Source organism: Cruoricaptor ignavus (assembly GCF_014961145.1).
In the GTDB taxonomy this organism is placed as follows: Bacteria; Bacteroidota; Bacteroidia; order Flavobacteriales; family Weeksellaceae; genus Cruoricaptor; species Cruoricaptor ignavus.
Map to the genome: position 1 here is coordinate 57,672 of NZ_CP063145.1, position 115,343 is coordinate 173,014.

The following is a 115,343-nucleotide window of genomic DNA, read 5'->3' on the forward strand; positions in this document are numbered from 1 at the left end:
AAATACGCTGTGCGTGCGCAGAACGGCGTGCTGCTGGAAAAGAGCGACCCATATGCCGTAAGTTTTGAGCAGGGCGTTCAGGCGGCATCGCTTATTTCTACAACTTATTTTGACTGGGGTGATGATGAGTGGATGAATAACCGTCATCACCGAAATTCTCTCGGCGCACCTATTTCCGTTTACGAAGTGCACCTCGGTTCGTGGATGCGCGGAACAGACGACCCTGAGCGGTTTTTCAGTTATCGGGAAATTGCCGAAAGGCTGGTGCCATATGTGAAGAAAATGGGCTTCACGCACATTGAGCTGATGCCCGTGATGGAGCACCCGTACGAACCAAGCTGGGGCTACCAGATTACCGGTTTCTTCGCCGCCAATTCGCGCTTTGGTTCCCCGCAGGATTTGATGTTCTTGATTAATGAATTCCACAAAAACGGAATCGGCGTGATACTGGATTGGGTGCCGTCGCACTTTCCGGGCGATGCCAATGGGCTGCACTTTTTCGATGGCTCTTACCTTTACGAACATCCGGATAAGCGGCGCGGCTTCCATCCGGAATGGAATTCCCACATCTTTGATTACGGCAGGAATGAAGTGAAATCCTTCCTGATTTCCAACGCGTTTTTCTGGCTGGAACGCTACCACGCTGACGGACTAAGGGTGGATGCAGTAACATCGATGCTGTACCTGGACTACGCAAGGAACGATGGTGAGTGGGAAGCGAACATCTTCGGCGGGAATGTCAATCTGGAAGCCGAACGCTTCCTGCAAGAATTCAACACTGCGGTTTACAAAGATTTTCCCGATACGATGACGATAGCGGAAGAAAGTTCGGATTTCCCGAAATTAACAAAACCTGTGCACGATGGAGGCGTAGGTTTCGGGATGAAATGGATGATGGGCTGGATGCACGACACGCTGAAATACTTCAAGCTGGACCCGCTTTTCCGAAAGGACCACCATCACAAGCTGACCTTCCCCACGATGTATGTGTACAACGAAAACTATATGATGCCGCTGAGCCACGATGAGGTGGTGCACGGCAAGGCAAGCCTGATATACAAAATGCCGGGCGATGAATGGCAGAAATTCGCCAACCTGAGGGCGCTCTTCGTATATATGTACACAATGCCCGGCGCAAAGCTGCTGTTTATGGGCGATGAATTTGCGCAGACTTCGGAGTGGAAATTTGCAAGCAGCCTGGATTGGCACCTGTTGCAATACCCGATCCACAGGCACTTGCAGCAATTTGTAAAGAGGCTGAACCACCTTTATTCTGATGAAACGGCGCTGTATGAAAACCAGTTTAACCATTTCGGATTCGAATGGGTGGAAGCAGATGATGCGGCGAACTCAATTTACATTTACCTGAGAAAAGGCAGGCGGAAAGCCGATGAAATGATGGTGGTGCTGAATTTAACACCGAGAACATTCGATTACAAAATCGGGATGGATAGGCTGAGGAAATGGAAGGTAATCCTGAACAGCGATGATGCGGAATTTTCCGGAAGCAGCGTGAAGGCTGAGATTAAGGAAATTAAACACGAAGGATGGATGCGCCGAAAAAAATCTATGCTGATGACTTTACCGCCTTTATCAGGGTTGATTTTGAAGCAGGTTTTTAGTTTGAAAAAATTTAAACAAAAAAGATTGCGCCAACTGAAAAATATAATTAAACCAAAAAACACAAAATAAAGCGATGAGAATTTTTCACCTTTCGATGGAATGCTATCCCGTAGCGAAAGTGGGCGGCTTAGCCGATGTGGTGGGCGCTCTACCGAAATATCAGAACAAGAAGGATGGCGTGGAAGCCAGCGTGGTGATGCCGTGGTACAACAGGCCTTTCGTTTGGGAAAACGAGTTTGATGTGGTGTTCGATGGCTTCATCCATCAAAGCCACAATATGTACCAGGTGCAGGTTTTCAAGGAAAGGCATCGCACCTTAGGCTTCGACCTTTATCTCGTGAAAATTCCCGGGCTTCTGGACAGGGAGAAACCTTATGGCTACTGGGATGAGCAGCAGCAGTTTCTGGCGTTTCAGCACGGCACATTGCACTGGCTTTCTGCGATGCAGATTCGGCCGGATGTTCTGCATTGCCACGATTATCACACAGGCCTTGTACCTTTTATGATTGAATATTGCGGAGAATTTTCCTTCCTGAAAGGCGTGAAAACCATTGGCACAATTCACAATGGTGAGTATCAGGGCTGGATGGATTGGAGAATGGCGAACTTTATGCCGTGGTTTGACGGGTATAAATGGGGCCTGCTGGATTGGCACGGGAAGATAAATCCGCTGGCTGCCATGATCAAGTGCTGCAACGCTTTCAACGCGGTTTCTGGCGGCTATATGCAGGAGCTTTACCACAGCTTCCAAAGCCTGGAGCCTTTGGTATGGCAGGAATCTCAGAAGGCTTTCGGGATTATCAATGGGATTGATACGGAGGTCTGGAACACTGAAACCGACGGCTTTCTGGAATTTAATTTCAGCAAGGAAAATTTCAAGGAGGGCAAAAGGCTGAACAAGCAGGCACTTTGCAAGGAATATAACCTTCGTGAAGATTTACCCCTGATTGCCTTCATTGGAAGATTCGCCGGAGAAAAAGGTGCCGACCTTCTGCCAGAGATTACGAAGCGCATCATCCGGGAAACGGAAGGCGGCGTAAATGTGATGATACTGGGTTCCGGAAATGCGGAGATTGAAAACCACCTGAGATGGATGGACGGCGTTTTTGTGAATTTCGCTGTGGACCTGGGCTACAAGGAATTCCTCTCGCATCGCATTTACGCTTCGGCAGATTTCCTGCTGATGCCTTCCAGGGTGGAGCCTTGCGGCTTGAACCAAATGTATGCGATGCGCTACGGCACAATTCCGGTGGTATCTTACACCGGCGGTTTGCGCGATACGGTGCAGGATGTAACTTCCGGCGGTGCAGGTATCAATTTCACTAATGCTGGGGTGGATGATGCGGTGCACGCTTTGCACAGGGCGCGCGAAATTTACTACCACCACGATTATATGGACAGCCTGATCCGCACGAATATGAATTTTGATTTTTCCTGGGATAAATCTGCGGAAAATTACCTATCTTTATACCAATATTAATAACAACCAAATCTTACGAATATGAGCTATAAAGTTATATCTATTGTGCTGGGTGGCGGCCGGGGCACCCGCCTTTCGCCGCTTACCTATACCCGCTCCAAGCCTGCAGTACCGATTGCAGGGAAATATAGACTGGTGGACATCCCGATTTCCAACTGCCTGAATTCCGGCTTCAATAAGATACTTGTTCTCACACAGTTCAACTCCGCTTCGCTGAATTCGCACATCAAAAATTCTTATCATTTTGATATTTTCAGCAAAGGCTTTGTGGACATCCTTGCCGCAGAGCAGAATATGGAGAGCGACCAGTGGTACCAAGGCACTGCCGATGCCGTGCGCCAGAGCATGAAGCACCTGCAGAAATATGACTATGATTACATTCTGATCCTCTCCGGAGACCAGCTTTACCAGATGGATTTTTGCAAGATGGTGGATTTCCATGTGAAAAACAATGCGGATATCTCCATCGCCACCATACCCGTAAATGCAAAAGACGCCACAGGCTTCGGAATATTGAAATCCGATGAGGAAAGCCGCATCACCTCATTTACGGAAAAACCTTCCGCTGAAATTCTCGGCGATTGGTCCTCGGATGTTCCACCTGCGATGAAGCAGCAGGGCAGGGAATATCTTGCTTCTATGGGCATCTATGTCTTCAGCAAAGATGTGCTGAAAAGGCTATTTTCGGAAGATCCGGGCGATGATTTTGGTAAAGACCTGATCCCCAACGCCATTGAAAACGACTATAATGTGGTAAGCTTTCAGTATGATGGCTACTGGACGGATATCGGTACTATTGAATCCTTTTTTGAGGCGAATATGGATCTCACCACGGAGCTCCCGAAATTCAATCTGTTCTCCACCAATCCTATCTACACCCGTTCGAGGATGCTGCCGCCTTCCAAGATCAACGGTTCGTATGTAAGCAAGGCAGTAATCGCTGACGGATGCATCATCCTTGCCGATAAGATCGAAAATTCCGTGATCGGAAACCGCGCCCGCGTCGACAAGGGCAGCACAGTCATCAACTCTTATATGATGGGCTCCGATTTTTATGAAGACGCCCGGCAGCTTGCCGAAAATGAGATGCAGGGCACCCATAACATCGGCATTGGCAAATACTGCTATATAGAGCGCGCAATTCTTGATAAAAACTGCCGAATTGGCAACAATGTACGCATTATTGGCGGCAGGCACCTTGCGGATGGTGATTTTGAAACCCATTCTATAAAGGACGGCATCGTGGTGGTGAAGAAAAATGCAATAATTCCTGACGGTACGCATATCGGTTAAAATCAACATTCAAACCGCAGGCCCAGGTGGCCTGCGCTTTTTTTATGTAAATTTGCCGCATGCGCTGGTTTCGCTTTTTCCTGCTGCTCGCTGGCCTGCTTGTCGGTCTTTACGCGCTGTCAATGTATTATTTCGTGGACGATAGTACGACTTTTGAGGTGGATTCCGATGTGAGATACGCCCCCGAAAAAGTTTTCCCCCAGTTCAGCAATCTGCAGAACTTCGCCGTATGGAATGAGGCCTTTTTCGGCAAGGAAAATCAATCCCTGGAATTCTACTACCCGTATGCCGGCAAGGATGCCTCTATGAGCTGGCAAGGAAGAAACGGCGGGGGGGGAGAGATCTTTATCCGAAATCTCCGCCGGGATACGATGATCAGCTATCAACTATATAAAAATGGGGATAAATTCCCTTATCTGATAAACCTGCGCTTTAAGAATGCGGCAGAAAATTCAACCAAAATCCACTGGACGATACACACCCCGCATAAACCCCTGATGTTCCGCGCAGCCAACCTTTTCCCTGAAGATGAAATAGCAGAAGGCATCCGCAGCAGCGTGGCGAAACTTGAAAATATATTGGGCAACAAGGTGGACAGGGAGGCGCAGCTGGAAACTATAAAATACGACTCGCTGATGATTGAGGATGCCCGCGCCCAGCTGCTGGTGGGCGTAAATGTGACCAGCGTAAACCGCGGAGACGCCCTTCAGAAAAACCTGGTCGTTACGCACGGAAAGGTTCAGAACTTTGTCACCGGTGATCTGCGGAAGGGGAATGACGAGTTTGGCTACCCGGTGATGATCACCGACCCGGAAAGCTACAGGGAGCGGGAGGTATCCTACTACTACGGCATTCCGGTTTCTAAAAAGCAGAATATCACGGATAATAATTTCAGCTACCGGAAAGTGGCGCAAGGGAGGGTGTATGCCATTTTTTACGAGGGGAAATTTTCCGGAAGAAGCGCGCCCATCCGCAAGCTCCTTGAAAGAGCCAGGAAAGATTCCATGCGCGCGGTCAGCCTTAGGACGACCTTCCTGCAGCCCCCCGCGGAAGGCGCACCTGTAAGAATAAAATTAGAGCTGGAGGCGGCCCGCTGAGGTATATAGAAAGCAAAAGTTTTTTATGGTTTTATATGCGGCATCAGCTTATTTTTGTTAAATTTGTGAAATTTCATTTACCACTTAAAAGATAATGGACAAGTATTCATTTCTGAATGCAGCGCATTCCCAGCTGATCGCCGATTTGTATGATCAGTACTTAAAATATCCGGATTCCGTAGAGCCTTCCTGGAAGGCATTTTTCCAGGGCTTTGATTTTGCGAGAGAAAACTACGGTGGAAATTTTTTCGACGAAGAAACAACCCATCCTCAGGCTGAAGCACCGGCTAAGGCCCAGCAGGTGCAGCAAATGGCGCAGGCGGTGCAGAGCGGGGAAGTGCCAGAAGATATCCGCAAGGAATTTAATGTAATGAACCTCATCGATGCCTACAGGAGGCGCGGGCATCTCTTTACCAAGACAAACCCCGTACGCGAGCGGCGCAGCTACGAGCCTACCCTGGATGTTGAAAATTTCGGGCTTAGCCAGCAGGATTTGAACAAAAAATTCTCCTGCGCTACAGAAACCGGCATGCCCGGCCCGGCTACGCTTCAGGAAATCATTAACCATCTTCAGGAGATCTATTGCGACTCCATCGGTGTGGAGTATATGCACATCCGCCATGTGGAGGAGATTGAATTCATCCGCCAGTGGCTGCAGCAAAACGAAAACCACCCGGAACTTTCTGCGGAGGAGAAAACAGATATCCTCCACAAGCTCAACCAGGCGGTGGCATTTGAAAACTTCCTTCATACAAAGTTCGTAGGCCAGAAACGCTTCTCCCTGGAGGGAGGCGAAACCCTGATCCCCGCGCTGGACCAGCTGATCACGAGAAGCTCCCAGCACGGCGTGGATGAGGTGGTGCTCGGTATGGCACACCGCGGCCGCCTGAATGTGCTTGCCAATATTTTTGGTAAATCTTACAAACAGATTTTCTCAGAATTTGAAGGTAAAGAATTTGAAGAGGATGTATTCTCCGGCGATGTGAAATACCACCTGGGCTCCAGCCGCATCGTGGAGATGGCATCCGGCGAAGAGGTGGCTATTAACCTTACCCCAAACCCGTCTCACCTGGAGACAGTGGCGTCTTTGGTGGAAGGCATCAGCCGCGCGAAGGTGGATCATAAATATCACGATTTCTCAAAAGTCCTGCCCGTGATCATCCACGGGGACGGTGCCGCAGCAGCCCAGGGCATCGTGTATGAGGTTGCGCAGATGATGACGCTGGAAGGCTACAAAACGGGCGGCAGCATCCATATCGTGATTAATAACCAGGTGTCTTTTACCACAAATTATTTGGACGCACGCTCCTCCACCTATTGCACGGATGTGGCAAAGGTGACGGATTCTCCCATTATGCATGTGAATGCGGACGATGTGGAGGCAGTGGTGCACGCGATGCATTTCGCGGCAGATTTCCGTGCCAAGTTCGGAAAGGATGTCTACATCGACCTTCTTGGCTACAGAAAGTACGGACATAACGAGGGTGATGAGCCGAGATTCACGCAGCCACATCTCTACAAAATCATAGCGAAGCACCCCAATCCGAGGGAAATTTATAAGGAAAAACTCCTGAAGGACGAGATCGTTTCCAACGAAGTTCTAAAGAAGATGGAGGGCGATTTTAAAGCCTTGCTGGATGAAGATTTTGATGCCTCCAAAGAAATTGAGAGAAACAGGATTGACACCTTTATGGGAGATGACTGGAAGGATTTCGTCTATTCAAAATCTGGCGATGTTTTGAAAAAAGTGGACACCGGCTACGATCTTGAAAAGCTAAAAGAACTCGCCGTGGAGATGTCCACACTACCGTCCGATAAAAAATTTATCAATAAAATCACCCGCCTGTTCGACAACCGCTTGAAGATGATACAGGAAAATACCCTCGACTGGGCGCTGGGCGAGTGGCTTGCTTATGCAACGCTTTTGAAAGAAAACCACGGGGTAAGGATTTCCGGTGAAGATGTAGAGCGCGGAACATTCTCCCACCGCCACGCCGTACTAAAAACCGAGGATGCAGAGGAGGAATACATCCCGCTGCGCCATATTTCCGACAGCCAGTTCGATATCTACAACTCCCTGCTTTCTGAATATGGCGTTCTCGGTTTCGATTATGGCTATGCTATGGCATCGCCGAATACGCTCACGATTTGGGAGGCGCAGTTCGGGGATTTTGCCAATGGCGCACAAATCATCATAGACCAGTATCTCGTAGCCGCAGAAGAAAAGTGGCGCGTGCAGAACGGCATCGTGTTGCTGCTGCCTCACGGTGCGGAAGGGCAAGGGGCGGAACACTCCTCCGCAAGGCTGGAGCGTTTCCTAACGCTGTGTGCGAATGACAACATTATCGTAGGAAACTTCACGACGCCGGCGAACCTTTTCCACGCCTTCCGGCGCCAGCTGAAGTGGGGCTTCAGGAAGCCGCTGGTAGTAATGTCTCCAAAATCTTTGCTGAGACACCCGCGCGTGATTTCTACTTTCGAAGATCTCGCCAACGGAGAATTCCAGACCATTATTGATGATGAAAATGCCAATTCAGATAAAGTTGAAAAGCTGGTTTTCTGCTCTGGGAAGCTTTATTATGAACTCCTTGCCAAAAAAGAGGAGCTTGGTGCAGAGAATGTTGCCCTTGTGAGAATGGAGCAGCTTTATCCGCTGGATATGGAGAAAATTCAGCAGATTTTTGATAAATATTCATCAAGAAAAGAGCTCATCTGGGCTCAGGAAGAACCAGAAAATATGGGTGCGTGGAGCTATATCCTGCGCAACTTCCGCGACGCCGGCTTCAAGGTATTTGCAGCGCCGGACAGCGGGGTTCCGGCTCCGGGCAGCCACAAGCGGTTTGAATTTAATCAAAAAAATATCATTAACGGAGTTTTCGGCGAGGCTGGAGATTCTGATACAGAAATCATTGAAAAATAAAATCCAACCAAAAAAATAATTCGAAAGATATGGCAGTTTTAGAAATGAAAGTTCCTTCGCCGGGTGAATCCATCACGGAGGTGGAGATTGCTACCTGGCTCGTGCAGGATGGCGATTATGTAGAAAAAGATCAACCGATAGCGGAGGTAGATTCCGATAAAGCGACCCTGGAGCTCCCGGCTGAGGAGAGCGGGGTGATTACACTGAAGGCAGAAGAGGGGGACACCGTAGCCGTAGGCCAGGTGGTGTGCCTCATCGATATGGATGCGGCAAAGCCTTCCGGGGGCTCTGAACCGGAAAAAGAAGAGCCTAAGGCGGATGAAAAACCGGCCGAGCAGCCAAAAACTGAATCTCCTAAGCAAGGAGAAAAGCCTGCGCCGGCAGAGCAGCCTACCCCTGCAACCTATGCCACCGGTACACCTTCGCCGGCAGCTAAGAAAATCCTGGATGAAAAGGGCATCGATCCTGCGAGCGTATCCGGGACGGGCCGGGATGGCAGAATTACGAAGGCTGATGCTACAGAGGCCTCTGTACCAGCTATGGGCTCTGTATCTTCTACCTCAGGATCGCGGAGTGTGCAGACAAAAAAACTTTCAGTGCTGCGCCGCAAACTTGCGGAACGCCTAGTTTCTGTAAAGAATGAAACTGCGATGCTTACCACTTTCAACGAGGTGGATATGTCTGAAATTTTCCGTCTAAGAAAGGAATTTAAAGATGAATTCTCTGCAAAACACGGGGTAGGCCTCGGCTTTATGTCCTTTTTCACCAAGGCAGTAACCAGGGCACTTGAGCTTTTCCCTGATGTAAATGCTTCCATTGATGGAGATTATAAAACTAACTACGATTTTGCGGACATTTCCATCGCGGTATCCGGCCCGAAGGGGCTAATGGTGCCGGTTCTTCGCAACGCTGAAAATATGACATTCCGCGGAGTGGAGGCAACGATAAAGGAGCTTTCCACGAAAGTTCGCGACGGGAAGATAACAGTGGATGAAATGACAGGCGGTACTTTTACTATCACCAACGGCGGCGTGTTTGGCTCAATGATGTCCACACCGATTATTAACCCGCCACAGTCTGCCATCCTCGGTATGCACAACATCATCCAGCGCCCTGTAGCCGTAGATGGCAAGGTGGAAATTCGCCCGATGATGTATGTGGCACTCTCTTACGACCACAGGATCATCGATGGTAAGGAGTCGGTAGGCTTCCTCGTGGCAGTGAAAGAAGCTGTAGAAAATCCGGTGGAGCACCTGATGAACGGCGATGCCAGAAGAGCTCTGGAGCTTTAAATATCTCTATCGGCAAATGATGAATCCCGCAAAACGCGGGATTTTTTGTTTAAACTAATCTCGGGAGTTGTGAAGTACCAAATATTCCCAGGGAGCCAATTTTAGTTGGAAACTTGAGGGTAGGGCAACTATTTTGTTTGTAAATAAATTGGTATAAGTTCCCTTATCAAAATCAGTTTCAAAAATGAAATCCTGAGGTTTATCGCTGAAATTGATGAAAACCAGCACCTTGTCACCATATTTTTCACGAACAAATGCAACCGACTGCTCCATATGATTGCTTTTTATCCGCTCCATTTTTCCGCCAAAGCTCCCATTCCAAAGCGCCCGGTTTTTATGTTTGAGTGCGAAAAGTTTAGTATAAATCTCCTCAAATCTATGCTTTTTCCAATCGATTGGGTCCTTTTCAAAAAACTTCAGCGATCGGCTCAGCCCGGCTTCCTGACCGCTGTACACCATCGGGATGCCGTCAAAAGTGGCTGCCAAAACTATAGCAGCCTCCAGCCCATTACCGAAATTAGACTGCATTGTGCCTTCCCAGGAGTTCTTGTCGTGGTTGTCAGTAAATGTCATCCGCATGCCTTCTTTCGGAAAAATCGCAAGATGCTCAGCGAAATAGCCCTCCGTCATCGGCGTCACAGATGATTTGTTTTTAATAACCTGGTGCATCTTGTCGTAAAGTTCCCAGGCGTAGGTAGCATCGAAAGCCTTGCGGTGCAGGTCGCGGTCTGAAGCTTCAGCCAGCATAAAGACCGGCTTGATCTCTTCCAGCTCAGCGCGGGCATTTTCCCAGAAATCCAGCGGAACGAATGCCGCCACATCGCAGCGGAAGCCGTCGATATCATAATTTTTAACCCAAAACTTCATCGCGTCGGTCATATATCGGCGCAGTTCCGGATTTGAATAATCAAACTCAATAATATCATCGTAGTCCCGCCACGGCGTTGGCTGAAAGTTTCCCTCCCGGTTTTTATGGTACCACTCGGGATGCGCCTTTACCAGCGGGTTGTCCCACGCGCTGTGGTTGGCTACCCAGTCTATAATCACGAACATGCCCTGCTGGTGGATTGCCTTTACCAAATCTCTGAAGTCTTTTTCAGTACCAAACTCAGGATTGATTTCGAGATAATTTTTTACGGAATAATAACTGCCGAGCGAGCCTTTTCGGTTGACCTCCCCAATGGGATTTACGGGCATCAGCCAAATGATATCAATGCCCATTTTCTTTAGCCGGGGCAGTTCTTTTTCTACAGCTTTAAAATTTCCTTCCTTGGAAAACTGCCTCACATTCAGTTCATATATCGTGGCATTTTTAGTCCAATCCGCATTTTTTATTGTCACATAATCTTGCGGCGTGTACCGCGATTGTGTATCTTGCGCAGAAAAACTGGTGGCTGCCATCATTAAAACAGATAAAATCACGGTTCTCATCGTGAATAGTTTTTACCAAAAGTAAGGAAAAGCCCGCCGCTGAGCAAATTTAATAATACCAAATGATACCAAAAAAAATTCACTACTGCTGGTTTGGGAAAAACCCGAAAACCGAAATGGCAGAGCACTGCATCGCTTCCTGGAGGCGCATCCACCCGGATTTTGAAATTATTGAATGGAATGAAGACAATTCCCCGCTGGAGGATAATGCCTATGTGCGGGATGCCTTCGGGCAGGGCAAGTGGGCCTTTGTGTCGGACTATGTGCGAAGCGCGGTGATGTACGAGCACGGCGGCGTCTATATGGATACCGATATGGAGCTGAAGATGCCTCTGGATGAATTTCTGAACGAGGAGGCGGTGTGCGGTTTCGAGGTGAAGGGCGTGCCTTATTCCGCGTTCTGGATGGCGGAGCCGGGGCACAAGCTTGCCAAGGATTTTAAAGAATACTACGACCGACAGGAAGGTTTTGAGGAAAGAATCAATACCGATATTTTTTCAGAAATGCTTGAGAATGAATATGGAGCGGACCGGATGAAGGATGAGATTCAGCACCTGAAGCACGGTGTTACGCTGTATCCGTCCGTTTATTTTTCCCAGGACTTACCGAAAAATTATGTAAGCCATTATTTCAGCGGCTCGTGGTTTGGAGGCGATGAGTCGAACACGCACAAGAATATGGTGAATGTATATGGCTTGCTCGATCGGCTTACAAAGCATCCCGGTGCGAAAAAGGCGGCAGAGGCTGTATTTAATGAGCACAAAATTATTGATCCTAAGGAAGTGCTGGCTCTTTTTCCACGGGGTGTAATTGAGGATTATCTAAAAGAATCAGCTGTTTAAAGGATTTTTTTTAAAATTATTTTTTCCTCATAATAATTTTTAATCTGATGCTTTCCGCGTCGGCGCCAAGTTTCTGGCGCTGCTGCGTAGAAAGCGAGGTGCGCGCGCACGATAGCCAAGGTATGAGCAAATCCCAAGGTAAATAAAAAGAAGATGCCTGCCATCCCATCTAGGCATAACCTTATGAAAATCAGTGGTATAAGCTGCGGAAAGGCTAGGTTTTTGAGCATCATTGAGAGATTGTTCCTGAAATTCAGAAAAGTTTTCTGCGGATTTTGCTTGGATAGCGTGCCTGCCCCAAGGTGATACACTGTGGAATGACCGCAGTAGAATATTTTTCTGCCGGAATTTTTCAAACGCCAGCATAGATCTATTTCTTCCTGATGAGCAAAAAACCGCTCATCAAAGCCTTCCTGCTCAAAAAAATCTTTGCTGCGGACGAACATTGCGCAGCCCGATGCCCAGAAAATTTCGGCATCATCATCGTATTGTCCGCGGTCTGTTTCAGTTTTATTAAATATCCTGCCCCGGCAATACGGATAAGCAAATTTATCTATAAACCCGCCAGCCGCTCCAGCAAATTCAAATTTTTTACGATTATTGAAATCTAAAATTTTTGGCTGAATTGCTGCGATTTTCTCATTTTGTTTAAATAAATTCAATACTGGCTCTACCCATCCAGGAGTTACTTCTACATCATTGTTTAGAAGGCAGAAGATTTCGGCGTCAATTTGTTTCAGCCCTAAATTGTATCCTTCCGCAAAGCCATAATTCTTGTCGAGTTGAATATGGCGGATACCAGGAAAATTTTTTTCTAAAAACTTGGCAGTGCCATCGTCCGAGGCATTGTCGATCACACAGACTTCCGCTCCGGATGAGTGTTCAATCACGCCTGGCAGAAATTTTTCGAGATAATGTTTTCCGTTCCAACTGAGAATTGCGATGGCTAGTTTCATTCTTCGTAGATTTTTATCGCGTCTGCATATTTCCATTTTCTGTGGGACCAAAGGTAATTTTCCGGCCTTTTTCGGATGGTATTTTCCAGAAGCTTATGGAATTTCCGTACGACTTCCATTGGCATAAACTGCTCATTTTCAGGATATATTCTGTAATAATTCACCTGATAGTAGCCGCGTTTTACTTTTTTTACATCACAATAAATGAAGGCAAGATCCCGCCTCGTCGCCAGTTTATCATAACCCGTGAAAACCGGCGTTTTTTGATTGAGAAATTTCAGTCCGTACCTTACATCGTCCACATAGGGCGACTGATCCGCCACGAACATATAGGCGCTGTTGCCGTCATTCGGGGCGGAGAGCATCTGCCTGATAACCTCTTTAGCCTCCAAGGCCTTGTTATTGAATCTGTTACGGATTTTCTTTATTTCATCTTCCCAAAAATCGCTTTGCATTTTGCGGTATACAGGGTGGCAGTTTTGCTGAGGGATGATGGTCGCCAACGCGTTCAGCCACTCCCAATTGAAAAGGTGGCCGCAGAGCAGCACTACATTTTTCCCCTCAGTCTTCGCTTCGTGGAAAAGATCCCGGTTGAGATGCTGAACCCTTACCCGAAGCTCACGGTCGCTTACAGTTAATGCCTTTGCGGTTTCCACAATATAATCAGCAAAATTTTTGTAAAATGCTTTGGAAATAGCGCTTATCTCCTCATCTGATTTATTAGGGAATGAATTTCTTAAATTTTCATAAACCACCTTTTTGCGGTAGCCAACCACGCGATACATTAGCCAATAGATGATATCCGAAAAACGGTAAAGAATCATCATCGGCAATTTCGAAAGCTGATAAAGCAGTGCGAGCAAAATTTTCATAAAAAACAAAATTACCAAAATTACTGCACGGTTTTTGCCCTAAATTATTTTTTTAAAAATATATGAAAAAGACAATTTTGAATCTTGCTTTTTTTGGGGCGCTAAGCTTCACATCACTTGCGTGCAGCCAGACAAACGGAGCCAAGGAAAACGAAACAAAAAGCCCGCAGGTGGAGGATTCTGCTGCAATAAAGGCTGAGCGGAAAAGGAAACTCCAGGAAGAGAAAGCGGTGCTGCCCAAGCCTTATAACCCTGATGAAAATGCTGAACAGCGCATCGCCGAGCTTATAGCGCAGGCGAAAAAGGAAAACAAAAATATTATGATTCAAGCCGGAGGCAACTGGTGCATCTGGTGCCTTCGTTTTAATAATTTTTTGCAAACCACGCCGGATCTCAAACAGATTGTGGATGAAAATTACCTGTATTATCACCTCAACTATTCTCCGGAAAATAAAAACGAGAAAATTTTTGAAAAATATGGCGACCCCGGGAAGAAATTCGGCTACCCTGTATTTGTGGTTTTGGACAAAAACGGAAAGCAAATTCACACCCAAAGCAGCGAAGCCTTCGAGGAGGGAGACGGCTACAGCGTGGGGAAAGTCAAAGAATTTTTAGAGGTATGGAAACCTCGGGATTGAGTTAACATCACTTCAAAAACCTTTGTATCTGCAGAGGTTTTTTTTATTTCAAAACTTCTTTCGGCGCAGGTAAATATTGGTAACGATTACGATAAGCAGCATAAGGCCGAGAGCATAAAAATATCCGTATTTGAGGTGAAGCTCTGGCATAAAATCAAAATTCATCCCATAGACGCCAGCGATGAAAGTAAGCGGAAGGAAGTATGCGGAGTATATCGCCAGTACCTTCATCACCTGGTTCGCCTTCTGGTCTGTAAGGGCGAGGAACATCGAAATAAGGTTCGTTACCTGCGCATTGAGATGGTCAAAATCTGTTACCACATCTTTGTATTTGTCCCTCAGGTCTGTGTACTGGCCTTTGGTAATATTCAGTTTTCTAAAGTTCACCATCCATTCGGAGGAGGCGTTCAGCACCCGGGCATTAAGGGAAGCGCGCCGCTTAGCCTTGTAAAGTTTACGAATTTGTTTAGAAGAATCAGGATTTTTTGTGAAAATCTCATTTTCCATTTTATCCAGCTGTGCAGTCAGTCTTTTGGATTCTTGGTCAAAAGTATCCAGAATTTCGAGCGCCAGCGCCAGAGCAACTTCATCAGCGGATTTCAGGCCCTCTTTTTTTATTAATTTTTTAACCTTTGGAATGGTGGGCGTGTGCAGCCGATGGATGGTGATCATCGTATCTTCCAAAAGGAAAATCCCCAGCTTTGTGCTTACATCCCCAATGGTGTTCAGGGAGTTGCGCTCTTCTGTGGTGTTTTCTCTGGTAAGGAAAAATTTCACTTTGCCGGACTCCTCGAATTTCGGGAGGTGCGTAGGGTCGGTGGTATCCTCCAGAAGCAGCTCATCAATCCCGAAAGTTTTAGAAAGATGATCCAAATCTTCCTGCAGCGGTGCTTCCACATCAAACCAGTGAAAATTATCGCCTTCAAAAATTTTTTGTATCGCCATTTTTTTTCTCAAAAATTTCTCAAAAATAAAAAATGATGAGGCATAAAAAATGCCTGCTCCAGTGGCAGGCAAATTTACATTTCTAAAATATTACTGCTGGGCAGCCTCGTGCACAGTAGCGCTGTCGCTAGCGGCAGGCGCCGTAGTACCGCCGGATACAGCAGCATCATCCAGCGGAGTATTCCGCATATGATCGGCGCTGAGATCGCGTTTTTCCTCGTTGCGTTCTTCCTTCGTGCCGGTGCAGCTCACTGCAGAGAGCGTAAGCACGGCCATTGCAAAAATCAGTTTTTTCATCGTTTTAATTTTAATTTAGCCTAAATATGGATATTTATAATTTCTCGCAGGAACGAAGGTTTCCTTTATGGAACGCACTGAAACCCAGCGCATTAGGTTCATTTTGGAACCGGCCTTGTCATTCGTTCCGGATGCTCTTGCTCCGCCGAAAGGCTGCTGCCCAACCACTGCACCAGTCGGTTTATCGTTGATGTAGAAGTTGCCCGCCGCATTTTCCAGTGCCTTGTAAGCCTCATCGATGATGTACCTATCTTGTGCGAAAATTGAGCCGGTCAAAGAATACGGCGAAGTTTCGTCCACAAGTTTCAGCGTTTCTTCCCACTTTTCATCGTCGAAAATGTAGATGGAAAGGATAGGGCCAAAGATTTCTTCGCAGAAGGATTCGTACTTCGGATTTTCGGTGAGAATCACGGTAGGCTCTACAAACCAGCCCTTGGAGTCATCGCAGTTTCCGCCGAAAAGAATTTCCGCATCGCTGCCTTCCTTCGCCCTTTCGATGTAGCCCTTACACTTGTTGAAAGAATTTTTGTCGATTACCGCATTTACGAAATTGCTCGGATCTTCCGGCGAACCCATTTTCAAGGTTTTCAGCTGGGCCTCCATCGAAGCCTTCACTTCATCCCAAATCGATTTCGAGATGTAAGCCCGGGAAGCCGCGGAACATTTCTGCCCCTGATATTCAAAAGCGCCACGCACCAAGTTGGCTGCCACAGCTTCAGGAATTGCAGTTTTGTGCGCCACTACGAAATCTTTTCCGCCGGTTTCACCCACAATTCTCGGATAAGTTTTGTAGTTGTGGATATTATCGCCAATCAGCTTCCACATCCCTTGGAAAACGCTTGTAGAGCCGGTGAAGTGCAGCCCTGCAAAATCTGGATGGGCAAGGATTTTCTCGGAAGTTTCTTTTCCGCTGGTGAAAATCATATTGATAACGCCGTCCGGCAAGCCGGCTTCACGGAAAAGTTGCATAATGATGTGCGCAGAGTAAATTTGCTTCTCGCTGGGTTTCCACACCACCACATTTCCCATCATAGCCATACAGCTAGGCAGGTTTCCGGAAATCGCGGTAAAGTTAAACGGCGTTACTGCGAAGCAGAAACCTTCCAAAGGCCGGTATTCTACACGGTTCCATATGCCGTGGTCTGATACGGGCTGCTCGCTGTACATTTCCGTCATAAATTCCACATTGTAGCGCAGGAAGTCGATGAATTCACAAGCCGAATCAATTTCCGCCTGATGCACATTTTTGGATTGGCCAATCATCGTGGCGGCGTTCAGCCTGTCTCTGTAAGGGCCTGCCGCCAATTCTGCCGCCTTCAGGAAGATGGAGGCTCTCTGCTCCCACGGCAGCGCGTTCCATTTCGGTTTTGCGGCAAGTGCTGCTTCTATCGCTGCATCCACATCGCTCATATCGCCTTTGAAATAGGAACCGAAATCGTGCTGGTGATCCTGCGGAGATTGCAGCCGCACCTTGTTTGCCGTGGATACATCTTTTCCGCCGATTACCATCGGAATTTCCGGCTTTTCGTTCCACATTTTGCGGTAGGTAGCCAGCAGGCTTTCCACTTCTGCAGAGCCAGGCTCGTAAGAACGAACAGGCTCGTTATAAGCATAAGGAACCTGCGAAATCGCTTTTGTCATATCTTGAAAATTTTATTGCTAAATGATTTTCACAAATTTAATGATTTGCCGCCAACTTTCAAACCGCGCCTTCAATTTGCCATACGAAAATTTTCCAGGAAAAGCGAAAAAGTCCACGCCGCTCTTTCCCTATGCTCCTCAGAAGTTACGATTACAGGGTTCGGCAGGTTTTTCTTCTTGATGATTTTTGATGAATAATGCGCATTGCCAAATGTGCTTTTCGCGCTGGTTTCCGCAAATATTTTTTCAGCGGGAATGCCTTTCTGCACGAGGTAATTCTTCATTACCACCGCTTCTTCGAACTTATTCTGCACGGCACCGCCAGTGGTGATGATGGCCACGGTTTTTTCCGGGTTGTAAATTTTCAGCGCTTTATCCAGCCGGTATTTCATCAGTACGGATGGCGTTCCATCTGCATTGGCAGGGAAGCCCAAGATTATCAGCGTTTCCTTATCGGTCTCGCTTTGCTCGTCCGGAATTCCGCCCCTGCAATTCAGCGTGGCGAAAATCAGCAAAGAGATAAGCGCGGTTTTCAGTATGAAATTTTTCATCCGCTAAATTTAACAAAAGTCCGGCAGATTTTTTTCAGGGAAAAATTTTGTCATTATTTTTGGCTGATGAAAATCGCGACTTACAATGTAAACGGTGTGAACGGAAGATTGCCCGTTTTGCTGAAATGGCTCGCCGAAACGCAGCCAGATGTAGCGTGCCTTCAGGAACTGAAAGCGCCGCAGGAAAAATTTCCGCTTTTGGCGATAAATGAAGCGGGGTACGATGCCATTTGGCACGGCCAAAAATCCTGGAATGGCGTGGCAGTTTTGGCGAAGCAAGGCATTGGGATGGAAGAGCGAAGGCGCGGCTTGGACGGCGATGACGACGATTTGCAGAGCCGGTATCTGGAAGTGATGGTGCGGGAAACAGTCATCGGCTGCATTTATCTTCCGAACGGAAACCCTGCACCCGGACCAAAATTCGATTATAAAATGCGATGGTTCGAGCGGCTTGCCGCACATTCCGAAATGCTCATCACATCAGGGAAACCTGCAATGCTCGTTGGCGATTTCAATGTGATGCCCACGGAAAAAGATGTTTACAAACCGGAAAAATGGGTGGATGATGCGCTGTTTCGCCCGGAAGTTCGCGCCGCTTTTTTTGATTTAATTAATCAGGGTTGGACGGATGCTTTGCGGCACCTTTATCCGGACGAAACCATCTACACTTTTTGGGATTATTTCCGGCAGGCCTTTCAACGGAATGCAGGTTTACGCATCGACCATTTTTTGCTCAGTGAAGATCTGGTGCCGAAATTAAGAGAAGCTCAGGTGGATAAATTCGTGAGAGGGTGGGAGAAAACCAGCGATCACGCACCGGTTTGGATTGAGTTGGAGGATTAATTCACTTTCCGCAAGCTCAGCACTTTCACGCTTTCCTTACATTTTTCGAAAGTTATCTGCAGGCGTGGATTTTTTTTTGGATAAGTAAGGAAGTAATCCGGGCACGGCTCTTTCTGCGCATTGCTTTTCGCAAAATCTACCGAGCCTTTCGTGATGATGCTGTCCTTCAGGAATTTCTCATCAATTTGCATCTTCTGCATTGCGTTTTTTGCCTCATCTGAGTAGTGAAAGTTTTTTTTGCTCAAAGTTTCCGCAATCACACGGCTTTCCGGCAGGTATCCAGAGCATTTTGCCCCCTTCTGATTCAAAATGAAAAATACGATGATAAGGCCGGGGATGAAGCCCATTAAAAAAAATCTTAACTTTCTCACAATTAAAACAGTAGCAGGTGGATATCGTGGTAGGGCAGCCCAAATTTATCGCAAATCATCTTCTTTACATGCCTGCCCTTGTACATATATAGGCTCTGCTTCATCTCATTGCTTTTCAGCAAATAGTTTTCGAAACCGCCTTCCTCGTCGTAATTGAGAATGTAGGAAAGGAAAAAGTTTGAAATAGCCTTCGTGGTGGTTCTCGGGATTCTCGAAGTGAGGTTCGGCACCGCGCAGTGGATTATGCCGTGTTTTACAACATACGGATCCTCCAGCGTTGTGAGTTCGGAGGTTTCAATTACCTTTCCGTTGTCAATCGTAAGGTCAATGATTACGCTGCCCTTTTTCATCTTAAGCACCATATCCTCGGTTACCAAAGGGGCAGCGCAGAATCTCGGCAGGCAGCCAATCACTACATCAGCGCGGCGCAGGCTTTTCTGAAGTTCTTTCGGGTCGATGATGGATGTCGGCACCCTGCTGTCTACAAGTGTGTGCAGCCGGCGAAGTTTGGAGAGTGAATTATCAAAAATCCTCACGCTTGCCCCAAGGCCGATAGCTGCTTTTGTGGCAAATTTCCCCACAATTCCAGCCCCTATGATCACGACCTCCGTAGGACGAACGCCCGTGATTCCGCTGAGCATCAGGCCGTTCGACAAGGCTAAAAGTTCGGCGGCGTAGAGCACCGATGCTGTGCCCGCAATTTCGCCGATGAGCCTCACGAGCGAGCGCTGGCCGTACTCATCCAAAATGAATTCAAAGGCAATGGCATTTACCTTTTTCTCCGCGAGTTTTTGAAAATAATACTGGTCCCGCAAATTTACCTGCAGCGCGGAAAGCAGGTAGCTGTGCGGCTTCAGCAAATCAATCTCTTCTTCAGTTGGCGGATTTATTTTTAAAACCAAATCCTGAGCGAAGGCTTCCGCAGCGTCTTTCGTGATTTTTGCGCCGGCTTCTGCATACTGCAAATCCGTGAAAAATGAGCCCTTTCCTGCGCCGCTTTCTATGATGATATCGTGGCCTGCATCCGTCAGTACCTGCACGGCATCCGGCGTGATACAGGTTCTGCGCTCGTTCAGGCAGGTTTCCTTCGGGATGCCGATGCTGAATTTTTTCGATTTCCGCACTACTTCCAGAACTTCCTCCTTCGGAAGCAAATCCTGCTCGGAAAATGGCGTGAATATCGTTTGAGTCATTTTTTATTGTTGATGATTGATAAGTGATAAGAGATTTTTCCCAATAAAATTTAAGCAGCAAAATTAGTGTTATTCGATCAATGCTCGGTTATCTTTTATCAATTATTTAAAAGTGATTTTCCTAAGGCTTCCATCATTATCGATCGTCATTTCGTGGCGGGGATAATTTTCGAGTTCGCCCTCGAAAACTTCTGGCCATTCAATGATGCAGAGCGCGCCGCTTTCCAAGTATTCTTCAATGCCAATGTCGAAAACTTCGGCCGCGTTTTTCAGGCGGTAAAGGTCGAAATGAAAAACCTTGCCCTGTGGCGTTTCGTATTCGTTCACGATAGAGTAGGTGGGCGATGTTACTTCATCCGTGCTGCCCAGCGCCTTCAGCAGATTTTGCGTGAAGGTGGTTTTGCCGGCACCCAGGTTTCCTTTCAGAAGCAGCAGTGGATGCTTTATTTTTGCCGCTACTTCTCGGGAGATCTTCTCCCAATCGGCCTGGTGCTGTGTCTTAAACTCCATTCGGCTCATCCTTTTTACCAAAGAAAAATTTGACAATCACGGGTAGGGTAGTAATGGCTACGATGATGATGATGATCATCTCCAGGTGAGACTTCAGGTCGATCCCGAATTGAGTTAGGAAAAGTTTATCAAGGTAGTGCCCTGCAAAAACCATTGTGAATGACCACAGAATGGCACCTATCAGGTTATCACGGAGGAATTTGTTTTTATCCATCTGGACAATCCCGGCTACCACTGGCACGAAAGTCCGGATGATGGGGAGGAAGCGGGCGGCAATTACTGCAAGCGCTCCGTTTTTATCAAAGAAATCTTGTGCCTGGTAGAGGTGCTTTTTTTTGAAAAGGAATGTGTCTTCCTTTTTGAAAAGCGCCGGTCCTGTTTTGCGGCCGAACCAATAGCCCAGTTCGTTGCCTACAAAGGCTGCAAATGCTACACAGCTGGCAAAGATCGAAGTATCGAGGAGGTCGTTGCCGGTGCTCCCGAAGGTTGCGTCAATCATTTCGTGCGCATAGATTCCCGCTACAAACAGTAGTGAATCTCCGGGGAGGAAAAAGCCTACCAGCAAGCCGGTTTCGGCAAAAATGATGAAAAGCACCATCCAAAAGCCGCCCAGCTTTATGTAAAATTCCGGATTCAGCAGGTCTCTCCAGCTCTCAAAATGCTCCATAAAATTCAAATTCCGACAAAAATAAGTAAATAGTTAAAAAATGAAAGCCAAAATATCAAATTATTTCCTACTTTTAATTTTTCCCGCCCCTCTTTTGGTTATAAATCGATGTCGTCCTCACTTACCGCAGTTCCATCTGCCATTAGAAATGCTTTCAGGAAGGGCGTAATGTTCCCGTTCATCACCGCATCCACATCGCTTGTTTCGTGGCCGCTCCGCACATCTTTCACCAACTTGTATGGGTGCATCACATAGTTTCGGATTTGGCTGCCCCATTCTATTTTCATCTTATTCGCCTCTATTTCGTTGCGCGCCTTCATCCGCTCTTCCAGCTCCATTTCGTAAAGCCGCGATTTTAAAAGCTGCAATGCCTTTTCCTTGTTCTGAAGCTGCGAACGCGATTCCGAATTTTCGATGATGATGCCAGTAGGTGCGTGGCGTAGCCTTACCGCAGTTTCCACCTTGTTCACATTCTGCCCACCGGCTCCTGAAGAGCGCATTGTTTCAAAGGAAATATCCGCTGGATTGATGGTGATTTCAATCGTGTCGTCCACCAAAGGATAAACATAAACGGAAACGAAACTTGTGTGGCGCTTCGCATTTGAATCGAAGGGCGAAATGCGCACCAGCCTGTGCACGCCGTTTTCACCTTTCAGGTATCCGAAGGCATATTCACCCTCGATTTCCAGCGTTACGGTTTTCACGCCTGCCACATCGCCTTCCTGAAAGTTCAGCTCGCGCACTTTGTAGCCCTGTTTATCGGCCCACATTGTGTACATCCGCATCAGCATTCCTGCCCAGTCGCAGCTTTCCGTTCCGCCGGCACCAGCAGTGATCTGCAGCACCGCCGAAAGCTCGTCGCCTTCGTTGGAGAGCATATTTTTGAACTCCAGATTTTCGATTTTTTCGATGAGTTCCGGAAACTGGGTTTCCAGTTCTGCCGCAGAATCTTCATCTTCTTTTGCAAATTCCGCAAGGACCTGCAAATCTTCAAACATTGTGTGGATTTCGCTGTAATCTTCCACCCATTTCTTTTTGGAACGCAGCTGTTTCAGGAAAACCTCCGCTTCCTTGGCATTGTCCCAAAAACCAGGCGCTGCCGTTTTTTCGTCATCGTTGGCAATCTCAATCGTCTTGCGCTCAATCTGCAAAAATTTATGTAAATCTTCGATGCGCGATTTCGCATCCTTCAGTTGCTCCGCCGTAATCATTCGGCAAAAATAACAATTTGCAGATGAGCCAGGAAAAATGTAATAGAAACCAGGTGAAAATGAACTCTGAAGGAACTGAACAGCGCTAATCAGCCTGCAGGTTTTCCACCTGAAATTCGTGCCACATCTGCTCGAAGTAGGATTTAAAATGTGCTGGCGCATTTTGCAGCGCAGCATTCATTTTGAAACCTTCATTCCGCCCGTCTTCGCTGAGTGCCGTTTTGCCGGAAAGCTCGTATTTCACGCCGTTTTCAAACATCAGGATTTTCAGATCCACCGGATCCATACCTCCACGGCAACCGTTTTTGTAGGCAAACCAAACTTCCGTTTCGTTGTTTTTATCGAAATCGGAAAACTGAAAAGATTCCGGCAGAAATTCCAGCGCTTTTGCCAATGAGCAATTCGTAACTTCATCCTGAACGCTCCACAATTGCTGCACTTTATCGCCGTTTTTCAAAAATTCATAAGCGAAAATATCGCCGCTTTCTTCCGTATATCGGGAGGAAAAAATCACGAAATGCTCACCGTCCGAAGATTGCCAGGTTCTTGCTTCCACTAGATCCCCTTCAAATTTTATCTCTGCCGGGATTTGCTCTTTCGCAATTTTTTCTACCTTGCTTGTTTCCGCATCAGTCTGCGCCGGAAGTTCGTCGGCATTATCCGTCTGATTTACATTCGGTTTCTCGTTTTGGCACGCCATCAATCCAAAAATTATCAGCAGGCTCAGAAGTTTTTTCATAATTAAAATTTTGGCTAAAGTTATTCAATTTCGATGACTCGGTTTTTCGGAAATCATCATTCAAAATCCAAAGATTTTTACGATATTTGCTAATCTTTTTGGCGAAAAAAATCAAAATTCGCCCAAAAAATTTGATATGAGCGAAAAGAAATATACGGCAAGCAGCATACAATCGCTGGAAGGCATGGAGCATGTGAGGATGCGCCCTTCGATGTACATTGGTGATGTGGGTGCCCGCGGTTTGCACCACCTGGTTTACGAAGTGGTGGACAACTCGATAGACGAGGCCTTGGCTGGCTACTGCGATGAAATTACGGTAACGATAAAGGAAGGCAACGGCATTGAGGTGACGGATAATGGCCGCGGAATTCCGGTGGATTATCACGAGAAAGAGCAGAAATCTGCGCTGGAAGTGGTGATGACGAAGATTGGTGCCGGCGGAAAATTCGACAAAGATTCTTACAAGGTTTCCGGCGGCTTGCACGGTGTGGGCGTTTCCTGCGTGAATGCGCTTTCTACCGAGATGGTTACCACCGTTTACCGAGACGGGAAAATTTACCAGCAAAGCTATTCCGAAGGCAAGGCTAAAACCGATGTAAAGGAAATTGGGCATAGCGAAAAGCGCGGCACAATGCAGTTTTTTCAGCCGGATGAAAAAATCTTCACCGAGCTGGAATACAACTATGATACCTTGGCAAACAGGCTCCGCGAACTTTCGTACCTGAACAAGGGCATCAAAATCTTGCTGACGGATGAGCGCACGAAAAATGAGGACGGCAGCTTCCGCCACGATGAATTCTATTCGGAAGGCGGCCTGAAGGAATTCGTGGAATACATCGACGGGAACCGCGAAAGCATTATGCAGAATGTCATCTTTATGGAAGGCGAGCGCGATAACATCCCTGTGGAAGTGGCAATGCGCTACAACACTTCTTTTAACGAGAACCTGCACTCTTATGTAAACAACATCAATACGCACGAAGGCGGAACGCATCTGGCAGGCTTCCGCAGGGCTTTGACGAGAACGCTGAAAAGGTATGCCGATGAAAAGGGCATCCCGCAGAAAGAAAAAGTTGAGATTACGGGTGATGATTTCCGCGAAGGATTAACGGCGGTGATTTCCGTGAAGGTGATGGAGCCGCAGTTTGAAGGCCAAACGAAAACGAAGCTGGGCAACTCGGAAGTTTCCGGCGCTGTGGATAAAATCGTGGGCGAAATGCTGAGCAACTTCCTGGAAGAAAATCCTGGCGAAGCCAACCAGATCGTGCAGAAAGTGGTGCTGGCAGCCAAAGCAAGACAGGCCGCGAAAAAAGCAAGGGAGCTGGTGCAGAGAAAATCGCCGATGGGTGGTGCAGGTTTGCCGGGCAAACTTTCGGACTGCTCTTCCAAAGATCCTGAAATTTCGGAAATATTCCTTGTGGAAGGTGATTCTGCAGGTGGAACTGCAAAGCAGGGCAGAGACCGGCATTTTCAGGCAATACTTCCACTTCGCGGAAAAATTCTGAATGTGGAAAAATCTATGTTACATAAGGTTTACGAAAACGACGAGATAAAAAATATCTACACAGCGCTGGGTGTATCCGTTGGAACCGAAGAAGATTCTAAAGCATTGAACCTGAGCAAGTTGCGCTATCATAAAATCGTAATTATGACGGATGCTGATATTGATGGCTCGCATATTTCCACCCTGATTCTTACCTTTTTCTTCCGCTATATGAAGGAGCTCATCGAGCAGGGCTATGTTTACATCGCTCAGCCGCCGCTTTACCTTCTGAAGAAGGGCAACAGAAAAGTATATGCCTACAACGAAAAAGAGCGCGAGGAAAAAACCTTGGAAATGGCTGATGATGGGAAAGGCGTGGAAGTGCAGCGATACAAGGGTCTTGGTGAGATGAACCCTGAGCAGCTTTGGGAAACTACGCTGAATCCGGAGAACAGAATTCTAAAACAGGTGACTATTGAAAGCCTGGCAGAAGCAGACAATATCTTCTCAATGCTGATGGGCGATGAGGTGCCGCCAAGACGGGAATTCATCGAGCGCAATGCGGTGTATGCCAACATTGACGCGTAAGGATTTAACGATAATTTAACAAAAGCTGCCGTTCTCAATTGGCGGCTTTTTTTAATTTTGAGCACTACCAATTAAATCACAAAATTATGTTGACACTACTTCAGTACTCATCGCCCAATTACTATGGGGATGGTCCGGGCGCAATGTTTGGCGTTGGCGGTATGCTTTTCGGAATTCTGAGCTATCTGCTGTGCGCTTACTCGCTGTACAAGCTGTACAAGCAGGCTGGCGAAGAAAATGCCTGGTTTGCATTTATCCCGATTCTAATGTTCATCCCGCTTATTAAAATTGCGAAAAAACCATTGTGGTGGATTTTGCTAACGCTGATACCGCTTGTGAATATTGTAATCACAGTAATCCTGTATATGCGCTTGTCTCAGGCTTTCGGCAAATCTTCGGCCTACGCTATCGGCATTATTTTGCTGCCTTTCATCTTTTTGCCGATGCTGGCCTTCGGAAACCCGGTTTACAATCCTGCCGCTGTTCCGGATGAAACCGGAAGTTCATTCTAAAATTTTTTTGAAAAAATAATTTGACCGTCCTGAAATGGACGGTTTTTTGTTTTAAGAAAAAAAAATTGCAACAGAATGAAAAAAATGTATTTGTGGAGCGCTATTTTGGTAATGCTAATTTCTTGTGAAAATAAAGGCAGCTCAAAGATTCATAATGAAAATCTCACTAAAAATGTTGCCGATATTATTTACGACTCCGTGCGTTTTCAGAAAAATGAAAATGTTGGCGACATCAAAACGGAATTCAATCATAAGCTTTTGGTTTTCAAAGATTTAGATGAAAGTGTTTTGGAAGAAATATACGGGACTTCGGAAGGATATACCAAGGAAGAGCTTGAGAAAAAGCTGGCGGGAATGCAGCGTAGATTCGTGCAGGAAATGGAAAATTATGAAAGTCCTGCCGGGCAAACATTCTCTAGCATCAAAGAAATGGATTTAGTGAACGAAATTAATAACTACTTGATTATCAGGCAGAAATCTTATACTTATGAAGGAGGTGCCCACGGGATGTCATTTATAGAATATAAAGTTATAGATTCACAGAAAAATTCCATTCTGAAGCTGCACGATGCTGTGGACGAAAACGATGAAAACTGGAATAAAATTCTTCTTAAAATGCTGGATGGCAGAGCATCGGAGCTTTTTGATCCAGAGGATTTGAAACCAAGTGAGAATTTTTATTTTGACAAAGATAGGATCATTTTCGTTTATAATCAGTATGAGATCGCGCCATATTCTTCAGGAATCATAGAAATTTCAGTACCATTTTCAGAGATTTCTGATAAACTGAGACCGCAGTTTAAACGGCGTCTTGGGATTGATTAAAAAAATGCCGCAACTATGCGGCATTCTATTTTTATTCAGTGGTATCGCCTTCGAAATCGTCGTCTTCGTCGCGCTCTGCATCGGCCTTCGTAGTGTGCACCACCTTATCCTTATGGTGTGGCGGCGAATAAATCGTGTACATTTTCAGCTCATCATCGCCGGTGTTAATCACATTGTGCTGAGAACCAGCAGGAATGATAATCGCCGAGCCGTCCTTCACCTCGTACTCATTACCGTCGATAATGCATTTACCAGTACCAGCTTCAAAGCGGAAAAACTGGTCATTCTCAGGGTGCGTTTCCATCCCGATTTCCTCGCCCTTTTTCAGCGTCATCAGCACAAGCTGAGAATGCTTCGCAGTGTAGATTACTTTTCTAAAATTCTCATTATCAAGCGTTTGCTGCTCGATGTTTCCGTGAAATCCTTTCATATCGTTCAATTTTTTACGAGTATAAAGTTACGGATTAAATGTCTCAGTTCAAATTTTCAAGGCGAAATTCTAAAAAATTAGAAATAGAATAAATTAAGGTTCCACCGCCACGGAGTCGTCGCCTCGCCCATCAGCTACCGCAGTAATGTTGCCCCCTTCATCCAGCACAATCAGCTCCACTCTTCCAATATTTTCCCTTGTCTGAAATATGTAGCCTTTTGCTTTCAGTGAATCGGCAACGATCTTGGGGAAATTCTTTTCCACGGAGACCTCTTCCGGAAGCCACTGATGGTGAAATTTAGGCTGATTCACCGCCTGATTTGGAGACAGTTTAAAATCAATCACATTCACAATCGTTTGGAAAACAGAGGTCGGTATCGTGGTTCCGCCTGGCGTGCCTACCACCATATACGGTTTTTCATTTTTCAGGATTACGGTAGGCGCCATCGAAGAGAGCATCCGTTTCCCTGGCGCTATTTTGTTCGCCTCCCCGCCCACCGCACCGAACATATTCGGCACGCCCGGCTTTATCGAGAAATCATCCATCTCATTGTTCAAGAAAAATCCTGCCCCGCGCACCACTACTTTACTCCCATAGAGCCCGTTTAGCGTGGTGGTGATGGATGCCGCATTACCTTCCTTATCAAGAATGGAAATATGCGTAGTTTCTTTGGATTCCTTTACCGGCTGAATGATTTTTCCCACGGTGGCGCTGGCCGTCGCGTGGCTGGCATCAAAACTTTTCCAACGGTTTCTCAGGTATTCTTCCGAAATCAGGTATTCCGTTTTATCAGTGATGAATTTCGGGTCCCCCATATATTCCGCGCGGTCGGCATAGGCACGCCGCTCCGCCTCCACCATAATCTGAACCGCCTCGGGGGAATTAGCCTGATAATTTTCTAAATTTTCAAACGAAGCCATACCGAGCATCTGCGCCAGCAGCGGCCCCCCACTGGATGGGAGCGGCATCGATACTATCTGATGACCTTTATAATTGAATTCCAAAGGTTTACGCTCTTCCACTATGTAATTCCGCAAATCTTTCATCGTGAGGATGCCTTTGCCGCGCTGCATCTCCAGAGCGATGAGCTTGGCGGTTTCACCCTCATAGAAGCCTTTCTCACCGTCGCGCTGGATTCTCTTCAGTGTTTCCGCCAATTCTTTCTGAATTAATAAATCGCCAGCCTTCCAATCTTCTTCCTTCAGGAAGGCCATCGGCTTTTCCTTGTTATATTTTTGAAATTCCGGTTTCAGCGCGTTCAGCAATCCTGCCTCCTGTTTTGTGATGGCAAATCCCTGTTCTGCCAAATCAATCGCCGGCTGAATCAGCGTTTCCATCGGAAGTTTGCAGTGCTTCATCGTAGCGAAAAAACCAGCCACAGAACCTGGAACCCCCACAGCCAGATGTCCGTTCTGAGACTTTTCCGTGTTGGCATTTCCCTTTCTGTCGAGGTACATATCGCGAGATGCTTTGGCCGGCGCTGTTTCCCGGAAATCGAGGGCGAATTTTTCACCGTTGTTTTTCACGCCGACTAAAAAACCGCCGCCACCGATATTTCCAGCCTGAGGGTAAACCACCGCCAAAGCATATTGCGTGGCAACCGCCGCATCAAAAGCGTTTCCACCCATTGCCAAAATTTTTGCACCGGCTTCGCTTGCCAAAGGATGCGCAGAAACTACCACGCCTTTGTTCTGAACGCGAATTTCCTTCTGGAAGGAATAATCTGTAAACTGTGCCTTTATAGAAACTGCCGCGAGGACGGCGGCGAAATATAGCCTTTTCATAAAATTCTTTTGGTAAAAATAATAAAACCTATTCAACCGCGGCTAAATACCTTGATAAGGCTTAAATTTGCAATCATTTATATTAAATGTCGAAAGAGAAAAAGATACTCCCGTTTGTAAGTTTACTCGTGGTGATACTCATCTCGGCAAACCTTCGCGCGCCCATTACCTGCGTAGGTCCGGTGTTGGACGATATCAGTACCTCGCTAGGGCTTTCCGCTTTTCAGGGGAGCTTGCTTACCTCCATCCCGCTGCTGATGTTTGCGGCATTTTCCATCCCTGTGAGCCGGGTTTCTGCAGGTAGCGCGCTACGGCTGATGCTTCTTTTCTCCGTATTGCTGATGATTTTCGGTCTGCTGCTAAGGGTGCAGGGGACCACAGCCGCTCTTTTTGCGGGGTCCGTGCTGGTGGGGTTCGGCATATGCGTGGGCAATGTACTGCTGCCGCCCTATATCCGGAATAATTTTCAGAATAAAGTAGGGCTACTCACGGGAGTATTCTCTGTCTCTATGGCAATATTCGCAGCTGCCGGGGCGGGCTTCAGTAGGGCGATAGGGGAGAAGACGGGCTACGGCTGGCGTGGCGCGCTAGGTTTTTGGGCGGTGATTTCTGTTTTTGCCGCAGCCGTTGTCATCACCGACTTTATAGTCAATAAAAAAACGGCAGATTCGGGAAAGCCAGGCTTCATTTCTCAAAAAATTAATGTTTACCAATCCCCCACCGCGTGGTACATCAGCGTGTTTATGGGTTTGCAGTCTTTGGTTTACTACTGCGCGGTTGCCTACTTCCCGAAGATTTCCATAGGCTACGGTATACCTCCGGAACATTCGGGTTATCTTGTAGCGGTTATGCAGGTGATTTCTTTGCCCTTCACTTTTTATGCACCGATCCTGGCGGGGAAAGCAAGGAATCTTAAACCGATGATATTCTTCGTAAGTATTTTTATGGCTGCGGGCGTCTTATTGCTGCTGCTATTTCAGGGGCGCTTTATCTTTCTGGCGGCTGCGTTCATCGGGCTAAGCACTGGCACATCCTTCAGCCTCGCCATTCTATTGTTTTCGCTGAAGAGCCGCAGTATGGCGGCTACCATCCGTATGTCCGGGATGGCACAATCGCTGGGGTACCTGGTAGCCTCTGCCGGGCCGCCGCTTTTTGCAGCATTCCGCAACGGGCAGAGCTGGCTCTATTCTTATCTTTTCCTCCTTTTCACCATTGGCCTTATCGCTTTTTTTGGCTTTAAAGCTGCCAGCGGTAAGTTTATAGATGACGAAGCGTTAAAGAAATAATTTCCATTTTGCTTATTTTTGTTAAAAATTCATTATTTCAGGAAGTAAATGTCAGAAGAAAAAATTCTCATCACAGGTGCATTAGGACAAATTGGAACGGAACTCACGGAAAAACTCGTCGAGATTTACGGCCGGGAGAATGTGATTGCTTCAGATTTGGCAGAGCCCGCAGAAAACATTTCTTCCGCTGGATTTTATCAAAAACTGGATGTAACGGATTTTCAATTTTTAGAGCAATTTATTAAAAATAATGCAATTACCACGGTTTATCATTTGGCATCGCTGCTTTCTGGCACATCGGAAATGCGGCCCCTTTTTGCGTGGAAGTTGAATTTGGAGCCCCTGCTTCATCTTTGCGAAATGGCTAAGGATGGGCATTTGCAGAAAATCTTCTGGCCATCGTCCATCGCAGTTTTTGGCAAAGGTTTGCCGAAGGAAAATGTAGGGCAGGATGTGATTTTAAATCCGTCCACAGTTTACGGAATTTCTAAGCTTGCTGGCGAAAAATGGTGCGAATATTATTTTGAGAAATTCGGTGTGGATGTACGTTCCATCCGTTATCCTGGCCTAATTTCGTGGAAAACGCCAGCAGGCGGCGGAACTACAGATTATGCCGTGGAAATTTTTTACGAAGCCGTAAAAAACGGCCGCTACACAAGCTTCATCGCAGAAGATACCGCAATGCCGATGCTGTATATGGACGACGCAATAAATGCCACCGTGAAGCTGATGCAAGCACCGAAGGAAAGCCTGAGCGTGCGCACTTCCTACAACTTGGGCGGCCTATCTTTTACGCCGAAACAACTTGCAGAAGAAATTCGAAGGGAAATCCCTGATTTTCAGATTAGTTACGAGCCGGATTTCCGTCAGCAGATTGCGGAATCCTGGCCTGCATCCATTGATGATTCCATTGCGAAGAAAGACTGGAACTTGTCGTATGATTACGATATTTCTTCAATGACGAAAGATATGCTAAAAAATCTTCGGGTAAAATTAGGTAAAAATTAATTTTCGATAAAATCCATTTTGTGACTTTCGCTGATTTTGATTTGCCGGTTAAAATCCTGGATGCCCTCGCTGATTTGGAACTTTTCGAGCCTACGCCAATTCAGCAGAAAAGTTTCAAGCCCATCCTTTCCGGAAGGGATGTGATGGGCATTGCGCAAACGGGTACCGGTAAAACTTTGGCGTATCTTCTGCCGATTTTAAAGCAGTGGAAATTCAGCAAAAGCGGAAATCCTACGGTTTTAATTCTTGCGCCAACCCGTGAATTGGCGGTGCAGATTGAAGATGTGCTGAAATCTTTGGCGGTGAACCTAACTGCCAGGATTACAGCTGTTTACGGCGGGAAAAATATCAACACGCAAAAATTACTTTTCGACGAAGGCTGCGATATTTTGATCGGAACACCGGGCAGGGTGATGGATTTAGCGATTGACAATGCCGTTTCGCTGAAGGAAGTGCAGAAACTCATCATCGATGAATTTGACGAAATGCTGAACCTTGGCTTCAGGCCGCAGCTTACGCATATTTTTGAGATGCTGAAAACGCGGCGGCAAAACATCCTGTTTTCAGCGACGATGACGGAAGCTGTGGATGAAATGCTGGGCGAGTATTTCGCATCGCCGGTTGAAATTTCCCTGGCTAAATCCGGAACCCCGCTGGAAAAAATTGAGCAAAAGGCAATTCCTGCTGAAAATTTTAACACGAAGATTAATCTGCTGAAATTTCTTCTGGATGAAAATCCTGAGATGAAAAAGGTGCTAATTTTTGCGAATAATAAGAAGCACGCCGATCTGCTTTTTACAAAAATGAATGAATGGCAGCCAGGGCAGTTCGATGTAATTCATTCCAATAAATCTCAGAACTACAGGCTTCGTGCATTGCAAAAGTTTCAGAATCAGGAGGTTAGGGTTTTAATCACGACGGATGTGATGGCCCGAGGATTGGATATTTCGGAAATCTCTGATGTCATAAATTTTGAAGTGCCGGAAATCCCTGAGCAGTACATCCATCGTATCGGAAGAACGGGCCGTGCCGATAAGGATGGCAGGGCGCTGACCTTCTTCACCAAGAAAGAAGAGCTACCGCTGCTGGAAATTGAAATGCTGATGAACAGGGAAATTGAGAAATCGGCATTTCCTGCTGGGGTGAAAATTGACCCGAAAAAAATCGAAAGCGAGAAGGATGAGGTACGGATGAAAATTCCGAACCGTGTGGAGCTTCAGGAAAACAGCGGTGCCTTCCACGAAAAAAAGGCAAAAAACCTGAAGGTGAATTTAGGTGGGCCATCGAAAAGGATGCCAAAATATAACGGATCCAACCGTGCCCAGCGGAAAGCAAAATCACGAAGAAAAGGCAAATAAAAAATCCCGAAATTTTCGGGATTAAAAACTGTTAATGAGTACGGCTTAGCCCAGCATACCTTCAGCCTTGCCTTTGATATCCGTACCTAGCTTGGTTATATTATCTTTTGCCGTATTTAGGGTATCGGTGACTTGTTTCTTCTTCTCTGGGGAAGATTTTTTGTACTGATAGTAAGCCAATGCACCCATACCAATTAGCGCGAGAAGTCCATTTCTTTTGTTGCCCATAATTTTTAAATTTAAGTTAATTGTAGTTTTCTGATAGAAAATTCTATGCCAAAAATCTATTCTGCAATTCTAAAAATATGTTAAAAAAAGCCAGGCTTACCTGGCTTTCAATATTAAAATATTAGTTCGTAGCTTTGTTGATCTCAGCCTCCGCATCTATAGCCGCTTTTTTCGTATCAGCTTTTGCATCTTCTGCCCAGTCTTTGGTTTTTTCCCAAGCGTCGGAAACCGCATCCTTAGTATCCTCCCACGCATCGCCTATTGCTTTCTTCGCACGCTCAAACCAATCTTCCTGATTCGGTTCCTCGTTTCTGGCTCTTTTTTCGCGGATATAATCTTTAGCTCTTTCAGAGTACTCCTCAGCGGTCCATTTTACATCATTTGCAGTATTTCTCACTGCATTCTCTGCGTTGTTTACTCCCCTTTCCAATTCATTGTTAAGATTCGTGTTGTCCATAATAATTTATTTAATTGGTTTTATATTATTTTGAATACAAATTTCGAGCCTAAATATGTTCATCCGCCTACTCTTTTCGTTTTATAGCCCATTTCCTGGAGAATCGCCATAATTTTATCGCGGTTATCACCCTGGATGATGATGCTGCCATCCTTTTCAGAGCCGCCGATTCCCAGCTTGGTTTTAATGCTTTTCGAAATTTTCTTCAGTTCATCATCCGGCCCTTCAAATCCTTCGATGATGGTCACCGGTTTTCCGTTCCTGCCCTTTTTTTCGTAGCGGCAAACCAGCGGCTCCTTCTGCGCAAATTTTTCTTCGGGCATTTCAAAATCCTGCTCAATGTGGTCAGGGAAAAGGTTCTTCAGTTGGTCCCGTAAATCCATTTTCGGTTAAAAATGTAAATTTAGCAACTTTCATTTTATTGCCGAATTTTTGAAAATTTCCGCAGAACGGCGTAAATTTGTAGAAAACTAATCTTATGTCAAAAAAAGCACTGCTGGCCATTCTGGATGGCTGGGGCCTTGGCACGGTTCCGGAAGTTTCTGCAATCGCTCAGGCCAAAACACCCTTCATCGATTCCTGCCTGGAAAAATTCCCGAACTCCAAACTGCAGGCAAGCGGAATAGCCGTAGGCTTGCCGGAAGGACAGATGGGAAATTCCGAGGTTGGGCATATGAACCTTGGTGCAGGCAGGGTAGTTTACCAAAATCTTGTCAAGCTGAATATGGCCGTTCAGGATGGAACGCTGGGCAATGAGCCGGTAATCCGCAACGCTTTTGAGCGGGCTAAAAATGGCGGCGCAAAGCTGCATTTCATCGGCTTGGTTTCTGATGGCGGTGTGCATTCCCACATCAATCATTTGAAAGGTTTGCTTTCCGCCGCCGCAGAATTTGGTCTGAAAGACAATGTTTTCGTGCACGCCTTTACGGACGGCAGAGATTGCGATCCGCTTTCTGGAAAGGCTTTCATCGAAGATTTGCAAAATCACTGTGCGGCAACCACAGGGAAAATTGCGAGCATTGTGGGAAGGTATTATGCGATGGACCGGGACAGAAGGTGGGAGCGCGTGAAGCTGGCGTACGATGCCATGGTAAATGCGGTGGGCGAATTTTCAGATAATGCTTTGCAGGCTATGCAAAACTCTTACAATCAGGAAGTTACGGATGAATTCATAAAACCGATAGTTTTAACGGAAAATAATCTGCCGGTTGCAAAAATTGAAAACGGCGATGTGGTGATTTGCTTTAATTTCCGCACAGACCGTGGCAGAGAAATTACGGAAGCCCTTACACAGCGGGATTTTCCTGAATTTGGTATGCATACATTGCAGCTTCATTATGTGACGCTAACCAATTATGACAAGGATTTCCACGATGTTCAGGTGGTTTTCGATGATGAAATTCTGCCAGAAACTCTGGGCGAAGTGCTGGAAGGTGCTGGCAGAACGCAAATCCGTGTGGCTGAGACGGAGAAGTATCCACATGTTACTTTCTTCTTTTCCGGCGGAAGAGAAAATGAGTTTACAGGCGAGAAAAGAATCCTTTGCCCAAGCCCTAAAGATGTGCCAACCTACGATTTCAAACCGGAAATGTCGGCATACGATATCACCGAAAAAATTATTCCGGAAATTGAAAATGAAACCGCGGATTTCATCTGCCTGAATTTTGCAAATACCGATATGGTAGGGCATACCGGCGTTTTTGAAGCGGCGGTAAAAGCGGCGGAAACCGTGGATAGCTGCATCGAAAAAGTGGCAACGGCTGCCTACAATCACGGCTATGCGGTGTTCATCCTGGCAGACCACGGCAATTCTGATGTGATGATAAATCCCGATGGCACGCCCAATACGCAGCACTCCACAAACCTGGTGCCGCTGATTGTGATGGATAAAGACCGCACCTGGAAAGTGCAGGACGGAAAACTGGGCGATATGGCGCCAACCATCCTTACTGCTATGGGCATCGAAATTCCGGAAATAATGACGGGCGATGTGCTGATAAGTTGAGTTTAAATAGTTCAAGGTTTAAGGTTCAATACTGTTCAGATTGCTCAGGTTGTTTGATTTGTTTAAGTTGTTTAAACTTTAAACCTTAAACCTTGAATTTTAACCGTTTGCTTATCTTTGCAGATAATTTTCAGAAATGAGAAGCAATAAAAAGCTGGCGATTGATTTTGACGGAACGATTGTGGAAGATGCCTATCCAGGAATTGGCAAGGTGAAAACCTTCGCTTTCGAAACCCTGAAAAAGCTGCAGAGCGAAGGCTATAGGCTTATTCTCTGGACTTTCCGTGAAGGCAAAACTTTGGAGGAAGCCGTGGAATTCTGCCGTAAAAACGGTGTGGAATTCTACGCCGTGAATTCAAGTTTTGAAGGTGAGGTTTTCGACCACAGCTGCCAGAGCCGAAAAATTGATGCAGACCTTTTCATAGACGACAGAAACCTGGGCGGTTTTCCTGGCTGGGGCGAAGTTTACAACATCATTAATGAACGCATCGAATTTCGTGTGGAAGGCCGCGAAGTGCTGCCTTATTCCAAAATGAAAAAGGAAAAAAAGCGCGGACTTTTCTGGTAAATTTGTCTCTAAAATCTTTCAGTTCAGGCTCGGAAATCGAGTCTGAAATTTTTATATTACAGCCGAATGATTATATTAAAAACCCTCGACGAACTTCGATTAATGCGGGAATCTGCACAGCTGGTTTCCAAAACTTTAGGGGTGATTGCCAAGGAAATAAAGCCTGGCGTTACCACCAATCATCTCGATAAAATAGGTGCGGAATTTATTTACGATAATGGCGGTGTCCCGGGATTTCTCGGGCTATACGGCTTCCCGAAAAACCTTTGCATCTCGCCAAATGCAGAAGTGGTGCACGGCATCCCGAATGATAAACCGCTGGAAGAAGGCGATATACTTTCGGTAGATTGCGGCGTTCTGATGAACGGCTATTATGGCGACCACGCTTATTCCTTTGAAGTAGGCGAAGTAAAACCGGAAGTAAAGCAGCTGCTGAAAATCACGAAAGAATCCCTGTACAAAGGCATTGAGCAATGTGTGCGCGGAAAAAGGGTGGGGGATATTTCCCACGCCATCCAGACTTACTGCGAAGCGCACGGTTACGGCGTTGTGCGGGAACTGGTAGGCCACGGTCTCGGAAAGAAGATGCACGAAGATCCGCAGGTTCCGAACTATGGCAGGAGGGGCAGCGGAAAGGTGCTGAAAGATGGCGTTGCGCTGGCGATAGAGCCGATGATAAACCTTGGCACACACCGCGTGAAATGGCATAAGGACGGCTGGACGGTGACTTCTGCGGACAACAGTCCTTCGGCGCATTTTGAGCACAATGTGTGCATCATTCAGGGCAGGCCGGTTTTGCTTTCCACCTTCAAATATGTGCACGAAGCGCTCGGCATTGAAAGCGATGAAGAGGCGCCGTACACGATGGAGTTTTGATGGAAACTTCCAATTCTGTAGGGACATTTTCTCAGGTTTATCTGCATTTTATTTTTGCGGTAAAATTCCGTGACGGTTTATTGTTGAAAACTTTTCAGGATGAAGTTTACAGGTATATTGCTGGAATTGTTCAGAACAACGGTCACAAACTGATTTCTGTAGGTGGAATGCCTGATCATATACATATTTTAGTTGGGATGAAACCTAATCAATCGGTTGCAGATTTAGTGAATAAAATCAAATCAAATTCGTCAAAATTCATCAATGAGAAGAGGTTTTTGCCGGTAAGATTTGAATGGCAGAGAGGGTATGGCGTATTCTCTTACAGCCGTTCGCAATTGAATCAAGTTGTTCATTACATTCAAAATCAGGAAGCGCACCACAAGAAAAAATCATTTCGTGCAGAGTATGTGGAATTTTTAGAAAAATTTCAAGTGGAATTCGATGAGAGGTTTTTGTTTAATGAGTTAGTTTGACGCAGAGCCGAAGGCTCGAAATATATGTAGAAATTGTGCGGAATTTTTAGTGAGCGCTGAAAGCGCGACATTTTAAACTATACCAGTGCTTCGCACCTTTTTCTTTCAGGGCTTGTCCATTCTACAAATATTTCAGCGCTTCGCGCTTTTTATTTAAACAAAATCCCTGCAATTTCCGATTTTTGCAGAATGAATTTCACCAAATTTCTGCTAAACAAAATTCCGAGACCGTGGCTCATACGGATCAGTGTGTGGCTGAGGCCTTTGGTTTATCAGTTTTTCAAAGGCGATAAATTTTTTGACCCTATTGACGGCAGAAGTTACCGCAAGTTTCTTCCTTATGGCTACGGTAAGCAGCGCCAAAATGCGCTTTCGCCCGGAACTTTGTCGCTGGAAAGGCATCGACAAATGTGGCTGTATCTGCAGAATGAGACAGATTTTTTTACCCAAAATTACAAAGTGCTGCACATCGCACCGGAGCAGGAATTTCTGCGGCGGTTCAGGAGAATGAAAAACCTGGATTACATCTCGGCAGACCTTTACTCACCAATTGTGGATGTGAAGGCAGATATACTAAATCTACCCTTCGAAAACAACACATTTGATGTGATTTTCTGCAACCATGTGCTGGAACATATTGAAGATGATGCGAAGGCTATGCAGGAACTTTTCCGCGTGATGAAGCCCGATGGCTGGGGAATTTTTCAGGTGCCGATGAAAAATTCACTGGAAAAAACTTACGAAGATTTCACAATCACCGAGCCGAAAGAGCGGCAGAAGCATTTCGGGCAGTACGATCATGTGCGGTGGTACGGTGCGGATTATTTCGAAAGGCTGAGGAATGCAGGCTTTGAAGCGGATGCCGTTTATTATTCACAAAAATTTTCTGATGAAGACATCCGAAGGTTCGGGCTTATGAAAAATGAAATTTTGCCCGTGGTGAAAAAGCCTGTGGAAAGTTTGTAATATCTTTGCAGAACTGAAAAAATGCCGATGCATAAAGCTGGATTTGTAAACATCGTAGGGAAACCGAATGCCGGAAAATCGACGCTGCTGAACAGACTGATGGGCGAAAAGCTGGCCATTGTAACGCAGAAAGCGCAGACAACCAGGCACAGAATTTTCGGAATCTACAACGAAGATGATGTGCAGATTGTGTTTTCGGATACGCCTGGCGTTCTGAACCCGAAATATGAGCTGCAGGAAAGGATGATGGATTTCGTGAAGGATTCTCTGCAGGATGCCGATGTTTTCCTTTTCATCGTAGATATTTCGGACAAAGCGGAACCCTCGCAGTTTCTCATCGAAAAACTCAACAAAATTCCTGTGCCGGTCTTGATTTTAATCAACAAAATCGACCTTTCCAATCAGGAAAATCTGGAAAAGGCGATGGAATTCTGGCACGCACAAATCCCGAAAGCTGAAATCCTGCCGATTTCTGCCACGGAAGGTTTCAACACGGATGTTATTTTGCCGAAACTTATTTCCTTAATGCCGGAAAATCCGCCGTATTACGACAAAGATCAATTTACAGACAAGCCGGAAAGATTTTTCGTAAATGAAACAATCCGGGAAAAAATCTTGCTGAATTACGAGAAAGAAATTCCGTATTCTGTGGAAGTGGTGACGGAACAATTCAAAGAGCAGGAGAATGTAATTGTCATAGAATCAATCATTTATGTAGAGCGGGAATCTCAGAAGGGAATTTTAATCGGGCATAAAGGCGAAGCCATAAAAAAAGTGGGAACGGAAGCGCGTGAAGATTTGGAAAAATTTTTCGCCAAAAAAATTCACCTGAATCTTTTTGTAAAAGTGAAAAAAGACTGGCGCAAGAACGAGCGCGATCTGAAGAACTTTGGGTACAGATAAAAGAAGTAAAAAGGCGAAAGTAAAAAGTTAGGCTGACCACAAATCACAAAATATGAACGAGTTTTTAGAATCCGAATTTCTTAGGGCAGATCAGCTGATTGCGCAGGATTTGATTGAGGAAGCGAAGTCTGTGCTGATAAATATTTTGGCGGAAGACCCGAATTTTGGCAAGGCGCATAATCACCTGGGCTGGATTTTCGAGCGAAAGGAAAATAATCCGCAAAAAGCGGAAATGCATTACAAAATTGCGATTGAAACGGCGCCGGACTATGGTGCGGGCTACATCAATTACGCAATTTTGCTTAGCGGACAAAAGCGCACTCAGGAATTGCGCGATTTGCTGCAACGCGCTGAAAATATACCGGGTGTGAACCGCAGCAGTTTGGCGAGAGAGTGGGCGTATTTTTATGAAGAAACTCAGGATTTTGACAATGCGATTGCGAAGTACAAAGAGTACGCATTAACGCTTTACAACAACGCCGAAATCGAAAAAGCTAAGGCTGCCATCGAGCGCTGCAAAACGAAAAAAGAAATTTTAGGGCTGTGAAAAAGTTCCATTACAGTTGTTTCAAACTTTCACTCACTTTGTAAATTTCATTATTTTTGGATGAAAATCTGTGGGTATGAACTTTTTATTTTCCACGAACCGTAATGCCACGGCTGTTGATATGGTGCTGCTATTGCTGCGCCTGTTCATCGGCGTTGCAATGATGACGCACGGTTTGCCAAAACTCGAGCAACTGATGGCAGGAAATACAGCCAATTTCCCTTCAATTTTCGGTTTGAGCATTCAGGTTAGCATGATTCTCGCCATTCTTGCGGAAGTAGGCTGCTCACTTTTCCTGATTTTAGGCCTGTTTTCGCGGCCTTCTGCCTTCATCCTGCTTTTCACAATGGCTGTGGCAGCGTTCGCCATTCACAGCGCCGATTCGTTTGACATCAAGGAAAAAGCCCTGCTTTATCTCGCAATTTACGCCGTGTTGCTGTGTCTTGGGCCCGGAAGATTTTCCATAGATCAGCTTATTTCAGGCAGAAAAAAATCCGGCTGGTAAAGCCAAAAATTTACAATATGAGAAAAATAAAAATCGCGGCGCTGTTTCTGGCGTTCGCTGCGAACGCTATTGCGCAGGAAAACATTACCTACCAAAAACCCTCTGAACCCATTCTGCAACTTGCTGATTATCAGAGACCACCTTCCGTAATGATGGACAGCAAACGGGAATGGATGGTGCTTTCTTACCGCGATACTTACAAAAGCATGGCAGATTTGAGCGGAGAAGAAGTGAAGCTGGCAGGCATCAGAGTAAATCAAGTGACGAATATTTCAAGCACGATGACCTATATTAACAATCTGAAAATCAAAAGGTTATCGGATAGGAATGAAATGCAGCTGGAAGGTTTGCCGCAGAATGCAAAAATCACTTATCTCTCATTTTCACCGGATGATTCTAAGCTGGCTTTTACTAATACCACGGAAAAAGGCGTGGAACTTTGGATTGCAGATCTGAAAACAAAGCGGGCGAAAAAATTAACGGATGATAATCTGAGTGCGGTTTTCGGCCAGCCATTCATTTGGTACCGCGATTCTCAAAGCCTGCTCGTGAAGAAAATTCCGGCTGGCCGTGCGCCATTGATTAATCAGGACAAAGAATTGCCCAAAGGCCCGATAGTTTCGGTTTCGGACGGTAAAGTTTCGCAGAACAGAACTTATGCAGACCTGCTGAAAAATCCGCAGGATGAGGCGAATTTTGAAAATTTGGCAAAATCTGAAATTCATAAAGTAGATTTGAACGGTAATTCTTCACTGCTGAAAAATGCCGATTTGTATCTCGGCACAAGTTTTTCTCCGGATGGTAATTACTTGATGCTCACCACTTTACAGCGGCCGTTTTCTTACATCGTGCCTTATTCAAGATTTCCGATGACAAGTACGGTGTACGATGCGAAGGGCAACTTGGTGAAGGTGGTGAACGAAGTGCCGCTGAACGAAACGATGCCGAAAGGTTTTTCTTCTGTACGAACCGGGAAGCGCAGTTTTTCCTGGCGTGATGATGTGCCGGCCACTTTAGTTTTAGCGGAAGCTTTGGATGGCGGCGATCAGAATAAGCCTGCGGAATTTCGCGATGAAATTTTCCTGTGGGAAGCACCGTTCAGCAATGCGCCGAAATCGTTTTTCAAAACCAAGCAGAGATTTAGCGGCGTAGATTGGTCGAATGCTGAGTATGCCGTGGTTTCCGAAAGCTGGTACGATACGAGGAACACGAAATCATTTTTGGTAAACCTGAAAAACGGTACTTCACGAATCATCCAAGACCGCAATTATCAGGACATTTACAGCGATCCGGGAAGATTTAACGAGACCAAAAATCATTTTGGCAGAAGTGTTGTTGACATTAAAAACGGCAAAGCGCATTTGATAGGGCAGGGCTATAAAAAAGACGGGCAGGAACCTTTCATCGATGAAGTGGATGTGGCAAGCTTGCAGAAAAAGCGGCTGTACACTTCCAAAATGGAGAATGCGAAAGAGTCAATTATTGACATACTGGATATTCACAAGGGTGATATCCTCGTTTCGCAACAATCTTCAACGCAATACCCGAACACTTTTAGGAAAAATATCAAAACTGGAAAAGTGGCGGCTGTTACCAATTTTGCCAATCCTTTCGAAAGCCTGAACAAAGTGCATAAGGAAGTGATAAAATATAAGCGGAGCGATGGCGTAGAGCTTTCGGGAACGCTTTATCTGCCAGCAAACTACGACAGAAAAAATAAGCGCGAAAAACTGCCGCTCTTAATCTGGGCGTACCCTACGGAATTTAAGGATAAAAATACAGCGGGACAAAGCCGCAAGAACGCGAACGATTTTACATTCCCGTCCTACGGTTCCTTTATCTACTGGGTTTCCAAGGGCTACGCTGTGCTGGATGATGCGTCTTTCCCCATCATCGGTGAAGGCAATGCTGAGCCGAACGATACCTTCCTTCCACAGCTGATTGCCAACGGAAGAGCGGCGATAGATGCGGTGGACAAATTAGGCTATATCGACAGAAATCGCGTGGCTGTGGGTGGGCATTCGTACGGTGCTTTTATGACGGCTAACCTCCTTACGCACTCCGATGACTATGCCTGCGGAATTGCAAGAAGCGGCGCCTACAATAGAACGCTTACGCCGTTCGGTTTCCAGAGTGAGCAGCGCAATTATTGGGATGTTCCGCAGGTTTACAATACGATGTCGCCGTTTATGAACGCCGAGAAAATGAAGAAGCCTATGCTGCTAATTCACGGCGATGCGGATAATAATTCGGGAACTTTCACGATGCAGACGGAACGCTATTTTCAGGCGCTGAAAAATTTGGGTGCGCCGGTCAGAATGGTTCTTCTGCCGAAGGAATCCCACGGTTATCAGGCAAAGGAAAGCATCCTGCACACACTTTGGGAACAAGAGCAGTTTTTGGATAAATGCCTGAAGAAGAAGTAATTACTTCAAAGTTTCGAGATAGTTTTCAAGCGCGTTAAGGTCCGTGATTAAAACTTCACGGGCTTTTGCGCCGTTGAAACTTCCTACAATTCCGCTGGCTTCAAGCTGATCAATGATTCGGCCAGCACGGTTGTATCCCAATTTCAGCTGGCGCTGCAGCATAGATGTGGAACCTTGCTGCGTACCCACGATAATTCGCGCTGCTTCCTCGAAAAGCGCATCCCTTTCGTTCGGGTCAAAACTTCCTGCCGTAGTTTCTTCTCCTGGAACTTCTGGAAGAATGAACGCCGAAGGATAGCCTTTCTGCGCACCGATGAAATCCACGATGCGTTCCACTTCAGGCGTATCCACGAAAGCGCACTGCAGCCTCGTAATTTCGTTGCCGTTGAAATACAGCATATCGCCTTTTCCGATGAGCTGGTCTGCACCTGGTGAATCGATAATCGTTCTGGAATCCACGCTGGAAATTACGCGGAAAGCCGCTCTGGCAGGGAAGTTAGCCTTGATCATCCCGGTAATCACATTTACCGAAGGCCGCTGCGTTGCCACGATTAAGTGAATTCCCACAGCCCTTGCCAATTGTGCCAAACGAGCAATCGGGTGCTCTACTTCTTTGCCCGCCGTCATTATCAAATCGGCAAATTCATCCACCACCAAAACGATGTAAGGCAAGTAGCGGTGGCCGTTTTCCGGATTGAGTTTGCGCTCGGTGAATTTTCGGTTATATTCCTTCAGGTTTCGGCAGAAGGCGTTTTTCAGCAGTTCGTAGCGCTGGTCCATTTCCACACAAAGTGAATTCAGCGTGTTTATAACTTTCTGATTATCAGTGATTATCGCATCTTCAGCATCAGGAAGTTTCGCAAGATAGTGCCGCTCGATTTTTGAATAAAGCGTAAGTTCCACTTTTTTCGGATCAATCATTACGAATTTCAGTTCGCTTGGATGTTTTTTGTACAGCAGGGAAGTGAGTATCGCATTGATTCCCACAGATTTACCCATACCTGTAGCACCAGCCATCAGAAGGTGCGGCATCTTGGCAAGGTCTGCCATAAAGATGTCGTTTGAAATCGTTTTCCCGAAAACTACCGGCAAATCCATTTCGGTATTTTGGAATTTTTGCGAAGAAATCACAGAGCGCATCGAAACCATCGTAGGATTTTGGCGCGGCACTTCAATCCCGATGGTTCCTTTTCCTGGCATCGGTGCGATGATTCTGATGCCTAATGCCGAAAGGTTTAGCGCAATATCATCCTGCAATTTCTTGATGGCCGAAACACGAATTCCTGCCTCTGGAACGATTTCGTAAAGCGTAACGGTAGGCCCGATGGTTGCCTTGATTTGTGCGATGCCCACATTGAAATTCTTCAGCAGGCTGATAATCCGCGCCTTATTTTCTTCAAGTTCGTCCTTATTGATGTGGATTTCTTCGTTGCCGTAATCTTTCAGCAAATCAATCGGCGGCATTTGGAAATTTCCGAGTTCCAAAGTATGGTCGTAAAGCCCGTGCTTTTCCACAAGCTCTTTCGATTTTATGTCGATTTCATCGGCATCATCCTTGGTTTCCGCCACTTCTACATTGATTTCAATGTCGTCCAGATTGTTTTTTGGTGAAGAATTTCCGGAAGAAACCGCCGGCTTTTCCTCATCGACAAAACCGTTGAGGTTCAGTGTAATGGCAGCGCTATCGCTTTCATTTTCAGTAAATTCTGCAGAAAAATCATCGGAAGAATTTCCTGTGGCAAAGGAAGTTCTGTTCGGTGTTTGTATCGTCTCAAAACCTTGCGGTTTTTCATCGTTGGAAATTTCCTGCTTAGAATTTAGGCTAATTTCAATTTGCTCGAAAGTTGGATTTTCTTTCTTAACTTCTTGATTTTCAGTTTTTTCCAAGTGTTGAATTTCGTTGCCATCGTGAAGCATATCCTTCATTTCTTCATCCGAAATGAAATCTTCTTCGGAATCCGGCTTTTGCCTCTGTATTCTTTGCGAGATGCCCTGCCACCTAGCTTTAATCGCAGATGGTCTCATATTGAATTCCAAAATAAAATACAGCGCGATGCTTGCCAAAAGTACCATCCACAAACCAAACCAGCCAATTGCAGAGCGCAGGAAATCCATAATCTGAAAACCATAAACGCCGCTGAGAACGCCTTCGCCTTTGGTGATGGCACCCATAAAAATCGGCAGCCAGCAAAAGAAAAACAGCGAATGGCCTATGGTTTTCCACGGCTTGAAATACCGCTTTTTCAGCACTATGGTTCCTACCATAATAAATAGGAAAGGGATGATGTACGCTGCGATGCCCAGGCTTTCGAAGATAAAAACATTGCCAAGCCAATCGCCAACTTTCCCGAAAAGGTTGCTGGATTTTACGCTTTTATCCAAGATTCTTCCTGCCTGGCTTTGGTCAGCACGCCAGGACAAAAGGTAGGAAGTGAAGGCAATCACCAGCACCGCCGAAAGGAAGAGCAGGAAAAGGCCAAGGCTGATACGCCATTTGCTAAGAGATTTGGTGGTTTTCGGGTTTTTTATCTGTTGTTCAGTATTTGTCATTCTCACAAAATGCTTTAGCGCAGTAATGCCAACGCCTCTAATAACCTAAAAATTTCAATTTGAACTGCACGGCAAAGTTCTCGGAAAATTTATCCGTTTGATAATGACCAAGCCTGTAGAAAAAGCCCAGATTAAACCGTGTGCTGAGGAAGCCCACCCATTCCAAGCCAACTTCCTGATACAGCTTGTTCATTTGTTCAAATTCAAAATCGTGATATTCCGGGTGCTTCATATCGCCGATTGTTCCGCGGTAGATCAGGTTGAAATTGGAAGTATTTCTGCCGAAACTTTTGAAATACCACGGAATCTCGTGCTGAAAATAGTAGCCGGCAAGCTTATCGTTGTAATATTTCCCAGATTCCATCGTCGCAAAACCAAGGTAGGAAGTGAGGTTGAACTTAAATTTGTCTGGCTTTCCGGAACCAAGGCCATTCATTTGGAAATTATGCCAAATCGGCACATCGCCGGTAGACATCCCGCCAAAAAGTCTTATGCCCGTAGTCCCGATCTTAGTCTTGAAACTATGGTTGGTCATCAGGTCGATTCTTGTATAGCTCAAATCGCCGCCCAAGATTTTCTGCCCGGTTTCAATGTTGAAATAATATTCCGGATTGTCCGATGAATAGGTGTATTTTCCGGAAGGCGTCATGATGTTCTTGGAGTTTGGCGCGTATTTCAGCGTGAATTTCAGCGCGGTGTTATCAAATTTATTTCCAAGATTGTTGAATTCATACGGAAATTCCGCGCGCTCTTTATCGTGGCGCACCGCAATTCTAGCCGAAAGGCTGTTCAGTAAATCGTTTTCGTACGAAATCTTGAAACCGCGGTAGTTGTAAAATCTGTCGTTGTTAAAGGAAATTCCGCCATTTAAAAGCTGCATCCGGAAATTCCAGAATTCCTCGCTGAATTTTCCCGCCGTAGAAACATCGTCGTAAATTTCCGCGCGGAAAATCGAGTTTTTTTCCAGCGTAGTACGGAAATCTGCTCCCACACCATATTTAAAGCCGCGGTCTTTGAAGCCGTAGGCTATGTACGCATCCGGCGAAATGTAGCGGTGGAATTTCTCGTTGAGTTTAGCGCCAATGCCAAGCCTGAAGCCTTCGTAAAGATTGTAGCCGGCAAGTTTCGCCAAATCAAAATCCACGATGCCAAGCCTGTATCTTCCGCGAAGCAAATCCGTAAGAATCCGGCTTCTCGATTCTATTTTATATTGCTTGCTCAGTGTTTCTGCAGCATCGTAAGCCATTGATTCTCTTTCAGTTAAAGGCTCCGTTCTGTATTGCTCCAGCAGGGTGCCGTCGGAGTTTTTAACTTCCACCGTGTAGCCTTTGAATTCGTTTTCCCTTTCCGCAGGAATTGGCGTTTCAAAGTCGTAATTCTTAACCGTGAGATAAGCGTAAACGCCGAATTTCTTGTTCGGATTATTGTATTTTTTTTCATCGTTCAGGTCAATGCCAAATGCTCGCATTTTAGCGTATTCCTGTTCTAGAAACCATTTCCCGTTAATTGGTTTCCAAATGCTCACCATCGTTCCTTCGCTTTTTACTTTGGAATTGGTCTCGATTTTTTTCAGCGCCAAGGTTTCCGCATCCACATAAATGTAGCCGTTAAACCGACGGCTTTCTCTCGCTTCCTTATAATCTGTGTGGCGGAATCTTATCACGAAATTTTTCCTGCCGTCTATTTCAATCGAATCCGTCAGGAAAAATCTGTAAAGGCTGCGGTTTTCTTCGCGAATTTCCTTGGGCTGCTCTGTTCTATTGCTTCGCGCCATTATCAGTTCGTAAATCGGCTCCTGAAAGCCGGCCACCTTATTATCAAGGATGTTGATTTTTTCGCCGCGCTTTTTCGAGTAAAGATATTCCTTCGCCCTTTCCCAAATGAAGAGCTGGCTTTCTGCCGACATCTTCATAATCTGCACGGAATCAAAGCGGTTCGCTTTTTTCGGCTCAGGTTTTTTCGGCAAATCTTTCAGCGAATCCAGTTTAATGTCCACCTGTTTTTGGTAAGCCCTGATGCTGTCCTCATCATAATCAAAGCTGAGTTTTTCGTAAGATTTAAAGGTGTAAGAATCCAGGCTGTTCGGCGAATTCTGCGCATAGTTCTCGTTCACTTTTTTCAGGATTGCCAAAGCCCTCGGGTCGCTTTTATCCTGCAGCACAATGCCCTTGATGCCCTTGGTTCCTTCGCTCGTTCTTGCCAGCGCAATTTCCATCATCTTATCCGTCAGGGCTTCATCCTCATCGTAGCCTTTCGCGGAAATATCCACCTTTTTGCACTTCGTGCGGAAGTTCGCCACGCCGTTTTCATCGGTGGTTGCCAGCAGCGTTCTGCCGCATTTTATCTGTGCGCCAGCTATCGGATTAGCCGTGCCGGTTTCCCTCACCACGATTTTCGATTGTGCGGAAATTGCCGCGAAAATCAGCAGGCAAAGGATGGTGCTTATTTTTTTCATATTTGTCGAAAGTTCTTTTGTTAAATGTTCTGCGCCTTTTTAACCGCCGCATCTATGCCCTGCAGATTTTTTCCGCCAGCAGTTGCAAAACCGGGATTTCCACCGCCACCACCATTAATTTCCTTTGCCAAATCTTTCACGATGCTGCCTGCATTGAATTGATTTTCAATGTCTTGCGAAACACCCACAGTTATCATCGGCTTATCATTGGCATCAGAAATTATCACGATTACAGATTTCGGAATTTCCTTTTTCAGCTGGAAAACTATGTCCTTCACGCTTGCTGCATCCAGCGAAGTTTTTTTCACTAGAAGCTGGTGCGAATTTTTTTCGGTAAATTCATTCTTCCAGTTTTCGGTTTCACCTTTTGCCGAAGCCTTTTTCAGCGTTTCTATCTCAGCTTTCAGCGCAGCATTTTCGCTGATTAATTTCTCGATAGATCTTGCCAAATCTTTTGATTTCAAAAGTTGCGAAAGCCCGGCAAACTGACTTTCAAGATTTTTAAAATATTCTATGGATTTATCGCCGGAAATTGCTTCAATCCTGCGGATTCCTGCCGCCGCAGAAGATTCCGAAGAAATCCTGAAATGCCCGATTTCACCGGTGCTTTTGGCGTGCGTACCGCCGCAAAGTTCGCGCGAAGTTCCGAACTGGATCATCCTGACATTATCGCCGTACTTCTCGCCGAAAAGTGCCATCGCACCTTTGTCCAGCGCTTCCTGAATCGGTATATTTCTGAATTCTTCCAGCGGAATATCCTGCCGGATTTTCTCGTTCACTTTCTGCTCCACCAAGGCAAGTTCTTCATCCGTCATTTTCGCAAAATGCGAGAAATCGAAACGAAGATAATCCGGCCCAACGAATGAGCCCTTCTGTTCCACATGTGTTCCCAAAACTTCGCGCAAAGCTTCGTGCAGAAGGTGCGTCACAGAGTGGTTGCCCTGCGTATTGCGCCGTTCATCGGCATTTACCTTGGCGTAGAAAACTGCGCCAGCATCTTTCGGCAGCTCATTTATCAGGGAATATATCAGGTTGTTTTCCTTTTTTGTATCCAGGATTTCCAGCACTTCGTCAGAATTTTCCCAATTGAAAATTTCCGGGTTGGAAATGTCAAAACCTTTGGCATAGCTTGGAATCAGCACGCCTTTATCGCCGATTTGACCGCCGCCTTCAGCATAAAACGGCGTTTCGCTCAGCACGATTTGGAAAAACTCACCGTCCTTATTTTCAATTTTCCGGTATCTGGTGATGTAGGTTGGCGTCGCCGTTTTATCGTAGCCTACAAAGCTTTCCGGCTTTTCTTCCAGAACCACCCAATCGTAAATTTTCTGCGCGGAAGATTTCTTCGAGCGGTTTTTCTGCTTCTGCATTTCCTCCTCAAATCCTGCTTCATCCACGCTTAGATTTTTTTCTTCAGCGATGATTCTCGACAAATCCGCTGGGAAACCATAGGTGTCGTAAAGCTCGAAAACTTCTGCACCTGCCAATGTTTTTTCGTTTCGGGAAATCGTGTCGTTTATAATGGCATCCAATCGGGAAAGCCCGTGTTCAATTGTGCGAAGGAACGCATTTTCTTCTTCCCTGATGACTTCCGTTACCAAATTTTCCTGCTTGAAAATTTCTGGGAAAAATTCTCCCATCTGATTTTTCAGAACGCTAACTAATTGATGCAGAAAGGCTTCCTTCATCCCGAGGAAACGGTAGGCGTAGGAAATAGCGCGGCGAAGAATCCTGCGGATTACATAGCCTGCACCGCTGTTGGAAGGCAGCTGTCCATCGGCAATTGCGAAGGAAACCGCCCTGATGTGATCCACCACCACACGGATTGCAATGTCCTTCTCATCATCCATTTTGCCTTCGTATTTCCTGCCGGAAATTTCTTCCACTTTGGCAATTAGCGGCGTGAAAACATCGGTATCATAGTTGGAGGATTTCTGCTGAAGCGCCATACAGAGCCGCTCAAAGCCCATCCCTGTATCCACATTCTGCTTCGGCAGTTTTTCCAGCGAGCCATCAGCCTTCCGGTTGAATTCCATAAAAACCAGGTTCCAGATTTCCACAACCTGCGGATGATCCTGGTTCACCAAATCTTTGCCGGGGATTTGCGCTTTCTCCGCATCAGAACGAAGGTCAATGTGAATTTCTGAGCACGGTCCGCACGGTCCGCTTTCACCCATTTCCCAAAAATTATCCTTCTTATTCCCATTCAAAATCCGGTCTTCCGAAATGTGCTTTTTCCAGAAATTATACGCATCATTATCTCTTTCCAAATTTTCCGAGGCATCGCCTTCAAAAATCGTAACGAACAGATTTTCAGGCTTTAAGCCGTAAACTTCCGTCAAAAGTTCCCACGCAAAAGCGATGGCCTCTTCCTTAAAATAATCGCCGAAGGACCAGTTGCCCAGCATTTCAAACATTGTGTGGTGGTAGGTATCCCTGCCCACATCATCCAGGTCGTTATGCTTTCCGGAAACGCGAAGGCATTTCTGCGTATCGGCAATCCTCGGCGATTTCGGTTCACGGTAGCCAAGGAAGTAATCCTTAAACTGCGTCATCCCGGAATTTGAGAACATCAAAGTTGGGTCGTCCTTCAGCACAATGGGAGCGGAAGGCACTATCAGGTGCTGCTTGCTCTCGAAGAATTCTAAAAACTTTCGGCGTATTTCGTTTGAAGTCATTATGGTATGCTAATCCGCAAATTTAATGAATTGAACTTTATTTTGCTGTCAATTTTTACTCAACAATTTTTATTTATAAATAAATGCTTTTTTTGTTCTGGAAAAAATATAATTGTGTAGCTTTGCACTAATTATAATTAATCTAAATAAAATGAAACTATGGTTTCGGGCAGCTTTCTTGATGTTTGCTTCATCAGTAGGGGCTCAGAATAAGCTTTTAGACCAAAATTTCTGGAAGTCTAATCCAGATTTAGCTTCAGTAAAGGCAGTTATTAATGAAGGCAATTCGCCCTCGGAGTTATCAGATAACGGCTTCGATCCGGTAGCGGTTTCCGCGATGAATGGTGCAGCACCGGAGGTTGTGATTTTTCTGATGAGCCAGCCCGGCAACTCTGTGGATAAGATCCTGCATCATAATGCAAACTACCTACATTGGCTCGCATTCTCCGGAAACACGCCTGCGGTGGAAGAAGCAATCCGCAAGGGTGCGGATATCCGCCTTGTAGATTCGCACGGGCTTACCCCGCTTGGCTTTGGGCTTACGGGCAGGGCAGAGGAAGCCATTGCCGAAGCCTTCTTCAAAGCTGGATACAAGCCTGTGGAAACGGAGGAAAACGGAGCCACACTATTGATGCTGGCGGTAGCCCATGATAAAAATTTTAAGAAAACCGATTACCTGCTTTCAAAAGGCTTGAGCCTCAATGATAAAGACCATAGCGGAGCCACGGTGTTTGATTATGCAGCGCGGAGCGGTGATGTAGAATTTTTAAAAAAATTGCTGCAGAAAGGTGCAAAGCCAACAGAACACGCCATACTTTATGCAGCCGCAGGGACAAGGGCTGCGCCTGTGTCTGAAGAAGTTTTTAAGTTTTTGATTAATGATCTCAAACTTAATCCGAAAATGGCCGATAGCGATGGTAATACCGCTCTCCATTTGATTGCTTCAAAAAAAGGATCTCTGGATGCTGTGAAGTTCCTCGTTTCCAAAGGTCTAAGCCTTGATTTGCCAAATACCGCCGGAGATACGCCCGTGATATTGGCAGGCCGTGCAACCGATGCATCCGTCGCCGGGTATTTTTTTGATAATACCCAAAACATCAATACCAAGAGTAAAAATGGCACAACGGTGCTGCTGAATGCCGCAGCCAAAGGTTCTCCCGAAGTTCTTGAGCTTGCCCTCAATAAAGGTGCCGATGTAAAGGCAGCCGACAACCAGGGGAAAAACGCGCTCTATTATCTTATCAATTCTTACAGCGGCAAAACTGCCGAGGATTTTGACAAGAAATTAAAAATACTTCAAAAAGCGGGACTGAACTTGGCCGCGGTACAAGGAGATGGAAGTAATGCATACCACATCGCCATCGCGAAGAATGACACTGCACTTTTGGAAAAAGTCAGCACTTTCGGGGCGGATATTAACCAAAAAAATAAGGAAGGTTATACGCCGCTACACCGTGCTGCAATGCTTTCCGCGGATGATACACTGATGAAATCTCTCCTGACAATGGGCGCCGATAAGTCCGCCCAGACAGAATTCGGAGAAACTGCTTACGAACTCGCTGCCGAGAACGAATCTCTTAAAAAAAACAATGTTAATCTGAATTTTTTAAAATAAATGAAGCATTTAGGAAGAATTAGCTTACTTTTTTTGTTAATTTCGGGTATCTCGGTATCCGCCCAAAAATACCGCTGCCTCATCCAGATGACGAACTACAGCGGCGAAGGCGCGTATATTGTGGCGTCTGTGGTGGATGCTAAAGGCAATTACCGCAAAACACTCGCCGTGCTGGGACCTGAAAAAAAATGGTATAAAAACCTGAAAGAGTGGAATAAGGCGCAGAAGGTGAAACCTGAGCAGCTGAGCGCGATCACAGGCGCATCGGTATCAGGCGGGGACCGCGCGGTGAAAACTTTTGACATCCCGGATTCCTGGCTGAACAAGGGCTACAGGCTGCGTTTTGAAACCGCTGTGGAAGACCGGGAATACCACGCCATAGATGCTGAGATCCCGCTGGCTACCGAGGCCATAAGTACGAAAACGGATGGCAAGGGCTACATCCGTTATGTGAAACTTTCCCGAATTCAGTAGGTGGCGAAGAAAATCTGGCGCATCTCGCATCTACTGCTGGCGGTATTTTCGTCAGCTTTTTTGCTCGTGATTTCCGTGACCGGGGCAATACTTGCTGCAGATTCAGCTTGGCAGCGGCTTAGGAGCGGCGCGGAAAGTTCTTCAGAGGAGCCGCTTTCAGAAGTAATAGTACGGCTTCAGGAAAAATATCCCGACATTCTGGAGCTGAAAAGAAGTGATGCTGGATATACTGAGCTGCAGATTTTCGATGAGGAGGGAAATGAAGAGCGCTTTAATATAAACCCGAAAACAGGAGAAAAAATATCAGAATCCGGAGGAGAGACGCATTTCATTAGCCAAGTAAAAACGCTGCACCGATCCTTCTTCCTCCACGAAACCGGCAGGGCCATCGCCGGTATTTTTGCGTTCTTGCTGGTGCTTATAATCATCTCCGGCAGTGTACTTTTGGCGAAGCGCAATGGCGGTTGGCTGAAACCTATTTCCAAAATAAGGACAGAATTCCCTGCGCAGTTTTTACACATTCTTGCTTCCCGTATTTTTAGTATCCCACTGCTTATTTCCGCAGTTTCCGGCACTGTTCTCTGCCTATTCCGCTTTAACCTGATTCCCGAATCGGAGGTGCGGGTATCAAAAAAACCTGAAGCTGGCTCACCTGTTTCCGTAGCCGAATTTCCGGTTTTGAGAAAAATAAAACTAGGGGAGGTGCAGAAAATCCAGTTCCCGCTGGACGCGGAGGATCCCGAGGAGCATTTTAAAATCATACTCCCGGAGAAGATGTTGCTGCTCAGCCCGCGCACGGGCACCGTCCTTGAAGAGCACAGGGAGCCATTCCGCAAAAATGTTGAGGTTTTTCTAAAGATGCTGCATACCGGCAATAGCAGCGCAGCCTGGTCTGTAGTCTTAGGCCTGGCATCACTTGGAATTCCAATTTTCATTTGGTCCGGTTTTGCAATTTGGTACCGGCGCAGCTGGAAGAAAATTAAAAACGAGTTTGAGCCGTCCGTGGCGGAAATTATAATTTTAGTGGGATCTGAAAACGGGACCACATTTCAGTTTGCCCAAAAAATACATCAGCAGTTTGCCTCTAAAAAAATTAAATCAACAGTTTTAAATCTGGATGATTATGCAGAGTTCCCAGCTGCGAAACATCTACTTATTTTCACAGCCACTTCCGGCGACGGCGAGGCCCCACAGAATGCGCTAAAGTTTAAAGACCGGCTGGGGCAAATCAACCAAAACCATAAAATTTTAGTTTCCGTGGTAGGCTTCGGCTCTGCATCTTACCCAAAATTTTGCGGATATGCTGAGAGCGTTTTTGGTTGGATTAAAAGCGCACATTGGGCCCAGCTGCTTCCGTTGTACAAAATTAATGAGAAAAACTATACGGAATTTTCAAAATGGGCGCAATATTGGGCTGAGCAGTCCGGTATTCCGCTTGCCCATGCCGCAGAGTATTATCAATCTGAAAATCAGAAAGTTGAGAGCTTTATGATTACAGAAAATATCCTTATTGACGAAAAGAATTCTACACATTGCATACGCTTCAAGCCTACTGCAGCATTCCGCTCTGGAGATTTGCTAGGCATTTACCCTCAGGGCAAAGAGCGGTTCTACTCCATAGGAAGAAGCCAATCCGGGGATGCGCAGATTTTGGTAAAACTTTACAAAGATGGTATAGGTTCCGGCTTACTTTGCAGCCTCCGTGCCGGTGATTATTTTTCAGGGAAAATTCTGGAAAACAAGAATTTCCGCCTCGATCCCGCCGTACCGGAAGTGGTGATGATTGCCAACGGCACGGGAGCAGCCCCTTTCCTTGGTATGTTGAATGAATCTAGCCCCCATCAAGAAATAAGCATCCTATGCGGTTTTCGTTTTGAAAGCGAGCTTTCCGAATTAATAAAAAGCCTGCCGCGTAGATTTTCAAATGTCAAAATGTCCGAAGTGGCAATATCTCGGGGCGGCAATCCGCGCCGCGTTACCGACCTGATGAATCAAAATTCTTTGATGCTTAGGCGGGTTCTTGAATCTGGCGGCGTCGTAATGCTTTGTGGCAGCCTTGCTATGTACCGCGATTCCGTGGAAGTCATCAAAGGAATATTGGGAAGTACGGGAAAAGATTTTGAATTTTATAAAAATGCTGGCCAAATTGTTTCCGACTGCTATTAAATTTAAGCTGATTTTTCTCCTCGGGCTTATGATAAAAGTCCAGTTTGCTTTCGCTCAGGTTGTTTCCAAAGAAACATTGCAGCTTATGGGCAGCCATTTTGAAATTACGGTGGCTGAAAAAGATACTTCGGCGGCCAACTTGGCAATAGCCACTGCAATAGCAGAGATCGCCCGCATCGAAAACCAAATTTCTGAATGGCGGCAGGGCACGGAAATCTCTGAGGTCAACCGTATGGCAGGCATCGCTCCGGTGCGGGTTTCGCAGGAGGTTTTTGAACTGACAAAAAGGGCGGTTTTTTTCTCACAAATTTCGGATGGAGCCTTTGATATCAGCACTGCTGCAATGGATAAGGTTTGGAAATTTGACGGGAGCATGGAGAAACTCCCCGACGCGCACACGATTAAAAATTCCGTAAAGAATGTGGATTATAGAAATATCATTCTGGATAGTGCTAATTCTACAATTTTCTTAAAAAAAATTGGGATGAAAATCGGTTTCGGCGCTACCGGAAAATCTTACGCTGCAGACCGTGCCCGAAATCTACTGAAGCGGATGGGCGTACCTGGAGGAATTATAAATGCCTCTGGCGATATAGCGGCGTGGGGCTCCCAGCCGAATGGTTCTCCGTGGAGCATAGGACTCCAGAATCCTGCAAAGAACCGAAAGGTCATCAGGGTTTTCAGAGCGAATGATCTGTCCATCGTTACTTCCGGAGATTATGAAAAATTCGTAGAGTTTTCCGGGGTAAGGTATTCTCATATCATCAATCCAAAGACAGGCTGGCCAGCGAGGGGTATGGTGAGCGTTACGATTGTAGGCCCCAGTACGGAATTTGCTAACGGCCTTTCCACTTCAGCGATGGTGCTGGGTAAGAAGGCCGGCAGCAGTTTGATCCGAAAGTATCCGGAATATTCCGCAATTCTGATTGACGAAAAAGGCAGAATTTCCAGCGTAAATAGGAAAAAAAAGGAAAAACTTAGATAAGTTTTTCCACGCTGTTCACACTTTTATTCTTCTGATACTCTTCTAGTTTGTCCAGAAGCACCTTGGCGATTTTCGGGCCGAAGTATACCAGTATGATGCCCATTATCCGGTTTTTAAAGCCTCTGCTTTTAATGATTTTCTTCGTGGCAAAACCCGCGATTGCCAGTGCTCCAAGTTTTAGTAGATTCTGTTTTGTCACTTCTTTAGTACCTGTGTTATCAAATTTAATTATCGAATTGGCCTGCGCCTTGCCTGTCACCGTATCCCCGATATGCTGCATAAGCGGCTTGGTCTGTACAGTCAGTTTTTCACCTTCCGGCGTCATCTCCTTCGTAAGGTACTGATCAGAAGCACCTTTCGTCATCACGCTGAGGCTCTGCTTGGTGTCTTTAAAGGTTATAAGATCCTGAAGATCGTCAATTTCCTTTTTCAGGAGGGCTTTTTTCTGGCGTAGTTCCTTTATGTTATTATATTTCACTGCCATAGCGTTTAATTTATAGCTTTAATGATTTTATTCGCAACCGCATTTCGGATGGCTTTATTCAGTGCGAATAGCAGAAGAATGATGAGCAGATAAATTCCGGCAAGTATTAGAAAACCATATGCAAAATTGCCTACCCAATAGCCCAGCGCAAAGCCGAGGCCTATGTTTAGGATAATGATAAAAAACAACCCGAAAAACGCAGCCGTAGCCAAAATGAGTGCCCAGCCGGCCACGGAAGACCCTTTGTCGATGCCTTCCATTTTCAAAAGTTCAAGCCTTTTGGAACCGTACTGCTTCAATAAATCCAGCATAGTTTCAAATTTTTGTAAAGTTATAAAAAAAGGAACTTATGAACTAAGTTCCTTTAAAAATATTTGGAAGAAAAATTTTAGAAGTTGTTTTTCACATCATCTTTCGCATCCTTAGCAGCATCCGCAAGTGCGTTGCCAGCCTCCTGTGCTTCGCGTTTTGCGTCAGCAAATTTATCTTCAGCTTTATCTTTCACATCCTCAGCCGCATTTTTTACATCATCTTTTACATTGCCGTATGCGTCTTTCGCTCTGTCTGCAAGGCCCTCAGCTTTATCCTTAGCCTCTCCGTAAGCGTTCTCAGCTCTGTCTTTCAGGTTGTCCGCGGCATCTTCCACCTTATCTTTAGCGTTTTCGTAGCTTTCTTTTACATTTCCAGCAAAATCGTTGTACTTATCGGCCGCTTGGTCTGCAAGATCCTCAGCCTTGTCGGCGATTTTTCTTCTTGTTTCAGAACCTTCTTCCGGAGCATAAAGAATTCCAAGAATTACACCTGCTGCAGCACCTGTAAGAAGTCCCGCAAGAAATCCTCCTGCCTTGTTGTTTTTTTGATGTCTCATTGTTCTATAATTTTAGGTTGTTATTGATGAATCAATTGCAATGATGATGCCATTTTAATTGATATTGTGTTAAATTTACTTTAAAAATTCTTTTAAACCAAATGTGAAATGATAAGCTCTGCCGTCTCCTCGCGCGTCAGTCCGGTATTATCTATTTCGATGGCATCCGGGGCTTTTATCAATGGCGCTGTATTGCGCTCGCTGTCCAGCTTATCACGAAGGAGGAGATTTTGCTGTACTTCCTCTAGGGTTACATCGGCGCCGCCCGCCTGCAGCTCCAGATAGCGCCTCCTGGTACGCTCGGGGATGCTTGCCGTCATAAAAAATTTGTAGTCTGCATCTGGCAGCACCACGGTTCCGATGTCTCTGCCGTCCAGTATCACGCCGCCACCTTCAGCGATTTCGCGCTGAAGACCCAAAAGGAAACTGCGGATCGCGGGTTCTTTGGCCACAAGGCTTACCCAAGCTGATATTCGCGGCTCCCGGATCTCTCTGCTTACATCCCGCCCGTTGAGGTATAGATGCAGACCATCCCCAATTTTTGTAAGTTTTAAATGTATTTGAGCTAAATTTTCCGTTAATGCCAAAATATCCAGCTCGCCATTAGCAAGGTGCTGCTGCAATCCATACAGCGTAATGCCGCGGTAGAGCGCGCCGGTATCCAGGTGGAGCAGCCCGAGCCGCTGGGCTACAATTTTTGAAATGGAGCTTTTCCCGGTGGAGGAGTAGCCGTCTATGGCGATGACAGGTTTCTTTTTCATTGTTAATAATGTCTGCTGCCGGAGACATCCAGCATTAAACCAAAAAAGTTCATATTCGCAGCGTTGTGGTAGCGGACATGGGCATAGTCGAACCTGAAGCCGGCGATACGCACCCCGAACCCCGCAGAGATGCCCGCAAATGAGCGCTGGTCCTCCACCGCAAGTTCATTTCCGCGCTTAGGATTATATCCGAAGCGCATATTGAAGCCTGATTTCGGGAAGAGTTCTGCTCCAATGGAGAAATGATCTGCCAGCTTTCTGCCGAAACCTACTTTTTTCCCGTTTACATCGTACTCCGAGGAGGTATCGAATTTCTGTAAATCGTGCGCGGTAACGGTGATTGCCGCAGGAAACTCCGGGAGAATTTGCGTATACCCAAGATCCACACGCAGGGGGAGGCGCTCCCGCTTCCCGTCATAAGTTTTAAACTGATAGCCAAAATTCCTCGCTACAAGGGATATGGAGGATTGCCATTCCTTCACGCTGTAGGTGATGGCGCCGGTGCCCGCCACCGCCATAGATGTGTAGTTGTCGATTTTTGAAGTTATAAAATTTACGCTTCCGCCAATCGTCCAATCCTCCTCAAACTGATAAGCGTAGCCGATACCAGCCAGGGCATCACTGGCGGAAAATTCTCCCAGGCTATTGCCAAATTCGTCCGTGCGGGCCATCCGGCCGTAGTCCAGATAGCGCACCTGTGCAGAGATCAGGTGGCCCTGCTCCAGATCTCGCACGAAGGCTGCTGTACCATAGCTGGAACCGGCGAGGTAGGAGCCGTAGTTCATCGAGACTCTGCCGTGCATTTCCAGGTTCATCAGCGAGGGATTTACTGCTGCAAAATTCACATCGTAATCCCTAACCGAGACCGCGTCCCCGCCCAGCGCAGCCTGCCTCGGAGAAACCGCGATGCCAAGGAAGGGGAATACGCGCTCGCCGGACTGAGCAAGCAGCAGGGCAGGCATTAAGACTGAGAAAAGCAGAAACGCGTTTCTGATCATTTTAAATATTCCAGGGCTACAAAATTAATTTTTTTAAACTTAAACAGCAGAACGGAATTGCTTAGATTTTTTACCTTAAATCATTATATTTGCACGAAAATCTGGAGCGATGAAATACAAACGGATCCTTCTGAAACTTAGTGGTGAGGCCCTAATGGGCGAGCAGCAGTACGGCATCGATGATGCCAGGCTGAACGAGTATGCCCAGGAAATAAAGGCGGTGGTGGATGAGGGATGCGAGGTGGCAATCGTCATCGGCGGAGGGAATATTTTCCGCGGGCTTGCAGCTGCTGCCAGAGGTATGGACAGGGTGCAGGGCGACTATATGGGGATGCTGGCAACGGTAATAAACAGTATGGCGCTGCAGGGTGCGCTGGAAGATTTAGGCGTAAAAACCAGGCTGCAGTCCGCCATAGAGATGGATAAGGTGGCAGAACCCTTCATCAAAAGAAGGGCCGTGCGCCACCTGGAGAAGGGCAGGGTGGTGATCTTCGGCGCAGGCACCGGGAATCCCTATTTTACCACTGATACCGCGGCTACGCTCCGCGCCATAGAGATAGGTGCGGATGTGATCCTGAAGGGTACGCGTGTGGACGGCATCTACGACAGCGATCCGGAGAAGAATGCCTCCGCGATACGCTACCAGCTCCTGAAGTTCAGCGAGGTTTTTGAAAAGAATCTGAAAGTAATGGATATGACGGCCTTTACGCTCAGCCACGAAAATAACCTGCCGATCATCGTTTTCGATATGAACAAAAAAGGCAATCTTCTCCGTGTGGTGCAGGGCGAGGATGTGGGAACTTTGGTTAACGGCTGAGGTGATTTTTGATCGGGAATCATCGATTTTTATCAATTGTCAGTACTTTTGGTCTTTTTAGCCGAAATCATTTATCAGTAATCATTTATCAATAATAGCAATGGAAGATTTAGAACTTATAACGGACAGCGTGAAGCAGGAGATGGAAGCAGCGATGAAGCACTTGGATCACGCATTCCAGAAGATACGCGCAGGCAGGGCTTCCTCCGCAATGGTGCAGGATGTGATGGTGGAATACTACGGCGCGCCGACCCCGCTGAACCAGGTTGCGAATGTATCCGTACCGGATGCGATGACGCTATCCATACAGCCGTGGGACAGATCGGCGATCAACGCGATCGAGAAGGCGATTATCATTTCGAATCTAGGATTTGCACCGAGCAACAACGGCGATACCATTATCCTGAATGTGCCGCCTTTGACGGAAGAACGCAGGCGGGAGCTGGCTAAACAGGCAAAAGCAGAAACGGAGCAAACGAAGGTGACGGTACGCAACGCCCGCCAGGAAGGTATGAAGGAACTGAAAAAGCTGGATGGCGTGTCCGAAGACACAATAAAGGATGTAGAGGCTGAAATTCAGGAGCTTACGGATAAATATGTGAAACTTGCCGACGATCAGTATAAGGTAAAGGAGGCAGAAATTATGAAAGTCTGATTTAGGACAAAAACAATTTTCAATCCCGGGGCTGCCGGGATTTTTTATTTTACTGATATCTTTCGTGCTCGGGCTTCTTCCGGAATCTGCTCACCAATGGCTTGAAAACATCTTTGTATTTTTCTGCATCGAACAGTGGGGAATCTGCAAGAGCATTCCGCATCAGCCACACGGCAAATGGGAAAAGCACGAGGTTCGGCAGCCACGCCGCCAGATACGGATCCATCCTGCCCTTCCAGGAGAGGTTTTCAATCGTTAAATTCATCACATAAAAAATGATGAAGATAATGATGGCGATGACCACGGGAAGCCCCATTCCGCCCTTGCGGATGATGCTGCCAAGGCTGGAACCGATGATGAAAAAAATAATACAGGTGAGGGAATAGGCAATGATCCTCTGCTGATAAATAATGATTCTGTTGCGGCTTTTTGTAAGATCATAAATCTGCTGGCTCTGGGCTTTATGCTCGTTTTTCAGGTTTTCTATTTTCCGGTACGCGGAGAGGAGCGCGTCCAGCCTTTGCTGCCCCGTTATTTTTTGGAGATCAAACTGAGCTTTTGCAGGTTTTCCTTCATTGGCTGAGTCGGCAGGCACAGTGTAGATGCCGGTGTAGGACGCCAGATTATTGTTGAGGGAATTAAAAACCTGCTGGTTTTCTTTATTTTTTTCCGCCACAGTTCCAGAAATTTCGCGATAGGTCTGGAAACGGTAATCATTGGTGATTTGTTCCTTTTCCAAAGCCTTGTCCAGCAGTGCGCTTACATCAAAATAATAAATCAGCGTATCAAATTTCACTGCCTGGTTGGGCTGGCGGGTCCGCTGGCTGAAATTCAGATTTTTTTGCTGATCTTCGTAAACATAGCCGCTGAAGAGCAGTAATTTGAGAAAGTTAGGATTTTCTGCGGGCACAAACTTTCCGTTCCTGGCAATGATGGTCTGCTGATCCTCGTAGCTTGGCGCGCTCTTGTGAAGAAAAATCCCGTCAATGTTCTCTCCGTTGTCCCCGGAGATTTTATCAAATCTGATCATAGAGCCGGGAATCTGGCCGATGAACTGCCCCGGCGAAAAATTCAGTGCCGGTTTGGTAGCCGCAATGTTGTAGAGCATATTCCTCGCCTTGCGCTGAAAATCCGGGGTTACATTATTTTGGAAATAAAACAGCAACCCCGCAAGCATTATTGATACAAAAAAAAGCGGTGCCATCACCCTTGCGAGGGAAACCCCGGCCGCCTTCATTGCTGCAAGCTCGTAGCGCTCACCGAAATCTCCGAATGCCATAATGGAAGCCAGCAAGATGGTAAGCGGCAATACCATGGATACCACGCTGGCGCTGAGGTAATAGAAAAGGCGAACCAGCTCCCAGGTCGTGAGCCCCTTGCCGGTAAGCGCAGCCATCTGCGTCCAGATAATATTCACAATGAAGATGAAAAAAAGGACGCTGAAAATAAAAAGAAACGGCCCGAAAAAGGTCTTGATGATGTAGCGGTCCAGAATTTTCATAAAGGCAAAAATAATCAAAAAATGCCGCAAAACGCTGCGGCAGTGGGTAGTGATATTTTTTTAATATTTAAAGCTCAGTAATGATATAATTTTTGTACTTACTCTTGTCAAAACTAAAGGTGCCGGCAGGCGCTGTAAAATTCGCCTTATACTCCTTCACCGCCAGCGTATGCACCTGATTATCAGAAGAAAATTGTTCAATTTTAATAAGCAGGTTGGTGCGGGGGTTTACGAAGAGATCCACATAGCTTATCCCGTTATTCTTTACGGGCGTTAGGCGGATGAGTTCCGTATCTTGCCCATTTACCGGCAGGCTGCCCAGGTATTTGGTATTGTAATCCTTTTTATAAGATTTCAAGTATTTGGTAGGGTTCAGTGTTTGCTCCTTCCCATCGGCCTTTGCTATCGTTATTTCTTTATCCTCCGCGCTGATGTTGTAGATCTTGCTCCCGTCATATATCTGCTCCACGCCGGCAATTTTTAGCCGGTACTTATCTGGAGCCGAAATAAATGTCCCCTCCTGGCTACGCGTCACTTTTTTTCCCTCGCCGCTGCCATAAACAAATCTGAAGTAAGAATTTTTACTGCTGTCGTAGTTTCTCGCAACGGATTCCAGCAGCGATTTCGACTTGCTGTCTGCCTTCTGAGCCTGTGCCACCATTGGGGAAGCAACTATACTCAGCACTAAAAGATTCTTTGTAAAAGCTATTCTCATTTCAGGTAGATTTTTAAATCATTGTTTAACAAATAATATGCCCCGCTTGGTTTTCTTGCAAAAATCCGATAATTTTGTAAAATGCGAGATTCGTTTGTGCATAAAGGGAAGCGGAAGATTCTCACAGAATACCTGAGGGATAAGGTGGGGATTACCGATGAGGGCGTACTTTCCGCTATTAATGCCGTGCCCCGCCATCTCTTTATGGAAAGCATTTTCGAGGATTTTGCCTATGAAGACCGCGCTTTCCCCATCGCGGCTCATCAGACAATTTCGCACCCGTCCACAGTGGCGGAGCAAACGGAGCTGCTGGAGGTGTCCCCGCAGGAGAAGGTGCTGGAAATCGGCACAGGCAGCGGGTACCAGACGGCTGTGCTGGTGGCGATGAATGCCAATGTATTCACGGTAGAAAGGCAGAAGGCACTCTTCGATTTCTCCCACCTCAAGCTGAGGGAAATAAATTTAAGGCCAAAATTCCAGGCGTTCGGAGATGGATTTGCAGGCCTTCCCACATTTGCACCTTTTGATAAAATTCTCGTGACCTGCGGTGCGGAAGTCCTGCCCACAGAACTCATCAAACAGCTGAAAATTGGTGGGAAAATGGTAATCCCCATCGGGAAAGCAGAGGAGCAGATCCTGTGCAGATTCAGCAAAATCTCCGAGAAAGAGCTGGTGCGGGAGGAGTTTGGCGCCTACAAATTCGTGCCGATGCTCAGTGATACCAACCAGTAAATTTAAATCACCCTGAGGAAATTCAGCGCTTTTTCTACCTGAGCATCGTCTGCCGTTACATCGTATCTGCAGCTGCCTATGCCGTCAATCAGCGAGAAACTGATTCGTCTGTCCCTGTTCTTTTTGTCATTCTGCATCAGGCGGATGAGGTCGGAGTTTTCACAGAGGGACAGATCCGGAACCGGGAAAAATTTAAGGATATTTTCAGAAACTTCATCCATCTCCGGAGTGTTGATCAGCCCTAAGTTTTCCGCCAGTTTTGCCTCTGCCATCATCCCTGCCGCCACCGCCTCGCCGTGCGCCAGCGGCGTGCCGGCTGCCAGGAAAACGCTCTCCACCGCGTGCCCGATGGTGTGGCCGAAGTTCAGAATTTTCCGGATGTTTTTTTCCTGAAAATCCTGCGCTGCGATAGAGTTTTTTATCTCCATCGATCGCCTGATCAGTGGCGAAAGCGTTTCAGAATTTATGGTTTTTATTTCAATGAGCTCCTGCCAGTGGCATCGGTCGGCGATCAACCCGTGCTTCAGCATTTCTGCAAAACCGCTGCGCAGCTCGCGAAATTCCAGAGTTTTAAGAAATTCAGGATATAAAAAAACGGCTTTCGGGAGTGCGAATGTGCCAACCAGGTTTTTTACCGACCAATGATCGATGCCCGTTTTGCCGCCCAGTGCCGCATCGCACATCGCAAGCAGGGTGGTAGGTATGTGGATAAACGGGATGCCGCGCTTGTACACCGATGCCGCGAAGCCTCCCAGATCCGTAATCACCCCGCCCCCGAGATTGACGAGTAGTGAGTGCCTATCCGCCCGAAATTCCGTAAGAATTTCCCAGAGCTGTATGGCGGTGCCTATGTTTTTTGATCCCTCTCCGCTTTCAATTTCTATAATCTCGTACGGCGTGTCTGTCTCCAGACTGGCAAGAAGCAGCGGCAGGCAGTGCTGGTGCGTGTTTTCGTCCGTGAGGAAAAAAAGTTTTGTAAATTTTTTTTCTGAAAGAAATTCATTCAGGGCACGGAAATCTTTGTCCAGCTTCTGCAGCATCGCTTTTTTGTGCAAAATTAAACCAAAAAGCCTTTCACTATCCCGCCCAGTTGCGTAAATTTGTGAATTATTTTTTAAAATTATGTCCGTTTTTACTGATACTGAGATTGCATTCAAAAATAAATCTACCGCGGAACTAAGGAAATCGCAGCTGCTATTTGGCTCGCTAAAGTCGCCGTTTCTCGCCTATGCAGGTTCCCGTTTTCTGAATTTTGCAGTAGAAAAAAATCTGCCTTTTGCCGAAGAACTTGTTAAAAATACACTTTTTGCCCAGTTTGTGGGCGGTGTAGATAGGGAGGAAAGCCGCGAGGTGGTGAAGGAACTCTTCCGCAACCATATCGGAAGTATTTTCGATTATTCCAAAGAAGGCATAGAAAAGGAGGAGGATTTTGATGAAACCCTTGCAGAAATTATCCAAAATATAAAATTTGCGGAGGGGAATCCTGCGGTACCCTTTGTGGTTTTTAAGCCGAGCGGCTTCGGCAGGATAGAAATTTTTGATAAAACTGCCCACAGCCCTGAAAAACTTTCCGCGGAAGAGAAAGCAGAGTGGGAGCGCGTAGTGCACCGTTTCGATAAAGCCTGCGCGGAGGCTCAGCAGCGCGATGTGCGCATAATGGTGGATGCGGAAGAAACCTGGCTTCAGGATGCTGCCGACGACCTTACCAATGAGATGATGGCGAAATACAACCGTGAAAAGGCTATCGTATGGAATACCGTGCAGATGTACCGCACCGGCAGGCAGGAATATCTGGAGGAAGATCTGCAAAGAGCGAAGGAGAAAAATTATTTCCTCGGCTATAAATTTGTCCGTGGCGCCTACATGGAAAAGGAGCGCGCGAGGGCTGCCGCGCTGGGTTATCCGGATCCTATTCAGCCGGATAAAGCCGCCACGGATGCGAATTATAACTCAGCAATTGATTTTGTGCTGAGAAATTTGGACAGGGTGTCGGCCTTCTTCGGCTCCCATAATGAGTATTCTATGGAGCTGGTTATGCGGAAAATGACAGAGGCAGGCCTAGCCAATGATGACGAGCGGATACATTTCGGGCAGCTTTACGGGATGAGCGATAATATCACATATTTCCTCGGAGCTAAAAATTACAATGCGGCAAAATATCTACCTTATGGCAGCGTAAAGGAAGTGGTACCGTATCTGGTGCGCCGCGCCATGGAAAACACTTCCGTAGCAGGGCAGACGGGGCGAGAGCTGAGCCTAATCCGCAAGGAGCTGAAACGCCGCGGCGCAGGAGACTACCGCAAAAAGATAGCCCTCGGTATTGCCGGGATCGCAGCTCTCTCGCTGCTGGTAAGCGACCGGAAAAAGAATTCCTGACCATCTGGAATCTGATAAAAATTGAATTTTGCTGAAATCATCCTGCCGCTGAATCTCGAGGGCACATTTACCTACGAAATTCCATCTGCGCTAAAGGCTGCGGTTTTGCCGGGAATGCGCGTTCTGGTGCCATTTCGGGGCAGAAAGGTGTACACAGGGGTGGTTTTCAGCGTGCACGAAAATTCTCCCGAAAATTTCAAACCGAAGGAAATCATCAGCGTTCTGGATTCCGCGCCGATCCTGCCGCCGGAGCAACTGAAATTCTGGGAGTGGCTGGCAGATTATTATCTGAGCAATCTGGGGGAAATCTATCGGTTTGCATTTCCCGCCTCTCTAAAGCTGGAAAGCGAAACTTACCTGAAACTGAAGCCTGGTGCTGAAATTGATTATGCACTTCTAGATAGCAATGAAATCTATCTCCTCCAGGCACTGGAAGTAAGGCAAATGGTGAATCTTTCTGATATTGAGGCTTTTATCCCGAAGAAAGAAATCATTAAAACCATCAATTCCCTTATTGACCTGGAATATATCGAGGTGGATGAGAAGATTGCTGAGCGTTACCAGCCGAAGGAAGTGGCTTTTATCGGTATTAGAAATTTACACGAAATAAAATCCCAAATCCCCGAGATCCTGCTCAGCCTAAAGCGTTCGCCCAGGCAGCAGGATTTATTCTTAAAAATCCTTGAATTCCAGACTGCTACCGACGCGCCAGCAAGGAAATCAGAAATTTTTGCAGAAGGAAATTTTGGCAATGCCCATCTTAAGGGCTTGATAGACAAAGGCTTGGCTGAGGAGTTTTACCTGGTGCAAGACAGAATAAATTCATATACCGGCGAGCTGGAGGCAGCGGAAATGCTGAGTGCCGCCCAGCAGGAAGTTTTAGTGAAAATTGATGAATCATTTTCTTTGGGTAAAAATGTATTGCTTCACGGGGTGACTTCTTCAGGGAAAACACATTTATACCTAAAAAAAATTGAAGATTGCATCCATAGCGGCAAAACAGCATTACTCCTGGTTCCGGAAATCAGTCTTACCAAGCAAATATCGTCTCGCCTAGAGAAGAAATTCGGGAGCGCCCTGGCGTACTATCACTCGAAACTCTCCGATTTTGAGAAAATTGAAATTTGGAAAAAAATAAGGCATAATGATGTAAAATTGTTAATCGGAACTAGGCAATCATTATTTCTTCCTTTTCAAAATTTAGGGCTTATTATTGTAGATGAAGAACACGACGCAAGCTACCGCCCCAGGGATGTTTCTCCAAACTTTCACGCGCGGGATGCCGCGCTTGTATTGGCAGATTTGTATCGCGCTAGGGCAATTCTCGGAAGTGCTACACCTTCTGTGGAAAGCTATTATGCAGCGCAGATGGGGAAGCTGGAATATATTTTTCTCGGACAAAGATTTGGAGGTACGGCGGAGCCGAAGGTTCAGCTTATTGATTTTAAACAAGCGCTGGATACCAAGGCCGTAAGGGGAGATTTTTCCGAAAAATTGCTGGGCGCATTAGCGGAGAAAATTTCCGAGAAGAAGCAAAGCATCGTACTGCACAACCGCCGCGGCTTCGCCACTGTGGTGGAGTGTGCGCAATGCGGCTATGTGGCCTATTGCAGTAATTGCGATGTGGTGATGGCGTACCACAAAGAGGCGAACGAAATGAAATGCCACTACTGCGGACAGCGGGCGGCTAAGCCGGTGCAGTGCCCGAAATGCCTTTCTGAACAGCTTTTGGCGCGTGGAGTAGGCGTGGAGCAGATTCAGGAGGAACTCATAAAAATATTTCCCGAAGCAGGCGTGGAGCGAATGGATGTGGACAGTATGCGAAGGAAATTTGCCTACGAAAAACTTTACGAGAAAATCAGTACGGGCGAGGCGGATATTATCGTAGGCACACAGATGATAACCAAGGGACTGGATTTCGCCAATATCGACCTGGTGGGCATTCCCAGGGCAGATCACCTGCTGTATGTGCAGAACTTCCGAGCGGAGGAGCGCGCCTACCAGCTCATAACTCAGGCGGCGGGCAGGGCAGGCAGAAAGTCCGGGAATGGGGAGGTTTTGATACAGACCTACAACCCCCAGCATTCGGTTTTCCGGCTGATTATGGAAAATAATTATTCAGAGATTTATAATTATTTCCTGACCGAACGGAAGAATTATCATTATCCTCCTTTTACGAAAATGATAATGATAGAACTGAAACACAGAAAGGAAGAAAAAAATGACCGTGCTGCTAAATTTCTTGGCTCAGTGCTAAGGAATTATCTGCCGGATGAAAGCGTTCTCGGCCCGGAGAAGGCACCGATTCCAAAAATCAATACGCTTTACCATAATCAAATCTTGCTGAAGCTGCCGCGCGGGAGAAGGTTTCATATGTACAGAAAAATGCTGCGGCGGGCTTTGGCAGAATTTCGGGAAGTTACTGCCTATCAGAGTATAAAGCTTTCACTTACTGTGGATTATTAACAAAATTTAACGCATTTTTAAAAAATCTTACCATATCCTTGAAAGATGTTTTAAACATTTGTTTATAATTTTGCTTCGTAAAAAGTCGCAGATGCGGTTACTTTAAATAAAATGAATTTTAAAAATAAATTACTCGGCGCGGCGGTGGCATTCTGCAATTTTGCCATTGCGCAAACCTCTGCGCCTACCGCGGTTTTTTACCCGCAAATGTACGCGAACCAGTCAGTAACAACTTCTGAGAAAACATCTTCTGATTTTTCCGCAAAGCAAAGGCTTGACCAGGTGATAGACAGGATGATGACCGATCCCGTACTTCGCAATGCAGACTGGGGCTATGTGGTTTATAATCCGAAGACTAAAAAAATAATATCTTCCTTCAATGAAAATGCTGCCTTCATCCCTGCATCTACTACTAAGCTCCTTACCACGGATGCGGCAATGGCGCTCCTGGGGCCAAAATTTTCCTGGACCACCCAGCTGGAGTATTCCGGGGAGATAGACGAGCAAGGAGTACTGAACGGAAATCTCTACATCGTGGGCAGCGGGGATCCTTCGCTGGGCACCGGCAAGGCGGGGGCATCCACATATGGCTCCGTGGCTTCAGATTTTAAATATGCCATCCAGGAACGCGGCATACGGCGGGTGAATGGCGATATCATTATGCAAACGGCGGTATATAAGGACAGCAAACTTTCCACACTCCCGGAAAACATCGTGTGGAGAGAGCTGCCGAAATATTACCTTCCTGCCGGAAGCACGAAAGATGTAAATCCACAAAGCGAGCGCTTGGTAGCTACAAAGGCTCTGGGGCAAAGTAAGCAGCGCTATTTTTATGTTTCGCCGTACACCGGCAAGATGGCATTTACGGATGAATATTCGGGGGGTAGCCTTTCTACCAATATAGCGCAGCCGCCTGCTTACCTTGGCAATTCGCTGAAGACCTCCCTTGTGAAGAGCGGCATCCCTGTCTCTGGGGCGGTAAGCGTTAAAATAATTGACGCATCGCCGGAGCCTCGGAAAATTATCACGGCATACCGGTCGCCGCTTCTTGCAGATATCGTATACGACACCAATCAGCGTAGCGACAATGCCCTCGCCGAGGCCCTGATGCGGATGGTGGGCTTCCAGAAATATGGTGACCATACCTCGGAAAGCGGCAGAGCGGCAGTGGACAAGCACCTGCAGGAAGTGAATTTTGATAAAAACGGCTTCAATTATGCTGACGGCAGCGGGCTTTCCCGCAGCAATTATGTAACGCCGATGGCGCAGGTGAAATTCCTCACCGAAATTATGGAGAAGCCATATTACCAAGATTTCTACGCCTCACTACCCATTGGCGGGCAGACAGGTACTTTGAAAAGCTGGTTTAAAGATTACAACAATGGAAGGATTTTCGCCAAAACCGGCACGCTGAACAGGGTAAAAGCACTGGCAGGCTACATTCAGACATACCAGAACGAGACTTTAGTATTTTCTATGCTGATAAATAATTATTCAGGATCGGTGGATCAACTGAAAATCAGGATGCAGCAGCTGCTGGAGCCAGCCACAGAATTATAAAATATCGTCATAAATTTCAAAGCCTTTTCGGATTTTCCGGAAAGGTTTTTTATTTTTGGATGAATATTTTAAAGATGATGAAAAATAGATCATTTGCGCTTCTCGCCCTATTGCACTCTGCATTTCTACTGTCTCAAAACTCTTATCAGGTGCGCTCAGCGCTCAATAATATTAACCCTAATACGGAAAACTACGACCTAACCTACCAGCGGCTGGAGCTCGAGCTAGATCCTGAAATTCAAAAGGTGGCAGGGATGGTTACCACGCATTTTGTGCCAAATCAGGAAACGGCTTCGATATATTTCGACCTTGCTGATAGGCTCAAGGTTTCCCGGGTGAGCTATCACGGGCAGGCCTTGGAGTTTGCCCAGCTAAGCAGCAAGGAACTTAAAATCACCCTTCCGCAAACTCTGAAGGCTGGGGTGCAGGATTCTCTTTCGGTGGAATATTCCGGCGCGCCGGATAGCCGCAGCCGCGCCTTTGTAACTACCAGAACGCCCGCCGGAGCCCCCGTGCTTTACACCCTTTCGGAGCCGTACGGAGCGAGGGAATGGTTCCCCACCAAGCAAAGTATGAATGACAAGATAGACAGGTTTGATATAAAAATAATCACCGATGCAAAATACAGCGTAGCCTCCAACGGCAGGCTGGTTTCGGAAAATATCCTGCCTGATGGGAAAAAACTGACATTCTGGCGCACGGAATATCCTACTGCTGCATACCTCATAGCCCTCGGCATCAGCAATTATGAGAAATTTTACGATAGCATCGGGCTCCAGCCAGCATTTCCATTTGTAAATTACCTCTATCCGCATACGGCGCAGAACTCCAGCGTACTTGCTTCCATAGCCTGGACGAAACCTGCTATGGTCTTATTTGAAAATCACTTCGGGCTGTACCCCTTCCGAAAGGAAAAATACGGCCATATGCAGTTCAGCGAACGCGGCACCTGTATGGAGCACCAGACGATGTCCTCCATGAGCAGCTGGGAACTGACCACCATAGCCCACGAGCTTGCCCACCAGTGGTTTGGCGACAAAATTACTTGTGCCAGCTGGAATGACATCTGGCTGAACGAGGGCTTCGCAACCTTTGGCGAACACCTGGTGAATGAAAAGCTCCTTATGTCGCCTGCTGATTTTAAGGTTTACCTTAAGAACCGGATCAGCTACATTACGGCGTACCCGGGGGGCAGCGTGTATGTTGCAGACGAGAATCTTAACAATGAGGGCGCGATATTCAGCGGGCGGCTGAGCTATGCAAAAGGCGGCTTTGTAGTAAGGATGCTAAAGTGGGTGTTGGGTGAGGATGAATTTTACAGAGCAATAAAAAATTATCTGGAGGATCCCGATCTTGCTTACAGCTACGCGAAAACCTCCGATCTTGCAGCTTCCCTGAAAAATTCTACTGGGCAGGATTTTACCGAGTTTTTCAATGACTGGATCTACGGCGAAGGCTACCCGATGTACAACATTAGCTGGAATCAGGTGCAGAATAAATTTTTCCTGAATGTGAAGCAGGCACAGAGCCATCCGTCGGTTTCTTTCTTCGAAATGCCGCTGCCCGTGCGCGTTGCCGGAGCAAATGGTGAGGTGGTAGATTTGGTATTGGACAATAAAATGAACGATGAAACCTTCATCCGCGACATTGATTTTCCTATACAGTCAGTTACATTTAATTATGATTATCAAATACTTGAAAAAAATTCTGTAGTGAAGAAGGATGCGCAGCTACAGGCAGATGCGGCACGGATCCCTCAACTGAAAATTTACCCAAATCCTGCAGTTTCTAAAATATCTGTGAGCGGGATTTCTGGTTGGGAATTTTATCAGATTTTAAATACAGAAGGGAAGGTTTTAAAAAGCGGCAAAGTATCTACTGATCAGCCGATAAGCGTTACGGAACTTTCTCCTGGGCTATACTTTTTAAATGTAAACGGGCAGATTTTTAAATTTATAAAAAAATAGAAATGTCCGCAGCGCTAATTGAAAAATACTTCCCGGAACTTACTCCGCAGCAGAAGCTGCAATACGAGCAGCTACAGCCTCTTTACTTTGAATGGAATGAAAAAATTAATGTAATCTCGCGGAAGGACACCGATTCGCTTTACGAAAAACACATTCTGCACTCGCTCGGCATCGCAAAAGTGCTGCAGTTTGAGCCGGGCACCCATGTACTGGATGTGGGTACGGGCGGCGGTTTCCCGGGCATTCCCCTCGCGATTTTATTTCCTGAATCACACTTTACGCTCATTGACTCTATCGGAAAAAAGATTTCAGTAGTAAATGCTGTAGCGGAAGCTATTGGTCTTCAGAATGTAACGGCAATACACGGCCGTGCAGAAAAGTTGCAGGGAAAATTTCATTTCGTAGTGAGCCGAGCGGTCACCCAGATGCCGGAGTTTCTACGGTGGCTTCGGGGAAAGTTTGAAAAGGAACACTTTAATGCGAAGCAAAACGGCGTGCTGTACCTGAAGGGGGGCGATCTGGCGGAGGAGCTTGCTGGTCTACGCTGCGAGATCTACAGCTTGAAAAGCTTTTTTGAGGAAGATTTTTTTGAAACGAAAAAAGTAGTTTACCTCTCGAAAGACAATTTTAAATCTTAATATTTCCGGCTTTTTTAGCCCGACAGCCCCTTATCTCAAATGAAATTTCTGAATAAAATTATAGATACACTTCTCGCTGAAGCTACTGATCTATCTAGCCTCAGCATCGTCCTGCCAGGGAAAAGACCGGTGATTTTCATAAAAAAAATCCTGGCAGAGAAGGAATATTCCGGTATTCTTCCAGATTTTTATACCATTTCTGAACTGGTGCTGCAGATGTCCGGATTGCAGGAAATCAGCGGGGCGCCGCTTTGGCTTTACGCTTACCGTGTGTACAGCTCCCTTTTTTCTGATGAAGAATTCGGGGATTTTATCAAATGGTTTCCCACGCTGCAGAAGGATTGGGACGATATGATGAAATTTTACGGTAATGACGAGGCGGTTCTCGCGCGGATGCTGGATGAGGAACGCATAAAAAACTGGGGAGAGAATCTGGGCGATGAAAACTCCCCGCGGCGGCGCAATCTTGATTTCTGGAAACGGATGTCTTTGTTTCTCCCAGAGCTGAAAAAACGGCTTCTCCTCGATAGTCTCGCCACGGCGGGTATGCAGAGTGTGGCGGCAAAAGAAAACATTCCGGAATTTCTTGAAAATTCTGATAAAAAATTTATATTCTGCGGTTTTAATGCGCTTACGCCATTTGAGGAAAAACTGATCAGGGGAGTGCTGCAGCGAGACCGCGGAAAATGTTTCTTCCAGGGCGACCGCTACTATCTGGATGATGAGCGGCAGGAGGCGGGTGCCTTTCTGCGGGAGTACCGCGGGTGGAGCGAGTTTAATACCCACCGCCCCTTCAGGTGGGCTGAGGATGATTTCCGGAGGGAAAAAAGCATTAAAACTTTTGAAGTTTCCGGAAGTGTTCCACAAACGAAAATCCTGCCGGATATTTTCAAAGAAATTCCAGCGGATGAGCATTCTCAGACCGCGGTGGTACTGCTGGACGAAAACCTTCTGCCTGCGTGCCTGGACGCCCTGAACGCACAGCCCGCAGTAAACATAACGATGGGGTTCCCGGTGAAAAATCTAGCATTCAGCATAGGGATTAAAAAATTATTCTACATCCAGAAGCAGCTGGCAAAAGGGAAAGGGAATTATTATTATTCCGATGTGCTTTCGGTGCTTGAAATTATGCCTAAATCTATTGAAGATCAGCAGATTATCTCAAAGTTTCAGGCAGAAATCAAGGAAAAAAACATAGTCTATCTCTCGCCATCAAAAATGTCGGGGATGCTTTCCGGGCTGTCATATTACCAATTATTCCTCCCTCCGGAGAGTGTCGCAAATTATCTGGAAGAGCTTCTGAACTTCTGTACTGTGGCAAAAGAAAGTGCTGCAGATGATGTGATTTATGAAAATATTTCGCACTTCGAGAAAGCTTTCCGCACCATAGGCAATCAGCTGAAAGTTTTTGGTATTTCTCTGGATATCAGTACATTAGAAGTTGTTGTAAATCAGATAATTAACACGGAAACTATCGACTTTGAGGGGGAGCCGCTGGATGGACTTCAGATAATGGGGCTGCTGGAGACGCGACTTTTGAACTTCAAGAATATCATCCTGCTTTCGGTGAACGAAGGCAAGCTCCCTCTAGGGAATACGCAGAATACCTATCTTCCGTTTGATGTCCGGAAGAGCTTCAATTTGCACACTTTCCTGGAAAACGACAGCATCTATGCTTATCATTTTTACAGATTGCTGCAGGATTCTGAGCGCGTTTTCCTGCTTTACAACGGGCTTTCATCCGGTTTGAATACAGGCGAGAAAAGCCGATTTATAACTCAACTTGAGCTGGAAAGCCCACATAAAATTGAGCATATTGTGATCGACAACCCTACGGAGCCTTCTGCGGATGAAGTTATTTCAATTCATAAAACCCCGGCAGTTCTCGCGCAGCTTGACCTTTGGAAAGAGAGAATCTCGTCATCCCACATCAGCCAATACCTCTACGACCCTGTCCAGTTTTATTTGGAACAAATTCTTGGCGCGAAGGAGCCGGAGGAAATCGAGGAAGAAGTTTCACAAAAAAATTACGGTAATCTCGTACATTATTCGCTCGAGTTTCTTTACAAAGTAATGTTGAACAAAGTGCTGAGTGCTGCAGATTTTGAAGCCGCCCTAGCAGCAGTTCCAGAAGCATTGGACCATGCTATGAAAAGGCTGAAGCATCAGCAGGAATATTATGAAACAGGCATCAACTACATTCATATGCAGATCGCGCGGGAGGTAGTTCTGTCGATACTGCATTATGATAAATCGCTGGTTGAAAATGGCCACTCGCTGGAAATCTTAGATGTAGAAAAGGCTTTCAGTAATCTTCCGTATGTACTGCCCGGTGGTACAGATGTGAAATTTAAAGGTTTCATCGATCGCATCGACCGGCTGGACGGGCAACTGAGAATCATTGACTATAAAACTGCGCCTGCATCCGAATTGACAATAAATGTAAAAGATAATTCTCTCCAAAAATACAAACACAGGCAGGCAATTCAGCTTTCTATTTACCTCTATTTCGCTGAACAATCGCTAGAGTTCGCAGGGAAAGATGTGCAGGCAGGTATCTGGAGTTTTGCGCAGATAAAGCGCGGAATGCAGCCACTGTGCCTTTCCGTTTCAAATTCAGAAGCGATGAGGCTGATTGCTGCGGTAATTGAGGAAATTCTGAATCCTGAAGTAGTTTTTGGTGAAACGGTAAAAGAAGAAATGGAAACAGAATAAAAAAGTCCGCAATTTTGCGGACTTTTCATTTTCAATTATCAGCTTACTGCTTATCGATGCTTCCCATCACTTTTTGGGCAAAGCCGTTCAGCGCATCCTTTTCGGCAACGCCGTTGGCAACGCTGCCGTGCACTTCCAGCGCACCACAGATGTTGGTAATCATCTCGCCAACTACTGTCAAATCTTCGTCGCTCGTTCCGCGAAATTCGCAGAAAGATTCCAAAACTTCCAGCGTTTTTTCCAAATCTTCTGCAGAATGATTTTGGTAAAACTGTCGTATTTGCGGTAGCTTCATCTTTACTTTATTTTTTCAAAAAGTTCGTTCAGGCTTGCCTGCTGGTTCGTCTGCACCTGATCCACCAGCTGCCCGTTCGTAAAGGCAGCAAAAGTAGGCAGGTTATCCACGGTTGCAAGCTTGCGGCTTTCCGGCATTTTCTCGGCATCCACATAGTAGAACGCCACGCCTTCGTTTTCGCTCGCCAGTTTTTTGAACTTCGGTTTCATAATTCTGCAGTTGCCACACCACGAAGCGCCGTACTGAACCATCACTTTATCGTGCTGATTTACAAGCTCTTGCAGATTGTCTTCGCTTAATTCGGTAAACATAATCTTAGTGTTTTGAAAGGTATTCCGCCGTAGAAGTTCTGTTGGCGCTCATTGCATCCTTGCCTTCTTCCCAGTTTGCCGGGCAAACTTCGCCGTGCTTTTGTACGTGAGTGTAAGCGTCGATGAGGCGTAGATATTCCTGAACATTTCTTCCAAGCGGCATATCGTTTACAGATTCGTGGAAAATTTTTCCATCCTCATCCACAAGGTAAGTTGCTCTGTAGGCTACATTTCCACCGGTAAAGATTTCGTTGCCATCATCATCATATTCAAAATCTTGATCCAGAATGCCCAGGATTCCGGCAAGTTGGCGGTGCGTATCAGCAAGGATAGGGTAGGTTACGCCCTCAATTCCGCCGTTGTCTTTAGGCGTGTTTAGCCACGCAAAGTGCACTTCGTTCGTATCACAGGATGCGCCGATTACCTTGGTATTTCTCTTCTCAAATTCGCCCAAGGCTTCCTGAAAAGCGTGAAGCTCCGTAGGGCAAACGAAGGTAAAATCCTTAGGATACCAGAACAGGAGCACCTTTTGCTTGTTCTTCGTAGCTTCTTCGAAAATGTTGATTCTCAGATCATCACCCATTTCGGACATTGCGTCCACAGTAACATTGGGAAACTGTCTTCCAACTAATGACATAATATATTGTTTAAAAATTTTCCTCTACAAATTTACGGCATTTCGATGAAAAATGCTAATTTAAATTAATTAAAAATAATGGAGCAGAAATTAACCTGCTTTAATTTTTTTAATTTTCTGAATGTCAATAATTTAGCAGAGTAATATTAATGCTTTTATTTTGGATGAGCGTAAATTTTGTTTGAGTGAATGTTGGCGGGCTCAATTTTGGTTTTACATTATTCGAAAAACCGAAGCCCTCTTTCGGGATTCCTATCATATTTGTATCCGCCTTGCCATTGCTGTTTTCGTCCTGGTAAACGGCAACTGCATAATCTCCCGCCGGCAGGTCGCGGAATGTATAGGAAAGCGTGGAGGCGCCCCCTACTTTTACCTTTTCCCCGATATAGACTTTATCCGGCTTCAGGAATCCTTCCGCCTTATTATAAATACCAATTTCCACCTTGCCTTTGCCTGCCTTCAGGTTGGAAATATTTACAGTGAGAGAATGTTGAGCAGCCGCGGTACCTGCTATCAATATCGGAGCTGAAAAAATTAACTTCTTAAAAATATTCATCGGATCTAAAATTTTTCCCCAATGAATTTCAATATTCACGCCAAAATTAATTTTCCCCCGTGTATCGGTCGATAACTTTTTGCGAGACACCCATTGCGCTGAAACCTCCGTCGTGATAGAGGTTTTGCATAGTGATTTTCCTTGTAAGATCACTGAACATCGCAACGCAGAAATCTGCGCACTCATCCGCAGTGGCATTGCCGAGCGGCGACATATCCTCCGCAAAGCTGATAAAACCGCCGAATCCTTTCACACCCGTCCCGGCCGTAGTAGGCGTAGGCGACTGAGAGATGGTATTCACACGCACTTTTCTTTCACCAAAATACACGCCGAAGGATCTCGCGATGCTCTCCAGATAGGCCTTGTTGTCCGCCATATCGTTATAATCTGGGAAGTTGCGCTGCGCAGCGATGTAGGTGAGCGCAAGAATGGATGCCCACTCATTCATAAGGTCTTTTTTCCATACGGTCTGTAGGATTTTGTGGAAGCTCCCGGCAGAAATATCCCAGCCCTTCGCAGTCCAGTCGTAATTCATGTCCGTATAGTGCCTACCCTTCCGCACATTTACGGACATCCCGATGGAATGAAGAATGAAATCCAGCTTGCCGTATTTCTCTTCGGCGGCATCAAAAAGTTTTTCAAGATCCTCCACAGAGGTAGCATCTGCGCCGATGATTTCCGAGCCGGTTTTCTCCGCAAGCTCGTTCAGCTCGCCCATTCTGAGGCCTATGGGCGCATTGGAGAGGATGAATTCCGCCCCCTCTTCGTGGCAGCGCTCTGCAACTTTCCACGCGATGGATTGATTGTTCAGCGCACCGAATATAATTCCCTTCTTTCCTTCTAGAAGACCGTAAGACATTTTTTTCTGTTTAAAGATTTTAGCAAAAATAGCTAATTTTCTGAGAATTCGCTAATTGAAAATTTCCAAATTTTCCCCGTCGTATGTTGCGAAAACCATCGTAGGGTGAGAATCCAGATGAAAAAGCTGCCCGTTTCTGTCCACACCTATAGCGCCTGCAAATCCACCGATATCCTTCAGTTCGTCAAAAGTTTTGGCGAAGGCTTCCCGCAAAGAAAATCCGTCCGAAACTCTCGTTACAATCTTTGCAGCAGTGGCGTTGCTCACGATGTCTTCACCAACACCCGTGCAGCTGACTGCGCAAAACTTATTGGCGAAGTTCCCCGCAACCGTTGCGGAATCAGAGATCCGCCCGGGAATTTCGAAACCCTTTCCGCCGGTGGATGTAGCAGCGGCAAGGTTTCCGTGCTTATCGAGAGCCACGCATCCCACAGTGCCCTTCCCGCCGTTTTTCAGTTTTTGCTCAAATTCCGCGCGGCGCTGCGGAATTTCCGGCGAGTAATTTTCAAAACCGTTTTTCTCGGCGAAAATATTGGCGCCTTCACCGCCTAAAATCCTGTCGTCTTCCTGCATTAATTTTTCTGCAACAAAAATGGGATTTTTTACATTTTCAATATTAATGACGCCACTCATTTTCTGCGAAGTACCATCCATTATTGAAGCGCTCATCCTTATGATGCCGTCGCTTTGAATCTGAGAACCTGTGCCTGCGTTAAAGAGTTCGTCATTTTCCAAAAGTGAAACAGCAAATGCTACAGTTTCCGCTGCAGAATGGTTTTGCAGAAAATTATAAGCTTCGGTGATGATTCTTTTCAAAGATTCCTGCTTGGCTTTTTTCGTCTCGATGCTTTGGTCGCTTTCCGAGAAGAAGCCCCCGTGGACGGCTATTTTCATTTTTTTAAATGGAATTCAGGCTATATTGTGAATTTTCAATTTTAAGATTCTTGCTCCGGAGATCGAACACATCGTTCATACTCATCACATGCACAATCATATGGTCTATGGAGATCGGCTGCCCCAGCTCAATCATCGTTAAATTTGTATCCTTTATACCGGAACCGTCTACGATAATCACCAGCCCGGAGCCCACCGCCGTCATTTTACCTTCGTGGATGAAGAGCCCGGTGTCTTCCCCAAGCCCAATGCCCAAAGTGCGCGGGTTGGTCACTACCGCCTGGAAAAGCCTGCCTATCCTGCCGCGCTGTACGAAATGTGTATCCACAATCACATCGTCGATAAAGCCGAGCCCCTGGGTTGTTTTTATTTCACCTTTCAGCAGTGCCTCCGAGCTGCTTCCCTGATAAATCATCACCTCCGATGCCGCCGCAGCCCCTGCAGAAGTGCCTGCATAGAGGAACTGCTCGTTGCGGTATTTGGTGAGCAGCGCATCGTGGAAGCGCGTACCGCCAAGTATGGAGGTCAGGCGGAGCTGGTCCCCGCCGGTGAACATCACGGCATCAGCTGCGTTGATCCTCGCGGCTACAGCGTCGGAATTTGCCTGTTCCCGGGAGGTTATTTCCAGGATGTTTACATTTTTTGCCCCCAGATATTCAAACGCATTTTTATACTCAGGCCCTACGATCTGCGGGATTTGCGATGCGGTGGGTACAATTTCTATTACCGAATCCTCTCCATATTTGGTTTCGGTAATAATTTTGCGCATAATCCCGTGCTCAAAGAAATTGAGATTTCTCTCCACATCGGCATCGTAGCTTATCTCAGTGAAGCTGCCTTTGTTTACCGCGCCGCCGATGATTATCAGTTTACCTTTCGCATCCATAAGCTGCAAAAGTAAGAAATCTATAGTCATTTCTTTTCAAAACAGCTTTTAGGTTTCAGTATGTTAAAGAAATAAATTTTGATTAAAAATAAATAACTAAAAGCCGATGCTAATGTTTGTTCACAAGCATTGCATATTCCCAGAAAATAATTAATTATGCATCCTGGATACTTTCCGCTTTTTTTTAACGCAAATACAAAATGAAAATAGAAAAAATACAGGTGCTGCGCGGCCCGAATATCTGGAGCATCCGCCGGCATAAACTGATACAGATGCGCCTAGACCTGGAGGAGGTGGAGCAGATGCCCACCAATAAAATTCCTGGATTCCGGGAGCGCATAGAGGCGCTGATGCCTACGCTGTACACTCATCGCTGCTCCGAGGGCGAGCCGGGCGGGCTATTCTACCGCATAGATCACGGCACCTGGATGGGGCATGTGATAGAGCACATAGCGCTGGAACTGCAGACGCTTGCCGGTATGGAAGTAGGCTTTGGGCGCACGCGCGAAACCAAGACTCCCGGGGTGTACAATGTCGTGTTTGCCTATCTTGAGGAGACTGCCGGTGTCTTTGCCGCGGAGCAGGCGGTAGAAATAGCCCAGGCGCTCATCGACGGAGATGAGTATGATATCGATGCCTGCATCTTTCAGCTGAAGGAGATCCGGGAGAAAAACATGCTCGGGCCTTCCACCAGCAGCATCGTGAAAGAAGCGGAGGCACGCAAAATCCCGTGGCTTCGGCTTGGCAGCAATTCCCTAGTGCAGCTGGGCTATGGGGTCAATCAGCAGCGCTTCCAGGCTACGGTTACCGGCGGTACCAGCCACATCGCCGTAGATATTGCCGGAAATAAGAACACCACAAAAAAAATACTCTCGGATGCCGCCATCCCCGTGCCAGAGGGGGTCCTGGTATCCTCCGAAGATGAACTGAGGGCAGCGGTGGAGAGGCTCGGCTTCCCGCTGGTGATAAAGCCGCTGAACGGAAACCACGGCAGGGGGCAGACCATCAATGCTGAAGACTGGGTGACTGTGCTGAACGGTTTTGAAGAAGCGCAGAAAATTTCACAAAAAGTAATAGTAGAAAAATACATCAAAGGTTTTGATTTCCGCCTGCTGGTCATCAGCCATAAGCTTGTAGCCGCAGCACGCCGCGTACCGGCACATGTGGTGGGCGACGGGGAATGCAGCATCCGGCAGCTTATTGAAACCGAAAATGCTGACCCGAGGCGCGGCTACGGGCACGAGAATGTACTTACGGAAATCTCCGTGGATGCAGATACCGAAGCGCTGCTGGACAAACTAAACTACACGATGGAAACCGTGCCGCTGAAGGGCGAAATTGTATACCTGAAATCCACCGCAAACCTTTCTACAGGAGGCACCTCCATAGATGTAACGGAGATGGTGCATCCCGAGAATATCGCGATGGCGGAGCGCATCTCGCGCATCATCGGGCTGGATATATGCGGCATAGATGTAATGGCAGACAACCTTACGCAACCGCTGAAAGAAAGCGGCGGCGCAATTCTGGAGGTAAATGCCGCGCCGGGCTTCCGCATGCACCTTTCCCCAAGCGAAGGCCTGCCGAGGAATGTAGCCGCGCCCGTGCTGGATATGCTGTACCCGCAGGATAAAGAATTCCGCATCCCAATCATTGCAGTTACCGGTACCAATGGTAAAACCACTACCACGAGGCTCATTGCGCACATTGTAAAGAACAACGGATATCGCGTGGGCTTCACGACCTCGGATGGCATCTACATACAAAACACGATGCTCACAAAAGGCGACACCACCGGCCCTGCTTCCGCAGAATTCATTTTGAAAGACCCTACCGTGGAGTTCGCCGTGCTGGAGACCGCGCGCGGCGGGATCCTCCGCAGTGGCCTGGGCTTCGGCCAGTGCGACATTGGGGTGCTTACGAATATAACCGAAGACCATCTCGGGCTGAGCGACATTCATACCCTCAAGGATTTAACCAGGGTAAAAAGAGTGGTGATAGATAGTGTAAGGAAGGACGGCTGGGCGGTGCTGAACGCGGAGGATGAGTATTCAATGAAGCTCCTCGGCGATCTGGACTGCAAGGTTGCTCTCTTCAGCCTGGATGAGAACAACCCACACATCCAGAGGTTTGCGCGGCTGGGGCGTGTATGCTGTGTGTACGAGGAGGGCTACATTACCATAAAAAAGGGGGAGTGGAAGATCCGCATCACCAAGGCAAGCCAGGTGCCGGTAACGATGGAAGGCAAGGCAAAGTTTATGATTGCCAATGCGCTGGCAGCAAGCCTGGCGGCGTACCTGCACGGCTTCGCCATTGAGGATATTGCCAACTCGCTGCGCACCTTCATCCCGAGCGCGCACCAGACGCCTGGCAGGCTAAACATTTTTAAGTTTAAAAATTTCCAGGTGATGATAGATTTTGCCCACAACCCATCCGGCTACCGCGCGATAGAGGATTTCCTGGAAAATGTACAGGCAACCAAGAAAATCGGCATCATCTCAGGGGTGGGAGACCGCCGCGATGAGGACATTCGCGAATGCGGGAGAATCGCCGGCAGAATGTTCGACCATATCATCATCCGAAACGAGAAACACCTGCGGGGCAGAACGGAGGAGAATATCAACGGGCTGCTGCTGGACGGTATGCACTCCACCGGCAGGGATATTACTTATGAAATCATTCCCAAAGAGATTGAGGCGCTGAAACACGCGATGAGCATGGCGGAGGATGGTACATTTATCGTAGCGCTGAGCGATGTCATCAGCAATGCAATCGACCTTGTGCAAGAGTATCAGGCGAAAGAGCAGGCGGAGGAGAAGCTGAACTAAAGAGCCGAGAGCCAAGTAATAAGGCAAAAGTTTGCGAGAGAAATCAGTGTGGCAAGAGAGAAAACATCCGTGCCGATATTTTGAAATCTCGAATACTGGCTCTTGGTTCCTTTCGTTTTTAGTCGTAATTTCGTATTTTTACCAAAAACATTTTTATGAGGAAGATCCAGATGGTGGACCTCCAGAGCCAGTATTACCGCATAAAGTCAGAGGTCGATAATGCAGTGACCAATGTGATGGATTCCGCGGCGTTTATCAACGGGCCTGAGGTAAAGAAATTTCAGGAAGAACTCGAAGGCTATCTCGGGGTAAAACATATGATCCCCTGCGCCAACGGTACCGACGCGCTTCAGATTGCCCTGATGGCGCTGGGGCTGGAGGAGGGCGATGAAGTAATCACAGCGGATTTTACTTTCGCCGCCACGGTGGAGGTGATTCATTTGCTGAAACTAAAGGCAGTACTTGTGGATGTAAATTATGACACATTTACCATCGACCCGGAGAAAATCCGCAAAGCCATTACGCCGAAAACCAAGGCGATAATCCCGGTGCATCTCTTCGGGCAATGTGCGGATATGGGGCAGATTCTGGAAATTGCTCGCGAGCACAATCTTTTTGTGATTGAGGATAATGCGCAGGCTATCGGCGCGGAATTTACTTTACCGGACGGTAGTGTAAAAAAATCTGGAACGATGGGGCATATCGGGACTACTTCCTTCTTCCCATCCAAGAACCTTGGCTGCTACGGGGACGGGGGCGCGATTTTCACCAATGATGACGATTTAGCCTATAAAATGAGGGGCATCTGCAACCACGGTATGTACGAGCGCTACTACCACGATGAGGTGGGGGTAAATTCTCGGCTGGACAGCATACAGGCGGCGGTGCTCCGTAAGAAACTCCCACACCTGGATGGGTACAACGAGGCACGGCAGTGGGCGGCGGACTTCTACGATGATGCCTTCAGGGATTGCTCCGATATTCTGACGCCTACGCGCGCGGGAAACAGCAGCCATGTATTCCACCAGTACACGCTAAGGATTAAAAACGGAAAGAGGGATGATCTGAAGAAATTTCTTGATGAAAAGGAAATCCCTGCGATGATCTATTATCCCGTGCCGCTTAGAAAACAAAAAGCATATTTCCAAGAAAGTAATGATGCCGATTTTGTAAATACCGACAAATTGACGAAAGAAGTGCTGTCCCTGCCCATGCATACGGAGCTTGATGAGGAGCAGCTGCGCTACATTTCTGATGCGGTGCTGGAGTTTTTCTCCTGATTTCAGGGTTTTATTAATTTTAAAAATAACAGATGACCATACTTGTAACCGGAGGTCTCGGCTACATAGGCTCGCACACCGTGGTGGAGCTGCATGCCAATGACTTCGATGTCGTAATAGTGGACGATCTCTCCAATACCGAGAAATTTATTTTAGAAAATATAAAAGAGGTTTCTGGCAAAGAGCCGGCCTTCTACCCGTTCGATCTGAAGCGGCGGGAGCTTCTCAAGCAGGTTCTGGACGCCCATAAGATAGAGGGCTGCATTAATTTTGCCGCATTCAAGGCAGTGGGGGAAAGCCAGGTAATACCGCTGGATTATTATGAAAACAATCTCTTTTCGCTGATCAATATCCTGCAAGAATTCAAGGAAAGAAATATTTCTAACTTCATTTTCAGCTCATCCTGCACGGTGTACGGACAGGCTGAAGAAATGCCGATTGACGAAAATACACAGCTGAAAACGCCGGAATCTTCCTACGGAAAAACGAAGCAGATGGGCGAAGAAATTCTGATGGATTTCGCTAAAGCGCACCATAAGAAAATTTCGCTGTTGCGGTACTTCAACCCGATTGGTGCGCATCCATCTGCAAAACTCGGCGAGCTGCCGATTGGAATTCCCAACAACCTGATTCCGTATGTTACTCAAACTGCCGCAGGAATTCGCGAGCATCTGAACATCTGGGGCAACGATTATCCCACGCCGGACGGCACGGCGATCCGCGATTATATTTATGTGGGGGATTTGGCGAAAGCCCATGTAGCCGCACTGAAGAAACTTATTAACGAGAATAAAGATACGGTGATTGATATTTACAATCTCGGGACTGGCAAGGGTACCTCCGTTCTTGAAATAGTTCAGGCCTACGAAAAGGCAAATTCCGTAGCGGTGCCGTATAAAATCTGCGACAGAAGAGCTGGCGACATCACTATTGCCTATGCTAATGCTGATAAAGCTGAGCGGGAACTAGGCTGGAAAGCCGATACACCGCTGGAAGAAGCGCTGCGCACCACCTGGGAATGGCAGAAATATCTGGAAAGCCGAAAATAATATCAAAAAAACTGCACTTCATCGGTGCAGTTTTTATTTTTGGTCAAGATTACATTCCCATTTCATCGTCCTGGAAGCTGGCTTCTTGTCTTGGGCGCCGTCTCGTATCCACCTTTTCGCCTTCTCTGAAGCGGTAAGTGAGCGAGATGCTGAAATTCCGCGGGCTATACTTCATATAATTCCTGCTGTCGAACTCTTCCGTGAAGCTGTAGTTCGTGCGGTTTCTGCTGTTGAACACATCCTGCACGCTGAAATTAATGTTGCCATCGCCCTTCCAAATCGTCTTTGAAATTCCCAAATCCATTCCATACATCGGGTCACTTTTGGAAGTTGCCGTCTTTCTTCCGCCTCGGTAGAAGCCCATCAGCTGCAGGCTCAGCGTCTTGTCAAAGCGGAAAGTCGTATTCAGCCTTGCTCTCGTATTAAAGCCGTCGCCTTCGAAATTCCGCACCGCATTCTGCACCATTCCGTTCGCATCGATGTATTCATAGTTCGCAATTCCCGTCGTTCTGTAGCCGTACAGATCCACGCTTCCCATCAGCCTCAGCCAGGATAATGGGTCTAAGCTGAAGTTCAAATCAAGGCCGTAGCGCTCCTCATCCCCAAGGTTAATCGGCTTTGCATAAAGAGTTTGCGGGTCGTTATCCGATGTATCACGCAAATCTTTCCGGTAAGAAAGCACCTTCACATCGTCCAGCGTTTTCTTATAGTACAGCGTAGGGTTTAGGGTGATTTTCCTTTTGCTGAAATTGTAGCCCAGCTCGAAAGAATTCACGAAAGACGGATCCAAATCGATATTTCCTTCAAAAATGTTCAGCGGGTTGCTGTACCTGCCGTTTGGAATCATAAAAAAACCGCGCGGCCTATCTATCCTTCGGGAAAAATTTAGTAAAAACTCATTGCCTTTCGACAGTTCATAGCTCAGGTAAACGCTCGGGAAAAGGCTGTTGTAATTTTTCTTTTTGATGATGTTTTCGTTCGCCAGGTTTCGGTAATCTATGTCCACCGAAGAATGCTCATTCCGCAGACCAAGCTGATAGCCGAACTTCTCACCGATCTTACTTTTGAATTGAAGGTACGCCGCATTGAAGGTTTCGGTGTAATCCGTTTTGTTAGTAAATCTCGGCAGCTGAAAAACAGGTGAGCCCATTTCGCTTCGGCTGATGTCGTTATCGTAATTGAAATCGTTGATGTCAATCCTGTATCCAGCCTCCAGCTTGGATTTTTCGCCAATTGGCAATTCATAATCCGCCTTACCAATTAGGTTTTTAGTCTCGTTAATCTGGTTTACGAAATCTTCAAACAGGCTTTGCGTGCCATGGAATTCACCAGCTGTGGAAGGCGATTCGCTCTTGCGTTTCTGCGCACTCAGGGAAACGGAAATGTTGTGCCCATTGTTGTTAAATTTATGGTCTGCGCCAATGTCCGCCTGGAAGGCGTAGCTCTCCGTTCTTCCCACGGTGTTCCTTCTGTCCGCAGTTTCCGGCGCATTCAGCCATTGGTAAGTTCTGTCCACCGTTCCGGAATTATCCGCAAGGAAAGTTCTCGCCGAGCCGGAAAGATTCACCGAAGTACGCTCGTTAAAATCATAAACAATACCGCTGCTGATGTTGTAGAAATCCATATTGGATTCGCTTGTTCCCCTTTCATAGCGGGCTTTCAGCGAAGTCGGCACTTTGTATATCAGGTCGTTTTCAGTTGTAAATTCGCCCTCCCTGTATCCGCCGCCTCCGTTCAGGAACCAGGAAAGGTTGCCCTTCTTCCAGCCAAGGTTGGCGTTCAGCGAAGTTTGCGGCAGGTAGCCCAGGCTTCCCGTCACGCTGCCGTTGAAGCCGGTTCTCTTATTTTTTTTCAGGATGATGTTCAGGATGCCAGAAGTTCCGCCGGCTTCAAATTTCGATGAAGGATTGGTAATTACCTCGATGCGCTCAATCTGCTCCGCAGAAATGGATTTCAGCGCATCTGCACCATCATCTATGCCCAGCAGGGAAGATGGTTTCCCGTTTATCAGGAATTTCACATTGGAATTTCCTCGCATCGAAACCGTACCATCCGTTTCCACATTTACCGAAGGCACATTCTGCAGTACATCCTGCAAATTTCCGCCCTTGCTGATGACATCCTGGCTAGGATCGTAAACTTTCTTGTCGATTTCCACCCTCATCGGTTTGGCTGTGGCGGTAATCGTTACGGATTCTATCTCGGTGGTTTTGGCATTGGTGCCGATGCTTTCGCGCTCGATTTTTATCGTGCCGATGTTTCCGCGTGAAATCTGTTTTTGAATTTTAACTTTTTTATGATCGAAGGCTTCCACCGTCACGCTGTAATTTCCCGGCACAAGCTGCACGGTGAAGTTCCCTTTGTCATCCGCCAAGGCAGCATCGTTATTCGCTTTGTTCGCGCTCTCGAAAGTTACCGCTGCATAAGGCACCGGCTGATTTTGGTTGTTCACGATTCTCCCTGTTACCGTGCTTTTTTCCTGCGCAAAAGCCAGCGCTGCAGCCCCCATCGTAAAGGCCAGCCCCAGCGTTTTCCTTCGGAAGATGGCCACCGCTTCAAATTTCTCGATCATAAAAATAGTTTTATTTCCTTTGTAGATGCTATTTTCAGGATTGAGTTAAAATTTTTGGGCTTATTTGTAAATGTTAAAAATTATGCTAAAAATTTTGCGAAATCTCAAAAATTCATTATGAGGTAGAATCCTCACAAGTCGCATTCAATCGGAAAAGATTTTAGCAATATGGCAAACGGCGCTTCCCGGAAAATTTACTTTTGTCTTTGCTGTATTGAAATCCATTCTTGGTAAACCTTCGCATTTTTCGAGTGCTCTGCACCGCTTGCCGTGAAATTGTGGTAGCCTTTTCGGTTTGGGTCTGCCGCCATAAAAATATAATTGTGCTGCTCAGGATTCAGCACGGCATCTACCGAATTTTTATCCACCACACAAATCGGTCCCGGTGGAATTCCTGCATTGGCATAGGTGTTATACGGCGAAGGCATCGCCAAATGCCGGTACAGAACGCGTTTCAGCGCAGGCTTTCTGAAATCTTCCGAAAGCAGAACGGTGTAAATTACGGTAGGGTCGCTCTGCAGCTTCATCCCTTTTCGGTAGCGGTTCAGGTACAGGCCTGCAATCGTCCTCATTTCGTCGGGCATTCCGCCAGATTCCTTGTACACGATGGATGCCAGCGCATAAATCTGATCTCTCGTAAGTCTGCTAAGTCGTTCTTTTTCAGTGCGTTCCGCATTCCAAAAGGCATTGTACTGGTCTTCGAATTTTTTGAAAAATTCCTCCGGCGTTACCGTCCAGAAAAACTGATAGGTATCGATGAAAAAGTATTTTTTCAAATCTTCGGCGTTGCGCAGGCCTTTCTCCGCCGCAATTTTATCGAGGCCGTTGCAGAATTGCAGCGAATCCATCTCGGTTTTCCGGCTCACCCTGCCGGCAAGATGATACACATTGTAAAAATCGCCGATGCGGAAATTCAGCGGACTTTGCTCGCCAAGTTTTATCATCTGCACAATTTCCTTGTTCGTTTTTCCGGGTTTAATTTCGTAGCGCCCAGTGTGAAAATATTTGTCAAGATTTTCAGCTTTCGCCATTTTCTCAAATGAGTTTGGCTCAATTAAAAATTGTGAAATAGAATCTTTAATCATTGAAAAATCCGCATTCTTCGGAATGAGTAAAATTCCTTCCTTTGCCACATTGTTAGCGTAGTTATTTTTGTAATACCTGTAGCCAAAGAATCCGCCGAGAATTAGCAGAAGTAAAATGATTGGGATGATTATTTTAGATGCGTTGGTTTTCATTTTTTAAAAATTGTTTAAATCAATAGTGCCGGAAAAAACCTGTGTTGCTGAACCTTCTAACCAAATGTTTTTGAATGAGTTATGATTTTTCTCAGCATAAATTTTTAGGTTTCCGCCAAGAACATTTACATTTACTTCCGATAAATTTTTATCTTTGATAAAAGCCAGTGCAGAAGCCGTAGCACCGGTACCACAGCTTAAAGTTTCGTCTTCCACACCACGCTCATAAGTTCGTACGAAAATAGAATTTTTATCGAGAATTTCTACAAAATTTACATTTATTCCATTTTCACGAAATGCTAATGAATTACGGATTTCTTTGCCTTTTTCGTAAACTGGATAATCGTTTAGATTTTCCACAAATTTCACAAAATGCGGTGAGCCTGTATCCAAAACGAAATTGCCATTATTTTCGGTAATTTCATCTACATCGCTCATTTTTAGTTTTACATTATTTCCACTTATTTCCGCTTCGTGCAGTCCGTCTATTGCTATAAATTTACAATAATCTTCAAAAATACTCAGAAAATTTGCGAATGCCACAATGCATCTTCCGCCATTTCCACACATTGTAGATTCATTGCCGTCCGAATTAAAATAAACCATTTTAAAATCGGCTTCTTCCGCATTTTCCAGCAATATTAATCCATCCCCACCAATTCCCAATCTGCGGTCGCAAAGTTTCTTAATTAATTGATTGTCAACAGGAAAAGTTTTATTTCGGTTATCCACCATCACAAAATCATTTCCTGTGCCCTGGTATTTGTAGAAGTTCATAATTGCAAAATTAAGGGATTGGAACATTTTCCCTCGGTTTCAGTGTTTTCTGCCATTCTTTCCAGCCGGCGAAAGCCATTAGCGAAAACACGAAATATTGGAAGGATGAAATCACCAAGCCTTTGTAAATCATCATCGGAATGCAGATGATGTTACCGATTGTCCAGAGAATCCAGCATTCAATCCGCCGTTTTGCCTGCAGCCACATCGCAATCAGGAAAATAGAGGTGGTGAACATATCCATCCAGTTTGCCCAGTCTAAGTGGTTGATTCCCAAATTTATACCCTTCATCGAAAAGCCATTGTCAATGGCTGGTTTGAAATAATAAACCAATAGAACCAATAGGAAACTTGCGCAGAAAAGCATCGCCGAAATCTTCCATTCCCGTTTTGTGGCGCGGCTTGCTTCGATGTGGAAATTATCCGTGGTATGCCGTGACCAAAGCCCCCAACCATAAATGCTCATCACCGTATAATAAAAATTGATGAGCATATCGCCCAGCAAACCGAAACGGTAGAGCAGCACCACATAAATGCTCGTGGAAACGATGCCGATGGGATAGTACAGGATGTTTTTGCGGATGGAGAAAAAAACGCTGACGATGCCGAAAAGCGTGCCGATAACTTCCAGCGCAATCTGCCAGTTTTCGTAGGTTTTGTAAGGCTCTGCAAGCAGCTCTATAAAATTCATCGTGCAAAAATAAAAATAAGGCGGCGAAGTTCTGCAGTGGGTAATTTTAGCAGAAATCTTAAAAAAATCTTAAACTTTCAGAAAAAATATTATTTTCGTGAAAAGAAAAACTGAAAATATGTCGCAGCTTTGGAAAACGAAACCGCTTGAAAGACTTTTGGATGAAGCCTCAGAAAGCGAAAAAGGCCTGAAAAGAACGCTCTCTTCCGGCGGGCTTATCGCGCTGGGGATTGGCGCCATCATTGGTGCCGGTCTGTTCTCGATTACTGGGATGGCCGCTGCCAATAATGCAGGCCCAGGCATTATGATTTCCTTCATTATTGCGGCTCTTGGCTGCGCTTTCGCAGGGCTTTGCTATGCGGAATTTGCTTCGATGATTCCTGTGGCAGGCAGTGCCTACACCTATACCTACGCTACTTTGGGCGAATTTATCGCGTGGGTTATCGGCTGGGATCTGGTGCTGGAGTATGCTGTAGCTGCGGCTACGGTAGCTTCCAGCTGGTCGGGCTATCTCGTCAAACTTTTCAGCAACTACGGCGTTGCGCTGCCGCTAGAACTGATGACCACGCCTTTCGACGGCGGCATTGTTAATCTCCCGGCGGTGTTCATCGTTATTTTAATGTCCTTAGTTTTGATAAAGGGCACTTCGGAATCTTCCAGGCTGAACGCAATTATCGTTGTAATGAAAGTTGCCGTAGTGCTGATATTCATTTTCGTTGGTTTCAAATATGTGCGGCCAGAAAACCTGACACCTTTCATCCCCGAAAACACGGGAGAATTTGGCGAGTTTGGTTGGAGCGGTGTCATCCGTGCGGCGGCAATTGTGTTCTTCGCTTATGTTGGTTTTGATGCGGTTTCCACGGCAGCGCAAGAAACGAAAAACCCGAAAAAAGCAATGCCCATCGGCATTATGGGCTCGCTGCTGATTTGCACGGTGCTGTATGTGCTTTTCGCCTATGTGATGGTGGGCGTGGCGCATTACAGCGAATTTGCGGGCGGTAATGCGAGCGACCATTTAGCGCCGGTTGCCATCGCCATAGATCATATGGGTGATATCGTGAACGGAAGGCCTGTTCCTGCCTATCCCTGGCTGAACAACACCATCATCATCGCCATTCTGCTTGGCTACGCATCGGTAATTTTGGTTTTGCTGATGGGGCAAAGCCGCGTTTTCTACTCGATGAGTAAGGATGGGCTTCTACCGAAAGCCTTCTCGGAAATTCACCCGAAATTCCGCACCCCTTTCAAATCCAATTTCTTCTTTATGATTCTGGTGAGCATTTTTGCCGCCTTTATTCCTGGAAGAGTAGTGGGCGAAATGACTTCCATCGGAACTCTATTTGCGTTCATCCTCGTATGCATCGGCGTTTTGGTAATGCGCAAGACACAGCCTAATGCACCTAGAGCTTTCAAAACGCCATTGGTGCCGCTGGTTCCGGTTCTTGGGATTCTCGTTTGTTTCGGGATGATGGCGTTCCTGCCATTCGACACCTGGATTCGGCTGATAGCCTGGATGATGATAGGGCTGGATATCTACTTGTTCCGCGGCATAAAAAATTCATTCTTGGCGATTGAAAGCGGCAATGTTTCCGATGCGAAATCTTACCGCGGTGTTGCACTCTCAGGCTTTGGTCTTACGCTGTTGCTGGGCATCCTCACCTTCTTCCACCACCAAAATCCAAATGTAGATGATACCGGCCTTGTCATTCTGGCGGCGGTTTTAGCGGTGTTCCACATTTTCTATTACGGCTATTATTTTATGAAGGGCAAAAATTAGTTCGGCTGATGGCTTTTGGCCGCCGGCTATTAGACCTTCTTACAAATGCATATTCAAATCACTTATTAAACTTTGTTAAGGTTCCGAACTTTGACAAAGTTTTTTTTTCCAGCCTTAAGTCTTGAGGGTCGTGTCTTGCATCTTGCCTCTCGGTTCTAAAATCTTCTCTATTTTTGCAAAATGATTTCGCTGATTGATAAGTACAACATTCCAGGCCCACGATACACATCCTATCCCACCGTTCCGTTTTGGGACTTGCATAGCTTCTCGCCCAATTTGTGGAAAACATCCGTGGTGAAGTCCTTCAGCGAAAGCAATTCCACCGAAGGCATTTCCATCTACATACACCTGCCATTCTGCGAATCGCTGTGCACATTCTGCGCCTGTCATAAGCGCATCACGAAAAAGCACAGCGTGGAAAACCCTTACATTCAGGCGGTTTTGCAGGAATGGCAGCTTTACCTGGATTTGTTTAAGCAAAACGGAAACACTGAAAAGCCGGTAATCCGCGAACTGCATTTAGGCGGCGGAACGCCAACTTTCTTCTCGCCGGAAAATCTGAAAATTTTGCTGGAAGGCATCTTTTCCACCGCTGAAATTCCCGATGAACACGAGTTTTCCTTCGAAGGCCATCCGAATAATACGACTAAGGAACATCTGCAAACGCTGTACGATTTGGGCTTCCGAAGATGCAGTTTTGGCGTGCAGGATTATGATTTGAAAGTGCAGAAAGCCATCAACCGCGTTCAGCCTTTTGAAAATGTAAAATATGTGACGGAAGTTGCACGGGAAATAGGCTACAGCAGCATTTCGCACGATTTGGTTTTCGGGTTGCCGCATCAGGATTGGGAAAAAACCGAGAGCACCATCCGCAAAACGATGCAGCTGAAGCCGGACAGAATTGCCTTCTACTCTTACGCCCATGTTCCCTGGATAAAGGGCAACGGGCAGCGCGGCTTCGATGAGAACGACCTTCCTTCCGGCGAAGAAAAGCGCAGGCTTTATGAAAACGGCAAAACACTTTTGGAGGATTTAGGCTATAAAGAAGTTGGGATGGACCATTTCTCGCTGGAAACCGACGAGCTTTATAAAAGCCTGATTAGCGGGAAGATACACCGGAACTTTATGGGCTACTCTTCCAGCAAAACGCAGCTGATGATTGGCTTGGGCGCATCGTCGATTTCGGATTCCTGGTATGCTTTTGCGCAAAATGAAAAATCGGTGGAGGAGTACCAAAAACTTGTGGCAAACGGCGAGATTCCCGTGGTGAAGGGCCATATTTTAAATGGAGAAGACTTGGTAATACGGCAGCATATTCTCAACCTGATGTGCAGGCTGGAAACTTCGTGGGATATTCAGACGGCCTTCCCTGAACTGGAAGCTTCGCTGCAGCAGCTTCGCGAAATGGAAGCCGACGGCCTTGTGGAAATTTATGATAATCAATTGAAAATCACCGAGAAAGGCAGGGCATTCACAAGGAATGTGGCGATGACCTTCGATCTGCGAATGCTACGCAACAAGCCGGAAACACGGATTTTTTCGATGACGGTTTAAGCCAAGAGCCAAGTAAAAAGGCAAAAGGAAAAAGTAAAAAGTAAGAAGGCAGAAGGAGGCTTAGGTTAAGGTTTTTAAGTGACGATGTTTAACAGTCAGCCGACCCTACATTAACAAATTACCAAATTTTAAATTCCCAAATCCTGATTCTTGTATCTTGTGTCTTGGCTCTTTTTCGCTATCTTTGCCGACTAAATTTTTAATGCTTTTTTACAATGCAAGGAAAAGGGCTGGTGAAAATCGTCGCTATCGTACTGGCGCTGATTTGTATCAATGAACTGCTTCCCACCTGGTACAGCTCGAGGGTTGAGCGGCAGGCGGAGGCAATCTCTTACGGCGACCCGCAGAAGTATCAAAAAGAAATCGAGCGGCTGAAGAAAGACACGCTGAACCTGGGCTTCACGAAGCTATATTACACCAGAGCGAAAGAGCGCGAAATGAAGCTAGGCCTGGATTTGAAGGGCGGCATCAATGTTTTGCTGGAAATCAACCAGCGGGATCTGGTGAACAACCTTACCAACAATTCCACCAATGGAATGCTGCAGGAGGTGCTGAACAGAACCGATAAAATCGCGGGAAATTCTGGCAGGGCATACATCGAAATCTTCTTCGACGAGTTCGACAAGATGAACAGGCAGGAAGGCCTGAATATGAAGCTTGCCGACCCTGAAGTTTTCGGCAATGCCAATTTTTCCGAGATAAAATACAACACAACGGACGCTGAGGTAAAGGAAATCGTGCGCCGCAAGATTGAGCAGGCCACAGGGGCAGCCTACGAAGTCATCCGCACGAGGATTGACAAAATGGGCGTTACGCAGCCGAATGTTCAGCGTGTGCCAGGCACAGGAAGGATTTCCGTGGAAATGCCCGGCATTAAAGATATCGACAGGGTAAAGCAAATGCTGCAGACTTCGGCGAAGCTTCAATTCTGGGAAGTGCAGCAGCTGGAGGAAGTTTATCCTTATTTCGAAACCCTGAATGCCATCATCAGCACGAAAGGCGATTCCATCGGCGTTGCCAAGAACTCCAATCTTATTAATATGATGCAGCTGAACACGCTGCGTTCCAACGGCGTTGCCAATGTGAAACTTTCTGACACGGCGGCTATTAACAATATATTGCGCAGCGAATTTGCGAAAAACGCTAGGCCGGCCAATATGAAGTACACCCAGTTTATGTGGGGCTACAAGCCGGAAAGCGGGGACCCGGATAACCTGGTGCTGTATGCCATCCGAGGCAATATCGCTCAGAAAGCTCCGGTGGATGGTGCGGTGGAATCTTCCCGCATAAACTACGACGAACTAGGTAGGGTAGTGGTGGATATGCAGATGGACAGCAAAGGCGCGAAGGAATGGAAAACGCTTACCGAGAAAAATGTTGGCAAGCCTGTGGCGGTAACCTTGGACGACAGGGTGTACACCGCGCCAATTGTGGTGAACGCCATCCTAAACGGCAGAACGCAAATTTCCGGAAACTTCACGCAGGAAGAAGCCAAGGACTTAGTGGATGTATTGGCAGCAGGGAAATTGCCGGCAAGCGCGAAAATTGTGCAGGCAGATGTGGTAGGGCCGTCTCTTGGTAAGGAATCCATCCGTGCCGGTATCATTTCCTTCCTTGTGGCCTTCGCCATCATCATCGCCTATATGATTTTCTACTACGGCGGTGCAGGTATCTACGCCGTAATCTCAATGATTTTCAACCTGTTCTTCATTTTTGGGATAATGGACTCCCTGGATGCCACGCTTACGCTGCCAGGCATTGCAGGTATTGTGCTTACGATGGGTATGGCCATTGATGCCAATGTGATTATCTACGAAAGAACGCGCGAAGAACTCTTCGCCGGCAAGCCCATCAAGCAGGCCTATGAAGATGGTTTCCGCCGCGCGCTTTCCGCAATTATCGATGGGCAGCTTACCACGGTGCTTACCGCCATTGTTCTCTACATCTTCGGCACGGGGCCTATCCAAGGCTTTGCCGTTACGCTTATCATCGGTCTGGTAATGACTTTCTTCACATCCGTGCTTCTTTCAAGGGTGATGATTTTCAGCAGGCTGGATAAGGGCAAGCCGATTTCCGTTTGGACGAAGCCTACCAAGAATCTCTTCCGGAATGTGTGGTTCGATTTCATTTGGAGAAGAAAAGTTTTCTACATCATCTCGGCAATTTTGATGGTGGGTAGCTTGATTTCGATTTTCACGCAAGGCTTCAAGTACGGCATTGATTTCAAGGGCGGCAGAAGTTTCGTGGTAAGGTTTGAAAATCCGGTAAGTTCTCAGCAGGCGAAGGCTTCTTTGCAGAAAGTCTTCAAGACGGAAGATAACACGGGCAGCTCTCTGGATATCAAGACTTTCGGTAATGCAGACCAGCTGAAAATCACCACCGATTATAAAATTGATGATGCCTCTCTGAAGGCCGATCAGGAAGTGGAAACCAAGCTTTTCGAAGGGCTGAAACCATTCCTTCCGCAGAATGCCACGGTGCAGAATTTCCGATCGTCGGGTAATGTGAATTACGGCATTGTTTCGTCCTCGAAAGTTGGGCCGAGCGTTGCAGACGATATTAAGAAAGGCGGAATGTTCGCCGTGCTGGCAGCACTTTGCGGAATTTTCATCTACATCTTGTTCAGGTTTAATAAGTGGCAGTTCTCGCTTGGCGCTATTGCAGGCCTTGCGCACGATTCCATCATCATCCTCGGCGCTTATTCATTGCTGAAAAATGTGATGCCGTTCAATATGGAAATCAACCAGGATTTTATCGCGGCAATCCTTACCGTGCTCGGTTATTCCATCAATGATACGGTGATTGTTTTCGACAGAATTCGGGAATTTTTGCGCGCAAGAAAATCTACAACTTTGGCAGGCCTGTTCGATGATGCGATAAGCAGCACGCTGGGCAGAACCTTCAATACATCGATGACTACGCTACTTGTAATCTTGGCGATTTTCATCTTCGGCGGAGAGAATTTGCGTGGCTTTATGTTTGCGCTGTTGCTGGGCATTGGTTTCGGTACTTACTCGTCTATTTTCATTTCCTCGGCAATTTCCTACGATTTGCTGAGAGGTGGCAGAAAGGATGATGTAAAGCTGGAGGAAGTGAGCCCGCAGCCTCAGAGGAAAAAGAGAAAATAAGATTTCATCAACGCCTGGTTTTTTAGCCGGGCTTTTTTATATCTCATCGGTCAATTATCAATTTTCTATATTTGTTGAATGGATTACAAAAGACTCAGAATTCGCGGCATTTCCTACAGCCAAACGCAATCCGGTGCCTATGCACTTTTGCTGGAAGATGAAGAATCTCGGATGAAACTTCCGGTGGTCATCGGAAATTACGAGGCGCAATCAATTTCTCTCGGTTTGGAGAAAGACATTCATCCGCCTAGGCCGCTAACGCACGATCTCTTTACGAGTTTCGTCTCTGCCGTAAATTTTACTCTTGAGTCGGTGGTAATTTATCAGATTGTGGACGGTGTTTTCTACTCCAATATTAATTTCAGAGACAACGAATCCGGAGAGGAGCTGATTTTGGATGCCCGTACCTCCGATGCGGTGGCGATGGCGGTACGAAGCGGAGCGCCAATCTATACCACAAAAGAGGTCTTAAACGAGACGGGCATCATCCTGGATATTGAAGAAATCCCTGCAGAGCAGGACAAAGCGGAAGATGGTGACTATCAGGGAGTAACAAAAGAGGCGCTTCAGGATCTTCTGGATAAGGCCGTTCAGGAAGAGGATTTCGATACTGCCCTGGAAATTCAGGAGGAACTAAAAAAGCGCGATAAAAAAATAGACTAATGAGCATAAAACTAAGGCTCAGCATCCTCAATTTCCTTGAGTACGCAGTGTGGGGTGCCTATCTCACCTCGATGGGCAGCTGGCTGGCAAGCATCGGCTTGGGTGATAAGATTGGCTGGTTCTACGCGATGCAGGGTTTCGTCTCGATATTCATCCCCCCGCTGATGGGTATGGTGGCAGACCGCTGGATCCCCGCGCAGCGCCTGCTCGGGATCTGCCACGCATTGGCGGCAGCCTTCCTGGCGCTTGCAGGCTATGTAGGCATGCAGTCGGGCAGCAGTGTAGATTTTGCAACCCTATTCTCCCTTTACAGCTTGAGTATGGCGTTTTATATGCCTACCATTGCGCTTTCCAACTCCGTGGCATACAGCATTTTATTGAAAAACGGCGAAGACACTGTGACTGCCTTCCCACCCATCCGCACCATAGGAACGATAGGCTTTATCCTCGCTATGCTCTTTGTAGATTTCACTGGCTTTCAAAATACTTACGCCCAGTTCTTCACCTCGGCAGCCTTGGGCATCCTGATGTTTTTCTACACATTTACCCTGCCCACGGTACCAATCTCCTCATCTCCGGACAAAGCATCACTTTCTAAAGCCTTTAATATCGAAGCCTTCAGCCTCTTCCGAAACAGCCGAATGGCGGTATTCTTCATATTCTCAATGCTGCTCGGTGTTTCCCTTCAGATAACCAACGGATATGCCAACCCATTCATCACTTCATTTAAGGAAATTCCCGAATTTGCCGATACTTGGGGGGCCAACCACGCCAACGCGCTCATCTCGCTGTCGCAGATTTCCGAAACACTTTGCATCCTCCTGATACCATTTTTTCTGAAAAGATTCGGAATAAAAATAGTGATGCTCATCGCGATGTTCGCCTGGTTCCTCCGTTTTGCGCTCTTTGCCGCAGGAGATCCCGGTCCGGGGCTGCCATTTTTTATCCTATCAATGCTAGTGTACGGTGTAGCTTTCGATTTCTTTAATGTATCCGGTTCGCTCTATGTGGACAGGGAAACGCCGGCGAATCTACGCTCCGGTGCGCAGGGCATTTTTATGATGATGACCAACGGCTTCGGAGCCACTCTCGGTATGCTCGGGGCGCAGCTCGTGGTCAATCATTTCGTTTACTCCCAAGAAACACCGGCAGATCAGCTGGGCGGATGGCGGATCTCCTGGCTGATTTTTGCATCCTATGCTTTTGCCGTAGGGCTCCTTTTCCTGCTGGTATTTAAGGATAAGCCCCAAGTATCGTAGCAGGTTAATACTTTTTTTGTAATTTGCCAAAGGTTTAGCGTAAACAAAAAAATTACAATAATTATGAAAGAAGTATTCATCGTTTCTGCGGCGAGAACGCCGATGGGAAGTTTTATGGGAAGCCTTTCCACAGTGCCTGCCACACAACTTGGCGCTGCGGCAGTGAAGGGCGCTTTGGAAAAAATCAATCTAGATCCTGAACTCGTAGAAGAAATTTATATGGGAAATGTGCTGCAGGCAGGCGAGGGGCAGGCCCCGGCGCGGCAGGTAGCGATAGCGGCGGGGTTGAAAAATACCACGCCGGCTACTACGATTAACAAAGTCTGCGCATCAGGGATGAAGGCAATTACGATGGCGGCTCAGGCAATTAAAGCAGGGGATGCGGACATCATAGTGGCCGGCGGGATGGAAAATATGAGTATGGTGCCGCATTATTTCCACGCGCGCTTGGCTACTAAATTTGGCGATGCGAAGCTGGTGGATGGGATGACGAAAGACGGGCTAACGGATGTGTACGACCAGGTGCCGATGGGTATCTGCGCGGAAGCCTGCGCAGCGGAGTACGGATTCAGCAGAGAGGATCAGGATAATTTTGCTGTGCAGTCTTATAGACGATCGGCCAAGGCTTGGGAGGAAGGGAAGTTTGCCGATGAAGTGGTGCCAGTTTCTGTGCCGCAAAGAAAGGGCGAGCCAGTGGTAATTTCTGAGGATGAAGAATTTAAGGCAGTAAATTTTGACAAAATACCTTCGCTGCCGCCGGCATTCCAGAAGGAGAACGGTACTGTGACAGCTGCCAATGCATCCACAATTAATGACGGAGCATCGGCAATCATCCTGATGTCCGGCGAGAAAGTGCAGGAGCTTGGCATAAAGCCCATGGCGAAAATAATCGCTTATGCAGATGCGGCACACGAGCCGAAATGGTTTACCACTGCGCCAGCAAAAGCTCTTCCGAAAGCACTTGAAAAAGCCGGTCTTCAGATCTCGGATATCGATTTTTTCGAGTTTAACGAAGCCTTTGCCGTAGTGGGTCTTGCCAATACCAAAATTCTTGGCCTGGATGATGAGAAAGTCAATGTAAACGGTGGCGCCGTATCGCTCGGGCATCCGCTTGGCAGTTCGGGATCGAGGATCGTGGTAACTCTTGCGCACATACTGCAGCAGCGCGGCGGAAAATTTGGCGCTGCGGCTATTTGCAACGGCGGTGGCGGCGCAACGGCAATCATCATTGAAAATCTTACGAATTAATTTTAAGTTTTTATCAGAATAACCTTTCGGATCTTCTGGAAGGTTTTTTCGTGTGTGCCATTAGCCTGAAAATTTTACTTTTGCCAAAAAATCAGATGGCAGACGAAGCGGGTTTCCAAAAGAATCAGCCAAAAGTGCTGAAAGCCTGGGCATTCTACGACTGGGCGAATTCAGTTTACTCCCTGGTAATAACTACCACGATTTTCCCGATTTATTACTCAGCGATGACTACCCTTTCGGATGGCGAGCGCATCCCCGTACGCCTTTTCGGTAGGGATTTTAATGCTGATGCGGTGTACGGGTATTCCCTTACGCTGTCCTTCCTCATCGTCGTTTTCCTCTCGCCAGTGCTTTCCGCAGTGGCAGACGGGATAGGCAATAAAAAGTTTTTTATGAAACTTTTCTGCTACCTTGGGTCGTTGTCCTGTATGGGGTTGGCGCTGTTTTCCGCCCCGGAGAATGTGCTGCTTGGGCTGTTTTTCAGTGTTCTGGCAAGCGTAGGTTTTTGGGGAAGCCTGGTTTTTTACAACTCATTTCTCCCGGATATCGCCACGCACGATAGGCAAGATAGGCTCTCCGCCCGTGGCTATGTGTTGGGCTATATAGGCTCCGTAATCCTTGTAATAATCTGTATGTTCCTGATTCAGTTTGTGGCAAAGGGATCTGGGCAAACGCAGCTATTTACGAGGCTAAGCTTCGTACTGACCGGTCTTTGGTGGATGGGTTTTGCGCAGTACAGCTTCCGCCACCTTCCAAACCTGAGCAAAGAAAATGTGAATAAAAATGAGCAGTTTTCCGGAAGATTATTCTCAAAAAGCTTCCGCGAAGTGCTGCGGGTTGGAAGGGAGCTATTCGCCGACCGGAATCTTAAATTTTTCCTTTCAAGTTTTTTCTTTTACAGCGTGGGTATGCAGACGGTTTTTTTAATGTCGACGCTTTTTGGAAAAAATGAAGTTCGGCTGGATGATGGCAAACTGATGCTCACGCTGCTGCTGATACAGCTAGAGGCAATTCTGGGAGCGCTGTTTTTCTCCTGGCTATCCAAAAAAATCGGAAATAAAAATGTAATAACAATTGCGGTGGCGCTATGGATCGTGGCGTGCGTTGCCGCTTATGCTCTGGACACGGATAGCCCCGGTGCGGAGCTGTATTTCTATGCCATTGCCGGCATCATCGGCCTGGTGATGGGGGGGCTGCAGTCTATGTCCCGCTCCACTTACTCCAAGTTGCTCCCGGCAGATTCTTCCGAAACTACCACTTTTTTCAGCTTCTACGATGTTCTGGAAAAAATTGCAATCGTATTAGGGACATTTGTTTTTTCGACATTAATTGAAAAGTTCAGCCATATGAGATACGCAGCGCTGTCCATGTCGGTCTTTTTCCTCGCTGGACTAGTGCTCATTCGCTTTGTGAATGCCGATGTCCTTCGGCCGAAACCGCAGGCGTAGACGGCTTAATTTTTGCTATTATTTTTGAAATTTTATCTTTGCAAAAATTGTGTAATGGCAAACCCTTTATTCTACGCAAAAATTCTGCTTTTTGGTGAGTATGGGATTATTGAAGATTCTCAGGGGCTTACACTGCCGTACAGTTTTTATAAGGGAACTTTAAAGTTTTCTGAACTTTCTTCGGAATTTGAAAAAAAATCAAACGAAAGTTTAAAAAGCTTTTCGGATTACCTCGAAACTTTAGAACTGCCTGAAAATTTCAGACTGGATGTTGGTGAGTTAAAGGCCGATATTTCCAACGGACTTTATTTCGATTCCAACATTCCGCAAGGCTATGGTGTGGGAAGTTCCGGAGCTTTGGTTGCCGCGATTTTTGAAAAATATTCAATAATCAAGCGAAATCCTGAGAATGTTTCAAAAGAAGAGCTGAAGGATTTGAAGAAAGTTTTCGGTCAGCTGGAAAGTTATTTCCACGGTAAAAGTTCCGGTATTGATCCGCTGATTTGCTATATGAATCTGCCGATTCTTATCGAGAATAAGGAAAATGTGGACAAAGTGGCACTTCCTGCCAATGAAGGAAAGGGCGCGATTTTCCTGATTGATTCCGGAATGACGGGTGAAACTGGCCCGATGATTCAGATTTTCTTTGAAAAAATGAAGACCGAAGGTTTCCGGAAAACGCTGAAGGAAGAGTTCATCCGCTACAATAATGCGTGCATCGATACTTTTTTGAAAAAGGATCTGAACCCGTTTTTCCGAAATTTAAAAAAACTTTCGCTTTGGGCGTATGAGCATTTCAAACCGATGATTCCAGAAAGTTTTTACAATGTCTGGAAGAAGGGACTGGAAACAAATGCGTATTACCTGAAGCTTTGCGGAAGCGGTGGTGGTGGCTATATTCTTGGTTTTGCGCCGGATTATGAGCTGGCGAGCGAAATGCTCAGCGATTTTAACAAGGAAGTGATTTACAGGTTTTAGCGCTGCCGGTTTTTTGTCGGCAAATTTTTATGATGACCCGCCAAAACCCCCTTAAATACAGGCTCTCGCAGCTTCTCGGTTTTTTGCTTGGCGCAAGGATATTCCTGCTGGTTTTCTACACTTTTGCGCTTTATGTTTCCACTTTCTTTGTGTTCAGCAGTGATGAAAGCCTGCGCGAAACCGTATTTTCCGTAAAGGTACACGGCCTGATTTGGTGCTGCATCCTGAGCATAGCGGCCGGTGGAATTATCAACCAGTTTTACGATGCAGAAAAAGACCGCCTGCAAAAGCCTTTCCGCTTTTATCTGCAGAGTTTCCTGAAGCAGAAATATTTCCTGTATTCCTATATTTTGCTGTGCGCATTATCGCTCTTCATCGCAGTTTTGCTTTCGCCGCGCATTTTCATCTTCATTCTTGCTTACCAGTTTTTCATCTGGCTTTACAGTCATAAGCTTAGTAAAATTTTGATAATCAATAATTTATCCTATGTCATCATTTCGCTGTATCCGTTCTTCGGAATGCTGATTTACTTCGAGCATTTTTCCAAAACGCTTTTCGTGATGGCAGACTATCTGTTCTGCGTTGTCCTGCTCATCGATGTTTTGAAGGACATTCTCACGATAAAACCTGACCACCTTTTCGGCTACAAAACTTTGGCAACAGAATTCGGAATCAAATCCGCGAAAATTGTGGGCGCTGTTCTGCTACTGGTTTGCGCCGCAGTTTCCGCACTCACAGCCTTTGCACTTTGGGAAACCGGCCTTCTCAGTTGGTATTACATTTTTTCGGTGCTGGTTTTTCTCGGCTGCTTTTTCATTTTAAAATCGGCAAAATTATCGCAGATTGCCTGGCTCAGAAATGTGCTTCGCCTATGGATTTTAGTAGGGGTATTTTTTATGCTGATGAACGGCCTCGTGGAAAGATTTTAAACCAAAAAACTTTTATTTTTGCCGGATGAAAAAGGAACGAAAAGCCGGCGCACTCACCTTTATTTTCATCACGCTGCTTTTGGACATCATCGGTTTTGGCATCATCATTCCGGTAATGCCCCAGCTAATTTCCGAGCTGATAAATGGCGATGTGGTGGATGCCGCGAAATACGGCGGCTGGCTCAGTATGTCTTACGCAGTGATGCAGTTTCTTTTCGCATCGCTTCTTGGTGGTTTGAGCGACCGTTTCGGCAGAAGGCCTGTGCTGCTTTTCTCAATGCTGGGTTTTGCCGGCAATCTTCTGATTCAGGGTTTCGCGCCGAACATCACCTGGCTTTTTCTCGGCAGGATGCTCAGCGGTGCTACAGGTGCCAGCATTACCACGGCAAGTGCCTACATTGCCGATGTTTCCACGGATGAGGACCGCGCTAAAAATTTTGGGTTAATCGGTGCGGCCTTTGGCATCGGCTTTGTCATCGGGCCGCTTCTTGGCGGCGTGCTCGGCGGCTTTGGCACCAGGGTTCCGTTTTTCGTGGCTGCCGTGCTCTGCATTCTGAATGTGATTTACGGTTTCTATGCATTGCCCGAATCGCTGAAGCCGGAAAACCGCCGGCCGTTCGATTGGAAAAGGGCAAATCCTGTAGGCTCACTGCTGCAGCTAAGGCAGTACCCGAAAATTCACGGCCTGGTGGCAGCTATGGTTTTGGTAAACATCGGGCTTCATGCCACACAAACCAACTGGACTTTTTTCACGATGTATAAATTCGGTTGGGATGAAAGGATGATTGGCATTTCGCTGGGTGTAGTGGGCCTCATCGCAGCATTTGTGCAGGGCTTCCTCATCAGAATTATCGAACCGAAAATCGGTGCGGAGCGAAGCATCGTTTACGGTTTAATTCTCAGTTCTCTGGCAATGCTGCTTTACGCCTTTGCCGGAAAAGAATGGATGTTTTTCGCGATAATGCTGATTGGTGGGCTTGGTGGAATTGCCGGGCCTGCGCTGCAATCTGTAGTCACATCTCAGGTTCCACGGGATGCTCAGGGTGAGTTGCAGGGTGCGCTCACAAGCCTTTCCAGTTTGACGGCTGTCGTCGGTCCACCTTTGATGACCAACACATTCTACTATTTCACGCACGATCGTGCGCCGTTCATCTTTCCCGGTGCAGCGTTTTTCCTAGGCTTCATCCTGATTTTCATTTCCGCAATCCTGGCTTATCTGAATTTTCGGAAGGATAGCAGGGCTACGCCGTGAAGACTTTGCGCCATCTTTTGTAATTTTGCAGTATGGAACTTAGTATCGGTGAATTGCTGATGGTTGCGCTGGTTATCGTGGTGCTTTTCGGGCCAGATAAATTGCCGTCCATTGCCCGAGATTTAGGGCAGGGCGTGCGCAAAATGCGTGGTGCGATGGAGGATATTAAAACCGAGATTCTGAAGGAAACCGATAATCCGGTGTCGGAAATCAAGCGCGAAATTCAGCAGGTGAAAAAGGCGGCGGAAGAAAACTTAAACCCGCTGAACGATTTTTACAATAATGATCCTTTGGCGGAAAACTCCAATGCAACACCTGAAAAACCTGCGGTAAAACCGGTGGATGATGAGAATTTTTCCGGGCCGGTAAGCCGGTAATTTTATGGAAGAAATTATCCGAACCGACAGAGAATTTTTTCTCTACCTGAACAATCTTGGCAGCACGCCGTTCGATTCCTTCTGGCTGATGGTTTCAGAAAAATGGGTTTGGGTGCCGCTTTATGTCATCTTCCTTTACCTTCTCGTGAAAAATTTCGGCTGGCGGAATGTGGCTTTTTTCCTGATATTCATTGCGCTTGGCGTTACCATTTCAGATCAATTGGCTGGATTGTATAAGATTGGTATTCAGAGGCTTAGGCCTTGCCACGATTTAGGGTTGCAGAAAATAATGCGCAGCTTGAAGTGCGGCGGGCAGTTCGGTTTCTACAGCAGCCACGCTTCCAATTCCTTTTTCATCGCCAATTATATGGCTGTGCTTCTCAGGAAAAAATACCGCTTTTTCCCGTTCCTGCTATTCCTCTGGGCAGCTATGGTTTCGTACAGCAGAATTTATATCGGCGTACATTTCCCTCTGGATTTGCTGATGGGTTCAGCCGCAGGCTTTTTGCTCGGCGGATTTTTTGCCACGCTTTCAAGAATCGTGGTGCAGAAGAGAATTTCGGTTTAAAATAAAATCTTATTTTTATGCCGATGAAAATCCGCAACTTCCTCCTCATACTCAGCTTCGCTGCCTTCCTTGCTTCCTGTGCCTCGCAGAAAAATGCGCACAATCAGAAAAACTGGAAGCCTGTGGAGCGCACCGTTCCCACGAAAACTGTAGGGCGCACCGCCGATTTACGCAATCTGGATTCTAAATTCAGTGGAAAAAATTCTGCGGCTATTGAGAAAATTTTACGCGATGCGGAAAAATATCTGGGTGCACCTTATAAATTTGGTGGTAATGATTCCAAGGGATTCGATTGTTCCGGCTACACGGTGAAAGTCTTTGAAGAAAATGAATACAGGTTGCCGCGGCGTTCCGCTGATCAGGCTGAAACAGGGAATAGGATTGACATTGCGAAGGTTCGCCCCGGCGATTTACTTTTTTTTGCCACCAGCTCTTCTGGGCAAGTTTCACATGTGGGCATCGTGCACGATATTGGCAGTGATGGCGAAGTGAAATTCATCCACGCTTCCACATCGAAAGGCGTTATCATTTCTTCATTGAATGAGAAATATTGGAATAAATCTTTCCTGCACGCACAAAGAATTTTTTAGATTTTAAAATTTTTAACTGAATTTTTGTAGAAAATGAATTTACAGCAAACCATTGAAAATATTTGGGAAAACCGTGAACTACTTCAAAATGAGGACAGCCAGAAAGCCATCCGTGATGTAATTGCAAAACTGGATTCCGGCGAACTTCGCGTGGCAGAGCCTACGGAAAATGGCTGGCAAGTGAATGAGTGGGTGAAGAAAGCGGTGGTGATGTACTTCCCGATTCAGAAGATGGAAACCGTGGAGGTTGGCCCGTTTGAATTTCACGACAAAATGCCGCTCAAGAAAAATTACGCGGAAAAAGGCGTTCGCGTTGTACCGCACGCTGTGGCAAGGGAGGGTGCGTACATTGCAAGCGGCGTGATTATGATGCCGAGCTATGTGAACATCGGGGCCTTTGTGGATTCTGGAACGATGGTGGATACTTGGGCTACGGTGGGAAGCTGCGCGCAAATCGGGAAAAATGTGCATTTAAGCGGCGGCGTTGGAATTGGCGGTGTTTTGGAACCGCTTCAGGCAGCACCTGTCATCATCGAAGACGATTGCTTCATAGGCTCAAGGTGCATCGTGGTAGAAGGCGTTTTGGTGGAAAGGGAAGCGGTGCTGGGTGCAAATGTTGTTTTAACGGCATCAACCAAAATCATCGATGTAACGGGCGATAAACCCGTGGAGCTGAGAGGTAGGGTGCCGGCAAGATCAGTGGTGATTCCCGGAAGCTACACGAAGAAATTCCCTGCTGGAGAATTTCAGGTGCCTTGCGCTCTGATTATCGGCAAAAGGAAGGAATCTACCGATAAGAAAACTTCCCTGAACGATGCGCTTCGCGAAAATAATGTGGCAGTTTGATGGAATAGCCGCACCAATGCAAAGCCACCAGCTCTCACAAGACATCATCAAAACGGACGACTAATGAAAATCGCCTTTGATGCCAAGCGCTTTTTCAGCAACTCATCAGGTTTGGGAAATTATTCCAGGGATTTGGTGCGGATTTTAGCGGAGTATTATCCTGAAAATCAATACTTTCTACTGAATAAAAAGCTGACTGAAAAGGGTGCGGAAATTCTTGCGGGGGAGAATGTGCATTACCAAAAAACTTCTAGCGGAATTTTTTCGCGCCAACTAAAAATGGGAAGGGATGCGCAGAAAATGGATGCGGAAATTTTCCACGGACTTTCCGGAGAACTGCCGTTGAAGTGGACGAATAAACGGGTAAAAAAAATTGTAAGCATTCACGATCTTATTTTTTTGAGGTATCCCAAATATTATTCGTGGTTGGATAGGAAGATTCATCTCTGGAAGTTCAAAAAAGCGGCGGAAAATGCAAATTTAATCATCGCAATTTCCGAACAGACAAAGCGGGATATCGTTGATTTCCTTAAGGTTTCGGAAGAAAAAGTTCGGGTGGTTTATCAGGGCTGCCATCCTGCTTTCAAGGAAAATTTCTCGGAAGAATATCTCGAAAAAATCAGGGCGAAATACGCCTTGCCAAAGAGATTTATCCTGAATGTCGGAACGATTGAAGAGCGCAAAAATCTACTGAAAATTCTGAAGGCGGTGGAAGGTTTGGAAATTCCTGTGGTAGCCATCGGAAAAAAGAAGAAGAAATATTTTGCCCGGATTGAAAATTTTTTGCGGAAAAGCAAGACAGAAATTCACTTTCCGAAAAATGTTTCGATGCAGGAATTGGCGGCGGTTTACAGGCTTGCAGACATTTTCGTTTATCCCTCAGAATTTGAAGGTTTCGGCATACCGATAATTGAAGCCCTATTTTCTAAAACACCGGTGATTACAAGCAATGTCAGTTCGCTTCCTGAAGCCGGCGGTCCTGATTCACTTTTTGTAAATCCCAATTCTGTAGAAGATTTACGCTCGAAAATTCTCTTTCTCTGGAACAACGAAGCAGAACGGAAACGCCGTGCAGAAAAGGGTTTTGAATATGTGCAAAAATTTCAGGATGAAAAAATTGCAGAGGGTTTGATGGGTGTGTATCACTCAGTAATTGAATAAAAATCCCTGACTTCTGCCAGGGATTTCTCAGTACTGATAACGGTTTAAAATTATTTTACTTTGTCCACCACCGCTTTGAACGCATCAGGATGGTTCATTGCAAGGTCGGCAAGCACTTTTCTGTTCAGTTCGATGTTGTTCTTTTTCAGAAGGCCCATAAATTGGGAGTAGGAAAGCCCGTGCTCGCGGCAGCCAGCGTTGATACGCATAATCCACAGCGCGCGGAAGTTTCTCTTCTTTTCCTTTCTGCCACGGTAGGAATACAGCATCGCCTTTTCCACCGCGTTTTTCGCTACAGTCCAAACATTCTTCCTTCTTCCGAAGTAGCCTTTGGCCTGCTTCATCACTTTTTTTCTGCGGGCTCTGCTGGCAACCGCATTTACTGATCTTGGCATAGTTAATTCTGTTTTTTTTGAATGCAGCGCTGCTTATTTCATCAGACTTCCGGTGCTGAATTCAGGGTTAAAATATTGAATTTCAAATTCTTATAAACCGCTCGATTTATAAATTACTTCAGCGCAAGCTGCTTCAGCACGCTTTTCTCATCCGATGTATGCACATAGGAAGTCTGCGTCAGGTTGCGCTTTTGCTTCGTTTCCTTTTTCGTCAGGATGTGGCTTTTGTAGGCGTTTTTCCTTTTAATCTTGCCGGTTCCGGTAAGTGCAAAACGCTTCTTAGCCCCTGATTTAGTTTTCAATTTTGGCATTGTTCTGCTGTTTTTCGTTATCAGTGAATTGAGTTTGCAAAAATAAGAATTTTCTTCAAAACTGAAAAATACTTTAAACAAATAAAGAGCCTTCAAAATTGAAAGCTCTTCAAAATTTTATTCGTGAAGATTACTTCGCTGGTTTCTTCGGGCTCATCATCATAATCATCCGCTTGCCTTCCAGCTTTGGCAGCTGATCCACTTTGCCCACATGCTCTAAATCTTGAGCCAGCTTCAGCAGAAGTATTTCGCCCTGATCTTTGAATACGATGGAGCGCCCCTTGAAGAATACATAAGTCTTCAGTTTTGAACCTTCTTCAAGGAATTTCTCGGCGTGCTTCTTTTTGAATTCGTAATCGTGCTCGTCAGTTTGCGGCCCGAAACGAATTTCCTTCACCACCACCTTTACCTGCTTGGCTTTCAGCTCCTTCTGCTTTTTCTTCTGCTCGTAAAGGAATTTCTTGTAATCCAGAATGCGCGCAATGTACGGTTCCTGCTTATCGGAAATCACCACCAGGTCAAGTTCCTGTGATCTGGCAATTTCTTGTGCTTTCGCCAATGGATAAACGCCGTTTTCCACATTGTCGCCAACCAGGCGAACTTCCTTCGCCTTGATTTTCTCGTTGATCTGATGCAGATCTTCCTGTACAGGGCGGCGCATTGGTCCGCGTCCTTTGTTAAATCTCTGTGCTATTGTATTAAAATTTTAAATTTCTCAGCTCCCAAATTCCGCATTGAATTCTGCGGCATTTTTAAAATATGCTATAAAATCGTCCAGTGGCATCGTTCCCAAATCGCCTTCACCACGCCTTCTCACGGAAACTGTGCCGCTGCTTTCTTCATTTTCACCCACAATCAGCATAAACGGATATTTCGCCAGTTCAGCATCGCGAATCTTCTTGCCGGTCTTTTCGTTGCGCTCGTCAATCAGGCCGCTAATATCGTGATTTTCCAACAATTGTGAAACTTTTTTCGCATAGTCCACATATTTTTCGGAAATCGGCAGCAGGATGTATTGGTCCGGTGCCAGCCACAGCGGAAAATCACCGGCGGTGTTTTCTAGAAGGATGGCGATGAACCTTTCCATCGAACCGAACGGTGCCCGGTGAATCATCACAGGCCTGTGCTTTTCGCCGTCGCTTCCGATGTAGCTCAGGTCAAATCTTTCAGGCAAATTGTAATCCACCTGTATTGTGCCGAGTTGCCACTTTCTGCCCAGGGCATCCTTTACCATAAAATCAAGCTTCGGCCCATAGAATGCAGCCTCACCGTATTCCACCACGGTTTTCAGGCCTTTGTTTTTCGCAGCCGTAATAATCGCATTTTCAGCCTTTTCCCAATTTTCATCTGTGCCAATGTACTTCTCGCTGTTTTTCGGATCACGAAGCGAAACCTGCGTCACGAAATCTTCAAAACCAAGATTGCGGAACACATACAACACCAAATCAATCACGCCTTCAAACTCCGACAAAAGCTGATCCGGTGTGCAGAAAAGGTGGGCATCATCCTGCGTAAAGCAGCGCACCCTCGTCAAGCCGTGCAGTTCGCCGCTCTGCTCGTAGCGGTAAACGGTGCCAAATTCCGCGAAGCGCTTCGGCAAATCGCGGTAAGACCATTGCCCAACCTTGTAAATTTCGCAGTGATGCGGGCAGTTCATCGGCTTCAGGAAATATTCTTCGCCTTCGTTCGGCGTTTTGATCGGCTGAAAACTGTCGGCACCATATTTTTCGTAATGGCCAGAAGTTTTGTAAAGCTCGATGTTCCCAATATGCGGCGTCATCACGAATTCATAGCCCGCTTTCTTTTGCGCTTCCGAAAGGAAATTTTCCAATTTTTTGCGAAGTGCCGCACCTTTCGGCAACCAAAGCGGAAGACCCTGCCCAACTTTTTCTGAAAAGGTAAAAATGCCAAGTTCTTTGCCAAGTTTTCGGTGATCCCGGCGTTTTGCCTCTTCCAGCTTTTCAATATATTCGGCGAGGTCTTTTTGCTTTGGGAAGGAGATGCCGTAAACCCTTGTCAGCTGTGGATTTTTCTCGTCGCCACGCCAATATGCGCCCGCAGCATTAAGGATTTTCACGGCTTTCACGATGCCAGTGGAAGGAATGTGGCCGCCACGGCAAAGATCCGTAAAATTATCGTGGGTGCAGAAGGTGATATCGCCGTCGTTCAGGTTTTCGATGAGCTCGGTTTTGAAGGGGTTGCCCTCATATTCCTTCAGCGCATCGGCTTTGGAAACAGGGTAAAGTCTGAAATGCGAATCCTTCTTGGCGTTTTCCAGCATCTTCTTTTCGATTTTCTCGAAATCTTTCTCGCTGAGCGATTCGTCGCCAAAATCCACATCGTAATAAAAACCATTCTCAATTGCCGGGCCGATGGTCAATTTTGCATCAGGATAAAATTCCAAAATGGCTTGCGCCAGAAGGTGTGCCGACGAATGCCAGAACGCCTTCTTGCCCAGATCATCATTCCAGGTCAGCAGCTGCACCGTGGCATCTTCCGTAATCGGCGTTGCGGTTTCCACCTGTTTGCCATTTACGATTGCAGAAATCGTGTTCCGCGCAAGACCTTCGCTGATTGATTTTGCGACATCCAGCGCAGAAATGCCCGCTTCAAATTCACGGGTGCTGCCGTCCGGAAGAGTGATTTTTATCATAAAAAAACCGTTATTTGTTTGCAAAAATAAAACTTTGTGGCATTATCTGCTAAGAAAATTTTTTAAAGTACCCCAACTTACTTCTTCGATTTCTTTTTCTTCTTGGTTTTGGATTTTTTTCCGGAGGTAAGTTCCTCCAGAAAATTTGATACGGCGCTGTTTTCCGTTTTTGCCAGCGGCCTTTGGTGCTGGCTGTAGCTCATCTGGATCAGGTCGAAATCTCCTCCAAAATAATTTTTTATCAGATGATCCAGCAGCTCGTTTGCGTAAATTTCGCGTGGTTTTGCCGTGGTGTATCTCATCAGTCTGCCTTCCTTTTCAGCGTGAAGGAAGCCTTTTTTCGTTAGGATTTTCAGGTAGGTGGAGACGGTATTCTGGTGGAGTTTGGGCTCGGGCAGTGCCGCCATCGCATCCTTCAGGTAGAATTCGCCTAGTTCCCAGAATAGCAGCATCAGATGTTCTTCGGCAGGGGTAAGCTTCTCCATCCTTTAGTAATTGGCATTTATATTTACAAAAAGATACATAGCGGATACCGCCAGCCCGATTGCCGCGCCGGAGAAAACCTCTGCAGGCGTATGCCTTTTCAGGATGACCCGAGATACGGCAACGAACAAGGAAATCATAAGCCAGGCTAAGCCTGCCTGCCAGAATTCTGCAAAAAACATTGCTGCCACAAAAATATTAAACGCCGTATGCATCGAGCTTTTTATGAAATAATTGCTGATGTGCATCGCCACAAGGAGGATCATTAAAAAAAAGAATTGTATATCCGGACTTTGCCCGGAAAAATTTAAATAAAGCTGGTAAACCAGCAGCATGGCTTCCGTGAAAAAATAAAGGCTCACGCGCTGCCTGCGGTTGGACACATCCATATTAGAATACCTTCCGCGGCGCACATTCCACAAAATCCAGAATACGCAGGGCAGCAACACGATCAGCAGCACGGGCAGCAATCGCTGGGCTTCTTGGCCCGGGTAATATTTTACGGTGTGGTAAATATAAAAAAGCAGAACGGCAAGGAGCGGATTGAAAACATTGGAGATAATGCCCGCCAACCTGTGGAGTAAACTTTGATGCATCAAATCTATTTAAACAAAAATAGGAAAAAAATCATAAAAAATACTGTGTCTTTTCGAATTACGCAGGCCTTGAACTCGCAAATATTTTGCTAAATTTGCTCAGTAAATAGCTAAGAGATGAAAGAATTTTCCAAGGAAGTCTATATGGACTGGTATCAGCAAATGACGATGTGGCGCAGGTTTGAGGACAAATGCCGCTCGCTTTATCTGAAACAGAAAATCCGCGGCTTTCTACACCTCTATAATGGGCAGGAAGCCATACCAGCAGGCTTCGTGCACGCTATGGATATGTCCAAAGATAGTATGATAACGGCGTACCGCTGCCACATCCATCCGATGGCGATGGGCGTAGATCCGCGCAGAATAATGGCGGAGCTTTGCGGAAAGGCTACGGGAACTTCCGGTGGTATGGGTGGCTCTATGCACATTTTCTCGCGGGAGCACCGTTTCTTCGGCGGCCACGGAATTGTGGGCGGGCAGATTCCGCTGGGTGCAGGGATTGCCTTTGCCGATAAATATTTCGACAGAGGCGCGGTGAACATTACCTTCTTTGGTGATGGCGCTGCAAGGCAAGGCTCATTGCACGAGACTTTCAATATGGCGATGAACTGGAAACTTCCGGTGGTTTTCGTGGTAGAAAATAATCAGTATGCGATGGGAACTTCCGTGAAGCGCACCGCAAACCACGAGGATGTTTACAAACTGGGCCTTGGCTACGAAATGCCTTGTATGCCTGTGGATGCGATGGATCCGGAGAAAGTGGCGGAGGTTGCCTACGAAGCGATTGAGCGGGCAAGACGAGGCGACGGCCCGACTTTCATCGAGGCGAGAACTTACCGCTACAGAGGGCACTCAATGTCTGACGCGGAGCCGTACAGAACGAAGGAGGAAGTGGAGCTGAACAAGCAGCACGACCCGATTCTACTGGTGAAGCACCGCATCTTGGAAAACGGCTGGGCAACCGAGGAAGAGCTGGAAGCCATGGACAGCAAGTCGAAAGAGCAGGTGGAGGAGTGCGTGGATTTTATGGAAAATTCGCCTTTTCCAGACAAAGAGAAAATCTACGATTATGTGTACGCCCAAGAAGACTATCCGTTTTTGGATAAATATGAGAATGGGTAGGAATTGAGAACCTAGATGCAAGATTTAAGACATAAGATTCAAGAGCATTGAACTTTAAATCTTAAAATTTGAACTTTAATCTCAACCTTAACCTCAACCTCAATCTTAAAAATTTTTAAACCTTTGAACCAATTATAATGGCTGAAATTATTACAATGCCCCGACTTTCCGACACGATGACGGACGGAAAAGTTGCCAAATGGCATAAAAATGTCGGAGATAAAGTGAGCGAAGGCGACCTGATTGCCGAGATAGAAACCGATAAGGCTGTGCAGGATTTCGAATCAGAATTCGATGGTGTGCTACTTCACCAGGGCGTGCAGGAGGGCGGTTCTGCGCCTGTGGATGCCATCCTTGCCGTGATAGGCGAGCAGGGCGAGGATATCTCCGGGATTCTCGATGGAAATTCCGGTGCAAACCCGGGCGGCAATACGGAAGAAAATCTGGATGAAGGTGCAGCCCCGGAGCCGGAGAAAAGCATTGACCTAAAAAATGAGGGCGTGCGGGAGGATTTTAAAACCGGTGCTGATACGCCGGTGGAAAATTCCGAACCAGTAGAATCCGATGAAGCACAGACAGGGGAAATGCCTGATAATGTGGAGGTTATCAATATGCCGAGGCTTTCTGACACGATGACTGAAGGGAAGGTGGCAAAGTGGCATAAAAATGTGGGAGATAAAGTGAAGGAGGGCGATTTGCTCGCGGAAATCGAGACCGATAAAGCCGTTCAGGATTTTGAATCGGAGTTTGATGGCGTGCTGCTACATCAGGGCGTGGCAGAGGGTGAGCAAACCGCGGTGGATAACATTCTGGCGATTATCGGTCCGGAAGGTACGGATGTTTCTGCGCTGCTTTCCGGCGGAAAACCTGCAGCAAAAACTGAGGCTAAAAATCAGCCTGAGGAAAAATCTGAGGAGAAAGAAGAGGAGCCGGCTTCCACTGAGAAAGATTCTCCAACATCTAACGATAGAATTGCGGTTTCCCCTCTCGCAAGGAAAATGGCCGAAGATAAGGGCATCGACCTCCAAGAGCTGAAAGGCAGCGGAGAAAATGGAAGAATTGTAAAGAAAGATATTGAGAATTACGAACCGTCTCAGCAACAGGCTCAGGCTGCAGCATCTAAACCTGAACAGAAAGCGGCTAAACCTGCAACACCAACATTTAAAGGAATCGCGCAGGCGGATGATACGGAAACTCCAAACTCTCAGGTACGGAATGTAATCGCAAAACGCCTTTCTGAAAGCAAATTTACTGCGCCGCACTACTACCTCGTGGTTGAAATTAATATGGATAAGGCGAAGTCGCTGCGTGAGGAAATCAACGCTCTGCCGGATACCAAGGTTTCTTACAACGATATGGTAATTAAGGCTACTGCCCTGGCGCTGCGCAAGCATCCTCAGGTGAATTCTTCCTGGGCGGGTGATAAAATTGTTCACCACGGCAACATTCATGTGGGCGTGGCGGTAGCAATACCCGACGGCCTGGTGGTGCCGGTGCTGAAGAACACCGACTATATGAGCTTTACACAAATCTCGGCAGGCGTGAAAGATATGGCGAAGCGTGCCAAGGAAAAAGGCCTGAAAGCCAACGAGATGGAGGGCTCAACATTCAGTGTATCAAACCTCGGGATGTACGGTATCGAGTTTTTCACATCCATTATTAACCAGCCGAATTCCGCGATTCTCTCTGTAGGTGCCATTGTAGAAAAGCCTATCGTAAAAGAAGGAAAAGTAAAAGTTGGTAATATGATGACTGTTTCCATGGCGTGCGACCACCGGGTGGTGGATGGAGCTACGGGAGCGGAATTCCTGCAAACACTGAAAACTTATCTGGAAAATCCAATGACTATGCTGGTTTAAGGTCTCCAAGCTTGAAGTGTAAAATTTTTATGTAACTTAAAATGCCGCAGATTATCTGCGGTTTTTTTTCATTAGCAGTTTCGAAAATTCCCCGTATTTTCGCAGCTATGATCCGAGCGAAAAATATTCATAAAAGCTATGGCGATGTGGAGGTACTGAAGGGTGTGGACATCCACATCCGAGAGGCGGAGGTGGTCTCCATCGTTGGCGAATCGGGCGCCGGGAAATCCACGCTGCTACAAATTCTTGGTACGCTAGATCTGCCCTCTGATCCTGCGAAGTACGGCACGGAAATCACCCTCGCGGGAATGCCTTTTCTCGGGATGAAGGATGCGGAACTTTCTGCCTTCCGGAACCGGAATATTGGATTCGTTTTTCAGTTCCACCAGCTTCTGCCGGAGTTCACCGCCCTCGAAAATGTGCTGCTACCTTCTAAAATAGCGGGAGTGCCGG

At 46.5% G+C, this 115,343-nt stretch carries 104 protein-coding genes (2 of these 104 cut by a window edge); 58 read left to right on the forward strand and 46 right to left on the reverse strand.

Annotated elements, in window-relative coordinates; genetic code table 11:
• The 6 genes from glgB to odhB form a co-directional block, all read left to right on the forward strand.
• A protein-coding gene (gene glgB / locus IMZ16_RS00280) for a 1,4-alpha-glucan branching protein GlgB (RefSeq protein ID WP_193440011.1) crosses the window boundary here: on the forward strand, window positions 1-1,692 show its 3' portion. Its footprint begins 282 nt before the window's first position; only the last 1,692 of its 1,974 coding nucleotides appear in the window; its start codon lies beyond the left edge, outside the window; it ends in the stop codon at window positions 1,690-1,692.
• A 4-nt stretch (window positions 1,693-1,696) separates the two neighbouring features.
• Window positions 1,697-3,103 carry a glycogen synthase gene (locus IMZ16_RS00285; protein ID WP_193440012.1) on the forward strand — a complete coding sequence of 469 codons (1,407 nt, stop codon included), beginning with the start codon at window positions 1,697-1,699 and terminating at the stop codon, window positions 3,101-3,103.
• A gap of 21 nt (window positions 3,104-3,124) precedes the next feature.
• Entirely contained in the window at window positions 3,125-4,396 is a 1,272-nt protein-coding gene (locus IMZ16_RS00290) for a glucose-1-phosphate adenylyltransferase (RefSeq protein ID WP_193440013.1), read from the forward strand.
• Window positions 4,397-4,455: 59 nt separating this feature from the next.
• The gene (locus IMZ16_RS00295; RefSeq protein WP_193440014.1) at window positions 4,456-5,493 is read left to right on the forward strand and encodes an SRPBCC family protein; all 1,038 of its coding nucleotides are present in this window, start codon (window positions 4,456-4,458) and stop codon (window positions 5,491-5,493) included.
• A gap of 94 nt (window positions 5,494-5,587) precedes the next feature.
• Window positions 5,588-8,413: a 2-oxoglutarate dehydrogenase E1 component gene (locus IMZ16_RS00300; protein ID WP_193440015.1), complete on the forward strand. Its 2,826-nt coding sequence runs from the start codon at window positions 5,588-5,590 to the stop codon at window positions 8,411-8,413.
• Window positions 8,414-8,442: 29 nt separating this feature from the next.
• Complete coding sequence (gene odhB / locus IMZ16_RS00305; protein ID WP_193440016.1) at window positions 8,443-9,705, forward strand: 2-oxoglutarate dehydrogenase complex dihydrolipoyllysine-residue succinyltransferase; 1,263 nt, start codon at window positions 8,443-8,445, stop codon at window positions 9,703-9,705.
• A 54-nt stretch (window positions 9,706-9,759) separates the two neighbouring features.
• Here odhB and IMZ16_RS00310 read toward each other — a convergent pair whose 3' ends face one another.
• Entirely contained in the window at window positions 9,760-11,136 is a 1,377-nt protein-coding gene (locus IMZ16_RS00310; protein WP_193440017.1) for an alpha-amylase family glycosyl hydrolase, read from the reverse strand.
• Window positions 11,137-11,198: 62 nt separating this feature from the next.
• Here IMZ16_RS00310 and IMZ16_RS00315 point away from each other — a divergent pair, with 62 nt between their 5' ends.
• A complete protein-coding gene (locus IMZ16_RS00315; RefSeq protein ID WP_193440018.1) occupies window positions 11,199-11,978 on the forward strand; it encodes a glycosyltransferase family 32 protein in 780 nt (259 codons plus the stop codon).
• Here the strand turns inward: IMZ16_RS00315 and IMZ16_RS00320 are convergent.
• Together IMZ16_RS00320 and IMZ16_RS00325 are read right to left on the reverse strand one after the other, a co-directional pair.
• Window positions 11,975-12,934, reverse strand: coding sequence for a glycosyltransferase family 2 protein (locus IMZ16_RS00320; RefSeq protein ID WP_193440019.1), 960 nt, complete (start codon window positions 12,932-12,934; stop codon window positions 11,975-11,977). The two genes, IMZ16_RS00315 and IMZ16_RS00320, sit on opposite strands and share 4 nt — an antisense overlap.
• Window positions 12,931-13,806, reverse strand: coding sequence for a lysophospholipid acyltransferase family protein (locus IMZ16_RS00325; protein ID WP_193440020.1), 876 nt, complete (start codon window positions 13,804-13,806; stop codon window positions 12,931-12,933). The genes IMZ16_RS00320 and IMZ16_RS00325 overlap by 4 nt, the downstream gene beginning before the upstream one ends.
• A 62-nt stretch (window positions 13,807-13,868) precedes the next feature.
• On the opposite strand from IMZ16_RS00325, the gene IMZ16_RS00330 reads away from it, so the two are divergent.
• Window positions 13,869-14,444, forward strand: coding sequence for a thioredoxin family protein (locus tag IMZ16_RS00330; RefSeq protein WP_193440021.1), 576 nt, complete (start codon window positions 13,869-13,871; stop codon window positions 14,442-14,444).
• 48 nt (window positions 14,445-14,492) lie between these two features.
• Here IMZ16_RS00330 and IMZ16_RS00335 read toward each other — a convergent pair whose 3' ends face one another.
• The 4 genes from IMZ16_RS00335 to IMZ16_RS00350 form a co-directional block, all read right to left on the reverse strand.
• Window positions 14,493-15,389, reverse strand: coding sequence for a CorA family divalent cation transporter (locus IMZ16_RS00335; protein WP_193440022.1), 897 nt, complete (start codon window positions 15,387-15,389; stop codon window positions 14,493-14,495).
• 90 nt (window positions 15,390-15,479) lie between these two features.
• Window positions 15,480-15,686, reverse strand: coding sequence for a hypothetical protein (locus IMZ16_RS00340; RefSeq protein WP_073178487.1), 207 nt, complete (start codon window positions 15,684-15,686; stop codon window positions 15,480-15,482).
• A 15-nt stretch (window positions 15,687-15,701) separates the two neighbouring features.
• Window positions 15,702-17,327 carry an L-glutamate gamma-semialdehyde dehydrogenase gene (pruA, locus tag IMZ16_RS00345; RefSeq protein WP_193440023.1) on the reverse strand — a complete coding sequence of 542 codons (1,626 nt, stop codon included), beginning with the start codon at window positions 17,325-17,327 and terminating at the stop codon, window positions 15,702-15,704.
• 71 nt (window positions 17,328-17,398) lie between these two features.
• Entirely contained in the window at window positions 17,399-17,878 is a 480-nt protein-coding gene (locus IMZ16_RS00350; RefSeq protein WP_193440024.1) for a YdcF family protein, read from the reverse strand.
• Window positions 17,879-17,944: 66 nt separating this feature from the next.
• On the opposite strand from IMZ16_RS00350, the gene xth reads away from it, so the two are divergent.
• Window positions 17,945-18,721, forward strand: a complete 777-nt coding sequence (gene xth, locus IMZ16_RS00355) for an exodeoxyribonuclease III (RefSeq protein WP_193440025.1) — start codon at window positions 17,945-17,947, stop codon at window positions 18,719-18,721.
• Here xth and IMZ16_RS00360 read toward each other — a convergent pair.
• From IMZ16_RS00360 to IMZ16_RS00385, 6 genes are all read right to left on the reverse strand, one after another.
• The gene (locus IMZ16_RS00360) at window positions 18,718-19,092 is read right to left on the reverse strand and encodes a hypothetical protein (RefSeq protein WP_193440026.1); all 375 of its coding nucleotides are present in this window, start codon (window positions 19,090-19,092) and stop codon (window positions 18,718-18,720) included. The two genes, xth and IMZ16_RS00360, sit on opposite strands and share 4 nt — an antisense overlap.
• 2 nt (window positions 19,093-19,094) lie before the next feature.
• The gene (locus tag IMZ16_RS00365; protein ID WP_193440027.1) at window positions 19,095-20,285 is read right to left on the reverse strand and encodes an alanine dehydrogenase; all 1,191 of its coding nucleotides are present in this window, start codon (window positions 20,283-20,285) and stop codon (window positions 19,095-19,097) included.
• A gap of 102 nt (window positions 20,286-20,387) precedes the next feature.
• Window positions 20,388-20,795 carry a tRNA (adenosine(37)-N6)-threonylcarbamoyltransferase complex ATPase subunit type 1 TsaE gene (gene tsaE / locus IMZ16_RS00370; protein WP_193440753.1) on the reverse strand — a complete coding sequence of 136 codons (408 nt, stop codon included), beginning with the start codon at window positions 20,793-20,795 and terminating at the stop codon, window positions 20,388-20,390.
• Window positions 20,785-21,462: a DedA family protein gene (locus IMZ16_RS00375; protein ID WP_193440028.1), complete on the reverse strand. Its 678-nt coding sequence runs from the start codon at window positions 21,460-21,462 to the stop codon at window positions 20,785-20,787. The genes tsaE and IMZ16_RS00375 overlap by 11 nt, the downstream gene beginning before the upstream one ends.
• A gap of 98 nt (window positions 21,463-21,560) precedes the next feature.
• The gene (gene prfB, locus IMZ16_RS00380; protein ID WP_193440029.1) at window positions 21,561-22,673 is read right to left on the reverse strand and encodes a peptide chain release factor 2; all 1,113 of its coding nucleotides are present in this window, start codon (window positions 22,671-22,673) and stop codon (window positions 21,561-21,563) included.
• Window positions 22,674-22,758: 85 nt separating this feature from the next.
• The gene (locus tag IMZ16_RS00385; protein WP_193440030.1) at window positions 22,759-23,412 is read right to left on the reverse strand and encodes a M949_RS01915 family surface polysaccharide biosynthesis protein; all 654 of its coding nucleotides are present in this window, start codon (window positions 23,410-23,412) and stop codon (window positions 22,759-22,761) included.
• Between the two features lie 136 nt (window positions 23,413-23,548).
• Between IMZ16_RS00385 and gyrB the strand changes: the two genes are divergently transcribed.
• The 3 genes from gyrB (at window position 23,549) to IMZ16_RS00400 (ending at window position 26,820) form a co-directional block, all read left to right on the forward strand.
• On the forward strand, window positions 23,549-25,483 hold the full coding sequence (gene gyrB / locus IMZ16_RS00390; protein ID WP_193440031.1) for a DNA topoisomerase (ATP-hydrolyzing) subunit B: 1,935 nt from the start codon (window positions 23,549-23,551) through the stop codon (window positions 25,481-25,483).
• Window positions 25,484-25,569: 86 nt separating this feature from the next.
• Entirely contained in the window at window positions 25,570-25,995 is a 426-nt protein-coding gene (locus tag IMZ16_RS00395) for a DUF5684 domain-containing protein (RefSeq protein ID WP_073178467.1), read from the forward strand.
• 75 nt (window positions 25,996-26,070) lie between these two features.
• Entirely contained in the window at window positions 26,071-26,820 is a 750-nt protein-coding gene (locus IMZ16_RS00400) for an RsiV family protein (protein WP_193440032.1), read from the forward strand.
• A 31-nt stretch (window positions 26,821-26,851) separates the two neighbouring features.
• Here the strand turns inward: IMZ16_RS00400 and IMZ16_RS00405 are convergent, their stop codons facing one another.
• On the reverse strand, window positions 26,852-27,250 hold the full coding sequence (locus IMZ16_RS00405; protein WP_193440033.1) for a cupin domain-containing protein: 399 nt from the start codon (window positions 27,248-27,250) through the stop codon (window positions 26,852-26,854).
• 93 nt (window positions 27,251-27,343) lie between these two features.
• A complete protein-coding gene (gene ggt, locus IMZ16_RS00410) occupies window positions 27,344-29,035 on the reverse strand; it encodes a gamma-glutamyltransferase (RefSeq protein ID WP_193440034.1) in 1,692 nt (563 codons plus the stop codon).
• Window positions 29,036-29,121: 86 nt separating this feature from the next.
• On the opposite strand from ggt, the gene IMZ16_RS00415 reads away from it, so the two are divergent.
• Genes IMZ16_RS00415 through IMZ16_RS00425 form a run of 3 tightly spaced genes read left to right on the forward strand, consistent with a single transcriptional unit; the run spans window position 29,122 to window position 32,687 of the window.
• Complete coding sequence (locus IMZ16_RS00415; RefSeq protein WP_193440035.1) at window positions 29,122-30,321, forward strand: MFS transporter; 1,200 nt, start codon at window positions 29,122-29,124, stop codon at window positions 30,319-30,321.
• 48 nt (window positions 30,322-30,369) lie between these two features.
• Entirely contained in the window at window positions 30,370-31,329 is a 960-nt protein-coding gene (locus IMZ16_RS00420) for an NAD-dependent epimerase/dehydratase family protein (RefSeq protein ID WP_193440036.1), read from the forward strand.
• A gap of 11 nt (window positions 31,330-31,340) precedes the next feature.
• On the forward strand, window positions 31,341-32,687 hold the full coding sequence (locus tag IMZ16_RS00425) for a DEAD/DEAH box helicase (RefSeq protein WP_193440754.1): 1,347 nt from the start codon (window positions 31,341-31,343) through the stop codon (window positions 32,685-32,687).
• A gap of 45 nt (window positions 32,688-32,732) precedes the next feature.
• On the opposite strand, the gene IMZ16_RS00430 is transcribed toward IMZ16_RS00425, so the two are convergent.
• From IMZ16_RS00430 to IMZ16_RS00440, 3 genes are all read right to left on the reverse strand, one after another.
• Window positions 32,733-32,915: a YtxH domain-containing protein gene (locus IMZ16_RS00430; protein ID WP_193440037.1), complete on the reverse strand. Its 183-nt coding sequence runs from the start codon at window positions 32,913-32,915 to the stop codon at window positions 32,733-32,735.
• Between the two features lie 121 nt (window positions 32,916-33,036).
• Window positions 33,037-33,372: a hypothetical protein gene (locus IMZ16_RS00435; protein ID WP_073178453.1), complete on the reverse strand. Its 336-nt coding sequence runs from the start codon at window positions 33,370-33,372 to the stop codon at window positions 33,037-33,039.
• Window positions 33,373-33,431: 59 nt separating this feature from the next.
• Window positions 33,432-33,755 carry a translation initiation factor gene (locus IMZ16_RS00440; protein ID WP_193440038.1) on the reverse strand — a complete coding sequence of 108 codons (324 nt, stop codon included), beginning with the start codon at window positions 33,753-33,755 and terminating at the stop codon, window positions 33,432-33,434.
• 95 nt (window positions 33,756-33,850) lie between these two features.
• On the opposite strand from IMZ16_RS00440, the gene gpmI reads away from it, so the two are divergent.
• The 9 genes from gpmI to IMZ16_RS00485 all read left to right on the forward strand — a co-directional run bounded on the left by gpmI (window position 33,851) and on the right by IMZ16_RS00485 (window position 42,644).
• Window positions 33,851-35,377 (forward strand): 2,3-bisphosphoglycerate-independent phosphoglycerate mutase, encoded by a 1,527-nt coding sequence (gene gpmI / locus IMZ16_RS00445; RefSeq protein ID WP_193440039.1) that lies wholly within the window; start codon window positions 33,851-33,853, stop codon window positions 35,375-35,377.
• Window positions 35,378-35,513: 136 nt separating this feature from the next.
• Entirely contained in the window at window positions 35,514-35,945 is a 432-nt protein-coding gene (locus IMZ16_RS00450) for a BT0820 family HAD-type phosphatase (RefSeq protein ID WP_193440040.1), read from the forward strand.
• A gap of 66 nt (window positions 35,946-36,011) precedes the next feature.
• Entirely contained in the window at window positions 36,012-36,821 is an 810-nt protein-coding gene (gene map, locus IMZ16_RS00455) for a type I methionyl aminopeptidase (RefSeq protein ID WP_193440041.1), read from the forward strand.
• Complete coding sequence (tnpA, locus tag IMZ16_RS00460) at window positions 36,821-37,297, forward strand: IS200/IS605 family transposase (protein WP_193440042.1); 477 nt, start codon at window positions 36,821-36,823, stop codon at window positions 37,295-37,297. Before map ends, tnpA begins: the two co-directional genes overlap by 1 nt.
• A 189-nt stretch (window positions 37,298-37,486) precedes the next feature.
• Window positions 37,487-38,263: a class I SAM-dependent methyltransferase gene (locus tag IMZ16_RS00465; RefSeq protein WP_193440043.1), complete on the forward strand. Its 777-nt coding sequence runs from the start codon at window positions 37,487-37,489 to the stop codon at window positions 38,261-38,263.
• Window positions 38,264-38,290: 27 nt separating this feature from the next.
• Window positions 38,291-39,166: a GTPase Era gene (gene era / locus IMZ16_RS00470; RefSeq protein WP_193440755.1), complete on the forward strand. Its 876-nt coding sequence runs from the start codon at window positions 38,291-38,293 to the stop codon at window positions 39,164-39,166.
• A gap of 52 nt (window positions 39,167-39,218) precedes the next feature.
• A complete protein-coding gene (locus tag IMZ16_RS00475; protein WP_073178441.1) occupies window positions 39,219-39,713 on the forward strand; it encodes a hypothetical protein in 495 nt (164 codons plus the stop codon).
• 76 nt (window positions 39,714-39,789) lie between these two features.
• On the forward strand, window positions 39,790-40,218 hold the full coding sequence (locus IMZ16_RS00480; RefSeq protein ID WP_193440044.1) for a DoxX family protein: 429 nt from the start codon (window positions 39,790-39,792) through the stop codon (window positions 40,216-40,218).
• Between the two features lie 17 nt (window positions 40,219-40,235).
• Window positions 40,236-42,644: a S9 family peptidase gene (locus tag IMZ16_RS00485; RefSeq protein WP_193440045.1), complete on the forward strand. Its 2,409-nt coding sequence runs from the start codon at window positions 40,236-40,238 to the stop codon at window positions 42,642-42,644.
• Here the strand turns inward: IMZ16_RS00485 and IMZ16_RS00490 are convergent, their stop codons facing one another.
• The 3 genes from IMZ16_RS00490 to alaS are packed head-to-tail and all read right to left on the reverse strand — an operon-like array spanning window position 42,645 to window position 50,327.
• Window positions 42,645-45,194, reverse strand: a complete 2,550-nt coding sequence (locus IMZ16_RS00490; RefSeq protein WP_193440046.1) for a DNA translocase FtsK — start codon at window positions 45,192-45,194, stop codon at window positions 42,645-42,647. It lies immediately after the preceding gene.
• Between the two features lie 37 nt (window positions 45,195-45,231).
• Window positions 45,232-47,649, reverse strand: a complete 2,418-nt coding sequence (locus tag IMZ16_RS00495; protein WP_193440047.1) for a hypothetical protein — start codon at window positions 47,647-47,649, stop codon at window positions 45,232-45,234.
• Between the two features lie 20 nt (window positions 47,650-47,669).
• Window positions 47,670-50,327, reverse strand: a complete 2,658-nt coding sequence (alaS, locus tag IMZ16_RS00500) for an alanine--tRNA ligase (RefSeq protein ID WP_193440048.1) — start codon at window positions 50,325-50,327, stop codon at window positions 47,670-47,672.
• Between the two features lie 151 nt (window positions 50,328-50,478).
• On the opposite strand from alaS, the gene IMZ16_RS00505 reads away from it, so the two are divergent.
• From IMZ16_RS00505 to IMZ16_RS00520, 4 genes are read left to right on the forward strand one after another with little or no spacing between them, the layout of a single operon-like run.
• Window positions 50,479-51,942, forward strand: coding sequence for an ankyrin repeat domain-containing protein (locus IMZ16_RS00505; RefSeq protein ID WP_193440049.1), 1,464 nt, complete (start codon window positions 50,479-50,481; stop codon window positions 51,940-51,942).
• Window positions 51,943-52,416 carry a DUF2271 domain-containing protein gene (locus IMZ16_RS00510; RefSeq protein WP_193440050.1) on the forward strand — a complete coding sequence of 158 codons (474 nt, stop codon included), beginning with the start codon at window positions 51,943-51,945 and terminating at the stop codon, window positions 52,414-52,416.
• Complete coding sequence (locus IMZ16_RS00515; protein ID WP_193440051.1) at window positions 52,417-54,582, forward strand: PepSY domain-containing protein; 2,166 nt, start codon at window positions 52,417-52,419, stop codon at window positions 54,580-54,582.
• Complete coding sequence (locus IMZ16_RS00520; RefSeq protein WP_193440052.1) at window positions 54,551-55,567, forward strand: FAD:protein FMN transferase; 1,017 nt, start codon at window positions 54,551-54,553, stop codon at window positions 55,565-55,567. Before IMZ16_RS00515 ends, IMZ16_RS00520 begins: the two co-directional genes overlap by 32 nt.
• On the opposite strand, the gene IMZ16_RS00525 is transcribed toward IMZ16_RS00520, so the two are convergent.
• From IMZ16_RS00525 to porQ, 5 genes are all read right to left on the reverse strand, one after another.
• On the reverse strand, window positions 55,560-56,051 hold the full coding sequence (locus IMZ16_RS00525; RefSeq protein ID WP_193440053.1) for a phosphoribosyl-ATP pyrophosphatase: 492 nt from the start codon (window positions 56,049-56,051) through the stop codon (window positions 55,560-55,562). The two genes, IMZ16_RS00520 and IMZ16_RS00525, sit on opposite strands and share 8 nt — an antisense overlap.
• A 5-nt stretch (window positions 56,052-56,056) precedes the next feature.
• Window positions 56,057-56,362, reverse strand: coding sequence for a phage holin family protein (locus IMZ16_RS00530; RefSeq protein WP_073178422.1), 306 nt, complete (start codon window positions 56,360-56,362; stop codon window positions 56,057-56,059).
• Between the two features lie 77 nt (window positions 56,363-56,439).
• Window positions 56,440-56,919, reverse strand: a complete 480-nt coding sequence (locus tag IMZ16_RS00535; RefSeq protein ID WP_193440054.1) for a YtxH domain-containing protein — start codon at window positions 56,917-56,919, stop codon at window positions 56,440-56,442.
• Window positions 56,920-57,011: 92 nt separating this feature from the next.
• Window positions 57,012-57,680: a (d)CMP kinase gene (cmk, locus tag IMZ16_RS00540; protein ID WP_073178419.1), complete on the reverse strand. Its 669-nt coding sequence runs from the start codon at window positions 57,678-57,680 to the stop codon at window positions 57,012-57,014.
• 2 nt (window positions 57,681-57,682) lie between these two features.
• Window positions 57,683-58,678, reverse strand: coding sequence for a type IX secretion system protein PorQ (gene porQ / locus IMZ16_RS00545; RefSeq protein WP_193440055.1), 996 nt, complete (start codon window positions 58,676-58,678; stop codon window positions 57,683-57,685).
• Between the two features lie 109 nt (window positions 58,679-58,787).
• Between porQ and pyrH the strand changes: the two genes are divergently transcribed.
• Both pyrH and frr read left to right on the forward strand, forming a co-directional pair.
• Window positions 58,788-59,495, forward strand: a complete 708-nt coding sequence (gene pyrH / locus IMZ16_RS00550) for a UMP kinase (RefSeq protein ID WP_073178415.1) — start codon at window positions 58,788-58,790, stop codon at window positions 59,493-59,495.
• A gap of 100 nt (window positions 59,496-59,595) precedes the next feature.
• Window positions 59,596-60,150 (forward strand): ribosome recycling factor, encoded by a 555-nt coding sequence (gene frr, locus IMZ16_RS00555; RefSeq protein WP_193440056.1) that lies wholly within the window; start codon window positions 59,596-59,598, stop codon window positions 60,148-60,150.
• A gap of 49 nt (window positions 60,151-60,199) precedes the next feature.
• Here frr and IMZ16_RS00560 read toward each other — a convergent pair whose 3' ends face one another.
• Both IMZ16_RS00560 and IMZ16_RS00565 read right to left on the reverse strand, forming a co-directional pair.
• The gene (locus IMZ16_RS00560) at window positions 60,200-61,651 is read right to left on the reverse strand and encodes an LptF/LptG family permease (RefSeq protein ID WP_193440057.1); all 1,452 of its coding nucleotides are present in this window, start codon (window positions 61,649-61,651) and stop codon (window positions 60,200-60,202) included.
• A 67-nt stretch (window positions 61,652-61,718) separates the two neighbouring features.
• Window positions 61,719-62,366: a LolA family protein gene (locus tag IMZ16_RS00565; RefSeq protein WP_193440058.1), complete on the reverse strand. Its 648-nt coding sequence runs from the start codon at window positions 62,364-62,366 to the stop codon at window positions 61,719-61,721.
• 81 nt (window positions 62,367-62,447) lie between these two features.
• On the opposite strand from IMZ16_RS00565, the gene IMZ16_RS00570 reads away from it, so the two are divergent.
• Window positions 62,448-63,098, forward strand: a complete 651-nt coding sequence (locus tag IMZ16_RS00570; RefSeq protein ID WP_073178410.1) for a protein-L-isoaspartate(D-aspartate) O-methyltransferase — start codon at window positions 62,448-62,450, stop codon at window positions 63,096-63,098.
• 2 nt (window positions 63,099-63,100) lie between these two features.
• On the opposite strand, the gene aroB is transcribed toward IMZ16_RS00570, so the two are convergent.
• Window positions 63,101-64,138, reverse strand: a complete 1,038-nt coding sequence (aroB, locus tag IMZ16_RS00575) for a 3-dehydroquinate synthase (protein ID WP_193440059.1) — start codon at window positions 64,136-64,138, stop codon at window positions 63,101-63,103.
• A gap of 82 nt (window positions 64,139-64,220) precedes the next feature.
• Here aroB and IMZ16_RS00580 point away from each other — a divergent pair, with 82 nt between their 5' ends.
• From IMZ16_RS00580 to IMZ16_RS00605, 6 genes are all read left to right on the forward strand, one after another.
• Complete coding sequence (locus IMZ16_RS00580) at window positions 64,221-65,474, forward strand: proline dehydrogenase family protein (RefSeq protein WP_193440060.1); 1,254 nt, start codon at window positions 64,221-64,223, stop codon at window positions 65,472-65,474.
• 21 nt (window positions 65,475-65,495) lie between these two features.
• Window positions 65,496-67,940: a replication restart helicase PriA gene (priA, locus tag IMZ16_RS00585; RefSeq protein ID WP_193440061.1), complete on the forward strand. Its 2,445-nt coding sequence runs from the start codon at window positions 65,496-65,498 to the stop codon at window positions 67,938-67,940.
• A gap of 111 nt (window positions 67,941-68,051) precedes the next feature.
• Window positions 68,052-69,500, forward strand: coding sequence for a D-alanyl-D-alanine carboxypeptidase/D-alanyl-D-alanine endopeptidase (gene dacB / locus IMZ16_RS00590; RefSeq protein ID WP_193440062.1), 1,449 nt, complete (start codon window positions 68,052-68,054; stop codon window positions 69,498-69,500).
• Window positions 69,501-69,574: 74 nt separating this feature from the next.
• Entirely contained in the window at window positions 69,575-71,467 is a 1,893-nt protein-coding gene (locus IMZ16_RS00595; RefSeq protein ID WP_193440063.1) for a M1 family aminopeptidase, read from the forward strand.
• A 2-nt stretch (window positions 71,468-71,469) separates the two neighbouring features.
• The gene (gene rsmG / locus IMZ16_RS00600) at window positions 71,470-72,105 is read left to right on the forward strand and encodes a 16S rRNA (guanine(527)-N(7))-methyltransferase RsmG (RefSeq protein WP_193440064.1); all 636 of its coding nucleotides are present in this window, start codon (window positions 71,470-71,472) and stop codon (window positions 72,103-72,105) included.
• A 39-nt stretch (window positions 72,106-72,144) separates the two neighbouring features.
• On the forward strand, window positions 72,145-74,820 hold the full coding sequence (locus tag IMZ16_RS00605) for a PD-(D/E)XK nuclease family protein (RefSeq protein ID WP_193440065.1): 2,676 nt from the start codon (window positions 72,145-72,147) through the stop codon (window positions 74,818-74,820).
• A gap of 43 nt (window positions 74,821-74,863) precedes the next feature.
• On the opposite strand, the gene IMZ16_RS00610 is transcribed toward IMZ16_RS00605, so the two are convergent.
• The 7 genes from IMZ16_RS00610 to IMZ16_RS00640 all read right to left on the reverse strand — a co-directional run bounded on the left by IMZ16_RS00610 (window position 74,864) and on the right by IMZ16_RS00640 (window position 79,258).
• Complete coding sequence (locus tag IMZ16_RS00610) at window positions 74,864-75,115, reverse strand: DUF6952 family protein (RefSeq protein WP_073178399.1); 252 nt, start codon at window positions 75,113-75,115, stop codon at window positions 74,864-74,866.
• A gap of 2 nt (window positions 75,116-75,117) precedes the next feature.
• Window positions 75,118-75,426: a thioredoxin family protein gene (locus IMZ16_RS00615; RefSeq protein ID WP_193440066.1), complete on the reverse strand. Its 309-nt coding sequence runs from the start codon at window positions 75,424-75,426 to the stop codon at window positions 75,118-75,120.
• 4 nt (window positions 75,427-75,430) lie between these two features.
• The gene (locus IMZ16_RS00620) at window positions 75,431-76,063 is read right to left on the reverse strand and encodes a peroxiredoxin (RefSeq protein WP_193440067.1); all 633 of its coding nucleotides are present in this window, start codon (window positions 76,061-76,063) and stop codon (window positions 75,431-75,433) included.
• 124 nt (window positions 76,064-76,187) lie between these two features.
• Window positions 76,188-76,580 carry a DUF2141 domain-containing protein gene (locus IMZ16_RS00625; protein ID WP_227411528.1) on the reverse strand — a complete coding sequence of 131 codons (393 nt, stop codon included), beginning with the start codon at window positions 76,578-76,580 and terminating at the stop codon, window positions 76,188-76,190.
• Window positions 76,581-76,665: 85 nt separating this feature from the next.
• Complete coding sequence (locus IMZ16_RS00630; protein WP_193440069.1) at window positions 76,666-77,478, reverse strand: enoyl-ACP reductase FabI; 813 nt, start codon at window positions 77,476-77,478, stop codon at window positions 76,666-76,668.
• A gap of 51 nt (window positions 77,479-77,529) precedes the next feature.
• Entirely contained in the window at window positions 77,530-78,372 is an 843-nt protein-coding gene (locus tag IMZ16_RS00635) for an isoaspartyl peptidase/L-asparaginase (protein ID WP_193440070.1), read from the reverse strand.
• 4 nt (window positions 78,373-78,376) lie between these two features.
• The gene (locus IMZ16_RS00640; protein WP_193440756.1) at window positions 78,377-79,258 is read right to left on the reverse strand and encodes a cyanophycinase; all 882 of its coding nucleotides are present in this window, start codon (window positions 79,256-79,258) and stop codon (window positions 78,377-78,379) included.
• Window positions 79,259-79,458: 200 nt separating this feature from the next.
• Between IMZ16_RS00640 and cphA the strand changes: the two genes are divergently transcribed.
• From cphA to galE, 3 genes are all read left to right on the forward strand, one after another.
• On the forward strand, window positions 79,459-82,086 hold the full coding sequence (gene cphA / locus IMZ16_RS00645) for a cyanophycin synthetase (RefSeq protein ID WP_073178389.1): 2,628 nt from the start codon (window positions 79,459-79,461) through the stop codon (window positions 82,084-82,086).
• 155 nt (window positions 82,087-82,241) lie between these two features.
• Window positions 82,242-83,366, forward strand: coding sequence for a DegT/DnrJ/EryC1/StrS family aminotransferase (locus IMZ16_RS00650; protein ID WP_193440071.1), 1,125 nt, complete (start codon window positions 82,242-82,244; stop codon window positions 83,364-83,366).
• 32 nt (window positions 83,367-83,398) lie between these two features.
• Window positions 83,399-84,415, forward strand: coding sequence for a UDP-glucose 4-epimerase GalE (galE, locus tag IMZ16_RS00655; protein ID WP_193440072.1), 1,017 nt, complete (start codon window positions 83,399-83,401; stop codon window positions 84,413-84,415).
• A 49-nt stretch (window positions 84,416-84,464) separates the two neighbouring features.
• Here the strand turns inward: galE and IMZ16_RS00660 are convergent, their stop codons facing one another.
• The 4 genes from IMZ16_RS00660 to pnuC form a co-directional block, all read right to left on the reverse strand.
• Entirely contained in the window at window positions 84,465-86,987 is a 2,523-nt protein-coding gene (locus IMZ16_RS00660) for a TonB-dependent receptor domain-containing protein (RefSeq protein WP_193440073.1), read from the reverse strand.
• Between the two features lie 194 nt (window positions 86,988-87,181).
• The gene (mltG, locus tag IMZ16_RS00665; protein ID WP_193440074.1) at window positions 87,182-88,225 is read right to left on the reverse strand and encodes an endolytic transglycosylase MltG; all 1,044 of its coding nucleotides are present in this window, start codon (window positions 88,223-88,225) and stop codon (window positions 87,182-87,184) included.
• Between the two features lie 3 nt (window positions 88,226-88,228).
• Complete coding sequence (gene dapF, locus IMZ16_RS00670; protein WP_193440075.1) at window positions 88,229-89,002, reverse strand: diaminopimelate epimerase; 774 nt, start codon at window positions 89,000-89,002, stop codon at window positions 88,229-88,231.
• 10 nt (window positions 89,003-89,012) lie between these two features.
• Complete coding sequence (pnuC, locus tag IMZ16_RS00675; RefSeq protein ID WP_193440076.1) at window positions 89,013-89,693, reverse strand: nicotinamide riboside transporter PnuC; 681 nt, start codon at window positions 89,691-89,693, stop codon at window positions 89,013-89,015.
• Between the two features lie 118 nt (window positions 89,694-89,811).
• Here pnuC and IMZ16_RS00680 point away from each other — a divergent pair, with 118 nt between their 5' ends.
• The 15 genes from IMZ16_RS00680 to IMZ16_RS00750 all read left to right on the forward strand — a co-directional run bounded on the left by IMZ16_RS00680 (window position 89,812) and on the right by IMZ16_RS00750 (window position 107,471).
• The gene (locus IMZ16_RS00680) at window positions 89,812-91,470 is read left to right on the forward strand and encodes an amino acid permease (RefSeq protein ID WP_193440757.1); all 1,659 of its coding nucleotides are present in this window, start codon (window positions 89,812-89,814) and stop codon (window positions 91,468-91,470) included.
• A gap of 180 nt (window positions 91,471-91,650) precedes the next feature.
• The gene (gene hemN / locus IMZ16_RS00685; RefSeq protein WP_193440077.1) at window positions 91,651-93,024 is read left to right on the forward strand and encodes an oxygen-independent coproporphyrinogen III oxidase; all 1,374 of its coding nucleotides are present in this window, start codon (window positions 91,651-91,653) and stop codon (window positions 93,022-93,024) included.
• Window positions 93,025-93,239: 215 nt separating this feature from the next.
• Window positions 93,240-96,152, forward strand: a complete 2,913-nt coding sequence (secD, locus tag IMZ16_RS00690; protein ID WP_193440078.1) for a protein translocase subunit SecD — start codon at window positions 93,240-93,242, stop codon at window positions 96,150-96,152.
• Window positions 96,153-96,230: 78 nt separating this feature from the next.
• On the forward strand, window positions 96,231-96,815 hold the full coding sequence (locus tag IMZ16_RS00695) for a bifunctional nuclease family protein (RefSeq protein WP_193440079.1): 585 nt from the start codon (window positions 96,231-96,233) through the stop codon (window positions 96,813-96,815).
• Window positions 96,815-98,074, forward strand: a complete 1,260-nt coding sequence (locus IMZ16_RS00700; protein WP_193440080.1) for an MFS transporter — start codon at window positions 96,815-96,817, stop codon at window positions 98,072-98,074. The genes IMZ16_RS00695 and IMZ16_RS00700 overlap by 1 nt, the downstream gene beginning before the upstream one ends.
• 63 nt (window positions 98,075-98,137) lie before the next feature.
• Entirely contained in the window at window positions 98,138-99,322 is a 1,185-nt protein-coding gene (locus IMZ16_RS00705; RefSeq protein ID WP_193440081.1) for a thiolase family protein, read from the forward strand.
• A gap of 95 nt (window positions 99,323-99,417) precedes the next feature.
• Window positions 99,418-100,770 carry an MFS transporter gene (locus IMZ16_RS00710; protein WP_193440082.1) on the forward strand — a complete coding sequence of 451 codons (1,353 nt, stop codon included), beginning with the start codon at window positions 99,418-99,420 and terminating at the stop codon, window positions 100,768-100,770.
• A 54-nt stretch (window positions 100,771-100,824) separates the two neighbouring features.
• On the forward strand, window positions 100,825-101,748 hold the full coding sequence (locus IMZ16_RS00715) for a mevalonate kinase family protein (RefSeq protein ID WP_193440083.1): 924 nt from the start codon (window positions 100,825-100,827) through the stop codon (window positions 101,746-101,748).
• A gap of 29 nt (window positions 101,749-101,777) precedes the next feature.
• Window positions 101,778-102,677: a UbiA family prenyltransferase gene (locus IMZ16_RS00720; RefSeq protein WP_193440084.1), complete on the forward strand. Its 900-nt coding sequence runs from the start codon at window positions 101,778-101,780 to the stop codon at window positions 102,675-102,677.
• Window positions 102,678-102,702: 25 nt separating this feature from the next.
• Window positions 102,703-103,929, forward strand: coding sequence for a TCR/Tet family MFS transporter (locus tag IMZ16_RS00725; RefSeq protein WP_193440085.1), 1,227 nt, complete (start codon window positions 102,703-102,705; stop codon window positions 103,927-103,929).
• A 32-nt stretch (window positions 103,930-103,961) separates the two neighbouring features.
• Window positions 103,962-104,306 carry a Sec-independent protein translocase subunit TatA/TatB gene (locus IMZ16_RS00730; RefSeq protein ID WP_193440086.1) on the forward strand — a complete coding sequence of 115 codons (345 nt, stop codon included), beginning with the start codon at window positions 103,962-103,964 and terminating at the stop codon, window positions 104,304-104,306.
• A gap of 4 nt (window positions 104,307-104,310) precedes the next feature.
• On the forward strand, window positions 104,311-104,874 hold the full coding sequence (locus IMZ16_RS00735; protein WP_193440087.1) for a phosphatase PAP2 family protein: 564 nt from the start codon (window positions 104,311-104,313) through the stop codon (window positions 104,872-104,874).
• Window positions 104,875-104,903: 29 nt separating this feature from the next.
• A complete protein-coding gene (locus IMZ16_RS00740) occupies window positions 104,904-105,464 on the forward strand; it encodes a C40 family peptidase (RefSeq protein WP_227411594.1) in 561 nt (186 codons plus the stop codon).
• Window positions 105,465-105,497: 33 nt separating this feature from the next.
• Window positions 105,498-106,310, forward strand: coding sequence for a 2,3,4,5-tetrahydropyridine-2,6-dicarboxylate N-succinyltransferase (locus tag IMZ16_RS00745; RefSeq protein WP_193440089.1), 813 nt, complete (start codon window positions 105,498-105,500; stop codon window positions 106,308-106,310).
• A gap of 63 nt (window positions 106,311-106,373) precedes the next feature.
• Entirely contained in the window at window positions 106,374-107,471 is a 1,098-nt protein-coding gene (locus IMZ16_RS00750) for a glycosyltransferase family 4 protein (protein ID WP_193440090.1), read from the forward strand.
• A gap of 50 nt (window positions 107,472-107,521) precedes the next feature.
• Here IMZ16_RS00750 and rplT read toward each other — a convergent pair whose 3' ends face one another.
• The 6 genes from rplT to IMZ16_RS00780 form a co-directional block, all read right to left on the reverse strand.
• The gene (gene rplT, locus IMZ16_RS00755; protein WP_073178350.1) at window positions 107,522-107,866 is read right to left on the reverse strand and encodes a 50S ribosomal protein L20; all 345 of its coding nucleotides are present in this window, start codon (window positions 107,864-107,866) and stop codon (window positions 107,522-107,524) included.
• 113 nt (window positions 107,867-107,979) lie between these two features.
• Window positions 107,980-108,177 (reverse strand): 50S ribosomal protein L35, encoded by a 198-nt coding sequence (gene rpmI / locus IMZ16_RS00760; RefSeq protein WP_073178605.1) that lies wholly within the window; start codon window positions 108,175-108,177, stop codon window positions 107,980-107,982.
• 130 nt (window positions 108,178-108,307) lie between these two features.
• Entirely contained in the window at window positions 108,308-108,838 is a 531-nt protein-coding gene (gene infC / locus IMZ16_RS00765; protein ID WP_193440091.1) for a translation initiation factor IF-3, read from the reverse strand.
• A gap of 54 nt (window positions 108,839-108,892) precedes the next feature.
• A complete protein-coding gene (gene thrS, locus IMZ16_RS00770) occupies window positions 108,893-110,830 on the reverse strand; it encodes a threonine--tRNA ligase (RefSeq protein WP_193440092.1) in 1,938 nt (645 codons plus the stop codon).
• A 77-nt stretch (window positions 110,831-110,907) separates the two neighbouring features.
• On the reverse strand, window positions 110,908-111,315 hold the full coding sequence (locus IMZ16_RS00775; RefSeq protein WP_193440093.1) for a BlaI/MecI/CopY family transcriptional regulator: 408 nt from the start codon (window positions 111,313-111,315) through the stop codon (window positions 110,908-110,910).
• 3 nt (window positions 111,316-111,318) lie between these two features.
• Window positions 111,319-111,909: a phosphatase PAP2 family protein gene (locus IMZ16_RS00780; protein WP_073178343.1), complete on the reverse strand. Its 591-nt coding sequence runs from the start codon at window positions 111,907-111,909 to the stop codon at window positions 111,319-111,321.
• Between the two features lie 117 nt (window positions 111,910-112,026).
• Here IMZ16_RS00780 and pdhA point away from each other — a divergent pair, with 117 nt between their 5' ends.
• From pdhA to IMZ16_RS00795, 3 genes are all read left to right on the forward strand, one after another.
• Window positions 112,027-113,031, forward strand: a complete 1,005-nt coding sequence (gene pdhA, locus IMZ16_RS00785; RefSeq protein ID WP_073178342.1) for a pyruvate dehydrogenase (acetyl-transferring) E1 component subunit alpha — start codon at window positions 112,027-112,029, stop codon at window positions 113,029-113,031.
• 137 nt (window positions 113,032-113,168) lie between these two features.
• On the forward strand, window positions 113,169-114,890 hold the full coding sequence (locus IMZ16_RS00790; RefSeq protein ID WP_193440094.1) for a 2-oxo acid dehydrogenase subunit E2: 1,722 nt from the start codon (window positions 113,169-113,171) through the stop codon (window positions 114,888-114,890).
• Window positions 114,891-114,997: 107 nt separating this feature from the next.
• Window positions 114,998-115,343 carry the 5' portion of an ABC transporter ATP-binding protein gene (locus tag IMZ16_RS00795; protein WP_193440095.1) on the forward strand. It continues 320 nt past the right edge of the window, so the window shows 346 of its 666 coding nt (coding positions 1-346); its start codon is at window positions 114,998-115,000; the stop codon falls past the right edge of the window.

What these genes read in the sequence shown, in the direction of transcription:
- IMZ16_RS00285 (WP_193440012.1), top strand. Translation starts at nt 1,697, where the DNA reads ATGAGAATTTTTCACCTTTCGATGGAATGCTATCCCGTAGCGAAAGTG.
- IMZ16_RS00290 (WP_193440013.1), top strand. Translation starts at nt 3,125, where the DNA reads ATGAGCTATAAAGTTATATCTATTGTGCTGGGTGGCGGCCGGGGCACC.
- IMZ16_RS00295 (WP_193440014.1), top strand. Translation starts at nt 4,456, where the DNA reads ATGCGCTGGTTTCGCTTTTTCCTGCTGCTCGCTGGCCTGCTTGTCGGT.
- IMZ16_RS00300 (WP_193440015.1), top strand. Translation starts at nt 5,588, where the DNA reads ATGGACAAGTATTCATTTCTGAATGCAGCGCATTCCCAGCTGATCGCC.
- odhB (WP_193440016.1), top strand. Translation starts at nt 8,443, where the DNA reads ATGGCAGTTTTAGAAATGAAAGTTCCTTCGCCGGGTGAATCCATCACG.
- IMZ16_RS00310 (WP_193440017.1), bottom strand. Translation starts at nt 11,136, where the DNA reads ATGAGAACCGTGATTTTATCTGTTTTAATGATGGCAGCCACCAGTTTT.
- IMZ16_RS00315 (WP_193440018.1), top strand. Translation starts at nt 11,199, where the DNA reads ATGATACCAAAAAAAATTCACTACTGCTGGTTTGGGAAAAACCCGAAA.
- IMZ16_RS00320 (WP_193440019.1), bottom strand. Translation starts at nt 12,934, where the DNA reads ATGAAACTAGCCATCGCAATTCTCAGTTGGAACGGAAAACATTATCTC.
- IMZ16_RS00325 (WP_193440020.1), bottom strand. Translation starts at nt 13,806, where the DNA reads ATGAAAATTTTGCTCGCACTGCTTTATCAGCTTTCGAAATTGCCGATG.
- IMZ16_RS00330 (WP_193440021.1), top strand. Translation starts at nt 13,869, where the DNA reads ATGAAAAAGACAATTTTGAATCTTGCTTTTTTTGGGGCGCTAAGCTTC.
- IMZ16_RS00335 (WP_193440022.1), bottom strand. Translation starts at nt 15,389, where the DNA reads ATGGCGATACAAAAAATTTTTGAAGGCGATAATTTTCACTGGTTTGAT.
- IMZ16_RS00340 (WP_073178487.1), bottom strand. Translation starts at nt 15,686, where the DNA reads ATGAAAAAACTGATTTTTGCAATGGCCGTGCTTACGCTCTCTGCAGTG.
- pruA (WP_193440023.1), bottom strand. Translation starts at nt 17,327, where the DNA reads ATGACAAAAGCGATTTCGCAGGTTCCTTATGCTTATAACGAGCCTGTT.
- IMZ16_RS00350 (WP_193440024.1), bottom strand. Translation starts at nt 17,878, where the DNA reads ATGAAAAATTTCATACTGAAAACCGCGCTTATCTCTTTGCTGATTTTC.
- xth (WP_193440025.1), top strand. Translation starts at nt 17,945, where the DNA reads ATGAAAATCGCGACTTACAATGTAAACGGTGTGAACGGAAGATTGCCC.
- IMZ16_RS00365 (WP_193440027.1), bottom strand. Translation starts at nt 20,285, where the DNA reads ATGACTCAAACGATATTCACGCCATTTTCCGAGCAGGATTTGCTTCCG.
- tsaE (WP_193440753.1), bottom strand. Translation starts at nt 20,795, where the DNA reads ATGGAGTTTAAGACACAGCACCAGGCCGATTGGGAGAAGATCTCCCGA.
- IMZ16_RS00375 (WP_193440028.1), bottom strand. Translation starts at nt 21,462, where the DNA reads ATGGAGCATTTTGAGAGCTGGAGAGACCTGCTGAATCCGGAATTTTAC.
- prfB (WP_193440029.1), bottom strand. Translation starts at nt 22,673, where the DNA reads ATGATTACGGCGGAGCAACTGAAGGATGCGAAATCGCGCATCGAAGAT.
- IMZ16_RS00385 (WP_193440030.1), bottom strand. Translation starts at nt 23,412, where the DNA reads ATGAAAAAACTTCTGAGCCTGCTGATAATTTTTGGATTGATGGCGTGC.
- gyrB (WP_193440031.1), top strand. Translation starts at nt 23,549, where the DNA reads ATGAGCGAAAAGAAATATACGGCAAGCAGCATACAATCGCTGGAAGGC.
- IMZ16_RS00395 (WP_073178467.1), top strand. Translation starts at nt 25,570, where the DNA reads ATGTTGACACTACTTCAGTACTCATCGCCCAATTACTATGGGGATGGT.
- IMZ16_RS00400 (WP_193440032.1), top strand. Translation starts at nt 26,071, where the DNA reads ATGAAAAAAATGTATTTGTGGAGCGCTATTTTGGTAATGCTAATTTCT.
- IMZ16_RS00405 (WP_193440033.1), bottom strand. Translation starts at nt 27,250, where the DNA reads ATGAAAGGATTTCACGGAAACATCGAGCAGCAAACGCTTGATAATGAG.
- ggt (WP_193440034.1), bottom strand. Translation starts at nt 29,035, where the DNA reads ATGAAAAGGCTATATTTCGCCGCCGTCCTCGCGGCAGTTTCTATAAAG.
- IMZ16_RS00415 (WP_193440035.1), top strand. Translation starts at nt 29,122, where the DNA reads ATGTCGAAAGAGAAAAAGATACTCCCGTTTGTAAGTTTACTCGTGGTG.
- IMZ16_RS00420 (WP_193440036.1), top strand. Translation starts at nt 30,370, where the DNA reads ATGTCAGAAGAAAAAATTCTCATCACAGGTGCATTAGGACAAATTGGA.
- IMZ16_RS00430 (WP_193440037.1), bottom strand. Translation starts at nt 32,915, where the DNA reads ATGGGCAACAAAAGAAATGGACTTCTCGCGCTAATTGGTATGGGTGCA.
- IMZ16_RS00435 (WP_073178453.1), bottom strand. Translation starts at nt 33,372, where the DNA reads ATGGACAACACGAATCTTAACAATGAATTGGAAAGGGGAGTAAACAAC.
- IMZ16_RS00440 (WP_193440038.1), bottom strand. Translation starts at nt 33,755, where the DNA reads ATGGATTTACGGGACCAACTGAAGAACCTTTTCCCTGACCACATTGAG.
- gpmI (WP_193440039.1), top strand. Translation starts at nt 33,851, where the DNA reads ATGTCAAAAAAAGCACTGCTGGCCATTCTGGATGGCTGGGGCCTTGGC.
- IMZ16_RS00450 (WP_193440040.1), top strand. Translation starts at nt 35,514, where the DNA reads ATGAGAAGCAATAAAAAGCTGGCGATTGATTTTGACGGAACGATTGTG.
- map (WP_193440041.1), top strand. Translation starts at nt 36,012, where the DNA reads ATGATTATATTAAAAACCCTCGACGAACTTCGATTAATGCGGGAATCT.
- tnpA (WP_193440042.1), top strand. Translation starts at nt 36,821, where the DNA reads ATGGAAACTTCCAATTCTGTAGGGACATTTTCTCAGGTTTATCTGCAT.
- IMZ16_RS00465 (WP_193440043.1), top strand. Translation starts at nt 37,487, where the DNA reads ATGAATTTCACCAAATTTCTGCTAAACAAAATTCCGAGACCGTGGCTC.
- era (WP_193440755.1), top strand. Translation starts at nt 38,291, where the DNA reads ATGCATAAAGCTGGATTTGTAAACATCGTAGGGAAACCGAATGCCGGA.
- IMZ16_RS00475 (WP_073178441.1), top strand. Translation starts at nt 39,219, where the DNA reads ATGAACGAGTTTTTAGAATCCGAATTTCTTAGGGCAGATCAGCTGATT.
- IMZ16_RS00480 (WP_193440044.1), top strand. Translation starts at nt 39,790, where the DNA reads ATGAACTTTTTATTTTCCACGAACCGTAATGCCACGGCTGTTGATATG.
- IMZ16_RS00485 (WP_193440045.1), top strand. Translation starts at nt 40,236, where the DNA reads ATGAGAAAAATAAAAATCGCGGCGCTGTTTCTGGCGTTCGCTGCGAAC.
- IMZ16_RS00490 (WP_193440046.1), bottom strand. Translation starts at nt 45,194, where the DNA reads ATGACAAATACTGAACAACAGATAAAAAACCCGAAAACCACCAAATCT.
- IMZ16_RS00495 (WP_193440047.1), bottom strand. Translation starts at nt 47,649, where the DNA reads ATGAAAAAAATAAGCACCATCCTTTGCCTGCTGATTTTCGCGGCAATT.
- alaS (WP_193440048.1), bottom strand. Translation starts at nt 50,327, where the DNA reads ATGACTTCAAACGAAATACGCCGAAAGTTTTTAGAATTCTTCGAGAGC.
- IMZ16_RS00505 (WP_193440049.1), top strand. Translation starts at nt 50,479, where the DNA reads ATGAAACTATGGTTTCGGGCAGCTTTCTTGATGTTTGCTTCATCAGTA.
- IMZ16_RS00510 (WP_193440050.1), top strand. Translation starts at nt 51,943, where the DNA reads ATGAAGCATTTAGGAAGAATTAGCTTACTTTTTTTGTTAATTTCGGGT.
- IMZ16_RS00520 (WP_193440052.1), top strand. Translation starts at nt 54,551, where the DNA reads ATGCTGGCCAAATTGTTTCCGACTGCTATTAAATTTAAGCTGATTTTT.
- IMZ16_RS00525 (WP_193440053.1), bottom strand. Translation starts at nt 56,051, where the DNA reads ATGGCAGTGAAATATAATAACATAAAGGAACTACGCCAGAAAAAAGCC.
- IMZ16_RS00530 (WP_073178422.1), bottom strand. Translation starts at nt 56,362, where the DNA reads ATGCTGGATTTATTGAAGCAGTACGGTTCCAAAAGGCTTGAACTTTTG.
- IMZ16_RS00535 (WP_193440054.1), bottom strand. Translation starts at nt 56,919, where the DNA reads ATGAGACATCAAAAAAACAACAAGGCAGGAGGATTTCTTGCGGGACTT.
- cmk (WP_073178419.1), bottom strand. Translation starts at nt 57,680, where the DNA reads ATGAAAAAGAAACCTGTCATCGCCATAGACGGCTACTCCTCCACCGGG.
- porQ (WP_193440055.1), bottom strand. Translation starts at nt 58,678, where the DNA reads ATGATCAGAAACGCGTTTCTGCTTTTCTCAGTCTTAATGCCTGCCCTG.
- pyrH (WP_073178415.1), top strand. Translation starts at nt 58,788, where the DNA reads ATGAAATACAAACGGATCCTTCTGAAACTTAGTGGTGAGGCCCTAATG.
- frr (WP_193440056.1), top strand. Translation starts at nt 59,596, where the DNA reads ATGGAAGATTTAGAACTTATAACGGACAGCGTGAAGCAGGAGATGGAA.
- IMZ16_RS00560 (WP_193440057.1), bottom strand. Translation starts at nt 61,651, where the DNA reads ATGAAAATTCTGGACCGCTACATCATCAAGACCTTTTTCGGGCCGTTT.
- IMZ16_RS00565 (WP_193440058.1), bottom strand. Translation starts at nt 62,366, where the DNA reads ATGAGAATAGCTTTTACAAAGAATCTTTTAGTGCTGAGTATAGTTGCT.
- IMZ16_RS00570 (WP_073178410.1), top strand. Translation starts at nt 62,448, where the DNA reads ATGCGAGATTCGTTTGTGCATAAAGGGAAGCGGAAGATTCTCACAGAA.
- aroB (WP_193440059.1), bottom strand. Translation starts at nt 64,138, where the DNA reads ATGCTGCAGAAGCTGGACAAAGATTTCCGTGCCCTGAATGAATTTCTT.
- IMZ16_RS00580 (WP_193440060.1), top strand. Translation starts at nt 64,221, where the DNA reads ATGTCCGTTTTTACTGATACTGAGATTGCATTCAAAAATAAATCTACC.
- dacB (WP_193440062.1), top strand. Translation starts at nt 68,052, where the DNA reads ATGAATTTTAAAAATAAATTACTCGGCGCGGCGGTGGCATTCTGCAAT.
- IMZ16_RS00595 (WP_193440063.1), top strand. Translation starts at nt 69,575, where the DNA reads ATGATGAAAAATAGATCATTTGCGCTTCTCGCCCTATTGCACTCTGCA.
- rsmG (WP_193440064.1), top strand. Translation starts at nt 71,470, where the DNA reads ATGTCCGCAGCGCTAATTGAAAAATACTTCCCGGAACTTACTCCGCAG.
- IMZ16_RS00605 (WP_193440065.1), top strand. Translation starts at nt 72,145, where the DNA reads ATGAAATTTCTGAATAAAATTATAGATACACTTCTCGCTGAAGCTACT.
- IMZ16_RS00610 (WP_073178399.1), bottom strand. Translation starts at nt 75,115, where the DNA reads ATGAAGCTACCGCAAATACGACAGTTTTACCAAAATCATTCTGCAGAA.
- IMZ16_RS00615 (WP_193440066.1), bottom strand. Translation starts at nt 75,426, where the DNA reads ATGTTTACCGAATTAAGCGAAGACAATCTGCAAGAGCTTGTAAATCAG.
- IMZ16_RS00620 (WP_193440067.1), bottom strand. Translation starts at nt 76,063, where the DNA reads ATGTCATTAGTTGGAAGACAGTTTCCCAATGTTACTGTGGACGCAATG.
- IMZ16_RS00630 (WP_193440069.1), bottom strand. Translation starts at nt 77,478, where the DNA reads ATGTCTTACGGTCTTCTAGAAGGAAAGAAGGGAATTATATTCGGTGCG.
- IMZ16_RS00635 (WP_193440070.1), bottom strand. Translation starts at nt 78,372, where the DNA reads ATGAAAATAGCCGTCCACGGGGGCTTCTTCTCGGAAAGCGACCAAAGC.
- IMZ16_RS00640 (WP_193440756.1), bottom strand. Translation starts at nt 79,258, where the DNA reads ATGGATGCGAAAGGTAAACTGATAATCATCGGCGGCGCGGTAAACAAA.
- cphA (WP_073178389.1), top strand. Translation starts at nt 79,459, where the DNA reads ATGAAAATAGAAAAAATACAGGTGCTGCGCGGCCCGAATATCTGGAGC.
- IMZ16_RS00650 (WP_193440071.1), top strand. Translation starts at nt 82,242, where the DNA reads ATGAGGAAGATCCAGATGGTGGACCTCCAGAGCCAGTATTACCGCATA.
- galE (WP_193440072.1), top strand. Translation starts at nt 83,399, where the DNA reads ATGACCATACTTGTAACCGGAGGTCTCGGCTACATAGGCTCGCACACC.
- IMZ16_RS00660 (WP_193440073.1), bottom strand. Translation starts at nt 86,987, where the DNA reads ATGATCGAGAAATTTGAAGCGGTGGCCATCTTCCGAAGGAAAACGCTG.
- mltG (WP_193440074.1), bottom strand. Translation starts at nt 88,225, where the DNA reads ATGAAAACCAACGCATCTAAAATAATCATCCCAATCATTTTACTTCTG.
- dapF (WP_193440075.1), bottom strand. Translation starts at nt 89,002, where the DNA reads ATGAACTTCTACAAATACCAGGGCACAGGAAATGATTTTGTGATGGTG.
- pnuC (WP_193440076.1), bottom strand. Translation starts at nt 89,693, where the DNA reads ATGAATTTTATAGAGCTGCTTGCAGAGCCTTACAAAACCTACGAAAAC.
- IMZ16_RS00680 (WP_193440757.1), top strand. Translation starts at nt 89,812, where the DNA reads ATGTCGCAGCTTTGGAAAACGAAACCGCTTGAAAGACTTTTGGATGAA.
- hemN (WP_193440077.1), top strand. Translation starts at nt 91,651, where the DNA reads ATGATTTCGCTGATTGATAAGTACAACATTCCAGGCCCACGATACACA.
- secD (WP_193440078.1), top strand. Translation starts at nt 93,240, where the DNA reads ATGCAAGGAAAAGGGCTGGTGAAAATCGTCGCTATCGTACTGGCGCTG.
- IMZ16_RS00695 (WP_193440079.1), top strand. Translation starts at nt 96,231, where the DNA reads ATGGATTACAAAAGACTCAGAATTCGCGGCATTTCCTACAGCCAAACG.
- IMZ16_RS00700 (WP_193440080.1), top strand. Translation starts at nt 96,815, where the DNA reads ATGAGCATAAAACTAAGGCTCAGCATCCTCAATTTCCTTGAGTACGCA.
- IMZ16_RS00705 (WP_193440081.1), top strand. Translation starts at nt 98,138, where the DNA reads ATGAAAGAAGTATTCATCGTTTCTGCGGCGAGAACGCCGATGGGAAGT.
- IMZ16_RS00710 (WP_193440082.1), top strand. Translation starts at nt 99,418, where the DNA reads ATGGCAGACGAAGCGGGTTTCCAAAAGAATCAGCCAAAAGTGCTGAAA.
- IMZ16_RS00715 (WP_193440083.1), top strand. Translation starts at nt 100,825, where the DNA reads ATGGCAAACCCTTTATTCTACGCAAAAATTCTGCTTTTTGGTGAGTAT.
- IMZ16_RS00720 (WP_193440084.1), top strand. Translation starts at nt 101,778, where the DNA reads ATGATGACCCGCCAAAACCCCCTTAAATACAGGCTCTCGCAGCTTCTC.
- IMZ16_RS00725 (WP_193440085.1), top strand. Translation starts at nt 102,703, where the DNA reads ATGAAAAAGGAACGAAAAGCCGGCGCACTCACCTTTATTTTCATCACG.
- IMZ16_RS00730 (WP_193440086.1), top strand. Translation starts at nt 103,962, where the DNA reads ATGGAACTTAGTATCGGTGAATTGCTGATGGTTGCGCTGGTTATCGTG.
- IMZ16_RS00735 (WP_193440087.1), top strand. Translation starts at nt 104,311, where the DNA reads ATGGAAGAAATTATCCGAACCGACAGAGAATTTTTTCTCTACCTGAAC.
- IMZ16_RS00745 (WP_193440089.1), top strand. Translation starts at nt 105,498, where the DNA reads ATGAATTTACAGCAAACCATTGAAAATATTTGGGAAAACCGTGAACTA.
- IMZ16_RS00750 (WP_193440090.1), top strand. Translation starts at nt 106,374, where the DNA reads ATGAAAATCGCCTTTGATGCCAAGCGCTTTTTCAGCAACTCATCAGGT.
- rplT (WP_073178350.1), bottom strand. Translation starts at nt 107,866, where the DNA reads ATGCCAAGATCAGTAAATGCGGTTGCCAGCAGAGCCCGCAGAAAAAAA.
- rpmI (WP_073178605.1), bottom strand. Translation starts at nt 108,177, where the DNA reads ATGCCAAAATTGAAAACTAAATCAGGGGCTAAGAAGCGTTTTGCACTT.
- infC (WP_193440091.1), bottom strand. Translation starts at nt 108,838, where the DNA reads ATGCGCCGCCCTGTACAGGAAGATCTGCATCAGATCAACGAGAAAATC.
- thrS (WP_193440092.1), bottom strand. Translation starts at nt 110,830, where the DNA reads ATGATAAAAATCACTCTTCCGGACGGCAGCACCCGTGAATTTGAAGCG.
- IMZ16_RS00775 (WP_193440093.1), bottom strand. Translation starts at nt 111,315, where the DNA reads ATGGAGAAGCTTACCCCTGCCGAAGAACATCTGATGCTGCTATTCTGG.
- IMZ16_RS00780 (WP_073178343.1), bottom strand. Translation starts at nt 111,909, where the DNA reads ATGCATCAAAGTTTACTCCACAGGTTGGCGGGCATTATCTCCAATGTT.
- pdhA (WP_073178342.1), top strand. Translation starts at nt 112,027, where the DNA reads ATGAAAGAATTTTCCAAGGAAGTCTATATGGACTGGTATCAGCAAATG.
- IMZ16_RS00790 (WP_193440094.1), top strand. Translation starts at nt 113,169, where the DNA reads ATGGCTGAAATTATTACAATGCCCCGACTTTCCGACACGATGACGGAC.